Source organism: Kribbella sp. NPDC004138, from assembly GCF_053603655.1.
In genome coordinates this window covers 113,069-227,886 of sequence record NZ_JBSGFZ010000012.1, presented here as the reverse complement: position 1 = coordinate 227,886, position 114,818 = coordinate 113,069, and the positions used below count along the sequence as shown (strand labels likewise).

The window sequence follows — 114,818 nt, the reverse complement described above, 5'->3', positions numbered from 1 at the left end:
TCTGTGTTCCGCACGACGAGGCAACTCGGCGCATCGAGACCGCACTGGCGGCCGGCGGCCGACTCGTATCCGCGACGCGTGCCCCGCCTTCTGGGTACTCGCCGACCTGGAAGGAAACGAAGCCTGCGTGACCACGTGGCAGGGCCGCGACGGCTGAACCACGCGCTGGCATTCCCATCACCAGCAGCTTGCGAGGACCGGTCGGGGCTTAGCGTCAGGTGCATGACGGCTCCCGACATCAACAGTCCCGAAGAGCAGGTGCGGTACGAGCGTGGTCTGGAGGTTCTCAACTCCGTGGACGGCGGTTCCGCGGCTGGTGTGATGGACGGGCTGGCGGATATCGCGCCCGCGTTGGCGCATCACATTGTGGCGTTCGGATTCGGCGATATCTATGCACGGCCCGGTCTCGACGCGAAGCAGCGGCAGCTGGTCACGCTCGGCGTACTGACTGCCCTGGGTGGTTGCGAGCCCCAGCTCGAGGTCCATCTCCGTACGTCGCTCAACGTCGGACTCACCCCGCAAGAGCTCGTCGAGACGCTGATTCACGCCGCCGGGTACGCCGGGTTCCCCCGCGCACTCAACGCGGTCGCCGTCGCCAAGAAGGTCTTCACCGAGCAGGACCTACTCCCAGTGCGGGAGAGCTGAGTCAGAGCTAGCAGCGTTGACCGCGGAGGCGGGCCCAGGTCTACGGCCTGAGCCGGGGGAGTGCAGCAGGTGGACCGACCACATCTAGGCCACACCCACAGCTCAACCATCCACAGCCACGTCCGGGGCCACCGACCCGTTCACCACCGTCACAGGCACTCAGACAAGAGCCGCAGCGAGCACCCGCCAACACCAGCAGGCAGACCTTGCGCCAACCGCAGGCTTTCGATGAAAGGCAGGCCCAGCCGCCAGCCCCCCGCCGACGCAAGCCGGCACCCCACGCCAGCCGGAGCACCCCGGGGCAAGCTGTACCCCCGCCGCCAGCCGCAATCTCACGGCGCAAGCCGGAAGCGCCCCGGCGCGAGCCGGAAACTCCCGGCGGCAGCCGGAAACAGCGCCCTCAGCCGCCTGATCGGGCGTCCTACCACCCCGATCGCAGCCAGCATCGCTGCAGCGGTGCACTGAGGACAGGATGTATCCGGCTCCCGGCCTCCTTGCGCGGTCGGTCCCACGCTCACGGCGACGTATACGTAGACGACTACGTCCTGTCGTCAGTAACCCCGACGACCCCACTCAACAACTCGTCGGCCCGGTCGCCGGCGTAGCACGCGTGGGTCTGTCATCACATGTTTCACCCGCCGCGTCCCACGACACCAAACGCGGGTCAGTCAGTCCTCGACTCGCCCGCGATTGCTCACCGGGACATGCGGTGCGTGCTGAGCCACAGCGGTGGCAAGAGCGTCGTACGGCAGCGTCCGCCCGAGAATCTCGTGTGTCCCGGGCCACGGGCACGACGGACCCCACGCTTTTGTACTGCGGGGGAGGGCCTCCTCGTCGAGGAGCATGACGACCAGGTGCGGCTCCCAGGTGTCCTCGCCCTCGTCGTTGACCTCGTGGCGTTCGAGCCGGCACACGCCGCGAACCTCGTCCCACGGGATCGTGCGGGGCTGTTCGCCGCCGAGGCGGATGCCGGCGTCGTCGACGGTCAGCAGGATGTCGTCGTCGTCCTCCTCGCGTCGTTCCTCGAGCGCGGTGATCGCGCCGACGAGCAGCAGGATCGGCAAGCCGACCGCGAAGATCAGCGGCGTCCCGCCCCAGGCGAGCCAGACCGCTTCGAGCGGTTCCCGGATGGACTCGCCGCGGATCGCCTGGACGACGACGATCGTCAGGGTCAGCGCGACCATCAGGCCGAAGATCACGGTGCCGACGGCGAGCGCGGTCCTGGTCGTGCCGAGCCCGTGGCGCTTGACGACGAACGGCTCGGTGGCCTGCGCGGACTGCATACGGGCATTGTGGGCGCTGTCACCCGAAGGCACCAGTACCCTCACGGATTCCTCATCATTCCGGCTGTGTCCGGCTGTGTCCGGGTGCGTCCGGTGCGGTTTCCGGTCGTCCGTACGGATGAAATCGCCGCACCCGGCCGGGCACGGACTTTGGTCCGGCCCGGCAGTCCGCCACAATCGCTGCATGCCGGACCGCCAAACCGCTGTCGCCACCCGCCAGCCGTCGTCGCCCAGGAACGCGCGCCGCCGGAAGGGTGGCATGTGGCGGCGCGGTTGGGTGATCGCGGTGCTGGCGATCCTGTCGGCGCTGCCGCTGCTGTTCCACCGTTACGTGCCGAACTCGATCGGTAACCTCGGCAGCTTGCTCGACACGTTCCTGCCGTGGGTCGGTGTCGCGATCCCGGTCCTCGCCGTCGCGGCGCTGGTCCGGCGGTCCGCGACGGCCGGTGTCGCGCTGCTCGTCCCGGCGGTGATCTGGGCGCTGATGTTCGGCGACCTGCTGATCCCGGGCAAGGGCGGCGGGGGAGCGTACGACCTGCGCGTGCTGACCCACAACGTCGACGCCGCAAACCCGGACCCGGAGCGGACCGCGCGGGACCTGATCGCCGCCGACGCCGACGTGATGGCGCTGGAGGAACTCACCGCGGGGGACTTGAAGATCTACAAGTCCGCGTTCGCGAAGCTGTACCCGTACGAGGTGTCCCGGGACACGGTCGCCCTGTGGTCGAAGTACCCGGTGGTCGAGACCAAGTCCGTCGACGTCGGCTTCAGCTGGACGCGTGCGCTGCGCGCCGAGGTCAGCACGCCGGAGGGCAAGGTCGCGGTGTACGTCGCGCACCTCGCGTCGGTCCGGGTCGGCACCAGCGGGTTCACGTCCGACCAGCGCAACAACACGATCAAGGCGCTCGGCCGGCAGATCGCTGACGAGCGGCTCGCGGGCGTGATCGTGATGGGCGACTTCAACGGTACGGCGAACGACCGGAGTCTCGCGCCGCTGACGGCCGGCCTCCGCTCGGCGCAGGGCGCGGCAGGCACCGGCTTCGGGTTCACCTGGCCGTCGGCGTTCCCGATGGCGCGGATCGACCACATCCTGGTGCGCGGCGTCACCCCGACGAAGGCCTGGGTGATGAGCCCGACCGGCAGCGACCATCGCCCGGTCGTCGCCGAGCTACGAATCTGACGCGATCCCTTTCCGGTAGGCGTACCGCACCGCCTCGGCGCGGTGCCGGGCGCCGATCTTCGCGAACGTGTTGTTGATGTGCGTCTTCACGGTCGCCTCGCTGATGAACAGCCGCCCGGCGATCTCGGAGTTGCTCAGTCCCTGCGCGATCAACCGCAGGACCTCGGTCTCGCGTGCGGTCAGCCCGTCGCCGCCGGGATCGGCCGCCGGCGCCAGGCCGGCCACGAGCCGTTTGGTCACCTCCGGGTCGAACGTCGACTGACCGGCCGCGGTGGACCGCAGCGCGGCGCCGATCTCGGCGCGGCCGGCGTCCTTGGTGAGGTAGCCGCGGGCCCCGGCGCGGAGCGCGTTCGCGATCGACGTGTCGTCGGCGTACGTGGTCAGCACGAGGACGGCGACGTGCGGGAAGTCGGCCGTGATCCGCGCGGTCGCCTGCGTGCCGTCCAGGACCGGCATCCGCAGATCCATCAGCACCACGTCTACGTTGCCCCCGGCAACCAGATCGACGGCCTCGACGCCGTTCGCGGCCGCGCCGGTCACCTCGACGCCGTCGATCAGCCCGAGCAGCGCGACCAGTCCCTCCCGCACGACCTGCTGGTCGTCCGCCACGACGACCCTGATTGCGTCACTCAACCTCTGCCACCACCAACCAGTCGTCGCCGTCCGGACCCGCTGTCAACGTCCCACCGACCAGGGCCAGCCGCTCCCGCATCCCGGTCAACCCGAACCCCTCGCCGCTCGTCACGCCCTTGTTCCGAACCGACAACCGTACGCCGTCGAGCCGCATCTCGACCGTCTGACCGGGTGCGTGCTTGGCGGCGTTGGTCAGTGCCTCACGAGCGGCGCCGAGCAGCGCCACGGTGACAGCTGAGTCCAGCGTCCGCGGGTGGCCCGTGACAGCTAGCTGCACAGCTGTCCCGTGGTCCTTCTCGTGCTGCTCCGCCAGCCCGGCGAGCGCGGCGGGAAGCTCCGGCACAGCGTCGGCCCGCAGCGCAGCCACGGCGTTCCGTGCCTCGGTCAGCCCCTGTACGGCGAGCCGCCGCGAACGACGTACCCGCTCGAGCGCACCGGCCGTGTCGCCACGCTCCTCCAGCAACGCCTCGGCCACCTCCAGTTGGACGCTCAGTGCGCCGAGCGAGTGCGCCAGTACGTCGTGCAGGTCCCGCGCGATCCGCCCGCGCTCCTCCAGCGTGGCGGCGCGGGCGTGCTCGCTCTGCGCCAGCCGGGTCTGCTCCAGCAGCTGCTCGGTCTGTCGCGCCTGGACCTCGTACTGACGCCGGTTCAACCCGAAGGCGACCAGTACGGCCGTCCACAGCAGCTGGGTGAAGTACCAGCTGTCGGACTGGTCGAACAGCCAGGCCGACCCGGCGTAGGCGGTTGCCACGCCGATGCCGGCAGCAACGATCGGGCGATTGCCGTGCCGTCGGAAGTCGAGCACGGCAACGTCGGTGATCGCGACCAGGACCAGGACCAGCGCGTTCGACTGCGGGTAGCCTGCGATCAGAGCACTGCTGACGGCCACGACGGACAGCAGTGCGAAGGAGACGTACGGCCTGGCTGTCATCAGCACTGAACCAGCCAGGAACAGGGCGAAGCCCACACCGAGCACGACCCAGACCCAGCTGTCCGCAGGGCGGGCCGTGGAGAGCACCGCGACCGCGACGCCGCTGGCGAGTACCCGGCCGACCCAGCCGCTCTCTCCGTGCGGACGGGGCGGCAGCCGTGCCTTCAGCTTCACTGGTTGGTGTACTCCTCGGCCATCTGGCTCGCCTTGCTCTGGATGATCAGCGACTGGGTCAACAGGTTCGCACCCATCGAGACCATCAGCGCACCGCCGCCGGCGACCGAGGCGCCGAGCAGGTGGCCGAGACCCGCGAGCCCGAGCCGGACGACCAGGTAGGCCACCATGATGCCGAGTCCGGGCAGGCCGAGCCGGAAGAACACCTTCCCGGCGCGCCGCTCGACCTGGGCGACCCGTCCGGAGCCGACGCCGGCCACGAGCGCCAGCACGGCTCCGGCGACCAGCAGGACGACGTCGAGGGCGCCGAGTCCGGTGTGCCGGTCGTACAGCTGGTAGACGCCGACCCCGATCAGCACGAGCGGGCCGCGCCAGACGTCGGTGTCGGAGTTCTCCAGCTCGGACCAGGACAGCCGCCGGGCGAGGACGACGACCACGACGGCGACCACGACGAGTGCGTTGGGCAACGTTCCGAGGCTCATGTCACGGACGGTAGGTCGGCGCGGTCGTTCCTGGGTACCGACCAGGGGTGGAGATCCGGGTGGAGAACCGGCCGGGTCGCCGCCGGGTTGGTTGAAAGTAGGAGTAACGTTCCTCAGCGGTAACAACACGAACAGTCACTGTGGTGATCCGGAGGCCCGATGCTTGCCCAACAATCCATCCTCAGACTGGACGCGACGGCGATCGACTACATCATCATCGCCCTGTACTTCGTCTTCGTGCTCGGCATCGGCTACCTGGCCAGACGGGCGGTCTCCAGCAGCCTGGACTTCTTCCTGTCCGGGCGCTCGCTGCCCGCCTGGGTGACCGGCCTGGCGTTCATCTCGGCCAACCTGGGCGCCATCGAGATCATGGGCATGTCCGCGAACGGCGCGCAGTACGGCATGCCGACCGTGCACTACTTCTGGATCGGCGCGATCCCGGCGATGCTGTTCCTCGGCGTCGTGATGATGCCGTTCTACTACGGCTCGAAGGTCCGCAGCGTGCCGGAGTTCATGCTCCGCCGGTTCGGGAAGCCCGCGCACCTGGTGAACGCGATCAGCTTCGCCCTGGCGCAGGTGCTGATCGCGGGCGTGAACCTGTTCCTGCTGGCCACCATCGTGAACGTGCTGCTCGGCTGGCCGATCTGGGTGTCGGTGATCGTCGCCGCCCTGATCGTGCTCAGCTACATCACGCTCGGCGGGCTGTCCGCCGCGATCTACAACGAGGTGCTCCAGTTCTTCGTGATCGTCGCCGCGCTGCTCCCGCTGACCCTGATCGGCCTGCACAAGGTCGGCGGCTGGGAGGGCCTCGTCGACAAGGTGACCGCGTCGCCGGGCGGCGCCGAGCAGATGAGCGCGTGGCCGGGCAACGACCTGAGCGGCTTCAGCAACGACTTCCTGTCGGTGATCGGCATCGTGTTCGGCCTCGGTTTCGTGCTCTCGTTCGGCTACTGGACGACGAACTTCGTCGAGGTCCAGCGGGCGATGGCGTCGAAGAACATGTCGGCGGCCCGGCGGACCCCGATCATCGGCTCGTTCCCGAAGATGTTCGTGCCGTTCATCGTGATCATCCCCGGCATCATCGCCGCGGTGATCGTGCCGGAACTGGCCCAGTTCAAGGCAACCGGCAGCGGCGAGGTCGACTACAACGACGCGCTGCTGCTGCTGATGCGCGACCTGCTGCCGAACGGAATGCTCGGCCTGGCGATCACCGGTCTGCTGGCCTCGTTCATGGCCGGTATGGCGGCGAACCTGAGCTCGTTCAACACCGTGATGTCGTACGACATCATCGAGCGCTACGTGATCAAGGACCGGCCGGACGACTTCTACCTGCGGACCGGCCGCTGGGTGACGGTCGCGGGCACAGTGATCGCGATCGGCACGGCCGCGATCGCCTCCGGCTACAGCAACCTGATGGACTACCTGCAGCAGCTGTTCTCGTTCTTCAACGCACCGCTGTTCGCCACCTTCATCCTCGGTATGTTCTGGAAGCGGATGACCGCGGCGGCCGGCTGGATCGGCCTGGTCAGCGGTACGGCGACCGCGATCGTGGTGTTCGTGCTGTCCGAGAACGGCGTCATCAACCTGCCCGGTCAGGGCGCCAGCTTCGTCGGCGCCGGTGCGGCCTTCGTGGTCGACATCCTGATCAGTGTCCTGGTCAGCACGATGACCCGGCCGAAGGAGGAGTCCGAGCTGGTCGGCCTGGTGTACTCGCTGACGCCGAAGGAGCAGCGCACCGAGGTGACGCTGCGCGGTGACCACGGCTGGTACCGCCGGCCGGTGCTGCTGGCCGGTATCTCGCTGGCGATGACCGTCGTCCTGAACATCGTCTTCGGCTGATTGGGAGCTTGTGATGGCAGGGAAGAAGAAGTCCGGAGCATTCGACATCCGGATCGTGATCGCCGCCCTGGTCGGCATCTACGGCCTGGTGCTGACGATTCTCGGCCTGGTCGAGAAGCAGGCCGAGATCGACAAGGCGGCCGGGATCAACATCAACCTCTGGGGCGGCCTCGGGATGCTGCTGTTCACCGCCCTGTTCGTGCTCTGGGCCCGGTTGCGGCCGATCGTCGTACCGGTCGAGGAGACGTCGGCCGGCGAGTAGTCATGTCCGTTCGGCGAACATCGGCGTCCGGTCGGGTCCTCCCGTCCGGACGCCGCCGTTCGTAGGCTCGAAGTACCCGATCAGGAGGTACTCCGAGATGACGATCACAGACGGGCGTCCCGAACTCTCGACGCTCGCGCAGCAGTACGCCGAGAACGGCTTCGTCCTGGTGAAAGGCCTGCTCAGCAAGGAAGAAGCGGCCCACTACCGGCAGCGCAGCCACGACCTGCTGGCGCAGCTGAACCGGTCCGACGACCCGACCTGGGGCGCCGCCCGGGACATGACCGAGGCGCCGACGAAGCTGCAGCACCTGCACGACGCGCAGTTCTACGACGCCGAGTTCTCGAAGCTGCTGGTGGACCCGCGGTTCACCGACGTGGCCGCCGCGGTGATGGGTGTGGACAACGTCCAGCTGCACCACACCAAGCTGTTCGTGAAGCCGCCGGAGAACGGTTCGCCGTTCCCGCTGCACCAGGACCACCCGTTCTTCCCGCACACCTACCACCGGGTCGGGGCGGCGATCTTCCACTTCGACGACGCGCCGGAGGAGAAGGGCTGCGTACGGGTCATCCCGGGCAGCCACAAGGACGGGCCGCGGGAGCACAGCCCGGAGGGGTCGTACCACCTGCTGGAGCCGTCGTTCGAGGCGGCGACGCCGCAGCCGGCCGAGGCGGGCGACGTCCTGTTCTTCACGTACCTGACCGTGCACGGGTCCGGCGTGAACACCAGCGACGAGGCGCGCACCACGTGGCTGATCCAGTACCGCGACCCGGGGGACCCGCCGACGGTGAAGACCCACGAGTGGTCGCTCGGCCAGGGCATGATGCTGCGAGGAGTCGACCCGACCGGCAGGAGCGCTGTTTGACCCTCCCTCCGATGCTGTCCGGCGTCGCTGCGGCGGACCGGTTCGTCGACCTCGCGGGACTGCTCGAGTCCTGCGAGGTCGACGGCTTCCGCGCGGACTTTCTCAGCTGGGGGCACTACCGGCCCGAGTACTGGCGCAACTACTGGCACACCCACTCGTTCCACGAGGTGTGCCTGGCGTACTCCGGGGAGGGCCGCTTCAACAACGGCACCGTGCAGTACGACGTGACGCCCGGCTCGGTGTTCCTCGCGCGGCCCGGCGACGTCCACGAGATCGAGTCCTCGCGCACTTCGCCGCTCGGCATCGCCTTCTGGGGCTTCACCTTTCGTCCAGGGTCCGACGAGCGAGGGTGGTGGTCCGGGCTGACCCGTGCCGATGGGCCGGTCATGTCCGCGAGAAGCGGTTCGCTGCCGGCACTCATTACAGGCCTGGCTGCGGAGGCGGCTGCGCCGGTATCGGGCTACAGCACAGTGCTGGCTGCACTTGGCGCCACCCTCGTGCTGGAAACGGCTCGTGCGTTCGCGTTGGACGAGGACCTGGTAGTGGAGCCTGTGAGGCGGGACCGTGGGCCGCTGGTGGTGGAGGCGATGCAGCGGCACCTCCGCGACAACCTGTCCCGTCCGATCACCGTCCGGGACGTGGCTGCCGTCGTACACCTGTCGGAGCGGCATGCCGAGCGACTGTTCACGCAGCAGACGGGGGCCTCGATCATGTCGACGCTCCGCCGCCTCCGGCTCGAGCTGTCCGCACAGCTGCTGCTGGACCACACCTTGTCCATCACAGACGTGGCACGCGCCTGCGGCTACTCCGACGTACGGCCGTTCTCCACTGCGTTCAAACGCAAGTACGGCCGTACGCCGGGCGACCACCGCCGGGCCGGCGGCACAGAGTTCATCTAGCGGCGTTGCTGCGGTCGCCTGTGCATCGACCCCTGCTCAGCCGGCGATCTCGGCTATCCGGCGACGGACGAGTCCACGGACGGCGTCCTCAGGCAACGAGTTCTCGACCGTGAAGCGGACGGTTCCTTTGGCCAGGTCGAAGCCCGGCAGCCACTCACGTACGGCGTCGACCGCAGCAGAACTGAACGGGAAGATGCTGAGGTGGCGTTCAGCGGCACGGAAGCCGAGCAGCGGTTGCCCGTGGTACCTGAGCGCCGCCATGCCGTAACTCGTCCCCTGCTCGGCATCCGGCGCCTCGTCCATCGCGAGCGTGCGGATCCGCTCGAACGCGCCGCGCCGTTCCGCGTCCAGGCTGTCGAAGTACTCGTCCACGGGCCCCATGCCCCGACAGTACGACTGCTAGAACGACAACGCGCAGGCACTTACAGACGGTAGTCAAACGAAGTCTGGACAGCGCGAGGCGTGATTGCTCCAATGCCCTCAGGTATCCCGCATACCCCAGGAGGGGACATATGAGGACACGACTCGGCCGCATCATCGGTCTGTGCGCACTGGCTCTCGGACTGGCTGTCACCCCGGCGCTGTCCGCCAGCGCGATCACCGGCGGTCAACCGGACGGCAACGCGCACCCCAACGTCGGGCTGATCCTGTTCTACCAACCGGACGGGCGGTTCCGGTGCACGGCGACGCTCGTCTCGCCGACCGTCGTGGTGACCGCGGCGCACTGCACTCTCGGCACCCTCGGCAAGACCCTGGTGACGTTCGACTCGGTGATCGCCGAGCAGCCGCCGTCGCCGTTCCCGGTCGCCGCCGACCCGTCGAAGGGCTACACGCAGGCGGAGCTCGAAGCAGCCGGCTACAAGTCCGGTACGGCGTACGCGCACCCGCAGTACTCCGACTTCACCGACCTGGCCAACTGGAACGACGTCGGCGTGATCGTGCTCGACCGGCCGGTCACGAACATCGCCCCGGCGAAGATCGCGCCCGCCAACTACCTGAACGCGTACCAGCAGCCCAAGCTGAACAGCACGATCTTCACGTCCGTCGGCTATGGCACCGAGGTCCGCAAGGCCGACTCCGGCCCGCAGAAGCCGACCCCGATGTCGTACCCGCTGCTGCGCCGCTGGGCCGAGGAGCCCGGGCAGAAGCTCACGCCGCAGATCCTGCAGGTCAACGGCAACGAGCACGACAACCGCGGCACCGGCGGCACCTGCTTCGGTGACTCCGGCGGCCCGACCTTCCTCAACGGCTACCAGGTGACTGTGACCAGCTACGGCTACACCGCCAACTGCCGCTACCTCGACGGCCTGCAGCGGATCGACATCAAGGTCGTCCAGGACTGGCTGAAGACGTTCGGCGTTCCGATCGGCTGACGGCGTCCGGTGCCGCGCCTGCCCCGGGCAGCCGCGGCACCGGTGCTATCCTGGGCCCTATGCGAGTGAGCCTGCTCCTTAGTTAGCCGTACTGGCATCCAGGCGCAATCTGAGCGCCGGTCAGTGCGGCACCCCCTCCTGTGTGAGGGGATTTTTCATTTCTGGCAGATTTAGGCTCAACAATCCACGAAGCAGGAGTAGGACTGTGACGGAGCAGGTGGAGGACGCCCCGATCGACCGGGGTGGCTACGACTTCAACGCCATGCAGGCCAAGTGGCGTCCGGTGTGGGAGAAGCTGGACCCGTTCAGGGCGAAGGACGACGGCTCGGCGGAGCGCCGCTACGCGCTCACGATGTTCTCCTACCCCTCCGGTGACCTGCACATGGGCCACGCCGAGGTGTTCGCGCTGCACGACGTGCTGGCACGCTACTGGTTCCAGCAGGGGTACGACGTCCTGAACCCGATCGGCTGGGACTCGTTCGGCCTGCCCGCCGAGAACGCGGCGATCAAGCGCAACGAGCACCCGGCGACGTACACGTACGCCAACATCGAGACCCAGGCGGAGTCGATCCGGCGCTACGCGCTGAGCTTCGACTGGTCCCGCCGGCTGCACACGTCCGACCCGGAGTACTACCGCTGGACGCAGTGGCTGTTCCTGCGGCTGTACGAGCGCGGTCTGGCCTACCGCAAGGCGTCGTTCGTCAACTGGTGCCCGAACGACCAGACCGTGCTGGCCAACGAGCAGGTCGTCCAGGGCCGCTGTGAGCGCTGCGGCTGGGAGGTCACCAAGCGCGAGCTGACCCAGTGGTACTTCAAGACCACGGAGTACGCCCAGCGGCTGCTGGACGACATGGAACTGCTGCAGTGGCCGGAAGAGATCCTGCTGATGCAGCGCAACTGGATCGGCCGCTCCGAGGGCGCGTTCGCGAACTTCGAGGTCGAGGGCCGCGACGAGCCGATCAAGGTTTTCACCACCCGGCCGGACACGCTGTTCGGCGCCACCTTCATGGTGGTCGCGCCGGACGCGAAGCTGGCCGCGTCGCTGGTCACACCGGAGCAGCAGGAGGCCTTCGACACCTACCTGGCGAAGGTCAAGGGCGAGACCGAGATCGAGCGGCTGAGCACCGAGCGGGAGAAGACCGGCGTCTTCCTGGGGTCGTACGCGATCAACCCGGTGACCGGGCAGCGGATCCCGATCTGGGCCGCCGACTACGTGCTGGCCGACTACGGCACCGGCGCGATCATGGCGGTCCCCGGCCAGGACACCCGGGACTGGGAGTTCGCGGAGAAGTTCGGCCTGCCGATCGTCCGGACCGTGCAGCCCGAGGCCGGCTTCGACGGCAAGGCCTACACCGGTGACGGCCCGGCCATCAACAGCGCGAACGACGAGATCAGCCTGGACGGCCTGGAGGTCGCCGAGGCCAAGTCGCGGATCATCGACTGGCTGGAGACCAAGGACCTGGGCGAGCGGACGATCAACTACCGCCTGCGCGACTGGCTGCTGAGCCGCCAGCGGTACTGGGGCTGCCCGATCCCGATCATCCACTGCCCGTCCTGCGGCGAGGTCCCGGTCCCGGACGACCAGCTGCCGATGGAGCTGCCCGACCTGCGCGGGGCCGACCTGCAGCCGAAGGGTGTGTCGCCGCTGGCGGCCGCCCGCGACTGGGTCGAGGTCGACTGCCCGAAGTGCGGCGGCAAGGCCGAGCGCGACACCGACACGATGGACACGTTCGTCGACTCGTCCTGGTACTTCCTGCGCTACCTGTCGCCGGAGTACACCGACGGTCCGTTCGACCAGGCCACCGCCGACCGGTGGATGTCGGTGTACCAGTACGTCGGCGGCAAGGAGCACGCCGTACTGCATCTCCTGTACGCGCGCTTCTTCGTCAAGGCCCTGCACGACATGGGCCTGCTGCGGGTCACCGAGCCGTTCACCCGGCTGCTGAACCAGGGCCAGGTCATCAACCAGGGCAAGTCGATGAGCAAGTCTCTGGGCAACGGCGTGAACCTGGGCGACATGATCGACGAGTTCGGCGTCGACGCGGTCCGGCTGACCATGGTCTTCGCCGGTCCGCCGGCCGACGACATCGACTGGGCGGACATGTCGCCGGGCGGCTCGCTGAAGTTCCTGCAGCGGGCGTGGCGGCTGGCCGGAGCGGTCGAAGCGCCGGCCGGCGCGGACCCGTCGACCGGTGACGTCGAGCTGCGCAAGCTGACCCACCGCACGATCGCGGACGCGGCGGAGCTGATCGACTCGCACCGGTTCAACGTCATGGTCGCCCGGATCATGGAGCTGGTGAACGCGACCCGGAAGGCGATCGACTCCGGCCCCGGTGCGGCCGATCCGGCCGTCCGCGAGGCGGTCGAGACGGTGGCGGTCCTGCTGAGCCTGGTCGCGCCGTACACGGCCGAGGAGATGTGGGAAGAGCTGGGCCACGAGCCCACGGTCGCCAAGGCCGGCTGGCCGACGGTCGACCCGGCGCTGCTGGTCCAGGAGTCGGTCACCTGCGTCGTGCAGATCGCCGGCAAGGTGAAGGACCGGCTGGAGGTCGCGCCGGACATCTCCGACGCCGACCTGGAGCAGCTGGCGCTGGCCTCGGAGGCGATCCAGAAGGCGCTGGACGGCCGCGGCACCCGCAAGGTGATCGTGCGCGCGCCCAAGCTGGTCAACATCGTGCCCGCCTGATGGACTCCGTCGTCCTCGAGGTCCACACCGGTGCTCGTGAGGTCGTCCTCGACCTCACGAGCCGGTGTGCGCAGTTCGTCGACGGCCGGGGAGACGGCCTGCTGCACGTGTTCGTGCCGCACGCGACGGCCGGCGTGGCGATCCTGGAGACCGGGGCGGGCAGCGACGACGACCTGCTCGCGGTGCTCGAGGATCTCCTGCCGCGGGACTTCGGCTGGCGGCACCGGCACGGTTCGCCCGGCCACGGCCGCGACCACGTGCTGCCAGCGCTGATCCCGCCGTACGCGACGGTGCCGGTCCTGGCCGGGCGGCTGACACTTGGCACCTGGCAGTCGATCTGTCTGGTCGACACCAATCGCGACAATCCCGACCGGCAGGTCCGGTTGTCGTTCCTGGCCGGTTAGCGGACTACCCGGTAACAAGTAATTCCGGGATTTTCGTGACTTATCGTGATGTTGCCGATCGCGTTACGTTTGCGAAACACGACTCCGCTTGAATTACCGCATGGCTGCCCTTGACACGCTGCGCGACGTCACCGTCGAGCTCCTGGTTCGCGCCACCCGCGGCATTTCCGATGGCAGCCTGCTGAATGCGGACTCCGGTCGTGCCGATACTCGCGCCCGCCTCGACGACTGGTCCGGCGTACTTTCTCTGTACGCCGCCGACAGTGAATCCCCAGCAGTTCGCGCGACTGCTTGAAACGTGCATTTCTGAGTCCACAGCTATTCCCCGTCCGTTGCTCCGGTCAACGAATTGTGTGACCCAGGCCGCATCCCGCACGCCGATCGGAACCCGCACCGGCCCTTCCGTCACGCTATGTTGTGCGGAGGGTGTGTGAGGCCTCCAGAGGGGTGACGGGCTGTGTCGGACACGGAAAGCCGGGCGGACGGGCGGCGGGGCTTCGCCGATCTGTTGCTCGACTTGAGGGTCCAGGCCGGTCTTTCCCAGGAGGAGCTGGCCGATCGGGCCGGGCTGAGTGTCCGGTCGATCCGTGAGATGGAGGCGGGTCGCGTTGCGCGGCCGCGCAAGGAATCCGTCCGGCTGCTCGCCTCCGCGCTCGGCCTGCAGCCCGACGACACCGAGCACTTCCTCGCCGCCGCGGGCCACGGCTCGGCGCGCCCCGTCGTCCGGCCGACCGTCGCCGCGGCTCAGGTCGTCTCGGTCGCGGACGCCGCGCCGACCGGTCTGCGCTGGCGCGGCACCCGGCCGATCCCGGACGGGCTCGTCGGCCGCGAGCAGGAGCTGTTCGAGCTCGAGGAACTGCTGCGGCAGAACCGGCTCGTCACCCTCGTCGGCCCCGGCGGGGTCGGGAAGACCGAGTTGGCGCTCGCCGCCGCGGACCGGTTCTCGGGCGCCGACACGACTGTCGTGGTCGTCGACCTCACCACGGTCCAGCGCGACGCCGCCGTACCGTCGGCGATCCTGGACGCCTTCGGCACAGCTCCCGGTACGTCGGACCTCGACGACGTCTTGTCCGGCCGCCAGCCCGGTGACCTGGTGATCGTCGAGGACAACGCCGAGCACGTCCTCGATGGTGTTGCGACGGTCGCCAACCGGATGGTGCGCAGCTTCCCGGGCATCGGCGTGCTGGTCACGTCCCGGATCCCGCTCGGCCTGCCGGACGAGGTGGTGCGCCGCGTGCAGGTGCTCGGCGTACCGGCGAACGACGAGAGCTTCGAAGAGGTCTCGGCGTCGCCGGCGGTCGAGATGTTCTGCCGTCGCGTGGCCCGCGTGCGCCCGGACTTCAAGCTGACGCCTGCGAATGCTCCGACCGTGTCGCGGCTGTGCCGACGGCTGGACGGGCTGCCGCTCGCGCTGGAGCTCGCTGCCGCGCGGGCCGGCTCGCTGTCGGTGGAAACGATCCTTGCCGCGCTGGACGACCGGTTCCGGTTGCTGTCCGGGCCGCGCCGGTTCGGTGCGCCGCATCAGCGGACGCTGGCGGACACGATCGCGTGGAGCGTCGACGCCCTGTCGGACCCGGCGCGGCAGCTGCTCTACCGGGCCTCGGTGCTCGGCTCGCCGTTCACGCTCGAGGCGGTGGCGGGCGTTTGTACCGGCGAACCGATCGACGAGCTCGACGTACCCATGCTGCTGGCCGAGCTGGTGGAGAAGTCGCTGCTGCAGCCGGTGCACGAGTTCGAGCAGCTGTACGGCGCGCGGTACAAGCTGCTGGAGACGATCCGGGAGCACGCGTACGCCGGGCTGTCGTCGCAGGACGATCTCACCGAGTTCCGTGACCGTGCCGTCGAGTGGTGCGCGACGTACGTGTCGGGGCTGGAAGGCGCATGGTCGTCGCCGGATCGCGACCGGCGGTACCGGGCGGCACATGCGAACTCGGCGCTGTTCGAGGTGGCGTTGGCGCGGGCGGGTGAGCTGGGGGAGTGGGACACCGCGGCGCGGATCGTGCTCGGGTTCCGGATCGCCTGGCAGTACCAGGCGAGTGTGGCCGAGAGCGGGATCCGGTGGGCGACGCTGTGCGCCGAGAACGTTTCCGACAAGGAGACAAGCGGCAGGCTGCTCGCCATCGCGGGCCGGCTGTCCAGCCTGACCGGCGACATCCGTGGCGCGCGCCGGCACTACGGGGAAGCGCGCACGCGGATCCCTGGTGAGACCGAGATGGGCCTCGTCGCGCGGGGCGGCTGGGTGTCGTCCGGCTCGCATCTGCTCGACACACAGAGCCTGGCCGAGATACCGGCGCTGGTGGACGACGCCCGGAAGCATGGCGACGTACAGCGTTCAGCCACGGTGCAGGCGACCTGTGGGCTGGCCCTGCTCCGGTGGGGCCGTCTGGTCGAGGCCAAGGAGCTGCTGCTCGCTTGGGAGGCCGCACTGGTCAATCCGGGTGTGTACCCGGACGAGATCGCGTACATGGCGCTCAGCCGCGTCGACCTGGAGCTGGGGAACCTGTCCGGTGCGCGGCATTGGGCCGAGCTCGCCCGCGACAGCCAGGCGTCGGACGATCCTGAGCGCACCAAGGTCGCCGGCTGCCTGGCGATGGTCGAGTACCACGAGGGCCGGTACGACGAGGCGCGGACGCTGCTCGACCAGGCCGACGCGGACATCCGCGGGCACCGTGGGTACTTCGACTATCTGGTGATGCTCTACCGGTCCCGGCTCGCGCGTGACGCCGGCGAGGTCGAGCAGGCGCGGGTGGCCGTCCTCGACGCGCTGAACCGGCTGCTGCTCGAAGGGCGGGTCGTCTACCTGCTCGAGGTGCTTCCGGAGGCTGTCGCGGTCCTGCACGCGCTCGGTCGCTCCGAGGCCGGGGACGCGGTGTGCGGTCAGCTGCTGGCCTGGCAGCAGACCATGGACCCGCCGATGCTGCCCACCGCGTGGGCCGTGCTGCAGGAGTCCTGCGCGAGCGCGTCGGTCGCGGAGGGGTGGCCCGAGCCGGACCCGGCGGCCGCCGTACAGCGGCTGGCGAACGACGTGCTCGCCGCGCTTTCCTGACGCCGATCCGCCGAAGCTGCCGGGTAACTGCCGGTTGTTCTGCCTCGTCCTGACATGGCCGCCCGGCAAAGAATTACAGCCGTAGGGCAGGTTCCACGAAGCAGAGACCGACACCGGCGACCGGCAGCGAAAGAGGTGGTGAACCCATGAAGAGGCCATGGCGAACCACCGGCCTCCGGCACCCGGCGAAGGCGACGCGGAGGGCCTCCGGCGGCTGGTTGGTGGGGGCGCCGACCGGCGACCGAGAGCTCCGGAGTGCTGCGGACTGCGGACCTGTTCTGCCTGTACCGGGCGCGGTGCACCGTCAGGGCACTGCTTCCGGGGCGGGGTCCCAGCTCAGGGTCAGGCACACGACACAGGGGACGAGTGCCGCGGCCCGGCTGGTGCGGAGCAACCGGCGGGTTTGGTCACCCGCCGGCCGGCCGGCCGCTGGGGCCTCCCGGGACCTTGGTGAGCTCGCGGTCAAGCCGGTTCTGTGGGAGCCGGACACGGGGAGTAGCTCGCCGAGGCTCCGCCAACTTCAGCTGACAGCCAGGGGGAGTCAGCGGGAGCCGGGCTGTTGACGCACAGGGGACGTCAGTAGCCCGGCACAACCAAGAGCGAGGTGAAGGCCCCGGGAGGGGTGGCCTTCACCTCGCTGGTGTGTCCAGGACAGCTGCCTTGTCGGACGCGTAACCCACCATCCAGGTGGGTTGGAGCCGGCAGTACACGATGTCGTCGCCCCAGCTCGACGGCGAGCTGCCGTAGTGGCTCGTGAGGTGCTGCTCGATCTCCGCGAAGTCCGGATGATCCGCGGTCAGGAACTCGACGTTCCCATGGGTGAACACCCCGATCCGCTCACCGTCAACGTACGAGATGCTCGCCGCCGGCCGCTGCTTCAGCTGCCGCGCCTTGGCCGCCGATCCCGAGGTCGTGAACACCCACCGCGCGTGCAGGAAGTGCCCGTCCACCGCGCTGATCCGCGGCTCGCCGCGCGCGGTCACGGTGGCCAGATTGAGCGTGCACATCCCGGTCAGCACCCGCACCAGCTCGCCGGCGTCCAGCCGCCGCGGATCCGTGATGATGGCGCGCAGATGCTCTGTCGACCGCGCGTATGCCGCGTCCAGTAGCTCCTGCAAGTCGGTGATTTCCCTGTCTGTCTCCCTCATCTTGTGGAGTCTGGCACTGCGCTCGGACATAAACCGTCCGGTAACCTCGCTGCATGGCAGCCCGCGTGCAGGTCGTCACCGACTCCACGGCCGGTCTGTCCACGCGCGAGATGCTCCGGCACCCGCTCACCGTCGTACCGCTGCAGGTCGTGATCGGCGGGACGTCGTACGACGACGGCGCCACCTCGGCGGACGCGGTCGCGGAGGCGCTCAAGACATTCACGCCCGTCTCGACCAGCCGGCCGGCGCCGCAGACATTCACCGACACGTACGCCGAGTGCGCCAAGGACGGTGCCGAGGCGGTGGTGTCGATCCACCTGTCCGGCGACATGTCCGGCACGTTCGAGGCGGCGATGATCGGCGCCAAGGAGTCCCCGATCCCGGTGCGCGTGGTCGACTCCCGCTCCCTCGGGATGGGCCTCGGCTTCCCGGTCCTCGCCGCGGCCGCAGCGGCCGCCGCCGGTGAGGACGCAGCCGCCGTCGAGGCCGCCGCGCGGAGCCGGATGAAGTCGATCTCGTCGTACTTCTACGTCGACACCCTCGAGTACCTCCGCCGCGGCGGCCGCATCGGCGCCGCCCAGGCCCTGCTGGGTACGGCGCTCGCGGTCAAACCCCTGCTCACGATCAGCGGCGGCCGCATCGTCCCCCTCGAGAAGGTCCGCACCTCCAGCCGAGCCATCGCCCGCCTCGCCGACATCGCCGTCCAACGCGCCGGCGACCTCCCCGTCCAACTGGCCGTGCACCACCTGGCCAACCTCGAAAAAGCCCAAACCCTCGCCGACGACCTCGCCAACCGCCTCCCCCAAGCCGAGGAAATAGTCCTCCGCGAAGTAGGCGCCGTCATAGGCGCCCACGTAGGCCCCGGCCTCCTGGCAGTAGTAGTAAGCCCCCTCTAACCGCAACGCCGTTCGCCTAAGGGAGGCGGGGGTGTTGTCAAGGTGCTGTGGGCTCCTGGCGAGTGGGGACAAGTAGTGGTGGGTGGGGACAAGTAGTGGTGGGCGGGGACCTGGTATTGCCTGTCTCCAGCCACCATTGCTTGTCTCAGGTCCGCGGTCAGGGCTCCCCGTCGCGCCGCGCGGCACCACCTCGGCCCAACCTGTAGCAGCCCAACGTGTAGCAGCCCGGCGCCGAGCGTCGGTCTTGACGCGGCCGCCCTTTCCGCTACCGAACGGCGTTGCGGCTAACCCGCCACCTCCCACCCGCGCCTCCCATCAAAGACTCGTCCTTCCCCACCGCCACCCTTTGCTGTCTCACCGGCGCTCGGGTGCTTGTCCTGCTGGCGGGTTGCAGCCGCCAGCGGCGAAACAACCCGCTACCGGACTCGACCTGGTTCTCCACAGGCTCGAAGTCGCGGGTTCACGAGGCGTCTGAACTCGTAGGTTCTCTGGGCGTGAAGGTCTTCCACCGCACGCCACCCACCGCCCCGGACGCCCGAGCCCGAGCCCTCGCCCGCCTCGCCGCCCGTCCCACCCCGCACGCCCACCTTCACACCCCACCCGCCGACCGGCCCGCCACCACGGCAGCCCAACCCGGCACCCCCCGACCCGTCCCCCTGAAGGAGCGTGAAGAGGTGCGAGGCGGCTGGACCCCCACACAACCCCCGTCCACCCAACCCCAACCCCAACCCAACCAACGCTCCGACCATCCCCGCCCTGACCTCACCCGTGCCGATCCCGCCGGTGCCGACGACGCCCGCTACGAGCGGAGCCGCGCTGACCGGATCCGCGCCGAGGACCAACACGGTCTTGATCTGCCCCGACTTGACCGCCTGCGTGATGCCCGCTGGACCCTCTCCGGGCGTCACGTAGTGGTCCTGGCCGTAGTCCTCGTCCTCGGCCTGACCTGGGCCGCCTGGACCTTCCTCCGATCCCGCCCCGAATCCATCCCAGACACCCGCCCCATGACCGCCACCACAGGCAGCCCGGTCGCCACCGCCCGCACCCAACCTCTGTCCGCCGGCCCAAGCCAACCCCGCCAACCGACAGACACCGCCCAAACGTCCGGCGCCGGCGCCGCCTCCGGCCAATCCCGCGTAGTAGTTCACGTAGCCGGCAAGGTCCGCCGCCCCGGCCTGATCCGGGCCCCAGCCGGCTCTCGAGTAGCCGACGTACTAGCCCTCGCCGGCGGCCCTCTCCGCGGCGTGGACCTGACCTCCCTCAACCTCGCCCGCCAAGTAACCGACGGCGAACAAATCATCGTCGGCCAACCCACCCAACAACCGCCACCCACCGCCGAGTCCTCAGCGTCCGCCGTCCCCACGACAACCCCGGACACCCCTGTAAACCTCAACACCGCCACCCTCGCCGAATTGGACGCCCTCCCCGGCGTGGGCCCTGTCCTGGCCCAACGAATCCTCGACTACCGCACCCAAAACGGCCCCTTCAGCACCATCGACCAACTCCAAGAAGTCCCCGGCGTGGGCCCCAAGAAGTTCGACTCCCTGAGGCCCCATGTCCGCACTTGACCCAACCCCGACTCAGAAGCGCGTCGGTGAACGCGTTCGTCCAGCACGGCTGCCTTCGTCGTGATCAACAGGGTCCCTGGTGCGCGAGATCCTCCAGTCGCATCGTGCAGCCGTTGTAGTCGGCGGCGTTCTCTTTCGGGGTGATCTTCACCTCGATGCCGGCGACGGGTACCCCGTCCACGATGTGAGTGGAGTCGGCGAGTCCGTTCCTGCCGGCGGCCTACATGCCCGGCCTGTCGACGCCGCGCGCCCAGACAGGACCTAGCCGCGCCGGTGGTAGAGCCACATGGTGAGCGGGCCGAAGACCACGGTGAGGGCGGCTGCGGCGAGGAGGACGCCGGATACCTCGCCGACGGTCGCGTTGCCGGCCATCAGGTGGCGTTCGGTGCTGACCAGGTGGCTGACCGGGTTGAGGGTGACGAGGCGGTCGAGCCAGCCGGGCATCGTGTCGGGCGCGACGAAGGTGTTGCTGGCGAAGAGCAGGGGGAACTGGACGAGGAAGCTGAGGACTCCGAGTGACTGCGGCGAGCGGGCCAGGAGTCCGAGGGTCGTCCAGATCCACGACAGTCCGGAGGCGAACGCCAAGATGAGGGCGACGCCCAGGACGACGCCGGTGACGCCACCCGCGGGGCGGAAACCCATGACGAGTCCGAGTCCTATGACGACGCTCGAGGTCAGGAGGTAGCGGGCCAGGTCGCCGACGAGGCCGCCGACGACGAGCGAGGGCTGCCAGATCGGCATCGCCCGGAAACGGTCCAGACGGCCGCGGGTGAGGTCGGTGTTGAGGCCGGTTCCGATGAACGTGGTGACCAGGACGACGGACATCACCAGGGTTCCCGGGAGCAGTTCTTGCAGGTAGCTGGAGGTCGATCCGGCGAGTGCGCCGCCGAACAGGTAGGTGAAGAGCAGGGTGAAGATGACGGGGATCATCAGGGCGTCGGCGAGCTGTTCGGGGGCGCGCCGGATTCTGAGGACGGCGCGGTAGGCCATCGTCAGCGAGGTCGAGATCGCGTTCGGTTGCCGGGTTCGTGGCGGTGCGCTCTCGGTCGTTGTCTGGAGGGTCGTGGTCATGCGGTCTCCTCATGCGGAGTACCGGTGCCGTGGCCGGTGAGTGCCAGGAACACCTCGTCGAGGCTGGGCTGGCCGAGGGTGTAGCCGGCCAGGTCGATTCCGTGCGCGGCCAGGCCGGCGAGGGCGTGCGTCGCCCGATGGTCGTGGTGTTCGATGCCGGACGGGATCCGGAACCGGAGTGTGGTTCCGCTCTCGGTGACCTCTGCGTGGCCCAGCTCGGCGGCCAGCGAGCGCGCCGCGTCGGTGAGTCGCCGGGGATCCGCGATCTCGACTTCGAGAACGCTTGCCCCCGCCGATCGCTTGAGTTGCTGTGGTGTGTCGTCGGCCAGGACACGGCCCTGGTCGACCACGACGATGCGGTCGGCCAATTGGTCGGCCTCTTCCAGGTACTGCGTAGTGAGGAGAACGGTGACGCCGTCGGCGACCAGGCCCCGGACGCGTTGCCAGACCTGACTTCGGCTGCGGGGGTCCAGTCCGGTGGTGGGCTCGTCGAGGAACAAGAGCCGTGGAGGCACGACGAGGGTGCCGGCGATGTCCAGTCGGCGTTGCATGCCGCCGGAGTAGGTCTTGACCGGACGGCGTGCCGCGTCCTCGAGGTCGAACTGCTCGAGCAGTTCGCCGGTCCGGGCTGCGGCCGTGGACCTGTCGAGGCCGAGCAGCCGGGCTTGGATGATCAGGTTCTCACGGCCGCTCAGGTCGTCGTCGATCGACGCGAACTGTCCGGTGAGCCCGATCAGTCCACGTACTGCGGTGGCGTCGTTGACGACGTCGTGCCCGAAGACCGTCGCGGAGCCCTGGTCGGGCCGCAACAGTGTGGACAGGATCCGTACGACGGTCGTCTTGCCGGCGCCGTTCGGGCCGAGCAGCCCGACGACCTCGCCGTCGGCGACGGTGAGGTCGAGGCCGTCGACCGCCCGGGCCCGGCCGAACGACTTCACCAGTCCCCGGGCGTGCACTGCCTTCTTGCTGCTGGCCATTGCCAGCTCCTTCCAGGTGTGGCCGTCAGGTCAGTGGCCGGCGTGCGGGAAGCCTTCCGGGGCGCGGTCGAGGAAGCCTGTGATCGAGACGATCCGGCCGTCCGGGCCGAGCTCGAGAACATCGGTCCCGGTCGCGAACGACGTACCGTCGACCAGCAGCTCCCACTGCAGCCGGGCGCGGTCGTGATGTGCTTGGGGCTCCGAACGGGGCCGGAACTCGTACCCCGGTGACTGGTCGGCGAACTGCTCCCGGAAGGTGATGAGTTGCTCCAGTTCACGCATGACTCCGACGGGTGCGTGGTAGCTGAAGCGGTCGGCGAAGATCGTTGCGGCGAGTTCGCGCTGCTCGGCACCGGAACCGGCGTTCCAGAAGTCGATGTACTGCTGCACGACGGAGTTCTCGGTCATGGTGGGTTCTCCTCCAGTTCGATGTGGACGCCGCCCACTCTGGGAGTCGGCAGCGGCGCGTCGCAATAACCTTCGAGGTGATTGCCGCGCGCACCAGAGGACGGCATCGTTGCTGTCGTGACAACAACGACGATGGGTTCGGGCGAAACGGTCGGGCTGCTGGTGAAGGCCTGGCGCGAGCGGCGCCGGCGTTCGCAACTCGATGTGTCGCTGGCCGCGGAGCTGTCGACCAAGCATCTGAGCTACATCGAGACCGGCCGGTCGAATCCGAGCCCGGTGATGATCGAACGCATCTGCGACGAGCTCGAGGTTCCGCTGCGGGAACGCAACCGCTTCCACCTTGCCGCCGGTTTCGCTCCCGCCCATCCCGAGCGCCCGCTCGCCGACCTCGGAGCGGCCCAGGACGCGGTCCGCGCCGTACTCACCGGGATGGAGCCGAACCCCGCCGTCGCAGTGAATGTCTGCTGGGACCTGCTGGCCACCAACGCGGCGGCGCGGATGTTCCTGAGCGGACTTCCGGCCGAGCTCGCGGGACCGCCCCTCAACATGCTCCGAGCGACGCTGCACCCCGACGGCCTGGCGTCTAAGGTGCGCAACCTCGGGCAATGGCGTGCCCATGCGTTGCGGCGCGTCCGTCGGCAACTCGAACGCACTGCCGCTCAGGGACTGGCCGATCTGCTCGCCGAACTCGAGGGGTACGACGCTCCAGGCCTGGCGTCGAGCGCAGGTACCGACGAGCTGGTCGTGCCCTTGCGGATGGCCACGCCGTACGGCGAGGTCGCGTTCCTCTACGCCGCCACGGTCTTCGGCTCGCCGCGGGACGTCACCCTGGACGAGATAGCGATCGAGACGTTCTTCCCCGCGGACGCACCCACTGCTGAACTCCTACGCTCCCTGCCCACGCCGCAGCCCTGAGCTCAGCCGTCGGCCATCAGGTGGCTGAGGATGGCTTGCGGACGAGAGGCCGGAATCGGACTTCGCGCTTCGTGGGTGATTGCCCGCAGGCCCTCCCATGGGTAGACGCGGTCCGGCGACACCGATCCGGGGAGGTGCCCAGTGCTGAGGTGCGCCGTTGTCCACAGATGCCAGGTTGTCGGGTGGAGAGGTTGGCGAACTCGTACTTTCTCTGGGCGTGAAAGTCTTCCGTCGCGTTCCCAACTCACCCCTGGACGCTCGAGAGCGAGCCCTGGTCCGCCTCGCCGTTCGCCCGGCCACGGGGCGCTTCACCGCCATCGTCCAGCTCTACGAGGTCCCCGGCGTAGCCCCCGAGAAGTTCGACTCCATCAAATCCCATGCCCGCATCTGACCCCGCCGCCCAACCTTCCACGCCGCCGCCGGACCCGACCGGGACCGAGCGTGATGTCGATCGTCAGACGGAGACGGAGTCGGACACCGCGGCTCCCGCCCCGCCGGAGGAACTACTCGACGCCCGCCTACTCATCCCATCCGGCGCTGGTTGGCTGGCTGCGGCGATCCTGGTCGGCCACTCACCCATTGCCGGTTTCCTTGTCGCGACGCTTGCTCTCGCTGCCAGCGCCTTTGCCACGCTGCGTCTCCGCCGGCGGACGTCCCGCCAGCGGCAGGCCGGGGCTTGGAAGACCTTTGGGTGGGCGGCGGTGGGCTCGCTGGTTGTCGTTGCGGGGCTGGGAATCGCGGCCGCGCTCCAGTCGGCCACGCTGCGCGCGGGCCCGGTGCGCGAGCTCGCGGCCGGCTCCGCCCCGGTCAATGTCCGTCTGAAGATCGAGGGCGACCCGTCCCTGCGGGAAAGCACCACCACCCGGCGTCCGCCGTATGTCGTGGTCAAAGCAACCATCGAGGAGATCCGCGCACGCAGCATCGACCCAGGCTCCGCGACCATGAGCACTGTTCGGGTTCGTACTCCGGTCTTGGTTGTAGGGACCGCCAAGTGGCAGCACGTTCGGTACGGGCAGCACGTTGACGCCACCGGTCGGCTCGAGGAGGTCGACGGTGGCGCGGGTGTCGCCGCGATGTTCTCGACCCGCTCACCGCCACGGGTGGTGGACGAGCCGGTGTGGTGGTTGAGGGCGGCCGAGAAGGTCCGTGCCGGGTTGCGCGATGCGGTAGCGGGCCAGCAAGACGATGTCCGCGGTCTCGTCCCGGCGCTGGTGATGGGCGACGTCTCGGGAGTATCCACAGAGCTGAACGCGGACTTCCGGACGACCGGCCTCACACACCTGTCGGCGGTTTCGGGCACGAACCTCACGCTGCTGTTGGCGTTCGTGCTCCCACTCGCACGGCTGATCGGCGGACGAGCGCGCGCTCTCACGGCAGTCGGCTTGATGACGGTCGTGGCGTTCGTGATCCTGGCCAGACCTCAGCCGAGTGTGCTGCGTGCGGCTGCGATGGGCCTGATCGCGTTGGCGGCGATGGCCGGCGGCGGCGGACGACGCCGCGCCGTGCGCACCTTGTCGGCCGCAGTCATCGGCTTGCTGCTGCTCGACACGTCCCTCGCGAGGTCGGCCGGCTTCGCGCTGTCCGTCCTTGCGACCGCGGGCATCGTGCTCCTCGGCCCGATCTGGCGGGACGCGCTCGCGCAGTGGCTCCCGAGGTGGCTCGCGGAGGCGATCTCGTGCCCGCTCGCCGCCCAACTCGCGTGTACGCCGATCGTTGCATGGCTGTCGGGCGAGGTGTCATTGGTTGCCGTCGGCGCCAATCTCCTGGCTGGGCCGGCGGTCGGACCGGCGACGATCCTCGGCTTCACCGCCGCCGGGGTCGCCCTGGTCAGCACCGAAGCGGCCGAGATCGTCGGCTGGCTCGCGGGTTGGCCGGCCCGCTGGATCATCCTCATCGCGCGTGAGGGCGCGGAGTTGCCCGGCGCCGCCAACGCCTGGCCCGCGACCGTCGTCGGGGTCGCCGTTCTCACGCTGCTCTGCTTGGCGCTCATCCTGGGCCTGCACCGCATTCTGGCCCGCCCGATCGCAATGATCCTCGCAGTCGTCGTACTGGCGGTCGTCGTACTGCGTCCCGTGGGTCGGCTCGGTTGGCCGCCGAACGACTGGCTGTTCGTCGCCTGCGATGTCGGGCAGGGAGACGGGCTGGTGTTGCGTGCTGGCGATGGCACGGCGGTTGTTGTCGACACCGGTCCGGACCCAGCCGCGATGGACCGCTGCCTGAAGGACCTCGACGTCCAGCACATTCCGGTCGTCGTCCTGAGCCACTTCCACGCCGATCATGTCGGTGGCCTGGCCGGCGTACTGAGCGGCCGGCAGGTCGACGAGATCGAGGTGTCGCCGTACTTCTCCCCGCACGCCGAATACGACCGCGTGGTTGCACTTGCGGCGCAGCACGGGATCGCACTCCGCACGGTCGCCTTCCACGAGCAACGAGCCGTGGGCCGGCTGAGGTGGACGACGCTCTGGCCGGCGAAGGTGCCGGCATTACCAGCGCCCGGCACGTCGTCCGCAACGCCCACGGACGAAGGCTCACCGGAGAACAACGCCAGCATCGCCATGATGGTCGAACTCGCCGGCCTCCGAATCCTGCTCACCGGCGACCTGGAGCCCGAATCACAGCGCGCCGTTCTCGCAACCGGAGCCGACCTGAGGGCCGACGTACTCAAGGTCCCGCACCACGGCTCGGCCCACCAGGACCCCAACTTCATCGCGGCCGCGAATGCACGACTGGCCCTGATCTCCGCAGGCCGCGACAACGACTACGGCCATCCAGCCCCCAGAACTCTGGACCTCCTGTCCCACGCCGCAACCCGAACCGCCACTACGAACACCAGCGGCCCCCTGGTAGTCACCAACGCCAACAACCACCTAGCCCTGACCACCCACCCCCAGCTGAACGACAGCGCCAGTAGATGACCGGACGAAGTCAGAAGGTGACGGACGAGGCGGGGGAGGTGTTGTCGGGCTGGTCGCCCAAAGACCAGGCGGCGACTCGGGAGACGATGTGGGCGGGGATCTTGTCGGCTACGCCGGAGACGGCGGGGGCGTCGTACGTGGCGTGGGCGTCGTGCGGGAGGACGACTCGGTAGCCGCGGGCCAGGGCGGTCTTGGCTGTGGCGTGTACGCACATCTCGGACATCACGCCGCAGATCGCGAGCGACCGTACGCCGGCCGACACCAGGATCTCCCCGAGCGGCGTCGCGTCGAAGCCGTCGTCGCGAGGTTTGCGTACGACGTGCTCGCGAGCTCCCGGCTGCACTGGCAAGAACAACTCCCAGCCCGGTGTTCCCGGCTCGTCGTCCGCGCCGGGCGGACCGTCGTTCTGCAGATGTACGACGACGGCACCGGCCGCGCGGGCGCGATCCAGCAGGCCACGCACCCGATCCAACAGCCCCGCCGCGCCGGGCACCGCATCGGATCCGGAGACGAACGCAGTCTGCAGGTCAACCACCACCAAGGCGTCAACAGTCAACGCCGGCTCACCGCCCGAGCCCAACGCACCACCCGGGCTCGCATCAGTCGTGGTGCCAGGTGAGGTCGAGGGTGATGTCGTCATAGGAGGCATCCTTGCCGGTTTGGTGCGGGGGCGCACCGGGATTGTCGGGGTGGCGTGGGATGCTGACCGGGTGGCTGCTCGTAAAGGTTCTGCGCCGAAGCTGGGTGATGTGCTGCTGGTGACCGGGGCCGAGTCGTTCCTGGCGGATCGGGCCGTGCGGTCGGCGATCGCGGCGGTGTCGAAGAACGCGGCGTCGGGCGACGCTGCGGTCGAGGTGACGGATCTCGAGGCGTCGACGCTGGACGTCGGGGTGTTCGCGGAGCTGACCGGGCCGTCGTTGTTCGCGAGTGAGCGGGTGCTGGTGCTGCGCGGGCTGGAGAACCTGCCTGCGGAGATGGCGCCGCACCTGATCGAGTACGCCGGGTCGCCGGTGGACGACGTACTCGTGGTGCTGGTGCACTCCGGCGGGCAGAAAGGCAAGGGCGTCCTCGACAAGTTGCGGAAGGCATCGGTCAACGAGGTCGTCGCGACGGCGCCGAAGACGTGGGAGCTTCCGCAGTTCGTGGCGGGGGAGATCCGGCTGCTCGGCGGGTCCGTGGACGAGGGCGCGGCGTCGGCGCTGGTGGATGCGGTCGGGCATGACCTGCGGGCGCTGGCCGGGGCGTGTTCGCAGCTGGTGTCGGATTCGGGTGGCCAGGCGGTGACGGCCGAGCTGATCGGGCAGTACTTCGGCGGGCGCGCGGAGGTCACGAGCTTCGCGGTCGCGGACGCGGCGATCGCCGGGCGGACCGAGCCGGCGCTGGAGCAGCTCCGGTGGGCGCTGGACTGCGGTGTTGCGCCGGTGCTCGTTACGAGTGCGATGGCGGGTGGGTTGCGCGGGCTGGCGAAGTACGCGAGCGCGCCGAGTGGGATGCGTGAGGCGGATCTGGCGCGTGAGGTCGGCGTACCGCCGTGGAAGCTGAAGCAGCTCAGGCAACAGTCCCGAGGTTGGACCCCTGGTGGTCTCGCGACCGCGATCAAGGCGGTCGCGCAAGCCGACGCCGACGTCAAAGGCGCCTCAGGCGACGCCGGCTACGCCCTCGAACGCATGGTCCTCACCATCACCCGAGCCCACGGCCGCCGCTGAACCACCTCTCCCCAAGCGCCTCCCGAGCCAGCGTTCGCCGAGGTCAGACGGACAGGGGGTCGGCGAGGGGGAGTTGGGTGTGGGTGGCGAGCCAGTGGATGGCTTCGTGGATGGCGGCTTCCGGCTCGTAGCGGGGAGCGTAGGCCAACTGGGTCTTGGCTTTTTCGATGGTGAAGCACTGGCTGCGGTGGAGGTGGCCCCAGCTGGAGTCGGCGTGGTCTGGGGTGGTGGAGCGGCGGAACTCGTCCCAGGTGACGGATTCGAGGGTGGCGGTCCGGCCGAACCAGCCGGCGGCGATCTCGGCGTAGCCGCGGACCGTCAGCGCGGTCGGGGCGACGATGTTGTAGTCCTCGCCGGCGGCCGTATCGCGGTGGTCGATGGCTTGCTGGAACGCGTGGGCCACGTCGTCGGCGTGGACGTGATGCATGAGTTCGGCACCGCTGCCGGGGACCCGCAGCGGCTCGCCGGCTGACAGTGTGTGCCAGACGGAGGGGTCGAGGTTGCCGAGCGGCCCGGTCGGGTGCCAGCCCGGGCCGACGATGTGGCCGGGGTGCAGCGAGGTGGTGACGAGCCCACCGGAGGCGGTCTCCTCCTTCAGCATCCGCGCGATCTGGTCCTTCGCGATGCCGTACTCGTCGAAGGGCGGCCCGGCGGAGTCGCTGTCCTCGGCGATCGGGAGCTTGCGGCTCGGACCGTACCGCCAGATGGATCCGCAGTGCAGGAGATGCCCGGTCTCGCCGCGGAGCCGGCCGACCAGCGCGGCGGCCGATTCGAGGGTGAAGCAGATCAGGTCGACGACGACGTCGGCGCGCAACTCGGCGACCCGGTCGCCGAACGTGCCGTCGCGGTCCTCCTGCTGCCGGTCGGCGAGCACGGCACGGACCTGCTGCCATTCCGGAGCAGCGGTGTACGCCGTCCGCGCGCCGCGGCTGATGTTGACGACCTCGTGGCCGGCGCGGACGAGCCGCGGGACGAGGAAGGTGCCGATATGACCACTGCCACCGATGACGACGATTCTCATGGCACTCCGATCAACGACTCAGGCGATGCGGATCAGAAGCTGTGCGGGCACGCAAAAACGATCGGCCGGTCCTGCGGACGGGCCGATCGTTCGGTGGGCCGCAGGAGCGGCCCCGGCGTCAGAGAGAAGCGGCCTTCTTGAAGATGGCCGACTTGCGGTTCGCCGCCTGGTTGGCGTGGATGACGCCCTTGCTGACGGCCTTGTCGAGCAGGCGACCGGCCTTGCGGGCGGTCTCGTTGGCCTTCTCGGCCTCGCCGGCCTCGACGGCCTCGTGGAAGCGGCGAACAGCCGTCTTGAGGGTCGACTTCACCGACTTGTTGCGAAGTCGCGCAGCCTCGTTCTGGCGGTTGCGCTTGATCTGGGACTTGATGTTCGCCACGGAGCAGAGCCTCGATCAGGTGTGTGCGGTCAATACAGGATGGTGTTGCGCGCACGGCTGTACACCACCCGTGGGCACGCGAAGAGCTAGATTACCAAGAAGCCCCGCCCGCAGCCAAACCGGCCTACTTCCGCCGAAGCATGGAACCCTCGTCGTTCGACTACTGTCCGTGATCGACGGCAAGGTGATGCGCATCGTGGCGCGGACGGCGGCCTGGACGTCACCGAGACGAGCGACTACGAGTACGACGACTTCGGGCGCGCCCTCGACCGGGTCCTCCAGCTCCGGCGGCCCGATGACGGGCGGCTCGACCTGTCGGTGGTCAACCGTGGCAAGGACCGCGTGTGGAAGGTGTCTCACCTCAGCGCCACGGACACCACCGGGGCACCGGTCGCGATGCGGACGCGGGAGCTGGATCCGATCCTGCCGCCGCTGACCGAGACCGGCATCGACGGCTGGGACAGCCGGCTCTCGGGTTTTCCCTTGCACCTGTGTCGCCATGCGTGACACCGGCGACGCCTGACCGGCATACTCAGGGCCCCGCGAGCCCAGGGCTCCGCCATCGCTCCGTCCAGCCTGGAGGAACTTCGTGACCCGCAAACGACCGGCGATCGTCGTCGCCACCGCACTGATCGCCGCCTGTGCCGGCGTGCCGGTGCTGGTGAGCTCGGCGAACGCCAGCCAGCCGGCAGCGACGCCGGCCGACCCGGACGTCAAGCGCTCCGGTACCGGTTCGTACATCGTCCAGCTCGACGACTCCCCGGTCGCGGAGTACGACGGCGACATCGCCGGTCTCGCCGCGACCCGGGTCGTTCCGGGCGGCAAGCTGCTGAAGACGGCCGCGCCCGTCGTCGACTACGTCAAGCACCTCGCCACCGAGCGCGACGAGGTCCTCAAGGCCGTCCCGGACGTCAAGAAGCTCTACGACTACAGCTACACGTACGCCGGGTTCTCCGCGGAGATGTCGTACGACGACGCGGTCAAGCTGGCCAAGTCGTCCGGCGTGAAGAGTGTGGAGCCGAGCGAGATCCAGCACGCGGACACCGTCGACACGCCGCGCTTCCTCGGCCTGTCCGGCAAGGGCGGCGCCTGGCAGCAGGCAGGCGGAATCGACAAGGCCGGCGACGGCGTCATCATCGGCATGATCGACTCCGGTTTCGTCCCGGAGCGGGCGAGCTTCGCGCCCATGCAGACCACAAAAGCATCCGACGCGATCGTCGCGAAGAAGTGGAAGGGCACCTGCCAGGCCGGTGAGGAGGCGCCTGTCACCTGCAACAACAAGGTGATCGGCGCCCGGTACTTCGACAAGGGCATCGGCACCCGCCCGATCCCGGAGGAGTTCAAGTCGCCGCGCGACTACGGCGGCCACGGCACCCATACCGCCAGCACCGCAGCCGGCAACTACGGCGTCGAGATGAGCGTCCTGGGCCGCGACTACGGCAAGGGCTCCGGTATGGCGCCGCACGCCCGCCTGGCGATCTACAAGGCGCTGTGGGCGGTCGACGCGACCGGCGGCGGCAGCGGTACGGACGCCGACATCGTGGCCGCGATCGACGCCGCGGTCTCCGACGGCGTCGACGTCATCAACTACTCGATCTCCGGCAGCGGGTCGACGTACGTGAACGCGACCGGACTCGCGTTCCTGCGGGCGGCCAAGGCGGGCGTTTTCGTGGCGACCAGTGCCGGCAACACCGGTCCGGGCGACGCGACCGTCGGCAAGACGTACCCCTGGGTCACGTCGGTTGCCAACGGCACCCATGACCGCGACATCCAGACCACCGTGACGCTCGGGGACGGCAAGTCCTACACCGGCGCGGGTATCGGTTCCGGTACGCCGTCGGCGCCGGTGGTGCTGGCCAAGGACGCCGGCCTCGCGGGCGCCGACCCGACCAACCTCACGCTCTGCCAGGCGGGCACGCTCGACCCGGCGAAGGTGACGGGCAAGATCGTGGTCTGCGACCGCGGCGTGAATGCCCGCGTCGACAAGAGCCTGCAGGTGAAGAACGCCGGCGGTGTCGGCATGATCCTGCTGAACATCACCCCGGGCACGCTCGACGCCGATCTGCACTCGGTGCCGACCGTCCACCTGGACGACAAGGCCGCGCCCGCGGTGAAGGCGTACGTCAGCGGCACCGCGAACCCGACCGCCACCATCGGTCCGGGTACACCGGTTCGCGTCAACGCGCCGAAGGTCGCCGCCTCCTCCAGCCGCGGTCCGTCCCCGGCCGGCAACGGTGACCTGCTCAAGCCGGACATCATGGCGCCCGGCACGAACGTCCTGGCCGCGACGACCGCGTTCAGCGCGGCCGGTGGCGAGTACGCGTTCATGAGCGGTACGTCGATGTCGACGCCGCACATCGCCGGCATCGCGGCCGTACTGAAGAGCAAGCACCCGACCTGGTCCCCGATGGCGATCAAGTCCGCGCTGATGACGACCGCCACCGACAAGGACGCCGGCGGCAAGCCGATCCAGAACGACTCCGGCTCGCAGGCGAACCCGTTCGGGTACGGCGCGGGGCAGGTGCAGCCGAAGCTCGGGATGGACCCGGGGCTGGTCTACGACTCGACGTACACCGACTGGACGAAGTTCGTCTGCGGTTCCGGGCAGGTGCCGAGCACGCACGAGCTGTGCGCGAACGGCAAGATCGACCTGAGCGACCTCAACTACCCGACGATCGCGATCGGTGACCTGGCCGGCAAGCAGACCGTGACCCGGACCGTGACGAACGTCGGCAGCGTCCCGGAGGTCTACTTCCCGAAGGTCGAAGGCCTGACCGGGCTCAAGGTGACCGTGACCCCGCGGATCCTCGTCACGCTCCCGGGCCGCACCACGACGTACAAGGTCACCATCGAGAACAACGGCGCGCCGCTCGAGCAGTACTCGTTCGGCCGGCTGATCTGGAAGTCGGCCAAGCACTCCGTGGCCAGCACGCTGGCGATCAAGCCGCTGACGGTCAAGGCTCCGGTCCAGGTCAACGGCACCGGCACCGACGGCTCTGTGCAGGTCCCGGTCACGGCCGGGTACACCGGGACGCTCCAGACCACCGCGGTGGGTCTGACCCCGGCCACGATCAACGAGGCGGCGTTGAAGAACCCGGGTGGTGTGTCGTTCCCGACGACCGCGCCCAAGGTCAACGACCACGTCGCCAAGTTCACGGTCAACGTCCCGGCGGGTACGACGTACGCCAGGTTCTCCACGTTCGACGCGGACTACCCGGCAGGCACTGACCTGGACGTGTTCGTCTACAAGGCTGGTACGACGACCCTGCTCGGCAGCAGCACCGGGGGCTCCGCCGAGGAGCAGGTGAGCATTCCGCAGCCCGCAGGCGGCCAGGTGGATGTGTACGTCGACCTGTACGCCGGGGCGAACGAGCAGCAGGTGAAACTCGACCACTGGGAGCTGCAGCAGGCCGAGGGCAACCTGACGGCCACACCGGCCAGCCAGCCGGTCACGGTCGCCGGTCAGACGAACGTGACGGCCAGTTGGACCGGCCTGACCGCCGGCACGAAGTACCTGGGCCAGCTGCGCTTCACCGACGGAGCCAACGGCTCCGGCTCGACCATCGTCCGCGTAGACAGCTGACACGCGCTAGGGGCGGTCCGGAAACGGGCCGCCCCTAGCCAGGTCTAGGGCTTGTTCAGCGTCGCCCCGGTCGTCTTCAGTACGACGACGCACTCGCCGCTCCGCACGTCACACCGGTAGATCTGCTGCGGCACAGGCAGCCGCTGATTGCCCGGCGGCCGCGTGACCAGCAGAACCTGACTCGCGTTCTCGAAGACCGGCTCCGGCCACGAGACCACCTCGGCGTCGGCAGGCATCCGGAGCTTCGTGCGCTTGCCCGACGCGATGTCGATGGCGAGCTTGACGTCGCTGCTCACGATGGTCGTCCCGTCAGGGGACATCACCGGGTACGACGCGGCGGCCGCGACATCGCAGTACTCGCGCCGCAGCTCGAACCTCCCGTCGCGCAGCACACCTGCCTTCAGGCAACGGTTGTTGCCGCGCCTGGTCGTCAGCCCGACGACGTCGGACGCAGCGGGTACCGCCAGGCCGCCGTCGTACCCGGGGAAGGTGATCCGGGCGACCTGATGAGACTTCGGGCGCCAGCCGTACAGCCCGTACTCGGTGCGTTTGGTGGGATCGCCCAGCTCGTCGACCCGGAACCAGATCCCGTTCCGGTTCCAGCCGAGCGACGCCGGCCGGGTCGGTAGTACCGGGCTGCGCGACACCTCGCGACCGGACTCGACGTCGACGACGACGATCTCGCCCTTGGGGTCGTCGAGGTAGTGGATGACCGCGATCTGGCGGCGGTCGGGCGACAGCGTGACCAGCTCGATCCGCTCCGGTCCGAGGGGGCGGAAGGTCCCGTCCGGCTTCAGGATGCCCGCCTGGGAACCGCCGCCCGCAGGCATGTTCATCCCTAGCCAGCCGTCGTCTACCCGGCCGAAGAAGCCGCCGACGCCCTTCGGCAGACGTACCGTCCGGTCGCCGTCGTGCAGCGTGAAGTCGTTCAGCTCGGAGGTCAGCTTCGCGCGGTCACCGGCCAGCGTGTACGGCACCTCGGGCGCGGCGTGCGAGACCGGGCCGGGCGGCGGTCCGGCAGGCACCGGGATCGAGCGGTCCGGCCCCGTCCGGGTCAGGAAGGTCACAGTGAGGACGACGATGAGGGCGATTCCCGCGGCGGCGGTGACGACCGGCCAGTGCCGGCGCTGGCGGGGTTCGGCCGGGCCGGGGCCTTCGGCGTCGTCGGGGACGGTGGCGGCCTGGGCGTGCAGGTAGTCGCGCAGGCGCGTCTCGGTGTCGGTCATCGGAGTTCCTCGAGGCGTTCGGTCAGGACGGCGAGGCCGCGCGACGACGTGGCACGGGCGGACGACTCGCTGATCCCGAGAATCTGGGCGATCTCGGCGAACGCGAGATCCAGGTAGTACCGCAGAACGAGGACCTCACGCGTGCGGCGCGGCAGTCCTTGGAGCGCCTGCTGCACCTGGGAGCGCTCCTCGCTCAGTACGGCGGCGCTCTCGGCGGACGCGTTCGGCGCCTGGTGCGGCGGGATGTAGAGCCGCGCCACCTTGCGTCTTCGCAGTACTGACCGGCTTCGGTTCACCACCGCCGTCCGCAGGTACCCCAGGGCCGCATCGGGCCCGCGCAGGGGCCAGCGCCGGTACAGCTCGGCAAAAGCCTCCTGCACGACGTCCTCCGCCGCCTGCCGGTCGTCCACCATCAGCACCGCCAGCCGGACCAGTCCGACCCAGTGCTGCTGGTAAAGCTCCGACACGGCCGCCTGCGCAGGTGCCGAGCGTCCGATGCTCACCACGTGATTCGTCACATCACTGAAGACGCGTGGCGATCAGAAACGCTGCATCCGTTCCCGCACCCAGTCGAGGTGAACGATCGCCTGCTCGCGCTGCCACTGCCTGATGGTCGGCAGCCCCGGTGGCGCGGGCTGCGCCGCTCCCCACCACTGCCCACCGGCGACGGCCGCGATGAATCCGGTGATCGCCTCGTCGTCCGGCAGCGCCGGCAGGCCCACCGAGCCCCGCATGTCCGCGTGCAGGATCACCGTGTCGGTCCAGCGTGGCGCCAGGGCCGGGTGCGCCCAGTCGATGAACACCACCCGGTCGTCGGTCAGGATGAGGTTGTCCGCGCGCAGGTCCCAGTGCGACAGCGCCTTGCCCTCGGCCAGCACCCGCATCGCGGACCGGGACAGCTCCGCGAACTCCTCAACCCGGCCGTCCATCCACTCCGGTACGGCGAGACCGTCGGCCAGCACGTTGTCCCAGCGGCTCAGGAAGTCATGACTCCGTACGGCGGCCACCGGTGCGTCCGGCCACGGTGACGGGTCCAGGGCGTCGGTCAGCTCGTCCAGGGCGTCCAGCACCCGATCCGCGTCGGCCTGTTCCCACGGGTGGGCGGGCAGCCGGCCCTCGATGTCCTCGAAGAGCAGCCCGACCCAGTCGCCGTCGTCGTACACGTCGTAGAGCAGGGGCGTCATCGGCAGCGGGCCGATGGCCTGCACGGCGGTGATCTCCAGGCGGAACAGCTCCGGCGTCTTCGGGTTCAGCGGCGTACCGACGGCCTTCAGGAAGGCTCTGCGGCCGGAGGCGGTGACCAGGCGGGCGGCGACGCCGGGGGAGAAGCCGCCCTGCTGAGTGACGGCCGTCACCACGACTGAGCCGAGCGAGCGCTCCACCCAGGCCCGCACGGCGGCGGGCAGCTTCTCGAACGGCAACCGGACCCCAGCAGCATGCGCCATGCCTCACCACGCTAGCGGCCTGGTGCCACTGATTTTCGAATCCGCTGGACCCGCATGGGATGATTGACCGGATATTCAGGTACCACGAGACGAGAACTGGATCCCCTCCGTGCCAGCTGGCCCCACGAACGCGCCGCAGCCGGGTCGCACCGACCCGTCGCTGATCCGGAACTTCTGCATCATCGCCCACATCGACCACGGCAAGTCGACGCTGGCCGACCGGATGCTGCAGATCACCGGGGTGGTCGACGACCGCTCGATGCGGGCGCAGTACCTCGACCGGATGGACATCGAGCGTGAGCGCGGCATCACGATCAAGTCGCAGGCGGTCCGGCTGCCGTTCACGCCGGGCCCGGACTCCCCGGGCGGCCTGCTCGCCCCGGACGGCACGACGTACATCCTGAACATGATCGACACGCCGGGCCACGTCGACTTCACCTACGAGGTCTCCCGGTCGCTCGAGGCGTGCGAGGGCGCCGTCCTGCTGGTGGACGCCGCGCAGGGCATCGAGGCCCAGACCCTGGCGAACCTGTACCTCGCGCTGAACGCCGACCTGCACATCATCCCGGTGCTGAACAAGATCGACCTGCCGAGCGCGCAGCCGGAGAAGTACGCCGCTGAGCTCGCGAACATCATCGGCTGCGACCCGTCCGACGTGCTCAAGGTGTCGGCGAAGACCGGCGAAGGCGTCGAGGACCTGCTGAGCGAGATCGTCGCGCAGATCGACCCGCCGAAGGGAATCAAGGACGCGCCGCCGCGGGCGCTGATCTTCGACTCGGTCTACGACACGTACCGCGGCGTGGTCACCTACGTCCGGGTGGTCGACGGCGAGCTGAACCACCGGGACCGGATCAAGATGATGTCGACCGGCGCGGTGCACGAGATGCTCGAGGTCGGCGTGATCTCGCCGGAGCCGCTCAAGACGCAGAGTATCGGCGTGGGCGAGGTCGGTTACCTGATCACCGGGGTGAAGGACGTCCGCCAGTCCCGCGTCGGTGACACCGTCACCTCGAACGTGAACGGCGCGACCCAGGCCCTCGGCGGCTACAAGCACCCGCAGCCGATGGTGTACGCCGGTCTGTACCCGATCGACGGCGACGACTACCCGACGCTGCGCGACGCGCTCGACAAGCTCCAGCTGAACGACGCCGCCCTGCAGTACGAGCCGGAGACCTCCGGCGCGCTCGGGTTCGGGTTCCGCTGCGGCTTCCTCGGGCTGCTGCACATGGAGATCGTCCGCGAGCGGCTCGAGCGCGAGTTCAACCTGGACCTGATCTCGACCGCGCCGAACGTGGTCTACCGGGTGGTGATGGAGGACGGGGCCGAGCACGTGGTCACGAACCCGAGCGAGTACCCCGACGGCAAGGTCGACGAGGTGTACGAGCCGGTCGTGAAGGCGACCATCCTGAGCCCGAGCGACTACATCGGCGCGATCATGGAGCTGTGCCAGCAGAAGCGCGGGCAGCTGCAGGGCATGGACTACCTGTCCGAGGACCGCGTCGAGCTGCGCTACACGCTGCCGCTGGCGGAGATCGTGTTCGACTTCTTCGACCAGCTGAAGTCGAAGACCAAGGGCTACGCGTCGCTCGACTACGAGCCGACCGGCGAGCAGTCCGCGCAGCTGGTGAAGGTCGACATCCTGCTGCACGGCGAGACCGTGGACGCGTTCTCCGCGATCGTGCACCGCGACAGCGCCTACGGGTACGGCGTGGCGCTGGCGGGCAAGCTCAAGGAGCTGATCCCGCGGCAGCAGTTCGAGGTGCCGATCCAGGCCGCGATCGGGTCCCGGGTGATCGCCCGCGAGACGATCCGCGCGATCCGCAAGGACGTTCTGGCCAAGTGCTACGGCGGTGACATCACCCGGAAGCGCAAGCTGCTCGAGAAGCAGAAGGAAGGCAAGAAGCGGATGAAGATGGTCGGCCGCGTCGAGGTCCCCCAGGAGGCCTTCATCGCCGCCCTCCGGACTTCGGACACCGCGGAGAAGGCGGGCAAGAAGTAGTGCGCCACGGCCGGACGGCGGTCCGCTAGTGCCGGTCGAGATCCCGGCCGGGCTGCTGGTCGTCGCTTCTCGTGGGCAGGACTGGGCCGATTGGCTCGATCGGCTTCCGCGGCTGGCGCGGGAGCTGCTCGACGAGTGGCGGTTGCAGGTCGACGGTACGGCGGCGTACGGCAACTGCGCCCTCGTCGTACCGGTGCTCGCCGAGGGGCGTCGCGCCGTCCTCAAGGTGCAGTTCCCGCACTGGGAGGCCGAGACCGAGCACCTGGCGCTGCGCGACTGGGCGGGTAACGGTGCCGTCCAGCTGCTGCGCGCGGACCCGCGCCGGTTCGCGCTGCTGCTGGAGCGCCTGGAGTCCCGCGACCTGACGACGATCGACGCCCTGGACGCCTGCGAGATCGTTGGGCGGACCTACAAGCGGCTGCACGTCCCGGCGGGACCGCAGTACCGGACCTTGTCCGGGGAGCTGCGCCGTTGGGTCGAGGGATTCCGTCAGTTGCCTGCGTCGGCGCCGGTGCCGCACCGGTACGTCGAGCAGGCGATCTCGCTCGCGGAGGACTTCGTCGCCGACCCCGCGACCGACGGGCGGCTGATCCATACCGATCTGCACTACGAGAACATGCTCGCGGCGGATCGTGAACCGTGGCTCGTCATCGACCCGAAGCCGCTGTCCGGCGACCCGCACTTCGAGGTTGCGCCGCTGATCTGGAACCGCTGGGACGAGGTCGCCGCCGCCCACGACCTGCGTTTCGCGGTGCAGCAGCGGTTCTGGACCGCGGTCGACGCCGCCGGCTTCGACGAGGACCGCGCCCGCGCCTGGGTGATCGTCCGCCAGATGCTCAACGTCCTGTGGACCCTTCAGTCCGCCTCGACCGACGAGTCCCTGCCGCAGGACTGGCTGACCCGCAACATCGCCATCGTCAAGGCCGTCCAGGACTGATTCGCCCGCCTGGGGTGAGGTAGCAGACATTCGGTTGTGGTTAGTAGTTACTACCTACTAACTTCGAAGCCATGGCGACGCGGATGAGCGGGCGGGAGCGGCGGGTGCAGATCCTCGGGATCGCCGAGGAGGAGTTCGCGGCCGCCGGGTTGTCCGGCGCCTCGACCGAGACGATCGCGCGCCGGGCCGGGATCACGCAGGCGTACGTGTTCCGGCTGTTCGGGACCAAGAAGCTGCTGTTCCTGGAGTGCGTGGACGCCGCATTCGAGCGGATGCGGCTGGCGATGGTCGCGGCGGCCGGCGGGGCGAGCGGGATCGAGGCGCTGACGGCGATGGGGCAGGAGTACAACGCCATGCTCGCCGACCGCACCACGCTGCTGCTGCAGTTGCAGGGCACGGCCGCGGCGGCCGCGGGCGACGGTGAGGTACGGGACGCCGTACGGGCGAGCTTCGCCCGGCTGTGGCAGTCCGTCGCCGACACCGCGCAGTTGGACCCGGTCACCGTGAAGGCGTTCCTCGCCTTCGGCATGCTGCTCAACACCAGCGCCGCCCTGGACCTCCCAGAGGTGGACGAGCCGTGGTCCCACCAGGCGCGGACCCGCATCCAGCCCGGCCTGTTCACCCACATCACCACCGAGACCAACCGATGAGCACACAGGCGACTGCCAAGCCCCGGGTGCTGCCCACCTTCCTGGTCTGCGTCGGGCTCATCCTGTCCGTCGTGATCGGGAGCCTCGGCGCTCCGCTGATCACCGCGGTGGCGGAGCAGTACGACGTCTCGCTGGCAGCCGCGCAGTGGACGCTGACGATTGCCCTGCTGGCGGGGGCGGTCGCGACCCCGGTCCTCGGGCGGCTCGGCTCCGGCCCGCGCCGGCGTACCGTCATCCTGGCCATGCTGGGCGTGGAGGTCGTGGGAAGCCTGCTGACGGTGCTGCCGCTGCCCTTCGCGTTCCTGCTCGCCGGACGCGCGTTGCAGGGGTCCGGCCTCGGCCTGATCGTGTTGATGATGGCGGTCGCGCGCGACCATCTGGACGAGCACCGGGCCGCACGAACGATCGCCTCGCTGTCCGTGGCCTCGACCGTCGGGATCGGCATCGGCTATCCGCTCTCGGGCCTGATCACGGACCTCGGCGGTGTCCGCGCCGCATACGGCCTCGGCCTCGTCGTCACCGCGGCCGCTTTCGCCTCCGCGCTCTTCGTCGTACCGCAAGCACCGGAGCGCCCGTCGGTCCGCCTCGACGTCCGCGGCGCGGTCCTGCTCGCGATCGCCCTCCCCGCGCTGCTCCTGGTGATCGGCGAGACCGCCCTGTGGCAGCGGCACGTTGCGCTCGCGCTGACGATCCTGGTGGCCGCGCTCGCGGTGCTCGCCGGCTGGGCCTTCCTGGAGACGCGAGTCGACAAGCCGTTGGTCGACGTACGCCTCCTGCGCCACCCGGCGATCGCGGCGGCCAACCTGGTGATGCTGATCGGCGGCGTCGGGATGTACCTGCTGTTCAGCCTGATCACCCGCTACGTGCAGACGCCGGCCCCGGCCGGGTACGGCTTCGGGCTCGACTCCTTCCAAGCTGGTCTGGTCCTCGTGCCGTTCTCGGTCCTCGGTTTCGTCGCCGGTCGCCTGGTGCCCGCCTGGCGGGATCGGCTCGGACCGCGACTGTTGCTGACGGCAAGTACAGCGGTGGTGCTGGCGGCGTTCGTACTCTTCGCGGTCGCGCGCTCACACCTCGCCGGCCCGGTCGTTGCCATCGGCATCCTGGGATTCGGCGTCGGCGCGTTCTCGGCCGCCATGCCGGTCGTCATACTCGCGGCGACGCCGCCCGGTGAAACGGCCAGCGCGATGAGTGTCAACGCGGTCGTGCGGAGCGTCGGCTTCTCCGCCGGCAGCGCGCTCGGCGGACTGATCCTGGCCGCACACACCACGGGCGTCTTCCCGAGGCAGTCCGGGTACGACGCAGCGGCCTGGATCGGCGTCGCCGCGACGGCGGCGACGTTGCTGATCATCGCCGTACTGCCGCTCCAGTGTGCATAACCAGTGGAACCGTCCGTGTCCCGCGGGTGATGATGCCGGTATGCGGCTACTGACGGTCAACGTGGTGGAGGAACTGATCCCGGGTCCCAAGGAGACGGGTTTCACCGCGATCGACAAGCGGCCGCAGTCCGGCCGGGTCCGTGTCGGCGAGCTCGGACTCGCCGGCGACCGGGTGTGCGACACCAAGAACCACGGCGGTCCCGACCAGGCCCTCTACGCGTACGCCGAGGAGGACGCGCGCTGGTGGGCGGCCGAGCTCGGACGGGACATCCCGACCGGCCTGTTCGGCGAGAACCTGCGCACCGAGGGCGTCGACATCAGCGACGCGCTGCTCGGCGAAGTCTGGCGGATCGGCGACGAGGTCGAGGTGATGGTCCGCGCGCCGCGCATCCCGTGCATCACGTTCCAGCACCGCATGCAGGAGCCGCACTGGGTCAAGCGGTTCCATCAGGCCGGTTGCCCCGGCGCGTACCTGAAGGTGCTGCGCGACGGCACGATCGGCGCCGGCGACCCGATCGAGATCGTCGGCCGCCCCGACCACGAGGTCACGATCGCACGCATGTTCGCGCAGCAGGATGCCGCCAGGATGCAGCGCATGCTCGACTCCGGCGTCGACCTCATGGACGAGCTCCGCGACACGGCGCGCCGCGTCGCGGCCCGCGGGTGAGTGCGCCGAACGACCAGGGCAACGCGGTGCAGGGGTTGCTGCCGACCCCTGGACCGTTGCGGCCGCTGGCCCTCGCGACCCTGCTGAGCCGGGTCGGGAACGGGCTGCTGATGACGGTCAGCGTGCTCTACTTCAACCGGATCGTCGGCTTGAGCATCGCCGAGGTCGGGCTCGGCCTTACCGTCGCGGGACTGTTCGGACTGCTGTCCGCCGTACCGCTGGGACATCTCGCGGATCGTCGCGGCCCGCGGGGACTGTTCGTCGTCCTGAGCCTGACGGCGTGCGGCCTCTCCCTGATGTACCTGTTCGTCGACACGTTCTGGCAGTTCCTGGTCGTGAGCATCGTGCTGACGATGATCGACCGCGGCGCCGGTGCGGTCCGCGCGGCTCTGATCGCGGCGGTCACCACGGGCGCGGGACGGGTCGCCGCCCGCGCGTACCTGCGGGCCGTCACGAACATCGGCATCATGGCCGGAGCGGGCGTCGGCGCGTTCGCGCTGCACTTCGACACCGGTACGGCGTACCGGCTGATGTTCGTGCTCGACGCCGTCCTGACCAGCATCGCGGCGTTCGTCGTCCTGGCGATCCCACGGGTCGCGCCGCAGCCGCACGACGCGGACGGCCCGGTCTGGATCGCGTTGCGCGACCGTGGGTACCTCGCCGTCGCCGCGCTGAACGCCGGCATGAGCATCCACTACGCCGTCCTCGACGTCGCGATCCCGCTCTGGGTGGTCGATCACACCGACGCGCCGCGCTGGACCGTCGCGCTGCTGCTGATCATCAACACCGTGGTCGTAGCGCTCTTCCAGGTCCGGTCGTCGCGCGGCGTCGCCGACCCGGCCACCGCGGCCCGGGCCACCCGGACCGCCGGATTGTTGCTCCTGGCCTCGATGGTGCTGATGGCCGGCGCGACCTGGGGGAACGCGGTGATCGCAGTCGGCCTGCTCGCGGTCGGCGCGCTCGTGCAGGTGATCGGCGAGCTGCTGCAGTCGTCGGGTGCGTTCCTGCTGAGCTTCGACCTGGCGCCGGGGCACGCCCAAGGGCAGTACCAGGGCGTCTGGAACACCAGCATGTCGATCAGCACGATGCTCGCCCCGACCGTCCTCGCTCTGCTCCCGCTCGGCCTCGGCGTTCCCGGCTGGATCATCCTCGGCGTCTGGTTCGCGGTGATCGGAATCCTGTTCGTCCCGGTCGTCCGGTGGGCCGCGGATCGCCGGGTCGCGGTGGCCGCCTGAGATTCGGGCCCATCCGGAACTGCCTCGGCTCCGAAGTCCCTCCGACCGACGATGTGAGGAGAGGACTGATCATGAGACTTCGCCGCACCACGTTTGCTCTCGCAGCAGCGGCGACGCTGTCACTCGGTACTACGCTTCCGGCACACGCGGACCGAACCGTCCGGTTCACACTGGACGAGCTGAATCAGAGCGGATCACACGCGACGGCGACACTGACGTCGCGTGACGACGGCAGCTTGCATGTGAAGATCACCGGCTCCGGCTTCACGCCGAAGTCACCGCACGCGCAACACATCCACGGCTCGACCAGCGGGCACATGTTCACCTGTCCGCCTGCGAGTGCCGACAAGAACGGTGACGGACAGGTGTCCACGGAGGAGGGCCTGCCGCAGTACGGCGACGTCTTCGTCTCGCTCACCACCAAGGGCGACACCTCGAAGGCGAGCGGCTTGGCGGTTGACCGGATGCCGGTCGCCGACGCGGACGGCAATCTGAGCTACGAGCGCACCATCGCGGCGTCCGCGCTGCCCGCCGGGACCCTGGACAATCTGCAGCACCTGCACATCGTCCAGCACGGTTTGGATGCCAATGGCAACGGAAAGTACGACGCGGCGGCGCTCGGCGAGTCGGTGTTCGCGCGTTCGCTCGGCGTGAAGGGCATCCCGGAGGAGGCGACCAACCCCGCGACCTGCGGTGAGGTCGCGGCGATGGGCGGCGTCGAGACGGGGACCGGTAGCACGGCGGGTGTCGAGCACGCCGGACTGCTGGCGCTGGGCGGCATTGCGCTGCTCGGCGGCGCGACCGCGTTCCTGGTCCGGCGGCGGATCCGCGTCGAGGCTTGATCATGGCGCGTTCCGTGACGCCGTCGCGGCGGCGGTCGCGCGTGATCCTGGCGCTCGCCGGTGCTGTGCTGCTGGCTACCGGCGGGACCCTGCTCGCGGTGGCGGTGACGGCCCAACAGCCGTCACCGCCCGCGGCGGCGCCCGGTAGAACGCCCCCGAACCAGCCGTCCGTCACCCAGCCCTCCATGACCCAGCCGCCCGCAAGCACCGCGACGCGGCCGAGGCATCGACCGCCACTCGCCCTGCCGGCCTCCGAGCCGGTCTCGATCGGCATCCCACGACTGAAGGTGAACTCGCCCCTCGAACAGTTGGAACTCGACGCGAACGGTGCCATGCAGGTCCCGAAGGACCCGGCCAAGGCCGGCTGGTTCACCCCGTCCCCGGCTCCGGGAGTGATCGGCCGATCGGTGATTGCCGGACACGTCACCTGGAACCACCGCCCGGCGGTCTTCTTCCGGCTCGCCGAGCTACGGGCCGGCGACCGCATCGACGTACGGCGCCAGGACGGGCGGACCGCGGTGTTCACGGTCGAAAGCGTCGGCCAGTTCGCCAAGGACAAGTTCCCGACCGGCCAGGTGTACGGCGGATCGGATCACGCGGCGTTGCGCCTGATCACCTGCGGCGGCACGTACGACGAGGCAGCGCACCGCTACCTGGACAATGTCGTCGTGTCGGCGCGGCTCGCTCAGGGCTCGCGGTAGCCGAGGGCCGCGGAGATCTTGCGGGCGGCCTCGATCGCGGCGGGGGCCATCAGGGCGACCTGGGCGATCGACTGTTCGAGGGACAGCGTGGAGATGCTGACCGCGGCGATCGCGGCGCCCGTGTGGTCGTGGATGACGGCCGCGACGCAGCGGATGCCCGGCTCGTTCTCCTCGTCGTCGAGCGCGTACCCGCGGGCCCTGGTCTGCGCGAGATCAGCCTTCAGCGCGGCGGCCGACGTATGCGTCAGCGGCGTCCGAGCGGGCAGGCCGGTCCGGGTGATGTGGACGTCGAGCGACTCGTCGTCCTTCTCCGCGAGCAGCGCCTTGCCGATGCCGGTGCAGTGCAGCCAGATCGCCTTGCCGACCCGCGACGGCATCCGGTACGGCTTCGGGCCGTCGAGGCGCGCGACGTAGATCGCCTCGTCACCGTTGAGCAGGCCGACGTGCACCGTGCAGCGCGTCTGCGCGACCAGGTCCGCGAGCACCGGACGGGCGACCGTGGCCAGGTCGACGTTCGTCAACGCGTGACCGGCCAGCCGGAGCGCCTTCGGGCCCGGGTGGTACGACCCGTCGTCGGCCTGGGCGACGAACTCGTGCTCGACGAGCGACGCCATGATCCGGTGCACGGTCGACTTGGCCAGACCGGTCGCGTTCACCACGTCGGTGAACCGCGAGTGCTCCAGGACGGCGTCCAGCACCATCAACGTCTTGTCGATGGCCGAGGGCGAACTCATGTCGGACATCCTGCCACTCCTATCTCGCCAGCCATCCACCGTCGACGGCGAGCACGTGGCCGTTGACATAGTCCGCGGCCGCGGACGCAAGGAACACCGCGGCGCCGACGACGTCCTCGGGCCGCCCCCAGCGACCGGCCGGGATGCGTTGCCGGATCGCGGCCTCGCGGTCCGGATCCGCCCGCAGTTCGGTGGTGTTGTCGGTAGCGATGTACCCGGGCGCGATCGCGTTCACCTGGACACCCGCCGGTCCCCACTCGTTGGCCAGGGCCCGGGTCAGCCCCGCGACCGCGTGCTTGCTGGCGGTGTAGGCCGGGACGGTGATCCCGCCCTGGAAACTCAGCAGCGACGCGATCGTGACGATCTTCCCGGTCCGGCGCTCGGCCATCGCGGCCCCGATCGGCCGGGTCACCGCCCAGGTCGAGTTGAGGTTCACGTCGATAACGTGCTGCCAGTCCGCGGTCGTCGTCGCGGCCGCCGGCGCCCGCCGGATGGTGCCGGCGTTGTTGACCAGGATGTCGACCGTCCTGTTGTCGACAATCTCTGTTGCTGCTCGTTCCACCGCGGCCGGGTCGGCGAAGTCGGCGATCACCACGGACGCGTCGCCGCCGTGCTGCTTGATCGCCTCGAGGGTGTCCTCGAGCGCGGCGTCGCGGGCCATCAGGATCAGCTCGGCGCCGGCCGCGGCGTACCCGGCCGCGATCGCCGCCCCGATCCCGCGCCGGGCCCCGGTGACCAGCGCCGTACGTCCTTCGAGGCTGAAGGACGTCACCGCAGATCCCGGACGTCGACACCGTCCATGTCGCCGAACGCCTGGTTCTCGCCGGCCATCGCCCAGACGAAGCTGTACGACGCCGTGCCGCAGCCGGAGTGGATCGACCAACTGGGGGAGATGACCGCCTGGCGGTCCGCGACCAGCAGGTGCCGCGTCTCCTCGGGCTCGCCGAGCAGGTGCACGATCCGCTCGGTCTCCGGGAGGCCGAAGTACAGGTAGCACTCGGTCCGGCGGTCATGGGTGTGCGCGGGCATCGTGTTCCAGGTGCTGCCCGGGTGCAGCGTCGTCACGCCGAGCACGATCTGGCAGCTCTGCACGCCGTCCGCGTGGATGAACTGGTCGATCGTGCGGCGGTTCGCGGTCTGCTGGTCGCCGAGCCCAAGGCGGTTGCCCTCGCCGGGGTTGACCTGCGCGGTCGGGAACGCGGTGTGCGCCGGCGCCGAGAAGACGTAGAACGCGGACTCGGGTCCCTCGAAGACGACGTCGCGGACGCCGCGTCCGACGTACAGGCAGGCGCCGGTGGCCAGCTCGTAGTTCGTGCCGTCGGCGGTGACGGTGCCGGGCCCGCCGACGTTGACGATGCCGGCCTCGCGGCGCTCGAGGAAGAACTCGCTGCGCAGCTCGGGATAGGTGTCGAGGATCAGCGGCCCGTGCGTGGGACGGGCGCCGGCGAGCACGATTCGGTCGTGGTGGGTGAGCACCGCGGTGACGGCGCCGGGGACGAAGAGGTCGTCCACGAGGTAGTGGCGGCGCAGTGCGGCCGTGTCGAAGCCGGGCAGCTGCTCGGGATGGGTGGCGTGCCTGATCTGCAGAGTCACGGAACTAGGTTCTACTCCGCAGAACGGACTGTCAACGCTGGAACCGCTTGGAGAAAGGTTCCAGTTCCGTCCCTTGACACCAGGTTCTTCTCAATGGAACCGTCCAGTCACTCGCCCATCGCCCCTGGGAGGATCCCCGATGACCGCTGTGGACTGGTCGGTCCTGGTCGGCTATTTCGTGTTGATGGTGCTGATCGGGGTCTGGTCACGCACCAAGATCAAGACGGTCGTGGACTACTTCACGACCGGAGGCCGGATCCCCTGGTGGCTGTCCGGCATCTCGCACCACATGTCCGGCTACAGCGCGGTCATGTTCGTCGCGTTCGCGGCCGTCGCCTACACGTACGGCATCACCGTCTACGTCTGGTGGGCGATGACGATCGGCGTCGGTGTCGGCATCGGCGCGTTCCTGTTCGCGGCGCGATGGAACCGGCTGCGCGCGAAACACGGGGTCGTGTCGCCGCTGGAGTACCTCGCGCGGCGCTACAACCTGCCGACCCAGCAGGCGCTCGCGTACTCCGGGGCCGCGCTGAAGGTCGTCGACATCGCCTCGAAGTGGGTCGCGATCGCCGTTCTGCTGAACGGATTCACCGGTGTGCCGATCCGGTGGGGGATCTTGCTGACCGGTGTGGTGACGATGCTGTACGCCACGCTCGGCGGGCTGTGGGCCGACGTGCTCACCGACTTCGGGCAGTTCGTGATCCAGTTCGGGGCCGGTGTCGCGATGTTCGTCGGGGTGCTCGCGCACCTGGACGGCGTACCGACGTTGTGGACGATGTGGGACCAGTTGCCGGCCGGGCACGGCGACGCGCTGAACGGGTCCTACACGCCGGTCTTCCTGATCGCGTTCCTGTTCATCAAGACGTTCGAGTACAACGGCGGCATGTGGAACCTGGCGCAGCGGTACATGGCCGCGCCGTCCGGGTCCGCGGCGAGGAAATCCGCCCTGCTCTCCTCGGCCCTTTGGCTGGTCTGGCCGCTGATCCTGTTCATCCCGATGTGTGCGGCGCCGCTGCTGGTGCAGCCGGGCAAACCCGAGCAGTCGTACGTCGCACTCGCGCAACTGCTGCTGCCGACCGGGCTGATCGGGCTGGTGCTCGCCGGGTTCTTCTCGCACACGATGGCGATGGTGGCCTCGGACGCGAACGCGATCTCGTCGGTGATCACGCGGGACCTGGCGCCGGTGCTGGTGCCGCGCGTGCGCCGGCTGACCGACGCCGCGACGCTGAAGATGGCGCGGATCGTCACGTTCACGTTCGTCACGGTGAGCATGCTGATCGCGATCGCGACCAACGGCGAGGGTGTGGTGCTGAAGATCGTGGTCGACCTGGTCGCCGCGACGATGGGGCCGATCGCGATCCCGTTGATGCTCGGGCTGCTGCCGTGGTTCCGGCGCAGCGGATCCCGCGCCGCGCTGGCTTCCTGGGCGATCGGGCTGATCACCTGGGCGATCGTGAAGTACGGCGTCGGCTCCACCGACACGACCCTGGTCGTCGCGTTGCCGCTGGCAACTTCTCTGGTGGTGTACGTCGGGCTCGGGTTGCTGCTGCCGGAGAGCCGCGCGGATGTCGACGAGCTGGTCGAGTCGCTGAACACCGACCCGGACGAGACCGACGAGGTCGCCGCCCGCCGCTCCGCGGCCCTGTCCTGAAATCTGAAACACTGTCCCACGACACGGAACTAACGCTTCTTAGGAGAACCGCCTCATGCCGAACATCACCGTCGAACTCCTCTCCGGCCGCACCCTCGACCAGCGCCGCGAGTTCGTCGCCGCGGTCACCAACTCCGCCATCGCCATCCTCGGCGCCAAGCGCGAATCGGTCCGCATCGTCTTCACCGAGATCGAGAAAACCGACGTCGCCAACGGCGGCACGCTGGTCGCCGACGCCTGAGCCGCCGCCGACCGGACCTCCAGCACTCACCAACCCCGCACGGCGGGCGATCGGCCGGCTCGGCTGAGCGTGCCTCCGCCGGAAGCGGACCGGTTGGTGAGTGTCTGGGGTCCGCTGCGTGAAACCCGCGGGCGCGGGGAGCGCCGACCAACTACTGTCGGGCGCATGCGAGTAGGTGTTTTCGGTGCTACGGGTCAGGTCGGCGGCGTGATGCGGGAGTTGCTCGTCGAGCGCGGCTTCCCGGTGGACGAGGTGCGGTTCTTCGCGTCGGCGCGGTCGGCGGGGACGAAGCTGCCGTTCGGCGAGCGGGAGGTCGTCGTCGAGGACTCCGCGACAGCCGACTTCTCCGGGCTCGAGCTGGCGCTGTTCTCGAACGGGAAGACGGCGTCGAAGGAGCTCGCGCCGAAGGTGGCCGCGGCGGGCGCCGTCGTGGTGGACAACTCGTCCGGCTGGCGGATGGACCCGGACGTGCCGCTGGTCGTCTCCGAGGTGAACCCGGAGGACCTCGCCACGATCCCGAAGGGCATCGTCGCGAACCCGAACTGCACGACCATGGCCGCGATGCCGGTGCTGGCCCCGCTGCACCGTGAAGCCGGGCTGACCCGTCTCGTCGTCTCGACCTACCAGGCCGTCTCCGGGTCCGGCGGCGTCGGCGTGAGCGAGCTCGAGGACCAGGCCCGCGACCTGGCGGCGGTCGGCGGCCGGCTCGCCCGCGGCACCGACGGGATCACGCTGCCCGAGCCCAAGGTGTACGCCGGGCCGATCGCGTTCAACGTGCTGCCGCTGGCCGGTTCGATCGTTGCCGACGGCACCGGTGAGACCGACGAGGAGCAGAAGCTCCGCAACGAGAGCCGGAAGATCCTGCACATCCCGGACCTGCCGGTGGCCGGCACCTGCGTCCGGGTGCCCGTCTTCACCGGCCACTCGCTCAGCATCCACGCCGAGTTCGCCGAGCCGATCACCCCGGAGCGCGCGACCGAGATCCTCGGCGCCGCACCGGGTGTCGCCGTCACGGACCTGCCGACCCCGTTGCTCGCGGCCGGCCAGGACCCGTCGTACGTCGGCCGCATCCGCCAGGACCAGTCGGTGCCGGGCAACCGCGGGCTCGTCCTGTTCGTCTCGAACGACAACCTGCGCAAGGGCGCGGCCCTGAATGCGGTCCAGATCGCGGAGCTGCTCGCCGCGCGCTGACCCTGGGCGGGCCCTAGGATTGAGGGCTCTGGCGAGGGAGGTGGCCAAGCTGGAGTTCCGGGTGCTGGGGCCGGTGGAGATCAGAACCTCCGGCGGCGACGTCGTCCCGTTGCCGTCGCGCCGGGGCGCGGTGCTATTGGCCGCGCTCGTGTTGCGGATCGACCGGACTGTGCCCGTCGACGAGCTCGTCGACCTGTTGTGGGACGAGGACGAGCTGCCGGGCAACCCGCGCGCCGCACTGCAGGTGTATGTCTCCCGCTTGCGCACCGCTCTCGGCGACACCGGCCGGTCCATGCTTCGCACCGGCGCCGGCGGGTACTCGCTCCACGTTGAGCCGGCGCAGGTCGACATCGAGGTGTTCCGGACGTTGGTCCGCAGCGCCGCCGAGACCGCCGATCCGGCCGACCGGGTCGAGCCGCTCACCGCCGCCCTCGCGCTCTGGCGTGGCGAGCCGCTCGCGGGCCTCGACACCGGCACCGTGGCCCGGGAGCTGACCCCACGCCTCGACGAGGAGCGCCTGCAGGCGCAGGAGCTGTACTTCGACGCGCGGCTGGCCGTCGGCGAGTCCGCGGACCTCGTCCCCGAGCTGACCGAGCTCGCCGAACGCCACCCGACCCGCGAGCGCTTCTGGGCGCAGCTGATCCGCGCCCACCAGGCCTCCGGCCGGACCGCGCTCGCCCTGGCGACGTACGGCGATGTGGCCGAGCGTCTCCGCGATCTGCTCGGCGCCGACCCCGGTCCCGAGCTCAGAGACCTGCACGCCGAGCTGCTCAGCGCGACCGACAACGCAACGGAGTCCAGCGTCGTGCCGCGGCAGCTGCCGGCTTCCATCCCCGCATTCACCGGTCGCACCGACGACCTCCGGCGGCTCGACGAACTGCTGCCGACCGCGAGCCTCGGCCTGGTCATCGGCCCGGCGGGCGTCGGCAAGACCTCGCTCGCGGTCCACTGGGCGCGTCAGGTCGCGGACCGTTTTCCCGACGGCGTCCTGTACGCCGACCTGCTCGGCTTCTCGCCCGTCGCGGAGCCGGCCGACCCGCACGCGGTCCTGTCCCGCTTCCTGGTCGCGCTCGGCACCGCACCCGATCGGCTGCCGGGGAATGTCGAGGAGCAGGTCGCGCTGTACCGCAGCCTGCTGGCCGAGCGCGCGGTCCTGGTCGTCCTCGACAACGCTCGCTCCGGCGATCAGGTCCGTCCGCTCGCGGCGGCCGGATCCCGGTGCCAGACCGTCGTCACCAGCCGCAACGAGCTGGCAGGCCTGGTCGCGACCGAGCAGGCCGAGCCCATCCGGCTGGACGTGTTCGACCCGCTCCAGTCGAAGCAGTTGCTGGAGGCAAGGATCGGCGCGCGGCGGTTCGCTTCGGATCCGGCGAGTGTCGACGCGTTGGTGGAGCGCTGCGCCGGTCTGCCGCTGGCGCTGTCACTGCTCGCGGCGCAGATCGCGTTGCGGCCGCGACGGGCGCTGGCGTCGTTCGTGAGCGCGCTCGGCCACGGTCCTCTGGACGCGTTGGCGACCGCGGACGGCGTCGGCGTACGGACGATCTTCTCCTGGTCGTACCGGCAGTTGCGGCCGGAGCTGGCCCGGATGTTCAGGCTGGTCACGCAGCACCCCGGCACCGAGATCACGCCCGGAGCGGCGGCCGCGCTGACCGGCGTACCGGTGCGGGACGCGCGGCGGATGATCGCAGAGCTGGTCGCGAACCATCAGCTGATCGAGATCGAGCCGGATCGCTGGGTGCTGCACGACCTGCTGCGCGTGTACGGGCAGGAGTTGTGCGAGCCGGGGGAGGCGGCGGACGCCTTCGAGAGGCTGCTCCACTACCTCGTCCACACCGGGTTCGCGGCCGCGGTGCTGCTGGCGCCGAGCCGGGTCCGGGTCGAGCTGCCGGAGCTTCCCGCGGACGTCGAGGTGGTCGCGCCGACGACCCGCGACGAGGCGTTCGCTTGGTTCGATTCCGAGCAGCCGAACAATCTCGCCGTACTGCGGGCCGCGGCCGGGCGTGCCGACGTACTGCTGTGGTTGTGCGTCTGGACGATCGCGGACTACCTCGACTTCCGCGGCCGGTCCGGGTATCCGCAGGCGCAGCAGTTGGCGCTCGAGGCGGCGGTGCGGCTCGGCGATCTGCCCAAGCAGGCGCACACGCGGCGCGATCTCGCCCGCGGGCACATGGCGATGCGGGAGTGGGACGAGGCGATCCGGCAGCACGAGCTGGCGCTCGGCATCGCGGAGGAGCTCGGCGACGAGGCCGGTGTCGCGCACGGTTCACTCGGGATCGGGCGGGTGTATACGCGGACCGGGGACCATCGGCGCGCGATCGAGCACACCCAGCGGGCGCTGCGGATCTACGAGCGCACCGGTCATGTCGACGCGCGGGCCAACGCCCTCAACAACCTCGGCTGGTACCACTCCGAGCTCGGCGAGTACGAGGCCGGGCTCGACTATGCGCAGCAGTCCCTGAAGCTGTACGGCGAGGTCGCCTCGGAGTTCGGCCGCGCCGTCGCCAGCGACACCAGCGGCTACGCGCTCGCCGGGCTCGGGCGGTTCGACGAGGCGATCGCGTTGTACACCGTCGCGGTGGACGTGCTGCGCGGGCTCGGCCGGCGGCTCGACACGGCGGACTGCCTGATGGCGATGGCGCGCGTCCAGGACCGCGCCGGCCGCGGCGACGGCGCCCGCGCCAGCTACGCCGCCGCCCTCGAGATCCTGGACGCGCTCGACCATCCGGACGCGCAGCTCGTCCGCAACTGCCTGGCTCAGCAGCGGTAGAAGTCCTTCGTGTACACGCCGTTCACCGCGGTCAGGGTGTGGTCGAAGCAGCCGTGCCCGATCGCCCGGTACCGCACGGTCTGGGTCCCGGTCGCGTGCCGCTGGTCCCGCGGTACGCCGTAGATCCAGGACGCGCGGCCGTCGTACGTCTCGGTGCTCGTGCGGCCCGGCGTCCGGATCGTGTCGTGGATCTTCAGGTCGGTCACGACGTCGTACCCGCCCGGAATCGTTGCGTTGGGCAAGAAGGTGAGGACGCCGGTCTTGCCGTAGTCGAGCTCGGTGCGCTCGACGCGGCCGTTGCTCGTCGTGGTCGCGGTGTCCCGCCAGTTCGCGTCGAGCACGTCGCGGGACTCGCCCGCGTCCCAAGTGTGCTTCGAGACGTTGCTGAGCGTGCGGTTCACACTCGTCCGCACACGGCCGGCCGACGTGTCGACGTACCCGCTGATCGCCAGGCTGCGGGACGCTTTGGTGTCGACGGATCCGGCCTGGTTGGGTGCGCCGGTCACGTCGTCAGTCTTGGCCAGCGGGCTGACGGCGTGCGACGTGAGGCTGCCGGTCGTCTGCGCGCGGTGCGCGTCCGTCCACACGTGCAGGTTCGGCACCGTGAACCAGCCGGACTGCCCGGCCGGTACGCCGTCGACGTGGACGCGGAACTCGTGCGGCTTGCCGTCGGTGAGCAGGCCCGCGAACGGGGTCAGGTCGTAGGTCAGCGGCTTGATGTCGAACGCGCGAGGCGCGGGGGAGGGGCGCCACGAGTACGGGTTCGACCAGCCGCCGGTGTAGATGTACGGGTACGGCAGCGCGATCCCCGCGAGTTTGCCGTCGATGCTCACGTCGACCTCGCGGTACGGCGAGCCGTCGGGGCACGAGTATCCGGTCGCGGCCGGCGCGGACGTGTCCCAGAACTCCTCGCAGCCGCCGCCGGATCCGGTCACGTAGACCTCGCCGAGCAGGCGCGTCGTGTTGCGCGGCACGGTCGCCGTACCGATCAGGTCGGAGTCCTCGCGGGTCTGGTTCTGCAGCGGGAGCACGGCGTTCGCGGTGGTGGCCGGCGGGGTGTGGTGATCGGCCATGTAGAAGTCGAGCGTCACAGTGATGTCGAGGACGCCGGTGTAGGTGTCGTTGACGACGTTGCCGAGCTCCATGACGACGGGTTGCGGCGTCCGCAGGAGCGGGGCGTACGACGTGACGTCCTTCTCCACGTCCCAGGCGATACCGTCCGCGCTCGGCTCCGGGGTCGACGTACGGAAGACGCCGACGCCGCCGATCGTGATGTGCCCGAGGCGGTCGTACTGAACGCCCTTCACGGCGCCATGCATCCGCAGCACGACCTTCGACCACGGGCCCTGGCAGGCGGCCGGGGGTGTGTACGTCGCCTGGTACGGGTCGAAGTTGCGGAACTCGTTCCGGACGATCTGCACCTCGCAGTGCCTGGTGTCCGGGACGGCCACCGCCGGCGCGGGCGTCCGCGGGTCGTCGTAGTCCGGGCCGAACTCCGACGGCGGGGTCACCGCGCGGGCCGGAGCGCCCAGAGTGAGGAGAAGAACGGATAGTGAGACAAGAGCCACCGACCGTATGCGCATGTTGCGGAAACGTAATGGAGAAGGTGCAGGTGGGCAAGCGAGTGCCATGGTCAGGACGTGCGCCTTGCGAATACTCTCCGGTTACTTGACCCCCGATGGAGGCCAGTTATGAAGCCTGTTGCCGATTCCGGACAACTCGCGCTCCTCAGCAACCGCAAGGGCACCATGGCCCAGATGTTCCTGGACCGGGTGTCGGCGACGCCCGAGCGGGAGGCGTTCCGGTTCCCGCGTGGAGAGCAGTGGAAGTCGGTGACCTGGCGGGAGACCGAGGCACTGACCCGCCGGCGCGCCGCCGGCCTGATCGCGCTTGGCGTGCAGCCCGAGCAGCGGGTCGCGATCGCCTCGAGCACCCGGATCGAGTGGATCGAGTGCTACCTGGCCGCCGTCCTGGCCGCCGCCGCGACCACCACGATCTACCCGTCGACGATCCCGGCCGACGTGGCGTTCATCGTGGCCGACGCCGACGTCCAGGTGGTGTTCGCCGAGGACGCCTCGCAGGTGGACAAGCTCCGCGCGCACCGCGCCGAGACGCCGTCGCTGCGCAAGGTCGTGCTGCTCGACGGCACGCCGCTCGAGAGTGACGGCGACTGGGTGATCGGGCTCGGCCAGCTGGACATGCTGGGCGACTCCTACCTCGCCGAACACCCGTCGATTGTCGACGATCGGATTGCAGGCATCACCCCGGACACGTTGTGCACGTTGATCTACACGTCCGGCACGACGGGGCGCCCGAAGGGCGTGCGGTTGCCGCACTCGGTGTGGACGTACGAGGGCGCCGCAGTCGAGGGGATGCGGGTGCTGTCGCCGGACGACCTGCAGTTCCTGTGGCTGCCGTTGTCGCACGTGTTCGGTCAGGTGCTGGTCGCCGTCCAGTGCCAGATCGGGTTCGCCACCGCGGTGGACGGGCGGATCGACAAGATTGTCGACAATGCGGCTGTCGTCCAGCCGACGTTCATGGCCGCGGCGCCGCGGATCTTCGAGAAGGCGCACGGGCGGATCGTGACGATGATGCAGGCCGAGGGCGGCGTCAAGGCCAAGATGTTCGACTGGGCGTTCGGGGTCGGCGCGCGAGTCTCCGCCGTACGCCAGGCCGGCAAGGAACCGAGCGGCGTGCTCGCGGCACAGTTCGCGGCGGCCGATCGGCTCGTGTTGTCGAAGATCCGCGCCCGGTTCGGCGGGCGGATCCGGTTCTTCGTGTCCGGGTCGGCGGCGCTGGACAAGAAGCTCGCGGAGTGGTTCCACGCGGCCGGGTTGCTGATCCTCGAAGGGTACGGGCTGTCGGAGACGGCGGCGGGGTCGACGTTGAACCGGCCCACGCAGTACCGGCTGGGCAGCGTCGGGCCGGCGTTCCCCGCGACGCGGTTCAAGATCGCCGAGGACGGCGAGATCCTGATCAAGGGCGACGGCGTGATGAGCGGGTACCACAACCAGCCGGAGCAGACCGCCGAGGTGATCGACGCCGACGGGTGGTTCCACACCGGCGACATCGGTCACTTCGAGGACGAGTTCCTGTTCATCACCGACCGGAAGAAGGACCTGTTCAAGACGTCGGGCGGCAAGTACGTCGCACCGCAGGCGATCGAGGGCCGTTTCAAGACGATCTGCCCGTACGCGAGCCAGTTCGTCGTCCACGGCAACCTGCGCAACTTCGTCTCCGCCCTCGTCACCCTCGATCCCGACGCGATCCAGGGCTGGGCCGGCGCGAACGGCCTCGGCGGCAAGCCGTACGCCGAGATCGTGACGTCGGACGCGGCCCGCGCCATGGTCCAGGGCTACGTCGACGAACTCAACGCCGGCCTGAACCGCTGGGAAACCATCAAGAAGTTCACCATCCTCGACCGCGACCTCACGGTCGAGTCCGGCGAAATGACCCCCAGCCTCAAACTCAAACGCAAACACGTCGAGACCCAATACTCCGACCTGCTGGACAAGATGTACGAGTAAGCGGGCGGTACGCGAGTCGTGAGATTCGGCTGTCCGAGCCGACCAATATCCACGACTCGCGGCTCGGGTCGTCCGCCAATCGCCACGACTCGGCGATGAGCAGTCAGGGTGTTCTGGCCCGGGCTGCCTCGGTGAAGGTGCTGGCGTCGAGCCGGACCGTGATCGCGGCGACGCGCAGCGACGGCTGCAAGGATTGCCAGAGGAGGTCGGTGATCTCGGACCAGGGGAGTGCGATCGCCGTGACTTCGGGGTGGCCGTTGACGACGACGTTGTCCGCAGTGCCGGCGTACGTCGTCGTGGTGAGGGCGGTGCCCGGTGCGATGCGAGCGGCGTACAACGACGGATGCTCGGTGAGCTCGGGCGCCCCGTCGTACGGCCGCGCGGCCCCGATCACCACATCCTTCAGCCCGGCAGACGTGAGTGTCGCGCCGGCAGTGATGCGTGGGGTGCGGATCGGCGGGTCGGGCTCGTACGTGAGCTCGCGCATCGCAATCTGGAGATCGGGCTGCCGGGCTCGCGCGGCGGCCAGCTCACCCACCTGCGTGCCGTTCCCGACGATGACCCAGTCGTCCCCACGGGTCGCCGCCGTGTAGTGGCGCAGATCGTCGACCGGCCCGCCGGACGTGTCCCGCACGATGATCTCGCGCTCGCGCACGACGAGCTCACGCGCCTGCGACGCCGCGGACCGCCCGGTCAACCAGTACGAGAAGAACGGCACGCCGTCCACGTCCCGCCCAATCGCCAGCCCACGCCCCGGATACTCGACCCCATCCCGCAACATGGCCGCGAGCATACGCGCGCCACTGAACCCGCCCAGCTGACATCCTGTCCGCGATGACACCGGATTGCAGCCCGATCCTGTTCCTCGATGTCGACGGGACTCTCCTGCCGTGCGGCGGCGATCCCGCAGGCCGACTGCTCGTCGCGGGCGTCGGGCCGCGGCTGGGAGCGCTGCCGTGTGAGCTGGTGTGGGCGACGACATGGGGAGAGCAGGCCAACGACGAGCTCGCTGCTCGGCTCGGCTGGCCGCGGCTGCCGGTGGTGACCTGGGAGTCGGACAGCGAGCACGAGGCAGAGGACCGTTGGTTCGGCCTGCACTGGAAGACGCGCGGTCTCGTGCAGTGGGCAGGAGTTCGTCCGTTCGCCTGGCTCGACGACGAGATCACTGACGCAGATCGTGAGTGGGTCCGGACGCAGCACGCCGGCGCAGCCTTCCTCCGGCAGGTGCAGCCGTACCGCGGAGTCACGGACGAGGACCTCGCCGCACTCGAGGACTGGCTTGAGTGGCGATGAGGGTCAGGCCGGGCGGCGGGAGCTGTTGATCAGGCGTTGGGTTGCTGTTGGGTCGTGGGCGGGGAGGATGACCAGGCCTGGCAGGTGTTCGGCGAGGGCGAGGACCTGGTTGGTGGTTCGTTCAAGTTCGCCGCGGTCGCCGACGCCTGGGAGTTGGCGGCGTTCGAGCAGGCCGGCTTCGTAGGTGAGGTCGCCGACCATCAGGAGCGGTGGCAGGTCGCGGCGCCGGACGAGCATCGACATCGAGCCGGGTGTGTGGCCGGGCGTCGGCAGCAGGACGATCGACCCGTCGCCCATCACGTCGTACATCTCGGTGAACGGCGCCAGGCCGGGATCGTCGGTCGGTGTGAACCTGACGTGCTTCCAGCGCCGGCCGGGTACGTCGATGTGCGCGCGAAGGAAGCCGCGCGCCTCGGGGGAGAACCCCGACAGCTCGGCCCATTCGGCCGGTGTGATCAGGAGGTCGCCGCTCAGTTGCGGGATACCGCCGATGTGGTCCTGGTGCAGGTGGGAGATGATCGCCTTGTCGACGTCGGTCACGGAGTACCCGAGCGTGCCCAGTTGCGCGTCGAGGGTCTCGTCCGCGCCGATGTGGAACTTGGCGAGCCGGTCGTACACGACGCCGGCGAATCCGCTCGGGAAGTACGACGGGTCGGTCACCGAGGCGCGGTCCTGTCCGGTGTCGAACAGCACCAGCCCGTCGACGTGCTCGACGACGTACACGTTGATCGGGCGGGGCGGCAGCCACCGGCGGGAAGTGAGCAGCCACCAGTACAGCGGCTTCTTCGTGCCGTGGGCGTGCTCGGGATGGATCTCGACGCTGCCGGTGCTGATGACCGACACAGCGCGGACCGGATCTTCGGTGCCGGCGGGCAGTCTGATCGCTTCCGTGGACATCTGAACTCCCTTCGGGCCCCGACGGATTCGGGGCCGAGGAGATCAGTCTTCGCCCGGCGGCGCGGCCCGTCTGTGACTTTTGTCGTCCGCGGAAGTTGCCGTGGTCACTCCGGATTCCACGTCTGGTCGTGGAGCCCGGTCGGGTCGAGGATGTGCACGGTGTCGGCCGCGGTCGCGACCAGGCCGGCCTGCCGGAACTCCCGCAGTACCCGGGCCACCACTTCACGGACCGAGCCGACGGCGTCCGCGAGTTCCTGCTGGGACACGTGCGCAGCGAGTTCGCCGCGCGGGCTCTGTTGTGTGGATGCCAGGTCGAGCAGGTGGGCGGCGACCCGCTGCCGCACCGTGCCGAACGCGTTCACCGCGGTCTGTCGCAGGTTCTCGTACAAGCGACGGCTCAGCTCCTCCGCCAACGCCCACCCGACGCGGCTGTCCGCACGCGCAGCGGCCGTCAGTAGACCGGCGTCGATCCGAAACAGAGTTGAATCCGCGAGCGTCTGTACGCCGACATTCGCCGGCCCGCCGACGAGTACCGCGATGCCGAGCACGTCGCTGATCCGCGCGTACCGCACCGTCACCTGGCGGCCCTCGGGCGACGACATGAACACCCGCAACAACCCACGAACGACCAGCACCGCCTGTGGAGCCGCGCCCTCCCGGTACAGCGTGCTACCTGCGGGGTAATCGGCCCGCCGACCCGACGCGACCAACCGCCCGGTCAGCTCCTCCGGCAACCCACCGAGAAAACTGCCCGCCATCGCAGCAGCCACGTCCACAGCCACCCGTCAAGCATGACAGCTCACGGGGAGTCGGACTCCGTCGCGAGCCAGGCGGGTGGAGTTGCGCCGTACGTCGTGTAGCGCTCGCAGACGCGTTGGTTGTTCTTGTTGGTGGGATCGTCGAAACCCAGGAAGGTCAGGGCCGTGCTGCCCATGAAGCTGTCCAGGTGGGTCGGGAACTTGGCGAGGTACGCGGCGCGGACCCTGGTCAGGAAGTGCTCGAAGTCCAGATGGCTCGCGACCATGTACCAGTCCGAGCCGAACATGAATCGCTGTCGCATCTCCTGCTGTGCGGTGAAGATCTGGTCCAGAACCTCGATGGTGTCGTCCAGGTCGTCCAGGTCGTGGTTGCCGATGTCGGCGTACAACCTCGGATGGACGCTGGTGAGCTCGGCGATCCTCCGCGGCCAGTCGGGTCGGCCGTTCCATCCGAAGTGACCGAGGTTCAGCCGGAGACCTCCCCATTGCTCCAGGACCGTGGCCCAGCGCTCGGGGCCCGAGAAGTCCATGTAAGCGCGCTTCGCGAACTGGGTCGGGTTCCCGTGAGCGGTGATCGGGACGTCGTGCTCGGTGCACCAGTCGTAGAGGTTCGCCAGCGCGTCGTCGACGCCGAGGGCCTGCTCCGCGCTCATGCCGGGGACGCCGGCCTGCCGATTGCGCCAGGGGAGGAACCCCATCGGCGGATACATCTTGACGCCGATGCACCCGAACTCGGTCACGGCTTCCTTCACCAGGGCGACCGCGCCGAAGCGGCGCGGATCAAACCCGACGAACGGCAGGACCTGGGCGCCGAGCTGCCCGAGGATGCCCAGCCGGCTGATCTTCTCCTGGAGTTCCAGTTGCTGCAGCGGACTGGTCTTCGGACTGTCATCGAGGCCCTGCAAATCGACGAGCATCGGCGTGAACAGATCGACCTCGGGATAGGTATCGATCAGCGCTCTCGTCAGTGCCAACCGGTTCTTGCCGAACAGCGCAGCCCAGCTCAGATAGCGACGAAGATCGTCGATGCCACCGAGAAACGACTCGTCCGGTGAGCTCGGCCGCCGGCCGTCAGCAGCCTCGGCTCCGGCGGCCGCGGCGAGAACCGGCTGCTCGTGTTCAAGCCTGGTGAGCAGATCCTCGCCGTCCGCGGCCGCCTGGCTCAGCGCGGATTCCTCCACCCCTTCGTTCTCCCCAGGCCCAGACTCGATCAGCCGGTCGAGTTCGGCGATCTCGTCCGCTCCGGACGCCATCCCCTGGGTGATGTCGGCCAGCGCCCAGGCGAGGGCCTTGGCCAGCTGGCTGCGTTGTCCGGCCACGGCCTTGACGAACCCTCTCACCGGGAGGTCGTCCCCGTTGAATGTATGGCAGTGAATGTCGACGACCGTCACGGTTCCCCCTCGTCGATCGACCCCTGCCGCCATGATGCTCCGCGGACCCGCAAGACGTAAGAGCGCAGCTGGTGACAGTACGTGACGAGCGTTGCTATCTTGGGCTTGGGGGTGGGGGACATGACGCTGCCTGAGCGCGAGATTCCCGAGACACAGCGGGCGAAGCAGGGCGACGAACTGGCGCCCGAGGACATCACGCCGGTGAATCGTCCGGTCTACATGCTGGTGATCGGCGGGCTCTTGCTGGCGCTGCTCGTCGGCATGGTCGGCTGGCTCGTCCTGGTGCTGAACGACAAGAACATGCCGGAAGGATTGGCCGTGCTACTGGGATCCATCGGCGGCGCACTGGTCGGTGTGCTGGCGAGCACGAGCAAGAAGTAGGTCCCGCGCATGGCCGATCATCCGCTCGATCGTTATCCGTTGCCGTTCGGCGATCCCGTCGTACAGAACGTCCTGCGCACGCTGACCTCGGTGTATCGACGGTACAAAGACATCGCCGAGGTGGTCGACGACGTCGGTATCGACGGCAGCGAGATCGACTTCGACGGCGCGGCTCAGTCGATCTGGCGTTCGGTGCTGAAGGAAGCGGCCAGGACCGAGCAATTGCGTGCGCTGCTGGAACATGTCGCCACGAAGCAGCCTCGGCTCGCGCCCGTGCTGGCCGACGCGTTGGCGTCGAATCCCGTGAGCCCGCCGGCCGAGGAGGAAACCGAGGGCGGCGGTCCGCCGTGGAAGGGATTCAGCGGGGAGGGCACCGAGCGGCAGATCGTCGAGGGCCAGAACACCTTGCTCGACATCTCGTTCCTCGAGGTCGGTCTGGATCGGGCCCGCTCGATCTGCCTGCTCAAGGTACGGATCGGCAAGAAGCGCTACTTCGGAACGGGTTTCCGGATCGGTGCGGATCTGATCCTGACCAATCATCACGTCGTGTTTCAGGAGACCGCGGGCGTACTCACGCCGGCGTCCGAGATCGAGGCGTGGTTCGGCTGGGAGCTCGATCGGGCAGACGCGCCCAAGCAGCCGTTCGTCGTGGCCTGCGATCCCGGCTCGGTGATCGCGGGCGCCGATCGGGACTGGGCTGTGCTGAAGGCGACCACGCCGATCCCGCCCGAGTTCCCCGCGCTGTCGATCGCCGCCGCGACGGTCGACCTGGCCGTCGACGACCGGGTCTACATCATCCAGCATCCGGGTGGCCGCCCGAAGATGATCGGGATGCACCACAACCTGGTGCGTTCGGTCGACGATTCCGTGGTCCAGTACTGGACGGACACCGAGGGTGGATCGTCGGGCGCACCGGTGTTCGACGAGGAGTGGAACGTCGTCGCGTTGCACCATCGCTGGGTCGAACGGGAGATCGACGGCAAACCGGAGTACCGGAACCAGGGACAGCGGATCGACCGAGTCGTCGCTGACCTCGCGGCGGCCGGGGTGCAGGGGGTGTCATGAGCGGGCAGCTGTGGATCGAGGAGTCCACGGACGAGAAGGACGAACAGACCACGGCGCTGGCGATGTTGCTGGCGGAGCTCGTGCGGTACCGGCGGGACGTCGAGAAGGAGCTGGAGTCGATCGACGAGATCGACGTCGCCGACATCTACTGGGACGAGCAGTTCCAGGCCAAGGCGTTCTGGACCGGGTACGTCCTGGACCTGCGCCGCGGCGGACGGCTGCGGTACGTCGTCGCGCACATGGCGGACCGGTACCCGGCGCGGCGCGAGGACCTCGAGTACTACCTGAAGCTCAAGCTGACCAAGCGGGGCTCGGCCTGGTACGAGCCGCCGGATCCGCTCGACGCGATGTTCGTCGGCTCGGGAATGTCGCAGCCGATGATCAACCGCGGCAAGCTTCGCGCCGAGCTCAGGAAACTGAACAAGGAGGGCTTCCGGACGCTCAACATCACCGGCGGGTCGGCCTCGGGCAAGACGTACTCGTACCAGCTCGTGCAGGTGCTCGCGCGGTCGGAGGGCTTCCCCGTGCTGTTGATCGACGTGGCTGAATGGGGCACCGAGCGGTTCGGCGCGCTCGAGTTGGCGCAACGGCTCGCCGGCCACTTCAAGTTCGCCATCAGCGCGGACGTGGTCGCCGACGTACCCGATCCGCACACCCGCGCGCGGCTGCTGATGAACGAGTTGCGGGACAACTTCCCGCCGGTGCGGTCACCGCGCTGGATCGTGATCGACGGACTCGACCGGGCCAACGTCGATCCCGACGCGCGCGGGCTTGTCGAGAAGCTGCTGCACTCCGTCGACGTCAACGCCGAGCTCGGTGAGGTCAAACTCGTGGTCACCGGCTTCGACGGCCTGGTGCCGCCGCAGACCCGCAAGGAGCCGATCAGCCCGATCACGCGTCCGGACGTCCGCCAGTTGTTCGCGGTGGCCGCCGCGCACCTCGGCTATCCGGCGACCGACGCCGAGCTCGACGGCTGGACCTCCCAGGTGTGGGACGGACGCGACCCGGTCGCGGACGAGTTCGCGCTCGCCGGCGAGACGATCTACGGGATCGCGCGGGAGACCATCTGCAGCTTGATCGGACAGAGCGCATGACCAGCCTGCCGGAGCCGCGCACGGCCGGGCGGCCGGTCCGGAGCCGTCGTACCCACCTGATCCAGCCGCCCAGCCCGCGGGAGCTGCTCCGGGCTCAGGCCGCCGTCCTGGTCTGGTTCGATGCCTGGTGGCTGGATGTTCCGGGCGAATCCGACGAGGTCGACGAGGCGATCAGCGAGTTCCTGATCGAGGACTGCCGCCGAGTGCGCGGGCCGGACGGCGCCGCGCACTGGGCCCTGGTCGATTCGGTACGCCGACGGACCCTGCGAGACCTCGGCCCGAAAGGTGCCGCCGATGCGCTCCGCCGTACGACGATCAACCCGACAGGGCCCGCGCAGAGCGCCTTGTCCCGCGCGATCGACCCGACGCCGACGGCGGACGGTGAGCCGCCGACGCTGGAATCGCTGTCGGCGGACCTGCAGGTCGCGCGCTGGCTCAGCGACGCCTTCCCGGCCGCCCGGAACGTCGAGGCCATCGAGGCGGCCCTGGCCCGGGAGGAACTGCTCGCCCCGCTGAAGACCTTCGGCGCCCACGGCTTCTACGGACGTACGACGGAACTCGGGTTGCTCCAGGAGCACCTGTTCGGCGGAACGCGACCGCTGGTGATCTCGGGTGTCGGCGGGGTCGGGAAGTCGACACTGCTGGCGAAGTTCATCACCGGGCGGACGGACGGGCTGTTCGCGTACCTCAACTTCGACCGGGGCGCGCTGGAGGCCGACCGGCCTGCCCAGCTGATGTCCGAGATCCTGCGTCAGCTGACAATCCAGCAGCCGGTGCTGTCGGAGCGACTGCGGCCGTTGATCGACGACTTGCGGGTTCAGGAGAACACCGACGAGGAGACCCTCGGCCTCAGCTCACACGCGTCGGCGCCGACGAGCAGCACCCGGTTGTCCCGGAGTCTGATCGCGCGGGCCGCCAAGCTCATCACGCCGTACGTCAGCGGCGGGCTGCTCGTCGTACTCGACACCTTCGAGGAGGTCCAGCGCCGCCGGATCACCGATCTGTACGTGCTGAAGGACTTTCTCGACCAGCTACTGCGCCTGATCCCGATGACAAGGATCGTGATCGCGGGGCGGGCGCTCGACACCGGACTGGGTGCGGAGCTGGACGCCACGGTGATCTCGCTGACCGAGCTGGACCACACGTCGGCGGTACAGATGATCCTCGACGCGGACGGGGTGGCCGCATCGGTGGAGCTGGCCGAGCGGACCATCGGACTGGTCGGTCGCAACCCGTTGAGCCTGCGCCTTGCGATCGAGATCCTCCGGGTCAGCCAGGCCGACGATCCGCTGCTCGACCTGGAGCTGCAGGAGGGCCAGATCCAGGGCGTCCTGTACCGGCGAATCCTGATGCACATCGACAACCGGGAGGTACGCCGGATCGCGCACCCCGGACTGGTGGTCCGAGTGGTGACGCCGGACGTCATCCGGCACGTCCTGGCCAGACCGTGCGGTATCACGGTGAAGACCGACCGGCACGCGAACGAGCTGTTCCGGCAGCTGGAGCGGGAGGCGACGCTGGTCACGAGCGACGGCCGTTCGCTGCGACATCGCGCGGACGTCCGGAAGCTGATGCTGCCGAAGCTCCAGCGGGACCAGAAGCCGCAGGTCGCAAAGATCCACCGGGCCGCGTACAGATACTACGCGCGGCTGCGGGGCCCGGCCGCCCGGGCGGAGGAGCTGTACCACCGGCTGATGCTCGGTCAGACCGGCAGTACCCTCGCCGCCCACTGGGACAAGGATGCGCTGCCGTCCCTGCTGGACTCGATCGACGAGCTTCCCGCGCGCGGCCAGCAGTATCTGTGGGCGCAGGCCGAGGGGCGGATCAGCCTGCCGGACGAGATCATGCGCGAGGCCGACGACCAGACCTGGGCGGCCGCGACGGCGCCCCTGATCGCCGCCGAGTTGCGCGCCGGCCGGCCCGAGGTCGCGCTCGATCTGGCGCATGAGCGTCGCGGACCGAACGGCGAGTCGCTGGTGCCGTCGGCCGAGGTGGAGGCGCTCGAAGCATTCCGTGAGTTCGACGAGGCCTTGCGGGTACTGCGGGGCGCCCGGGACGCGGCGTTGCGCCGGCGGCGGTCGGAGGAAGCGGTCAGCCTGACACTCGACGTACTGCGCGTGCTCGAACGGATGCAGCGGTTCCTCGAAGCGGTCCGTGAGGCCTCCGAGCTCCGTGACGCGCTGAGGGCGGGGTACGGTGAATCCGCCCTGGACTATCTGGTCGCGACCACGAGTTATCTGCGGTTGCTGCGCCGAAGCGGCCGGCAGGACAGCCCGGAGTACGCCGAGGGCGTCGCGGACGCGGTGCAGAAGGCCGAGAACCTCACGCTGCGGGAACTGGGCAGCCGTCCCGGCCTGACCCGCGAGTTGCTCGCCGAGATCGGAACCGCCTCCGAGAAACTCCTCCGGTTCGGGATCGAACAGGTCGGCGTGGCCCGCGGACAGACCGAACGGCTCGACTCCGAGCTCGCCAAGGTGGATGCGACGACCGGCTCGGGCCCGTACGACGACGAGGACGACGACGCCGAGGACGGGGACTACGACGCCGAACCGCTGGTCGAGCCGCGGAGCCGAACCGCGAGCAAGGTCGCGGAGTACCTGAACGAGGTCGGACCCGACGACGACCTGTCGCATGCCATCTCGGAGAGCTGGCAGGTGGAGACGGACGGCCTCTACTCCTGACTCGCCGCGAGTGCGGCGTGTTTGCCGGTGGTGAGGGTGGCCTTGGTCGATCATCTGCTCGGCGATGCGGCCGACGGCGTGGGAGAAGGCTTCGGAGTTGTCGGGGGCCCAGTCGATGAGGCGGGCAAGCATCCAGCTGCGGAAGGCGCCGACGAAGCGCTGGAACATCTCCAGGCCGAGGGTGGTGAAACGGTAGTGGCCGAGCGCCTCGGACAAGTAGCCGTCGGCAATCAGTTGGCCGGCCAGGGGTTCCAGTACGCCGGGTGGCATCCGTAGGTCGCCGGTGATCTCGGCGAGGGTGGCGGAGCCGGATTCGGCGCCGCCGCGGAAGACGCGCATGATCATCCAGGCCTCTGCGGCGCTCAGCGGATGGTCGGCAGCGCGGGCGCCACGATCGGCTGGTCGAGGGCCGCGAGCAACATTCCGAGCATGATCGCGACCACGACCGCGTTCCGGGTGGCGCGTCCGACAGGCTGAGCCTCCGTCTCCATGAGCTGAATGTCATCGTCGCAGCACTGTCCGCTACCGCAATCGCTCGGCGATGCGGTCAAGGAACCATGAGGGACCGAAGGACAGGAGGTGTCCGCCTGTTCGCGGGTGGCTGAGCGTGGCGACCGCGACGACGGTGGGGGACCACCTGCCCTTAGGTACCCCCGTACCATGGGTGGGTGCCGTCGACATTGCCCGAGGGGGAGGTTGCGCCCCGGGACGGGGTGCTGCCGGATGCTGCCGTCCGGGAGGCGGTGGAGCGGCCGCTGGGGTTCTACCTGCACGTGCCGTTCTGCGCGTCGCGCTGCGGGTACTGCGACTTCAACACCTACACCGCGAAGGAGTTGGGCGGCGGTGGGTCGCAGGCGTCGTACGCCGAGACCGCGGTCGCCGAAGTCCGGCTCGCGCGGCGCGTCCTGCAGGACCTGGACCGGCCGGTCGAGACGGTGTTCTTCGGAGGCGGTACGCCGACCCTCCTGCCCGCCGCGGATCTGGGGAAGATGCTGGCCGCGGTGCGGGACGAGTTCGGTCTGGCGCCGGGCGCGGAGGTGACGACCGAGGCGAATCCGGAGTCGGTGGATCCGGCCTACCTCGAGGCGTTGCTCGAAGCGGGGTTCACGCGGGTGAGCTTCGGCATGCAGAGCGCGTCGTCGCACGTCCTGCGGATCCTCGACCGGCAGCACACGCCGGGGAGAGCGTTGCAGGCGGTGAAGGAAGCGACCGCGGCCGGCTTCGAACACGTGAACCTCGACCTGATTTACGGCACCCCGGGTGAGTCGCTCGACGACTGGCGGGCGTCGCTGGAGTCGGCGCTGTCGGCGCAGCCGGACCATGTCAGCGCTTATGCCTTGATCATCGAGGACGGTACGCAGCTCGCGCGGCGGATCCGGCGTGGTGAGCTGCCGATGCCGGACGACGACGACCTCGCCGACAAGTACGTGCTGGCCGACGAGCTGCTGTCGGCCGAAGGTCTGCGGTGGTACGAGGTGTCCAACTGGGCCCGCAGTGCGGAGGCGCGCTGCCGCCACAACGAGCTGTACTGGCGGGGCGACACCTGGTGGGGGATCGGCCCGGGCGCGCACAGCCACGTCGGCGGGGTGCGCTGGTGGAACGTCAAGCATCCGACCGCGTACGCCGAGCGGATCAACGCGGGTGAGAGTCCGGCCCACGCGCGCGAGACCCTCGACGAGGAGACCCGGCGGATCGAGCGGGTGCTGCTCGAGGTCCGGCTGTCGGCGGGGCTGCCGCTGGACGTGCTGGATGCGGCGGGGCGTGCTGCCGTGGATGACGTCGTCGGCAACGGCCTGGCCGTGCTCGAAGGCCGGCCGGCGGGCGACGAGCGGCTCGTGCTGACCGATCGCGGGCGGTTGCTTGCCGATGCGGTGGTCCGCGACCTGCTGCCGTGAAAGTGATCAGAACTGATCACAGTGAGCTGTTGACGACTGTTGTGAGCAGACGGCAGGCTGTGCGGTAAGCGTTTACTACTGCCGCCCGAGGAGTCCGCGATGCCGCCCTTCATCCGTCGTCGACTGTTGCTTCAGGCCGGGCTCGCCGCCGGTGCGCTCAGCACGCTCGGGCTGCCCACCCGCGCGTTCGCCGAGGACGAGTTCGACGTCCTGCGGGCGCGCTGGGCCGAGCTCAGCACCGGTGGCGCGATCGACGCGGCCGATCCGGCGTACGCCGACGCGCTCGCGAACCTGAGCTCGCAGGCCCAGCAGTTCGTCGACACGATGATCACCGCGGCCGACCGGACGGCGCTCTGGCCGGACCTGCCGCTCAGCCCGAGCAGTGGCAACTTCAGCATCAGCTACACCCGCCTGAAGACGATCGCGCTGGCGCGTGCGACCGCCGGGACCACGCTGACCGACGCCGGCTCCCTGCTCAGTGGCGCGCTCGACTTCCTGAATGCCAAGGCGTACAACGAGACGCTGAAAGAGACCGGGAACTGGTGGTTCTGGGAGATCGGCTCGCCGCGCGCTCTGCTGGACACCTGCATCCTGGCGTACGACGTGCTGTCGGCCGACCAGCTCACGAAGTACCTGACGGCCGTCGACCGGTTCGTGCCCGATCCGAACCGGCGGACCAACGCGCCCACGCTCCGCGAGACCGGCGCGAACCGGGTCGACAAGGCGCTGATCGTCGCGCTCCGCGGCATCGTCGGCAAGTCGGCCGCGAAACTCGCCGCCGCCCGTGACGCGCTCAGCGACGTCGCCGAATCCGGCAAGAACAGCGTCTTCACCTACGTCACCAGCGGCGACGGCTTCTACCGTGACGGCTCGTTCGTCCAGCACGGCAACCTCGCGTACGTCGGTACGTACGGCAACGTCGCGCTCGGCGGTGTCGCGAACCTGATCGCCTTGCTCGGCGGCTCCACCTGGGAGATCGCGGACCCGAACCGCTCCGTACTGCTCGACGCGGTCGAGGCCAGCTTCGCCCCGTTCGTCGTCGACGGTCTGATGATGGACTGCGTGTCCGGCCGGGCGATCTCCCGCGAACGCGCCGGCGACCACCGCAACGGGCACGGCACGACGTCGACCGTCCTGCTCCTCGCGAGCGGCGTCGCCGAGCCCTACGCGTCTCGCTACAAGGCCCTGGCCAAGGGGTGGATCACCCGCGATCGGCTCGACGACTACCTGCCCGGCGCGTCGATCCCCGAGATCTCCCGGGCGAAGGCGCTGCTCGCCGACGCCGCCGTCACACCGGCGCCGGCCGTGCCGCGGCACTTCCAGTTCTACAACCAGGACCGCGTCGTGCACCGCCGCCCGGGCTGGACGTTCGCGATCGCGATGTCGTCGAAGCGCATGGCCCGCTACGAGTGGGGCAACGGCGAGAACCTCCGCGGCTGGTACGTCGGCGACGGGATGACGTACCTGTACAACGACGACCAGTCCCAGTTCAACGACGCGTACTGGCCGACGGTCGATGCGCAGCGCATGCCGGGTACGACGGTCAGCACGCAGCCGCGGCAACCGGGTGGGGCCGGCAGCGGCACCGGGACGGTCGCGGCCTACGCCGAATGGGTCGGCGGAGCGTCGTACCGGGGCGTCGCCGGTGCGGTCGGCATGCACTTGATCAACCACGACAAGACCTTGCAGGCAAGGAAGTCCTGGTTCTGTCTGCGTGACTCGATCGTGGCGCTCGGCGCCGGGATCAGCGGCACCGACGGCTACCCGGTGGAGACGATTGTCGACAATCGGAATCTCCACGAGAACGGGACGGCCGCGCTGCAGATCGACGGGCGGCCGGCCGCGGACCAGACGTACTCCGATCCGGTTTGGGCCCACTTGGACGGCGTTGCCGGCTACGTCTTCCCGGCCGGTGGTCGTCTGCGGGTGCAGCGTGAGGACCGGACCGGGGCCTGGTCCGAGATCAACGTCGGCAACGACACGGCCGGCTCGACCACGCCGTACATCCGCCGCTACGCGAAGCTCGTCCTGGAGCACGGAACGGACGTCGGCTCGTACGCGTACGTGGTGTTGCCCAACGCAACCAGCCGGCGGACGGCAGAGTTGGCGGCCGATCCCGGGATGACGATCCTTGTCAACAATCCGAATGTCCAAGCCATTCGATCCCACCGCGAGAACCTCGTGCTGGTGAACTTCTGGACCGCAGGCTCCGTGTCCGAGGTGCCGGGCGGCGCCGGAGCGCCTTCGGTGGTGTGTGACGGGCCTGCTTCGGTGGTGATCGGCAAGGAGGGACCGACGACGACTGTCGCGGTCTCCGATCCGAGCCGGACCGCGCAGACCGTCCGGCTGACCGTCGACCGGCAGGTCGGCGAGGTGATCGCGAAGGATCCGGCGGTCACGGTAGTTGCTGCTGGCAAGCAGCTTGTCCTGGACGTCGCGGTCGGCGGCACCAAGGGTGCCACCCACAGCGTGTCCTTCCACTGAGTTTTCGCAAGCAACCGGGGCCGGCCACCAGGGCCGGCCGGGTCGCCGGGTGCTGGCAAGTTCAACCAGGAGGTTGTTCGATGATGCCGCACGCCCGCCCCCTGCAGCTCACCAGGCGACGCGTCCTTCAAGTAGCCGGAGCCGGTGTGGCGCTGGCCGCCGTACCAGCGGTAGCCAGGGCGCAGACCAGCACCAGCACGATCACCATCCCCGCGCTCCCGTCGGCGCGCACCACCGAGCTCGACCGGACGCAGGACTCGCTCAGCGCCAGCGAACTCCGCCCGACCGGCTTCTACCTGCCGGCGGCCACCGCGCTCACCGTTGTCGTCCACGCCGGCAGCCAGGCTCCGACGCTGGTGATCGGCGCGCCCGACGCCGACGCCCGCAAGGAGTTCAAGTCGCCCCGCGAGTACCCGCTCCAGGTCGGTCGCAACACCGTGACCGACGCCGGCGGCGGTGTCGTCTACCTGAAGCTGATCGGCGACACCGGTCAGGCCAAGGTCTCGATCGGCGAGCAAGCGCAGCCGATGCCGTACTTCGTCCTCGGCTGCACCGGCGAGGCCGACTTCCAGCGCCAGCTCGACGAGCGCACCACGCCGTACGTCGAACTCGTCGGCCCGCACGCGATGATCACCGTGGAACGCGCGTCGGCCTTGACGTACCGCACCGAGAACCACACCGACCTGCTGGCCACCTACGAGGAGATCATCGGGATCGAGGACGCGACCAGCGGGTACGACGGATCCGCGCCGGCGCACGCCCGCCTGGCGCACCGGTACCACTTCGTCGGCTACCCGTCGGCGATCACCGGCGTCGGGGCGTACGCGACGCACGGGCACATGTCGTTCCCGCCGCCGATCCAGGACCGGATGCTGACCGTGACCGGCCTGCGGACCCGCGGCTGGGGCATCTACCACGAGCTCGGTCACCAGCATCAGCAGATCACCTACAAGCCGAGTTCGCTGACGGAGGTGACGGTCAACATCTACTCGCTCGCGGTCAACGCGGTCTTCGCCACGAAGTACGGCCAGGTGCCGCGGCTGCACGCGCCCGACGCCAAGACCGGGCTGACGCCGTGGCAGAGCGCTCCCGGCAAGCTGCGGACGCCGGGCGTGAACTACGGCACGACGTTCGACCCTTACGAGAAGCTCGTGATGTTCGAGCAGCTGCGGCTGGCGTTCGGCAACAGCTTCTGGCCGGACCTGCACAAGCTGGTCCGGGTCGAGCGGCCGTACGCGAGCGACTACACCGACGAGGTACTCCGGCTGCGCAACTTGGTCGTCCTGTCCAGCCAGACGGCCGGCTACGACCTGAGCGACTTCTTCCGGGCCTGGGGCGTCCCGGTCGACGCCGAGGCGGTCGCCCGGATCGGCGCGCTGCACCTGACCCCGCCGCCGACCGACCCGTCCGCGATCCGCGGGTAGACAATCCGGCGAGTAGACAATCCGCGAGTAGACAAAAGGACGAAGGCACCCACCGGGTCGAGGTGGGTGCCTTCGTCGTTCGGGGGCGGGCTCAGTCGCGCAGGAAGAGCTCGATCACACAGCTGTCGACCTCGGGGGCGCGGTTCGGCAGCTTGAGCGTCAGCGTGTTCTCCGGCAGGCCGGTGAGGTACGTGTGCCCGGGCGCCGACGGATCGACGTCCACCCGCTTGACCTCCGATGCGTCGTGCAGGAACTGCGCGTACTCGACGCGGTCGCCCAGCCCGGGCAGATGGAGATGACCCATCGGCCAGGCGAACACGTGCAGGTACAGCCGCCGCCCGTTCTGCGTGTAGCGGCAATCCGCCGGCGGCACGTACGAGCTCGGACCGCAGCCGCGCACGGACCGTTCGTGCAGCCGCATCCAGTCCCCGATGCCCGAGAGGACGGCGAGTGCGCGCGGCTCCCACGCGCCACGCCCGTTCGGGCCGACGTTGAGCAGCATGTTGCCGCCCTTCGAGACCGCGTCGACGAGCATCCGGATCAGCAGCGCCGGCGACTTCCAGTCGTGGTTGTCGCGGTGGTACCCCCAGCTGCCGTTGAGGGTGTGGCACGCCTCCCACGGCACCTGCGTCCCGTTGCCGGCAGCAACCTCGTTCCCCGGCGGTTGCACCTGCTCGGGCGTGGTGAAGTCACCCGCACCGAGTCCCAGTCGATTGTTGACAAGGATGCCCGGTTGCAGCTCGCGGACCATCGCGAGCAGTTCGGCCGACCGCCACTCGTCCGGGCCCTTGGCGTTGAACCCGCGATCGGCGTACGAGAAGTCGAACCACATCACGTCGATCTGCCCGTACTCCGTGAGCAGCTCGCGGACCTGGCCGTGCAGGTAGTCGGCGTACTTCGAGACGTCGCGGTCGGCCGTACGGTCGATGAAGTCGACGTCCTTGCGCTGCGGGTGGTACAGGTCGACGGGGAACTCCGGGTGGTGCCAGTCGAGCAACGAGTGGTACAGCCCGATCTTGAACCCGCGCGCCCGGAACGCGTCGACCATCGGCGCGAGCAGGTCCTTGCCCCACGGCGTGTTCGGCGCCGAGTAGTCGGTCAGCTTGGAGTCCCACAGGCAGAACCCGTCGTGGTGCTTGGTGGTGATCACCAGGTAGCGCATCCCGGTGTTCCACGCATCGTCCGCCCAGCGCACCGGGTCGTACAGGTCCGGCTCGAAGCGGTCGAAGTACGGCTGGTAGTCGTCGTCGGTGAGCTGTTCGTACGACTTCACCCACTCGTGCCGTGCGGCGGCCGCGTAGATGCCCCAGTGCACGAACAGCCCGAACCTCGCTTCGGTCAGCCAGCTCATCGCGGGCTCGCACCGCCGCTCAGCGCCGACTCGAACTCGCCGCGGATCTTGTCGCCGCCGTCCTTCGCCCACTTCTGCACCGCGGCCTCGAACGCGCTGACCGGCTTCCGCCCGGCGATCACGTCGTTGCGGACGTCGGTCAGCGCCTGCCCGATGTCGCCGCCGGACTTGTCGTTGGTCGGCGAGATCAGACTCGCGGTCGGGTCCTTGACGACCATGCCGATCAGCTTGGTCAGGTCCTCGTGCGCGCGCTCGACGTACGTCGGGAACTGCGCGTTGTAGAGCGCCTGCGGCGGGGCGGTGATGTACTTCCACGGCACCGTCAGCTCGGCCTCGCCCTTGCTGGTCAGGGTCGGGTTGCCCTTCGCGTCGCGGGTGAAGTCGACGCCTTCGACGCCGTACGTGAGCAGCAGGTTCTCGGTGCTGCCGAACGGCGCGGCGAAGAAGTTCGCCACCGCGAGCAGCTCCTTGGCGCGCTGCTCGTCGGCCTTCTTCATCAGCGTGTACGCGAACAGGATGTTGTCGGACCAGGTGTTCGCCTTGCCGCCCTGCGGCGCCATCGGGACGAACGCCCGCGGGTCGTTCTTGGGGTCCAGCCGGGACATGTCCTTGACGTACCCGGAGTACGCCGGGAAGCCGTCGTACACCAGCGCGCCCTTGCCCGCGCGGAACGCGTTCTTGCGGGCGGTGCCGTCGATCCCGTCGGAGCCGGGCACGGTGACGCCCGCCTTGACGAGCTGGACGGCGAACTCGAGGGCGGCCTTGTACTCCGGGGTCTCGAAGCTGCGGGTCAGCTTGCCGCCGTCGTCCTTCCAGCCGTTCGGGACGCCGAACATCTGCTGGATCATCGTGAAGAACGTGTTGCCCTTGGAGTTCACGATCGCCCACTGGCCCTGCTGCGGCCTGGTCAGCTCCTTGCAGGCGGCCAGGAAGTCCTCGGCGGTCGCCGGGTACTCGATACCGGCCGCGTCGAAGAGCCGCTTGTTGTAGAAGCCCGCACCGCCGGTGATGCTGCGCGGGATCGGCAGCCCGTAGATCTTGTCCTGCACCACGCACGCCTGCCAGATCACCTGCGGGATGTTCGCGAGGTTCGGGTAGTCCTTGACCTTGTCACCGGACAGGTACGGCGTCAGATCGGTGCACTTTGCCGACAAGAAGGCCGGTAGATTGTTGACAAGACTCGAGTCCGACAACAGCACCAGATCCGGCAGCTCGTTGGCGGCGAGCACCGTCTGAAACTTCGTCGCCCAGTCGCTGTCCGGGACGATCGTCAGGTCGAGCGTGCCGCCGAGCTTCTGCTCGACCGCCTGCCAGGCTGCGTTCTTGTCCTTGGCCGGCGGCAGCGGGTCGAAGATGTCGGTCATCACGCTCACCTTGCCGCCGGCCAGCGGCGGCGTCTTCACCGTGGTGACGAGGTCCTTCGGGTACGTCAGGTATCCCGGCGGTACGCCGTCCGCGGTGCCGGCGAGGTCCGGCTTCGGCCCGTCGAAGGCGACGTACGTCGGCAACGTCACCGACGACGCGCGGGCGGGCCCGGACGCCGTACTGCCGTTGCTGCAGGCAACCAGCGACGGGACGCCGGTGGCGCTCATCACGGCGACGCCGACTGCGCTCCGCAGGAAGCTTCTGCGACTGGTGGTCACGGTGTTTCTCCTAACCCTTGATGGCGCCGGTGAGTACGCCCTTGGTGAAGTAGCGCTGCAGGAACGGGTAGACGCAGAGGATGGGGACGAGCGCCACGACGACGACCGCCATCTGCACGGCCTGGATCGATGCGACCGCCTCGCCGGGCGACTCGGAAGCACCGCCGACCGGCTGTCCTTGCAGGACGTAGAGGCGCAGCACGAGCGGCAACGGCCACTTGCCGGTGTCGCTGAGGTAGAGCAGTGCGTTGAAGAACGCGTTCCAGTGCCCGACCGCGTAGAACAGCGCGACGACGGCGAGCACCGCCTTCGACAGCGGCAGCACGATCCGGAGCAGGATCGCGAGGTCGCCGGCGCCGTCGATCCGGGCGCTGTCGAGCAGCTCGGCCGGGATGTTCTGGAAGAAGTTGCGCAGCACCAGGAAGTTGAAGGCGCTGACCAGGCCCGGGACGATCAGCGACGCGTACGAGTCGTACAGCCCGAGCGCCTTGACGAGCAGGAAGTTCGGGATGATCCCGGCCCCGAAGAGCATTGTGAACAATACTGCTGTCAACACGAACCGCCCGCCGACGATCGGCCGGCTGAGCCCGTACGCGAGCGCGATCGTGACGACCAGGTTCAGCGCCGTACCGATGACCGTGATGCCCGCGCTGACCAGCAGCGCATGGCTGACCACGCCGCCGGCGAAGATCGTCCTGTACGCCGCCAGCGTCGGCTCGCTCGGGAACAACGGGATGATGCCGCCGCGCCGGGTGATCTCGGACTCGCCGGCCAGGCTCGTCGCGACGATGTTCACGAACGGGTAGAGCACCAGGAGACAGACGACCGCGATCACCACGCCTTTGATCGCCAGCCCGGCCTTGCTCGGTGCCTCCATCCACGGCGGCCGCTGCGAGGTCTTCATCGGCTGTAGATCCCTTCGTGGCCGAAACGGTGGGCGAGTTTGTTGGCGCCGAGGATCAGCACCAGGCCGATGGCGCCCTTGACCAGGCCGACGGCTGCTGCCGGACCCCATTGGCCGTCGAGGACGCCGTGGAAGTAGACGTAGGTGTCGAGGACCTCGGCCGCGTCGGCGCCGACCGCGTCGCGCTGCAGCAGGATCTGCTCGAACCCGACCGACAGGATGCTGCCCAGGTTGAGGATCAGCAGCAGCAATGTGACCGGCACGATGCCCGGCAGCGTGACGTGCCACAGCCGCCGCCAGCGGTCCGCGCCGTCGATCGCCGCGGCCTCGTAGTGCTCGGTGTCGATGTTCAGCAGCGCGGCGAGGTAGATGATCGTGCCCCACCCGGCGTCCTTCCAGATCAGCTGCAGTGTCACCAGCCAGGGGAAGAAGCCTGAGCTCGTCATCAGGTCGACGCGTGGCAGACCGAGCTCGCCGAGCAGCTGCGGGAGCAGTCCGGTGCCGCCGATCAGCTGCTGACTGATCGAGATCAGGATCACCCAGCCGATGAAGTGCGGCAGGTACACGACGCTCTGCACGAACCGCTTGATCTTCGGGCTGACGATGCTGTTGAGCAGCAGTGCCAGCCCGATCGGCGCCGGGAAGAACAGGACGAGCTGGAGCAGCGCGAACTTCAGGGTGTTGAGCAAGGCCCGGTAGAAGTCCGGCTCGGCGAACACCGCGAAGTTGCCGAAGCCGACCCACGGGCTCTCCTTGAACCCGAGATACGGCTGGTAGTCCTGGAAGACGATCACGTTGCCGAGCAGCGGCACGTAGTGGAACACCACGAAGAACAGCAACCCGGGCAGCACCAGCAACAACATCACCCGATCCCGCCACAACCGGGCCCCCAACCCAGGACCTCCGCGCCCGTGCTGCTCTCGGCGGGCGGCTCGGGAGGCTGCCCGGCGGGCGGACCAGGACGTGGCGCGGCCGGGGGAGCGGCGGACGCGGTGCATTGGGCGCCTCCTGATAGTAAACGGTTGCTGTCGTGGTGGCAGCAACCATGAAACGTTCAGCGCCTTGCTGTCAAGCGTTCGTGGAACTTGTCTTGACCGATGGTCGACGGTCTGCCTACGGTTCTTAGTAACCGTTTACTAGGAGTGATCCGTGCCGAATCCTGAACCCGACCGGGGCAGCAGTCCGCGGTTGCGCACGCTCGTGGCGATGCCCGCGGAGACCTGGTCCGAGGTGGTCACGCCGGCGGCGCGGGCCCGTCTCGCTGCCGTCACCGAGGTGCTCGGCCTCGACGTCCCGGGAGGCCTCGACACCGGCCTGCCGCGGGTCGGGGTGGTCGACGGTGTGCCGCGGTTGGCCGGTTCGTTCGCGGAGGTGGCGGACGATCTGGCCGACGCGGAGGTCTTGCTGACTGGCTGGGGGTGCCCGCGGATCACCGCGGACGTGCTCGACGCGGCGCCGAAGCTGCGGGCGATCGTGCATGCGGCCGGGACGATCAAGACGTTCGTGGACCCGGTGGTCTTCGAGCGCGGGGTGGAGGTGTCGTCGGCGGCGGGCGCGAATGCGGTGCCGGTCGCGGAGTTCACCGTCGCCGCGATCGTGATGGCGGGCAAGCGGGCTTTCCGGCACCGCGACTGGTTCCGGACCTCGGGCGTGAAGCGACCGTTGCCGGGGGCACCGATCCTCGGCACGCTGGGTACGACGGTCGGCGTCCTCGGGGCGTCCCGGATCGGCCGGCTGGTGCTCCAGCGGCTCCGCGGCCTCGATGTCGACGTACTGGTGTACGACCCGTTCCTGAGTCGGGCGGAGGCTGCGGCGTACGGCGCGCGGTGGTGTGAGTTGCCGGAGCTTTTCGCGGCCAGCGACATCGTCAGCGTCCACGCGCCACTGCTGCCGGAGACCGAGGGGCTGGTGTCGGCGGAGCTGCTGGCCGCGATGCCGGACGGCGGCGTGCTCATCAACACCGCGCGCGGCCCGGTCGTCGATCATGCCGCCCTGGAACGGGAGTGCGTCTCCGGCCGCCTCGACGCGATCCTCGACGTCACGGACCCCGAGCCACTCCCACTCGACTCCCCGATGCTCCGACTCCCCAACGTCTTCATCACCCCCCATCTGGCCGGTGCCATGGGCAACGAATCCACCCGCCTGGGCGACTCCGCGATCGCCGAGATCGAACGACTGGCCGCCGGCCGGCCCCTCGCCCACGGCATCACCCACGAAGACCTGAGACGAATCGCATGAGCCGCACCGAGCAGAGGATCCGGCTGTGACGCCGCGTGCCTGCGGAGTGGGGTGGGGCGCGTGAGCGCCGGGTGGGGTGTGGATGCGGAGCAGGAGGGGCGTGTGCGGCAGTTGCGGTTGCCGGCGCCGGATCGGGTTCTTTCCTCGCGGACCGGGTACACGCGGGAGACCTGGCTGGCGGTGGCGGATCACTTGCTCGATTCGTTGGTGCCTTGGTTCACGGCGAGTGGGGCGCAGGTGCGGTTGCCGGGGCGGGGGAGTTGGTCGGGGGCGGACTGTGACGGGCTGGAGGGGTTCGCTCGGTCGTTCCTGCTGGCCGCGTTCCGGATTGCTGCGACCGGGGGAGACGACCGGCTGGTCGAGCGGTACGCGCGTGGGCTGGTGGCTGGTGCGGCGGGTGAGTGGCCGCGGTTGACGCCGTGTTCGCAGCAGATGGTGGAGGCGGCGGCGATCGCGGTCGGTCTGCACGAGTCGCGGGAATGGCTGTGGGACAAGCTCGATGGACGCGAGCAGCAACACGTCGTCGACTGGCTCAGCGGGTTCGTCGGGTCACGGACGTGGGACAACAACTGGCGGTTGTTCCAGGTGGTCGGCGAGCAGTTCCTCGCCTCCGTCGGAGCGCCGTACGCGCAGGACGACATCGACGCGGGCCTCGACCGGATCGAGGACTGGTACGTCGGCGACGGGTGGTACTCCGACGGCCCCGGGCAGAACTTCGACCACTACATCGGCTGGGCGATGCACCTGTACCCGGGCCTGTGGACGCGGATGGCCGGACCTGCTGCGGACGGCCGCCTCGAGGTCTACAAGGAACGTCTGCACCGCTTCCTCGAGGACGCCGTCCATCTGACCGGCACCGACGGCGCACCGATCCACTTCGGTCGCTCCCTCTGCTACCGGATGGCCACCGCGGCGCCGTACTGGATGGGCGCGCTCCTCGACGCCACGCCGCTCACTCCGGGTCAGACCCGTCGCCTCTGCTCGGGCACCCTCAGACACTTCGTCGACCACGGTGTGCCGGACGGCAACGGCCTCCTGACACTCGGCTGGCACCACCACTTCCTGCCGACGACGCAGCCGTACTCCGGACCCGCGTCGCCGTACTGGGCGTCCAAGGGATTCCTCGGGCTGCTGCTCCCGGCCGGCCACGAGGTGTGGACCGCCCGCGAGGCCGCGCTGCCGCTAGACGAGCACGACCAGATCCGCGCGATGCCGGCGCCGGGCTTCCTCGTCCAGGCGACGAAGCACGACGGCCTGGTCCGCCTCCTCAACCACGGCAGCGACCACGGAGCCGAAGGCGATCCGCACTACAACCGTCTCGCCTACTCGAGCCGGACGGGCCCCGAGTTCACCGACGAGCAGCTCGACAACCACATCAGCCTGGCCGGCAAGCGGACCCGGATCGAGCGCATCGCCGACGGGCATTCCTGGTGGCAGGCGGGCGAGTCGCGGATCGAGGTCGCGAGCCTGGTGCACGGGCGCATCGAGGTGCGCTGCGTCCTCGTGGACGGCCCGGCCGGAGTTGTGCGGCACGGAGGGTACGCCGTCGCGAGCGAGCACCGCCCCGAGGCGAAGACCGGCGATGTCTGGGCGCGGGCGACGCGGATCGATCGGCTGACCACCGCGATGATCGGCCTGTACGGCTACGGCGGCGCCGACGTACGGCGTGGGCTCGACACCAACGCGTTCGGCCCGCATTCCGCCACGCCGTACCTGGACGCCGAGCACGATGGGAAAGGTCCGCGGGTGCTGGTCTCGGCGGTGGTACTGTCCGGCGACACGGTCTGGCCGCGGCAGCTGGCGGAGAGCATCGAGGTGACGGTGGACGGGTTCCACGTCTCCGTGCGGTTCGCCGACGGTACCCGGGCCGGCGTACAGCTGGGTGAGGAGGTGGGTGATGGCGGCGGAACCGCCCCGGACACGGGCGCGCCGGCGTGACCCCGAGGCGGCCCGGACGATCCGGGACGTGGCCGCCCGGGCCGGTGTCTCCACCGCGACCGTCTCCCGAGTTGTCAACGGCAACTATCCGGTGGCGGCTTCGACCCGGGCCGCGGTCGAGCGCGCGATGCGCGACCTCGGGTACGTCGCGAACGCGCACGCCCGCGCGCTGGCCGGTTCCACCACCCGCGTCGTCGGCATCGTGGTCAGCGAGATCGTCGACCCGTTCTTCGCCTACATCGCCCGCGGCGTGCAGGCCGAGGCGCTCGCCTCCGGGCGGCTCTGCCTGGTCTGCTCGACGCAGGGCGGTGAGGCCGCCGAGCTGCGGTTCGTCGACCTGCTGCTCGAGCAGCGCGCCGACGCCGTGATCCTGGTCGGCGGCGCGGTCGAGGACAAGGAGTACTTCGCCGCGGTCGGGCAGCGGGCCCGGCAGCTGGCGAGCAGCGGGTCCAGCCTGGTGCTGTGCGGCCGGCCGGGGCTGGAGGACGGCGTCCCGGCGTACGCCGTGGAGTACGACAACATCGGCGGCGCCGCCGCGATCACCGACCACCTGCTCAGCGCCGGGCACACCAAGATCCTCTATCTCGGCGGCCCGACGAGCCTGTCCACGACCACCGCCCGGCTGCGCGGTTTCCACCAGGCCTTCGCGGTCCGCAAGCTGGAGCATGACCCGCGCCTGGTCCGGACCGGCGCGTTCGGCCGCCAATGGGGTTATCAGCAAACGCTCAAAGCCCTCGCTGACGGCCTCGACTTCACCGCGATCTTCGCCGCCAACGACATCGTCGCCGCCGGTGTGTACGCCGCCCTGCGCGAGCGCGGCCTGCGGATCCCGGACGACGTCTCGGTGGTCGGGTACGACGACGTACCGGTGGCGACCGAGCTGCAGCCGGCGCTGACCACGGTCCGGGTGCCGCTGGAGGAGCTCGGGCGGGCCGCCGTACGGGCCGGTCTGGCGGGTCAGGAGCCGAGTGCGGATCCGTTCGCGCACCAGCAGCCGATGACCACGCTCGGCACCGTCGTCGTGGTCCGCGACTCCGTCGGCCCGCCTGTGAAGCGCTGATCACGCACAGCGAACTCCCAGCGTTCAGCGCCCTCGGTGATCGCCGTGATTCGCAGCGTGACCAGCGATGACATTATGTCCGGACCTGTTCGGCCTCGTATCTCAGAGTGACGACAGGGTGCTTGACATATCCAGTGCGGACCCCTGAGACTCAGCTCACTTTCGCGATCCGAGAGCGCTCTCAACTCCGTCCAGTTCCAGGGAGCTTTGCATGCGGCCCAGTGCCCGCTATCGCCCCGTAGCCGGCGTGCTGGCGTGCGCCGCGATCCTGCTCGTCGCCGCCTGCGGCGGTGGTTCCGGCAGCACCGAATCGGCCGGGTCCAGTGCCGACGGGCCGAAGATCGAGCTGACCATCGCCACCTTCAACGAGTTCGGGTACGCCGACCTGTACGCCGAGTACGAGGCGCAGCACCCGAACATCACGATCGTGGAGAAGCACGCCAAGACCGTCGACGACCACGTCAAGAACCTGGACGCGAACCTGGCCCGCGGCACCGGCCTGGCCGACATCGAGGCGATGGAAGTCAGCTGGATCTACAAGTACCTGGCCAAGGACGACAAGTTCGTCGACCTGCGCCAGTACGGCGGCGACGACCTGCGGAACCGCTGGCTGGACTGGAAGGTGGCCGGCGCGACCACGCAGGACGGCAAGATCATCGGCTACGGCACCGACATCGGCCCGGAGGCGATCTGCTACCGCCGCGACCTGTTCGCGAAGGCCGGGCTGCCGACGGACCGCGCCAAGGTGGCCGAGCTGTTCCAGGACTGGCCGTCGTACTTCGCGGCCGGCCGGAAGTTCAAGCAGCGCGTGCCGGGCTCGGCCTGGTACGACTCCGCGGTGCTGACCTGGGAAGCGATGCGCAACCAGCTGATCCAGGCCTACTACTCCAACGAGGACCGCTTCCTCGGCGACGAGAACCCGCTGCTGAAGAACACCTGGGACCAGGTGGTCGGGGGCAGCAAGGACGGGCTGTCCGCGCGGCTGCCGGCCTGGAGCGACGCGTGGAACGCGGCGTTCCGCAGCGACAAGTTCGCCACGATGGCCTGCCCGGGCTGGCTGCTCGGCGTGATCCAGGACAACGCCGGCGCCTACGGCAAGGGCAAGTGGGACGTCGCCGACGTGTTCCCGGGCGGCGGCGGAAACTGGGGCGGCTCGTACCTGACGGTGCCGGCGCAGTCGCCGCACCCCGAGGAGGCCGCGAAGCTCGCCGCCTGGCTGACCGCGCCGGAGCAGCAGGTGAAGGTCTTCAAGAAGATCGGCTCGTTCCCGTCGACGGTCGACGCCTACGACGACCCGCAGGTTAAGTCGCAGGTCAACGCGTACTTCAACAACGCGCCGGTCGGGCAGATCTTCGTCAACCGCGCCCGGAACGTGATCCTCAAGCAGCACAAGGGTCCTCGCGACGGAGAGATCAACCAGATCTTCAGCGCGGCGCTGGCGCGCGTCGACGACGGCAAGCAGACCTCGGCCGCGGCCTGGGACCAGGCGCTCGCCGAGGCGGAGAAGACCGCGAACACCCGCGCCGGCAACTGAAGGATTTCTGCCAACACACCCGCTCCTCCCGGCAACGACCGACGCACGTTCGTCCTCGGACGTACTACGGTGTGAACGCAGGCCAATCGAGAACTGAGGAGGGCCGATGAACGGGTCTGGTTCTCCGACACTGGAGCAGGTCGCGGCGCTCGCCGGGGTGTCGCGGGCGACCGTCTCGCGGGTGGTGAACGGATCGCCGAAGGTGCTGCCGGACACCGTCGCGGCGGTCGAGCAGGCGATCCTGCAGCTCGGCTACGTGCCGAACCGGGCGGCCCGCGCGCTGGTGACGCGGCGGACCGACTCGATTGCGATTGTCGTCCCGGAACCGGACAGCCGGGTGTTCTCCGACCCGTTCTTCGCCGGCATGCTCAGCGGCGTCAGCCGGACGCTCGCGCCTACGCCGTCCCAGCTCGTGCTGCTGATCGAGCCGGCTGCGGAACCGACCGGAGCCGACGACCAGCGTCTGCTGCGGTACCTGCGCGGCGGGCACGTCGACGGCGCGATCGTGATCAGCCACCACGGCCGCGACAACGTGCTGCAGGAGCTCGCGCAGCTGCCGCTGCCGATCGTGTTCAGCGCGCGGCCGCTCGGGGTCGACGTGCCGGTGGCGAGTGTGGACGTGGACAACGTCGCCGGCGCCCGGACCGGCGTCGAGCACCTGCTGTCGATCGGCCGCCGCAAGATCGCGACGGTCGCCGGACCGCTCGACATGACGGCCGGCATCGACCGCCTGACCGGCTACCAGGAAGTGATGAAGGAAGCCGGCCTGCCCGCGATGATCGCGTACGGCGACTTCACCGCCGACGGTGGCGAGCAGGCGGCCCTGCGCCTGCTGGACGAGCACCCGGACCTGGACGGCCTGTTCGTGGCGTCGGACCTGATGGCGACCGCGGCGCTGCGGGTGCTGTCGCAGCACGGCCGCCGGGTGCCCGCGGACGTCGCCGTGGTCGGCTTCGACGACTCGGTCCTCGCGACCACGACGACCCCGAAGCTGACCACCGTCCGCCAGCCCGTGGAACAACTCGGCGCCCGCCTCGCCGAGATCCTGCTGGCCAAGATCGGCGGCGCCGAACACACCACGCCGGAGATCTACGACACCGAACTGATCATCCGCGACAGCGCCTGACAGGCACCGGCGCCGGCGTCGCCAACACGCGAACCGCGACCACCCCACCTCGAGCGCAACGCTGTGGTATCTCTGGGTGAGAGGGGGCGCCCATGTCGACTGACCACGAGATCCGGATCGCGCTGGTTCTGAACGGTGGTGTCAGCCTGGCGGTCTGGATGGGCGGGGTGACGCATGAGCTCGATCTGATCCGGCGCGCGTCCGGCGACCAAGGTGCGCCCGGCCCGCAGCAGTACGACGCGGTGCTCGCGGACCGCTGGCGGGAGTTGTGCCACAAAGGCGCGGAACGGCGCCGTGTGGTCGTCGACGTGATCGCGGGGACCAGCGCCGGCGGCCTGAACGGCTCGCTGCTGGCGACCGCGATCGCGAACGGTTCGACCCTCGACCCCGACGGCGACGACGGTCCGTGGCTGCGCCGCAAATGGGTCGGGCTCGGGTCGCTCGACGTCGGCAAGCTGGTCCCGTCCGCGGGCGCGAAGTCGACGTCGGTGCTCGACGGCAAGTACTTCCTGCGGCAGCTCGAGGACCTGCTGAAGGGTGTCGCCGACGCGGGCGAGAGCGACGCCGAGGAGCCGGTGACGCTGTTCGTCACCGCGTCCGGGCTGGGTGTGCAGCAGTTCGAGGCGAAGGACGCGGCCGGGCAGGCGTTCGTCGTACCGGACCATCGCTACCTGTTCGGCTTCACGAGCGAGGACGCGCCGACGTACGACGGTGTGCGCCGGGAGTTCACCGTCGAGGTGAAGAACGGGCTGAAGGACACCGACCTGCTGGCGCGCGCGGCCCGTGCGTCCGCGTCGTTCCCGGCGGCCTTCGGCCCGGTGCTGGAGACGCCGGAGCTGGCCGCGCAACCGCCCCGGATCCAGCCCGGCCCGGCCGAGTCCGGCTCCTGGCTCATCGACGGCGGCGTCCTCGACAACGCCCCGTTCGGCCCGGTGCTCGACGTCGTCGCCCGGCGCCCGGTCGCCGGCAAGGCCAGCCGCTACGTGCTGTACGTCGTACCGTCGGCGGGGATCGGGCGCGCGGCGACCGCGTTGCCCGGCGCGAAGGAGCCGAGCTGGCGGGTGGCGGCGCTGTCTGCGGTCCAGTTCCCGCGGGAGGTCGACTTCCGCTCCGACGTCGAGCAGCTGGAGCGGCTGCTCCTGGAGGCGGACGCGTCCTGGTCGGACACCCAGCGGCTGTTCGACCGTTGCCTGAAGCAACCAGAGGACCGGGCGCGGCTGAAGGCGGCGGCCGAGGCGCTGCAGCCGGCCTACGCCCGCGGACGTGCGGCCGGCGGAGTGTGGGAGGCGGTCACGATCGCCAGTCACGACCAGTCGACCGTGCTGGACGCCGCGACCGCCCTGTCGGAGTCGGAGATCGACGAGATCCTGACCACCGAGCATCCCTGGGTGCCCGGCCCGGACGGCTCGACGGCGGCGATCCGCGACGATGCCGAGGGCAACCCGAGCTGGTTGTGGGGGACCGGCGCCGCCGAGCGCATCGTCCGGCTGATCCTGCGCTCGCTGCGCAACCGGGTCGGCGCCGCGGCGCCGACCGAGCGCGCCGACCTGGAGAAGCGGCTGACCGCGGCGAGCGACTGCCTGATGAAGGTCCAGGCTGTCCGGGACGCGCTGAACGCGGAGCTGGCGGCCGCGGATCTCGACCTGCGCCCGGCCGGCGGCGCCGAGGCGGTCGCGGTCGGGCTGAACGACATCTTCGAGCAGTTGCAGATCCAGCGCGCGCTCGGCGACGCGTTCGCCGCGCTGATCTCGGTGATCGGCTGGGAGCTCGTCGACACCGCGGTCGAGGTCGAGATCGTGTCCCGCTGTACGTCGGCGCGCACGCCGCAGCAGCGCAGCGCGCCGTTCCAGTTCCTGCGCCTCGGGCCGGACATCCCGCTCGCGGTGCTGGACGAGCTGCAGGAAGGATCGATCGCCAACCAGCTGAAGGACCGCATCCTGTACGGCAGCCAGGTCGGCCACTTCGGCGCGTTCGGCGCGGCCGACTGGCGGCGATGGGACTGGCTGATGGGTCGCCTGCACTGCGTCGCACATCTCGGCTCGATGCTCGGTGCGGACGCCAACTGGATCCGCGAGACGCAGCGCGAGGTGCTGCGGGCCGAGGGCTGGGAGCTCGACGCGGTCGCCGGCCGGATCGAGCGGCTGGCCAGGGACTTCCCGGTCGACGCCGGCCTCGGTGCGCTGGTGACGATGCGGGACGAGCTGAACGCGTCCCCCGAGGGCCGCGCGATCACCAAGGGCCTCGCCGACCGGATGGTCGACGTGTCGGGCGGCCTCGGTCCGCAGGTCGGCGACTGGGTGAAGGCGGCCGCGGGCCGCAAGCAGCAGCCGGGTTCGTGGCTGCTGGGGGCCGCGCGCTGGTTCACCGAACCGGCACGGCAGACGGTCTGGGACCGGATGGTGCGCGGCGCCAAGCTGAGCCCCGCGCGCCGGCCCGCGGTCTTCGAGCCATGGTTGCCCGCAGCAACAGCTGCGGCCGGTGTCCTGCTGCTCGTGCTGTCCGGGCTGGTCGACGCCGTCCGGATCCCGGCCGCGGTGCTGGCCGGCGCGGTGCTGGCGCTGAGCGCGGTGCTCGGCGTGGTGACCTGGTACGTCCGCCGTACCCGCCGCCGGATCCGGTCCTGGATCGAGCGGCGGATGCCCGAGATCAGTCCAGCGTCACGAAATCGATGAGTTCTTCGACGCGGCCGAGCAGGGCGGGGTCGAGGTCGGCGAAGCTGTTCACCTTGGACAGGATGTGCTTCCAGGCCGCGGCGACGTCGGCCTGGTCGGTGGCCGGCCAGCCGAACGCCTGCAGCACGCCCTTCTTCCAGTCCTGGCCGTGCGGGATCCGCGGCCACGCCTTGATGCCAACCGACGACGGCTTGACCGCTTCCCAGATGTCGATGAACGGGTGCCCGACGACATGCACGTAGCGGTCCGTCACCTGGGCCGCGATCTTCGACTCCTTCGACCCTTCGACCAGGTGGTCGACGAGGACGCCGAGCCGCCGCCCGGGCCCGGGCTGGAACCGGTTGACGATCTGGACCAGGTCGTCGACGCCCTCGAGGTACTCGACCACGACGCCCTCGATCCGCAGATCGTCGCCCCACACCTTCTCGACCAGCTCCGCGTCGTGCCGGCCCTCGACGTAGATCCGGCTGGCCCGCGCGACCTTGGCCCGGACGTTGTCGACGGCCACCGATCCGGACGCGGTCCGGGTCTTCTTCGCCGGGCCGGCCTTCTTCGGCGGCTTCAGGCTGACCGGTTTGCCGTCGAGCCAGAAGCCCGGGCCCAGCGGGTAGGTGCGGATCTTGCCGTGCCGGTCCTCGAGGTCGACGACGCCGTGCTCCCAGCGCACGATCGCGCCGACGAAGCCCGAGCTCGGCTCCTCGACGACCATGCCCTTCTCGATCTCGACCTCGACGGTCCGCCCGTTCTTGGGCTTGCGCCAGTCACCCGCGAGTACGTCGTTCCCATACCTGTCAGCCACGCGCCAATGCTAATAACTGGGAGCCGTGGTGGTCGGTGTTGACGCCCGGCTCGGCGCGGTGAGCGTGAGCGCGTAGTAGGCCAGGAACCCGGCGACCAGGCCGACCGCCCACGAGTAGTCGTACAGCGGCTTGAGGAACGGGATCAGGCCGTCGGCCGGGAACGGGCCGGCGCCCGGGTTCGAGTACGCGCCGCCGACCGCGAGCAGCGATCCGAACAGCGTGGCGACGACACCGCGCCAGTTCCAGCCGGCGTTGTACCAGTAGCGGCCGCCTGGCCGGTAGAGGTCGGCGAGTGCCAGGTTCGTCCGGTCGAGCACCCAGTAGCCCGCGATCAGGACGCCGGCCACCGAGGCGAGCAGCCCGCCGTAGAACGACAGCCAGACGAAGATGTAGATCGACGGGTCCGAGATCAGCCGCCACGGCTGGATCACGACGCCGATCACTCCGGTCAGCAGGCCCGCGGTCCGGAAGTTCAGCCAGCGCGGCAACGCGTTCGCGAAGTCATACGACGGACTCACGACGTTGGCCGCCACATTGCAGGACATCGTCGCGAGGATCGCCATGATCAGGCCGATCGTCACGATCACCGGGTTCTCGAAGCGCCGGGTGAGCTCGACCGGGTCCCAGATCGCCGAGCCGTACAGCACGACGGTGCCGGAGGTGGTGATGATCGAGACCAGCGCGATGAACGACATCGTGGTCGGCAGGCCGATGATCTGCCCCCAGATCTGTTGCCGCTGGCCCTTCCCGAACCGGGTGAAGTCCGGCATGTTCAGCGACAGCGTGGCCCAGAACGCGATCATGCCCATCAGCGACGGCGCGAAGATCTTCCAGAAGTCGGCGTCCCAGCCGAGTTTCGACGGCTGCGACAGGATCGGCCCGAGCCCGCCGGCCTTCACCAGGATCGCCACCATCAGCGCCACGAACGCGACCGTCACCAGCGGGGCCGCCCAGTTCTCGAAGCGGCGCAGGCCCTCGATACCGCGCAGGATCAGCACCATCTGCAGCACCCAGAAGAACGCGAAGCTCAGCCACATCGTCCACGGGTGCCCGCCGATCGCCGGCGCGTCGGTCCAGCCCTTGCCGAACAGCTCGCCGATGATCACGTAGATGGCCTGCCCGCCGATCCAGGTCTGGATCCCGAACCAGCCACACGCGATGAAGGCCCGCAGCAGCGCCGGGAGGTTCGCGCCGCGGACGCCGTAGAACGCCCGCGCGAACACCGGGAACGGGATGCCGTACTTCGTCCCGGCATGGCTGTTCAGCAGCAGCGGGACGAGCACGATCAGGTTCCCGAGGGTGATCGTCAGGAACGCCTGCAGCCAGTTCATCCCGAGCGCGACCAGGCCGGACGCGAGCAGGTAGCTGGGGATGTTGTGCGCCATCCCCATCCACAGCGCGGCGTAGTTGTACGTCGTCCAGGTGCGCTCGGGCAGCCGGGTCGGGGCGAGCTCCGCGTTCGCGTACGGGCTGTCCGCGAGCACGTCGGGATCAGCCAGTTCGACTCGTCCGTCCGGGTGAACAGTTTGCTGGGCCATCTGATCCCACCTCATCCGGTCGGGCGTTGTCCGTTCCGAACAAGTTGCGCGACCGCATGACGTCGTGTCAACGGACAACTACCCGAATGGGCTAACCAGGGCCCACCAGGGGCAGCGTCGGGCGTTGCGGCGTGCCGAGAGCCTGGTAGCCGCGGCGGATCGCGTCCTGGAGCTTGTCGACCGGCCACGGCCAGTCCTCGGTGTGCTTCAGCGCGTCCTCGAGCGGGGTGCCGGCGTGGTGCAGGGTGGAGATCGTGTTGGCGACCGTGCCCAGCTCGATCGCCTGGTCATGGGCGAACTCGAGGTCCACGACCGCGCCGTGGCCCGGGACGATCTTCACGTCCTGCGGCATCATGCCGACCACGGCCTGGATCGTGTCCGGCCACTCCAGCGGGAACGAGTCCTCGCCGTACGACGGCGGCGCCGACTCCTCGAGCAGGTCGCCGACGAAGAACACGTCCACGTCCGGTACGGCGACCACGGTGTCACCGGAGGTGTGCCCGTTGCCGACGTACAGCAGCTCGACGCGGCGGTCGCCGAGGTCGATCACCTTGGCGGCCGCGAACGTCGTACCGGCCAGGTCCTGCTCGGCGGCGGCGTTCTCGTGCAGGTAGACGGTGGCGTCGGTGAAGACGCTGTTGCCGGCCACGTGGTCGAAGTGGGCGTGGGTGTTGACGACCCAGATGACCGGCGCGTCGGTCAGCTCGCGGATGTGCTCGCGGAGCTGCTCGGCCTCCTCGGTGGTGGCCCGGGTGTCGATCACCAGCGCGCCGTCGGCGCCGACGACCAGGCCGACGTTCAGGTCCCATTCGTCGTACCGGCGGACCCAGGTGCGATCGCCGATCTCGGCCCAAGCGCTCATGCGGTCGAGATTACTTGCTCAGCACATCGCCCTTGAGCACCTGGTCCCGGCTGACGCCGCGCAGCAGCAGGCCGACGTTGTCGCCGGCCTTCGCGGTCTGCACCGTCTTGCGGAACATCTCGACGCCCGTCACCTCGACCTGCAGCATCGGCTGCCCGGCGCGGGTGAGCAGCACCTGCTCGCCGACCGAGACGGTCCCGGCCTGCACCCGGCCGGTCACCACGGTGCCGCGGCCGGTGATCGAGAAGACGTCCTCGACGGCCATTCCGAACGAGCCCACCGGCAACGTGTCCTGCGGCCGCGGCGGCGCCGGAAAGCTGTTGGCCTCCGCATGCCCGCGCGCGAGCATCTCCTGCGGATCCATCGGATTCGACCGCTTCCAGAACTTCCAGCCCATCCTTCGACCCTAGCGGTTGGCAAGCCCTCCACCCGGGACCTAGAGTCGCAACTGTTCCGAACGGAATCTCGAAACTTTCGAAGGGTGGCCGGTGTGACGACACGACGTGCTGTGGTGGTCCGGGGCGGCTGGGAAGGGCACTCGCCGGTCGAGGCGACCGACCTGTTCATCCCGTTCCTCAAGGAGAACGGGTTCGACGTCACGGTCTCCGACACGACCGCCGCGTATCTCGACCTGGACGGCGTCGACCTCGTCCTGCAGTGCGTGACGATGAGCGACATCGAGCAGGACCACTTCAAGGGCCTGGAGGCGGCGATCCGCCGCGGCACCGGGTTCGCCGGCTGGCACGGCGGCATCGCCGACTCGTTCCGGAAGAACGTGGACTACAGCTTCATCACCGGCGGGCAGTTCATCTCGCACCCGCACGGCTTCACCGACTACCGCGTCGACGTCGTCCCTGAGCAATCGGACCACCCGATCGTCGAGGGCATCACGCACTTCGACGTGCACACCGAGCAGTACTACATCCACTACGACCCGACCAACAACGTGCTGGCCACCACGACGTTCGAGGCGCACCCGGACTACCCGTGGATCGAGGGCGCCGTGATGCCGGCGGTCTGGACCCGCACCTGGGGTGCGGGCAAGGTCTTCGTCTGCACGGTCGGTCACAAGCTCGACGACCTGGAGACGCCCGAGGTCCGCACGATCATCGAGCGGGGGCTGCTGTGGGCGAGCAAGTGACACGCGTCGGCATTGTCGGTACCGGCGTCATCTCGGGGACCTATCTCGACCACCTGGGCAAGCTGCCCGGCGTCGACGTGGTCGCGGTCGCCGACCTGGACCGCTCCCGCGCCGAGGCGATCGCGGAGCAGAACGACGGGATCCGCGCGCTGACTCCCGACGAGCTGGACGCGGCTGACGACATTGAGATTGTCGTCAATCTGACGATCCCGGCCGCGCATGCCGCTGTGCACCAGGCCGCGCTGGCCGCCGGCAAGCACGTGTACGGCGAGAAGCCGCTGGCCATGGACCGCGCCGAGGCGGAGCCGCTGCTCAAGTACGCCGCCGCCAACGACCTGCGGATCGGCTGCGCACCGGACACGGTCCTCGGCACCGGCACCCAGACTGCCCGGGCCGTGATCGACCGCGGTGACATCGGCACCCCGCACGCGGCCACCGCGTTCATGGTGACGCCCGGCCACGAGCTGTGGCACCCGGCGCCCGAGTTCTACTACCAGCCGGGCGGCGGCCCGGTTCTCGACATGGGTCCGTACTACGTGACCAGCCTGGTGACGCTGCTCGGGCCGGTCGTCCGGGTGACCGCCCGCGCCGGCCGGGCGAAGCAGCAGCGCAAGATCCACACCGGGCCGCGGGCCGGGACCGTGTTCGACGTCGAGGTGCCGACCCACGTGACCGGCGTGCTGGAGCACGAGTCGGGCGCGCTGACCACGGTGCTGATGTCGTTCGACGTGTGGGCCGGGCGGCTGCCGCGGATCGAGGTCCACGGCACGGACGGCAGCCTGTCCGTACCGGACCCGAACGGCTTCGACGGAACCGTCGAGATCGTGACGCCGGAGCAGCGCGAGTGGACCGAGGTACCGGTCTCGGGCGGGTACGCCGGGGCCGGGCGCGGGGTCGGCGTCGCGGACATGGCCCGGGCGGTGCGCACCGGCGAGCCGCACCGGGCCAGCGGCGAGCTGGCCTACCACGTGCTCGACGTCCTCGAGTCGTTCGTCGACTCCGCGGTGCAGGATCAGCCGCTTGATGTGGCCAGTACAGTGACGCGCCCCGAGGCCGTTCCGTTGGGAGCGTCGCCCGAGACCGCCTAGACTGGCACTCTGAAGGATTGAGTGCCAAGAGGCCGAGAGGGTGGTGCGCGTGCTCGACGACCGCAAGCTGGACGTTCTCCGCGCCATCGTCGAGGACTACGTGGCCACCCATGAGCCGGTCGGCTCGAAGACTCTGGTCGACCGGCACAACCTCGGCGTCTCCCCGGCCACCGTGCGCAACGACATGGCCGCGCTGGAGGAAGAGGGGTACATCACCCAGCCGCACACCAGCGCCGGCCGGATCCCGACCGACGCTGGCTACCGGCTGTTCGTCGACAAGCTGAGCACGGTCAAGACCCTCTCGATCGCCGAGAAGAAGGCGATCACGTCGTTCCTGGCCGGAGCTGTCGACCTGGACGACGTGGTCCGCCGGACCGTCCGGCTGCTGGCGCAGATCACCCGCCAGGTCGCCATCGTGCAGTACCCGTCGCTGAACCGGTCGAGTGTGCGGCACATCGAGGTCGTCACGATGAGCCCGCGGCGGTTGCTGCTCGTGCTGATCACCAGCACCGGCCGGGTCGAGCAGCGGCACGTCGAGCACCCGCACGACGTCGACGAGCAGCTGATCGCGGACCTGCGGTCCCGGCTGAACACGGCGCTGGCCGGTCAGCGCCTGACCGACGCGACGGCCTCGCTGGCCGGTGTGCCGGAGCTGTTCGCGCCGGCCGACCGGCCACTGGTCGCGGCGATCGTCACCACGCTGCTGGAGGCGTTCACCGACGAGGTCGGCGAGCAGCGGATCGCGGTCGGCGGCGCCGCCAACCTGACCCGGTACGGCGACGACTTCGAGCGGAACGTGAAGCCGGTGCTGGAGGCGCTGGAGGAGCACGTCATCCTGCTCAAGCTGCTTGGCGAGGCGACCAACCCGCAGACGCTGACCGTCCGGATCGGCCACGAGAACCCCTTCGAGGAACTCGCGACGACCTCGGTGGTCGCGACCGGCTACGGCTCGAAGTCCGAGGTGCTGGCCACGCTGGGCATCGTCGGACCGACGCACATGGACTATCCGAGCACGATGGGCGCCGTACGGGCCGTCGCGCGCTACGTCAGCCAGATCCTGGCTGAGTCATGACGATTCTGCTATCAACCCCCTGGTCTGGAGTATGAGCACCGATTACTACGCCGTCCTAGGTGTCAGCCGTGACGCGTCACCGGACGAGATCAAGAAGGCGTACCGCAAGCTGGCACGCCAGTACCACCCGGACGTGAACGACTCCGAGGACGCGCACCAGAAGTTCCAGGAGATCGGGCGCGCGTTCCAGGTGCTCAGTGACCCGCAGAAGCGGCAGATGCACGACCTCGGCGGCGACCCGTTCGCAGCCGCGGGCGGCGGGCCGGGCGGCGCCGGCTTCGGCCAGGCGTTCACGTTCACCGACATCATGGACGCGTTCTTCGGCCAGACCGGCGGGGCGACCCGCGGGCCCCGGCCGCGGACCAGGCGCGGTCAGGACGCGCTGATCCCGCTGCGGATCGACCTGGCCGAGGCCGCGTTCGGGACGACCCGAGAGCTCAAGGTCGACACCGCCGTGCTGTGCCCGACCTGTAGCGGGTCCGGCGCGGCAGCCGGCTCCGAGCCGGTCACCTGCGAGATCTGCCACGGTCGCGGCGAGGTGACGCACACGCAGCGGTCGTTCCTCGGTGAGGTGCGCACCATGCGCCCGTGCCCGAACTGCCGCGGCTACGGCACCACGATCCCGAACCCGTGCGTCGAGTGCTCCGGCGACGGCCGCGTGCGGTCCCGGCGGACTGTCACGGTGAAGATCCCGGGCGGCGTCGACACCGGGACGCGGGTGCAGCTGTCCGGCCAGGGCGAGGTCGGTCCGGGTGGTGGCCCGGCCGGTGACCTGTACGTCGAGATCGAGGTCGAGCCGCACGACATCTTCACCCGCAACGGCGACGACCTGCACTGCACCGTGACGCTGCCGATGACCGCGGCCGCGCTCGGTACGACGATCGACCTGCCGACGCTCGAGGGCGAGACGACGCCGCTGGAGATCCGGCCCGGCACGCAGTCCGGCACGGCGATGACGCTGTCCGCCCGCGGCGTACCCCGGCTGCGGCACGCCGGTCGCGGCGACCTGATCGTTCAGGTGATCGTCGAAACCCCGACCAAGCTCGACGATGCCCAGGCCGACCTGCTGAAGCAGTTGGCCGGGATCCGCGACGAGGAGCGCCCGCAAGGCCATGTCCAGGCCACCCATAAGGGCGTCTTCGGCCGCCTCCGCGACGCCTTCGGCGCCCACTAGATGGGAGTCGCGGTCTTCCACCTGGAAGACCTGTCCGGTGCCGAGCTGACCCTCGACGGGGCCGAGGGTCGGCACGCGGCCGTCGTACGGCGGATCGGGCCGGGGGAGCGCGTTCGCCTGACGGACGGGCGCGGCGCCTGGGCCGAGGGGACTGTCGTCACGGCGAGCAAGACCGGTGTGACGGTGGCCGTCGACGAGCGCGGGAGTGTGCCCGGGGCGGCGCCGCGGGTGGTCGTGGTGCAGGCGGTGCCCAAGGGCGAGCGGGCCGAGTTGGCGGTGGAGATGCTGACCGAGGTCGGCGTCGACGTGATCGTGCCGTGGAACGCGGAGCGCAGCCAGTTCCGGGCCAACCCCGAGCGGGTCGAGAAGATGCTCGTGAAGTGGCGCGCCTGGGCGTTCGAGGCGAGCAAGCAGTCGCGGCGGGCCTGGTTCGCCGAGGTCGCTCCGCTCGCCACCACGGCCGAGGTCGCCGCGTTGCTGGCCGGCGCCGCGCTTCCCGTCGTACTGCACGAAGAAGCCACCGTCCCGCTGGCGTCACTCGAGCCGCCCGCGACCGGTGATGTCGTCATGGTGATCGGCCCCGAGGGCGGCATTGCCCAGGCGGAGCTGAAGGCCTTCGACGTCGAGCCGGTCCGCCTCGGCGACACCGTCCTGCGCACCTCGACGGCCGGCGTCGCGGCCGCCGCCGCGCTGCTGGCGCGCTCACGTTGGCTGTGACGATCCGCGGCGTACGCTGTTAGACAGCAACCGAACACAAGGATCGGACCATGCCCGTCGAGTCAGCCCGCGCCCGCACGCTCACCCATGCCGACCCGGCCGAGGTGCCGCTGCAGGTCGCACTCGACGCGCTCGCGGATCCGGTGCGGCGGTCGATCCTGCGGGACCTGGCCGTGCACGACGAGTGGACGCGCGCGTGCGGCACGTTCGACGTGCCGGTGAAGAAGGCGACCGCCAGCCACCACTTCGCCGTCCTGCGGTCCGCCGGGCTGATCGAGCAGCGCGACGAAGGCGCCCGCCGCCTCAACCGCCTGCGCCGGCCCGAGTTCGACTCCGCCTTCCCCGGCCTGCTCGCCGCCACCATCGACCGCGCGGACTGAGCAACTCTTACAAACCCCGAACACAGCGCCGATCGTCCTCGAATTCCCGTCGGGGAGTCTCGTTCCATCACAGCGAACGAGCACGAGGAGCACACACCATGCACAGGTCTGTACGCGGCGCACTCGCAGCCGGTACGTCGGCTGTCGTCCTGGCCGGTGGTCTCGTGGGAGGTACGACGGTCGCGTCCGCCGACCCGACTCCCACGCCGACCCCCGCCCCGTCGTACAAGCCGGTGACGCTGAGCCCGGAGGAGTCGCAGAAATTGTGCGCCGAACTCCTGCCCAAGCTGATCGCCCGCCGGGACAAGCTGACGACCCGGATCAACGGCGGCGCCGACGTGAAGGGCTCGGTCGCGTGGCTCAAGGCGCGGGCCGCCGCGCAGAAGGCGAAGGGACACGACAAGGCCGCCGCTCGGCTGGAGCAGCGGGCGCAACGCCGGACCGAGCGGCTGACGCAGCTCGGCACCGTCAAGACGAAGCTGGAGACCTTCAAGACCGAGCACTGCCAGGTGGCCAAGTGACACGCAAGGCGCTGGTCGTGCTCATCGGTACGGCGGGCATCGTCCTCGGGCTGTCTGCGTGCGGCTCCGCCGACCGGCCGGGAGAGCAGGGGTCCGGCCAGGCTCCGGCGACCCAACAGGTGGGGTCGCCGGAGCAGGAGCTGGATGGGATCGGGTCTACCCTGGACGCGATCGATCGCGAGCTGGCCGGCGACGACGCACCCTGACCGCGAATCCCCAGGAGCAGAAGATGACCGCTGCCGGTCGCGGGCTGGTCCTGGTGGTCGAGGACGAGGCGGCGATCGCCGAGGTGATCGCCCTGTACCTGCGCCGCGACGGCTTCGGCGTCCGGATCGAGTCGGACGGCGAAGCCGCGCTCGCCGCGTGGCGGCGGATGCGTCCGGTCGCGGTGATCCTCGACATCGGACTGCCCGGGAAGGACGGCGCGGAGATCTGCCGGACGATGCGGGCGGCGGAGGACTGGACGCCGGTGCTGTTCGTCACGGCGCGGGACGACGAGGTGGACCGGCTGCTCGGGCTGGAGCTCGGGGCGGACGACTACATCACCAAGCCGTTCAGCCCACGGGAGCTGGCCGCGCGGGTCCGGACCGTTCTGCGGCGGGCGTCCGGCACGGTGACCGCCGCCGAGGTGCTGGCTGTGGGCGCGGTACGCGTGGACGTGACCAGGCGACGGGCCTGGGCCGGGGACGCCGAGGTGAGTCTGACGTCCACCGAGTTCGACCTGCTCGCGCAGTTGTTCCGGCGGCCGGGCAGGGTGTTCGAGCGCGACGAGCTCTTGAGCTCGGTGTGGGGATACCAGTCCGCCGCCGGCACGCGGACCGTGGACGTCCACATCGCCCAGCTCCGCGCCAAGCTCGGTCCCGCGAGCCCGATCCGCACCGTCCGGGGCGTCGGCTACGCCGCCGACCTCGACTGATGGCGCAGGTGCTCGCCGCCGACGAGCGGGCGGCGGTCCCGGTCGGCCGCGGCTCGTTGACCAACCGGATCCTGCTGACCTGCGTAGCGGTAGCGGGGGTCGCAGTCCTGGTCGCCGGCCTGGTGATGGCCGGGCTGGCGCGGCGGTCGGCGCAGAACGTCCTGCAGCAGTCGCTGGCAGCCCAGGCCGACGTGATCGCCGGCCAGGTGGACCAGCGCGGCCTCGGTCCGCGCGCGGCCGGGCTCGGACGGGTAGCTCAGGTCGTCCGCGGGCAGGGCATCGTCGTCGTGCTGATGTTGCCTCGGCGCGGGCTGCAGTCCACCGATCCACAGTCCACGCAAGCAGCGAGTGCCGCCGGGCTCGATGCGATCGGCGAAGCGCAGCAGATCTCCACCGAGGTCCGTGTCGGTCGCACGGACTACCTGGTGGAGGCCCGTGGTCTCGGTGACAACTCCGGCTTTGCCCTGGTCGAGCCGGTCCGGCTCTCGGGCGACACGCGGCGCATCCTGTTGCGCAACATCCTCGTCGCGCTCGGCGCCGGTCTGTTGGTCGCCGCGGTGGCGGGCGCCGTCCTCGGGCGGCTGCTGGGGCGCCCATTACGCCGTACGGCGAACGTCGCGGCCGCGATGCGCCAGGGGCGACGCGACCTGCACGCACCGGTGGAGGGACCGACCGAGGTGGCCGAGGTCGCGCACGCGGTCAACGAGTTGTCGGTCGCGCTGCGGCACAGCGAGGCCCGGCAGCGTGAGTTCCTGCTGTCGGTCTCCCATGAGCTCCGGACGCCGCTCACCGCCGTCCACGGATTCGCGGAGTCGCTCGCGGACGGCGTCGCACCTGACCCGCGGCATGCCGGCCAAGTGATCCAGCGCGAGTCGCTGCGACTCGAACGGCTGGTCAGCGATCTGCTCGACCTCGCGCGGATCGGGGCCGACCAGTTCCAGCTGGACCTCGCCCGGGTCGATCTGCGGGAGACGCTCACCGCCTGCGCCGAGGTGTGGCGTGTCCGTTGCGCAGGCCAGGGCGTGCAGTTCCGCCTGGAACTTCCGCCGGAGCCTGCGGTCGCGACCACCGATCCACGGCGCATCCGCCAGGTGCTCGACGGTCTCGCGGAGAACGCCCTCCGCGTCACGCCGGCCGGTGCGCGGCTGACGATGTCGTTGAGCCGGCGGCCAGGCGCCCTCGCGATCCAGGTTCGCGACGGTGGTCCGGGGCTGGCATCGGAGGACTACGCGGTCGCGTTCCAGCCCGGCGTACTCAACCGGAAGTACCGCGGCAGTCGCCCGGTCGGGTCCGGGATCGGTCTCGCGCTCGCGCACGGCCTCGTCACCCGCCTCGGCGGCACGCTGACCGCCGGACCGGCACCGGAAGGCGGCGCCGCCTTCACGATCGTACTGCCGGCTACTTGACCAGGATCGACTTGGTGTCGGTGTCGGTGACGCGGCCGTCCTCCGGCGACACGAGGTACACGCTGAGCTGCCACGGGCCAGGGCTGAGCGTGAGCTGGAAAGAGTACGACGAGAACTTCTGGCCTTCCTTGGTGTTGGCGAAGCTCTTCTTCGTCTCCCGGGTCTTCAGGTTCGTCACCTGGTAGTTGACCGTCGCCTCGTAGGCGGCTGCCACGCCTTGGACCGTCAACTTGGGCTCCACGGCCTGGTCCTCGGTCGGAGAGTCGATCCAGACGAGCGCCTGGACCTCCGCGGCCTGGGCGCGTCCCAGCGGTGCACTGGCGTCGACCTGGCCGAACAGCTTCTGCACCGAGCGGCCGGCCTGGGTGACCTGGACCGGCGTCTGGTTGTCCTGCAGCGCGCCTTGGACCGTGTAGACGAGCTGCTGAGTGGCAAGCCTGGCGAGCTTGCTGTCCAGCGTCGCCTTCGGGAGCTCCTTGAAGTCGACCGTGACGACGCCATCCGAGCGGGTGACGGTGTTCAGCGCCGCGCCGCGCCAGACCGAGTAGTAGTCCGGGTCGTTCGGCTGCTTGGAGGTCATGATGCGGACCGCCTGCTCGGCCGGGCGGCCGCTGACCTTGGCCCAGGTGCGGTACAGCCGGACGGCCGACTTCTCCCGCGCGCCGACCTGCTGACCGAGCCAGTAGACCGGCACCACAGCGCTCTTGACGGGCGGTTCCGTGACGCCGCGGTCGGTCGGGCCGGCGGTCATGGCGGAGGGGGACGTGCCCGGTGGCTGGGTGGGCGCCGCGGACGGTTCGGGGGAGGGGGGCAGGACCGACGGGGCCTGGCTCTGCGGTGCGCCGGTCGCGGTGACCGTCGTGCCGGGGCCTGCTACCTCGTCGCCGTCGTTGGCGGTGTCGTCGGCGCCGTTCAGCATGGTGAAGGCGCCGATCGCGGCCGCGGTGCCGACCGCGGCCAGACCGGCGGTCATCAGCCAGGGGCGCCGCGCGGCTGGGCGCTGGGCGTGCGCGCGGGCGCGGATCTCCGGCAGCGCGTCGGACGGCTCGATCCGGTCCGCCTCCTCGTGGAGGGTGCGCCGCATCAGCTCGTCGAACGGGTCGTTGTGGTTGTCACTCATCCACGTCCTCGCTTCGCTCCGGGCGCGGATGAGGCTCCGAGCGTGCTGTGTTGTCTGATGAACTCGCTTCGCTCGTTCATACGGTCTGCTCCAGGAGCTGGCGCAGCGACTTGCTCGCGCGCGCGGCGTGGCTCTTCACGGATCCCCGGCTGATGCCCATCGTGTCCGCGATCTCGGCCTCCGACAGGTCACCGTAGTACCGCAGGACCATCACGGTGCGCTGCTTCTCCGGGAGGGTCCGCATCGCCTCGATCACCCGGTCCGTCTCCGCGGTCCGCAGGACGGCCTGTTCGGCGCTGGGCTCGTCGGGCAGTGACTTCGGGGTGTGTTTGTCCACCACCACCAGGTGGCGCTGGCGGGAGCGGCAGCGGTTCACCACCGCGGTCCGCAGGTACGCGAGCGCCTTGTGCGGGTCGCGCAGCCGGTTCCAGCGGCCGTGCATCGCGACGAACGCGTCCTGCACGATCTCCTCCGCCGCCCCGGTGTCGCGCAGCAGCAGGGCCCCGAGGCGGACCAGCGAGGTGTAGTGCGCGGTGTAGACAGCCGTCAGCGCCTCGTCGGCATCCCACGAGGACTCATGTGTCACGCACTCTTCGTACACCACGGCCGGTTGTGCCACGAAAAGACGACGCAAAGACCCTGTCCCAGGTTGACAACAGCCGTGGCCCGAAAACGTGGAACTCTGAGGGGATGAAGCAGCGCGGCGACGGTTCGTGGTCGGGTCATCACGACATCACGTACGCCGCGGTGGCCCGGCTGTACCAGCACCTGTCGGCGCCGGACAGGACCATCCACGGGCTCCCGCGGGACGAGTACGCCGCCGCGCTCGACAAGGCCCAGGCACACCAGGACCGCCCGGTCGGTGCGGGCCTGATCGAGAACTTCAAGGGGATGGGACTGTCCTATCCGTACGCGGGACCCGGGCCGACCACGCACTCGGCGTACGCGAACCCGAGCGCGCAACGCGAACACTTCATGGCGGACCCGTACCGCAAGGGCTGGGACAACCTCGCCACGAACGTCGAGTACTTCCACGAGCAACTCGCCGCCGCGCACGGTGCGTCGGACGCCGAGTTCATGCATCTCGGCGCGGCCGCGCACGCCCTTCAGGACAGCTACTCCGGCGCGCACGCGTGGCGAGAGGACTCGGTGTACGACGGCGACCCGGCCGCGCCCGACGCGGCCCGGATTACGCCCGCGACCGGGGCGCCGGCGGCGAGGCCAGGCGTGTCCGGAGGAATTTCGAGTGAGGGTGTCGGACGGGGCGGCTAGCATGGACAGGGTCAACACCACTGATCTCAGGAGGAAGAGCCTGTCCAGGCCACGCAGTATCGAACCGGAGGCGCGCGCGAACGGCCCGGTGGCCGGCGCCGCCGCCAGCACGCAGGCGTCGCACAAGATCGTCGTGCCGAACAGCATCGACATGGTGGCCCTGCTCGGAGCCCGGGACGAGTTCCTCCGCATCGTCGAGAAGGAGTTCGCCGCCGACATCATGGTCCGCGGCAACGAGATCACGCTCGTCGGTGAGCCGGCCGAGCTCGCCCTCACCGAGCGCCTCCTCGACGAGCTGGTCGCGGTGGTCCGCACCGGCCACGGGCTGACCGCGGACTCGGTCGAGCGCAGCATCGCGATGATCAAGCAGGCCACCGCGGAGTCCCCGCGCGAGGTCCTGACCCAGAACATCCTGTCCAGCCGCGGCCGCACCATCCGGCCGAAGACGCTGAACCAGAAGCGCTACGTCGACGCCATCGACAAGAACACGATCGTCTTCGGCATCGGCCCGGCCGGCACCGGCAAGACCTACCTGGCGGTCGCCAAGGCGGTCCAGGCGCTGCAGGCCAAGGAGGTCAACCGGATCATCCTGACCCGGCCGGCCGTCGAGGCCGGTGAGCGGCTCGGGTTCCTGCCCGGCACCCTGTCGGAGAAGATCGACCCGTACCTGCGGCCGCTGTACGACGCGCTGCACGACATGCTCGACCCGGAGTCCATCCCGCGGCTGATGACCGCCGGCACGATCGAGATCGCGCCGCTGGCCTACATGCGCGGCCGGACGCTGAACGACGCCTACATCATCCTGGACGAGGCGCAGAACACCTCGCCGGAGCAGATGAAGATGTTCCTCACCCGGCTCGGGTTCGGCTCGAAGATGGTCGTCACCGGCGACGTCACCCAGGTCGACCTGCCGAACGGCACGAATTCCGGCCTCAAGGTGGTGCAGGAAATTCTCGACGGCGTGCAGGATCTGGCATTCTGCCGGTTGACATCGCATGACGTGGTCCGGCACAAGCTGGTCGGCCGGATCGTGTCGGCGTACGAAAACTACGAAGGCAGTGCTGATTCCCACCGATGAACGTCGAGGTCAACAACGAGTCCGGCGTGGAGATCGACGCGCACGGACTGATGCGGCTCAGCCGGTTCGTGATGTCGTCGCTGCGGCTGCACCCGGAGTGTGAGCTGTCGATCAAGCTGGTCGACGAGGACACCATGGCGCGGTATCACGTCGAGTTCCTGGACCTGCCGGGTCCGACCGACGTGATGTCGTGGCCGATGGACGAGCTGCGGCCGGGGTCCGACGGCGAGTCGGACGACGACCTGCCGCTCGGTCACCTCGGCGACATCGCGCTCTGCCCGACGGTCGCCGCCGCGCAGGGCGCGAAGGCCGGCCACGGCACCTGGGCCGAGCTCGAGCTGCTGACGGTGCACGGCATCCTGCACCTGCTCGGCTACGACCACGCCGAACCCGCCGAGAAAGCGGAGATGTGGGACGTCCAGGGCCGCCTGCTGGAAGCATGGCGCGCACCTGGCAACCGTTTAGAGGGTGCCTGATGGCTCCACGCCTACTGCGGGGCACTCGGCACGGCACCTCGCCGCACGGGTGCAAAGGCCACGATGCTCCGCATCGAGACCTTCGCCCCCGCACGCCGATGCACCGCACCGAGCACCTCCTCGCAACGGCGTGGAGCCATCAGACACCCTCTAGAGGCGTGATACCGCGATGACTTCCCACGACCTGGTCCTGCTGGTTGTGGCTGCGGTGCTGGTGCTGCTCGCCGGGCTGTTCGCCGGCGCGGAGGCGGCACTGTCGTCGTACTCGAAGGTGCGGGCGAACGAGCAGGTCGAGCAGGGCAACCTGCGCGCGGTCAAGCTGCGCGACCTGCTGTCCGACGCGCCGCGGTACCTGAACTCGCTGCTGCTGCTCCGGCTGAGCTGCGAGATCACCGCGATCGTGCTCGTCACCCAGGCGCTGTCCGGGGTCCTCGAGGTGACCTGGGAACACATCCTGATCACCGCCGTGGTGATGGTGCTGATCTCCTACGTGATCATCGGGGTCGCCCCGCGGACGCTCGGCCGGCAGCACTCGGACCGGTTCGCGATCCTGTCGGCCGGCCCGGTGATGGCGGTGACCCGGATCCTCGGTCCGCTGCCCAAGGTGCTGATCATGCTCGGCAACGCGCTGACCCCGGGCAAGGGGTTCGCCGAGGGCCCGTTCGCGACCGAGGCCGAGCTGCGGGCGCTGGTCGACTACGCGGAGAAGTCCGCGGTGATCGAGTCCGGCGAGCGGCAGATGATCCACTCGGTGTTCGAGCTCGGCGACACCATCGTCCGCGAGGTGATGGTGCCGCGGACCGACATGGTCTACATCGAGCGGCACAAGAAGCTCCGCCAGCTCACGTCGCTGGCGCTGCGCTCGGGGTTCTCGCGGATCCCGGTGATCGGCGAGTCGCTCGACGACATCGTCGGCGTCGTCTACCTCAAGGACGTGATGCGCCGGGTGTACGACAACGCCCAGGCCGAGTCGACCGAGCGGGTCGAGTCGGTGATGCGGCCGTGCATGTACGTCCCGGACTCCAAGCCCGTCGACGAGCTGCTCCGCGAGATGCAGGCGGCCCGGATGCACCTGGCGATCGTCGTCGACGAGTACGGCGGGACGGCGGGGCTGGTCGCGATCGAGGACATCCTGGAGGAGATCGTCGGCGAGATCACCGACGAGTACGACGAGGACCCGGACTCGGTGCAGCACCTGTCCGACGGCGCCTACCGGGTGTCGAGCCGGCTGCCGATCGACGAGCTGGGCGAGCTGTTCGGCGTCCCGCTGGACGACGACGACGTCGACACCGTCGGCGGCCTGATGGCCAAGCTGCTCGGCAAGGTGCCGATCCCGGGCGCCGAGGTGACGATCGAGGGCCTGTCGCTGACCGCGGAGCGGCCGTCGGGCCGCCGCAACCAGGTAGGTACGGTTCTGGTACGGCGCGAGGAACCCGCGCCGGAGTCCCAGGACCAGAACCACCAGCACGCCTGATCGCCTAGGAGCAATCACCTTGTCGGACCTCTCGGCGGAAGACGCCAAACTCGTCACGCTCGCCCGCGCCGCGCGCGCCCGGACCCGGGCCGCGGAAGGAGCCGCTGTCCGGGACTCCGACGGGCGGACGTACGCCGCCTGCACGGTCGCCCTCGACACCGTCGAGCTGACCGCGCTGCAGCTGGCGGTGGCGATGGCGCTCGCGTCCGGCGTCAAGGGTCTGGAGGCGGCCGCGGTGGTCACCGACCAGGCTGCTGCCGAAACCGCCGACGTCAACGTGGTCAGGCACTTCGCCGGCGCCAACATTCCCGTAGTACTTGCCCTCGGCACTGGAGAGGTCCGCGATGTCGTCCACACCTGAGAACTTCAAGGCGGGCTTCGCCTGTTTCGTCGGCCGGCCGAACGCGGGCAAGTCCACCCTCACCAACGCGCTGGTGGGGAAGAAGATCGTGATCACCTCGTCGAAGCCGCAGACCACGCGGCACGCCGTCCGCGGGATCGTGCACCGGCCGGACGCGCAGCTGATCCTGGTCGACACGCCCGGGTTGCACAAACCCCGCACCCTGCTCGGGGAGCGGCTGAACGACCTGGTCAAGACCACCTGGGCCGAGGTCGACGTGATCGCGGTCTGCCTGCCGGCCAGCGACAAGATCGGCCCCGGCGACCGCTTCCTGGTCGGCGAGGCGGCGAAGGTCGCGAAGACCCCGAAGGTCGCGCTCGCCACCAAGGCCGACCTGGTCGAGCCCGACCGGATGGTCGCGCACCTGGCCGACATCCAGGCGCTCGGCGAGTCGGTCGGCATCGAGTGGGCGTCGATCGTCCCGGTGTCCGCGACCTCGGGGTACCAGGTCGACCTGGTCGCCGACGAGCTCGTGAAGCTGCTGCCGGACGGCTTCCCGCTCTACCCGGACGGTGACATCACCGACGAGCCGGAGGAGACGCTGGTCGCGGAGCTGATCCGCGAGGCGGCGCTGGAGGGCGTCCGGGACGAGCTGCCGCATTCGATCGCGGTCACGATCGACGAGATGAACCTGCGCGAGGACCGCCCCGAGGACAAGCCGCTGCTGGACGTGTACGCGAACATCTTCCTCGAGCGGGAGAGCCAGAAGGGCATCGTGATCGGCCACAAGGGCGCCCGGCTGCGCGAGGTCGGCGCGGCGGCCCGCCAGCAGATCGAGGCCTTGCTCGGTACGCCGGTGTACCTCGACCTGCACGTCAAGATCGCGAAGAACTGGCAGACAGACGCGAAGAATCTCCGCAAACTGGGCTTCTGATGAGCCTGCGCAATCCTGTGCACGCCGCGCTGAGCGGCGCGCACGCTTCCTTCGCGGAGATCCGCGGCAACGCCCGGCGCTACCCGACGGCCGTGGCGCCGTTCCTCGCCCTGCCCGACGAACCGACCGAGCAGGACTGGGCCGACGCGGCAGTCCTCGTCGGCCCCGGCAAGACCGCGGCGCTGATGCGTCCGGCGCTGCCGGTGCCGGACAGCTTCAAGATCGAGGCCGAGATCGACCTGGTCCAGTTCGTCGCGCCGGAGTCGCTGCCGGCCGCGGACCCGGAGGCGGTCGTCCTCGGGCCGGACGACGTCCCCGAGATGCTCGCCCTGGTCGCGCTCACCGACCCGGGTCCGTTCCGCAGCCGCACCATCGAGCTCGGCACGTACCTCGGCGTCCGCCGTGACGGCGAGCTGATCGCGATGGCCGGCACCCGTTTCGCGCTGCCTGGCCACACCGAGATCAGCGCGGTCTGCACGCACCCGTCGTACCAGGGGCAGGGTCTCGCCAGCCGCCTGATCCGCACGGTCGCCGCACACATCACCGCAACCGGCCGAACCCCGTTCCTGCACACCGGCGGCGCCAACACCACCGCCATCCGCCTGTACAACGCGCTGGGCTTCACGCTCTCGAACCGCATGAAGGTCACGGTCGTCGAGGCGGTCTAGCCTGGAATTGTTGCAACAACGTGCAATCGCGGCGTGTCTGTCCCCCGCGCGCATTATGCTCGCGCACGATCTCGAGGCTCATCGAGGTCGTTCATGTCCTGAGGGGGACTCCCAGTATGAAATTGCAGCGCTTCGCGCTCGCCCTGGCCGGGGTCGGCATGCTCGCCGCCACGGCCGCCGCCGGCCCGGCCACCGCCGCCGTCCGGACCAACCCGACGCCGGCGATGGCCAACCCGGCCAACGGCAACCTGAAGACCACGCCGAACACCAAGCTCGCTTCCGCGGGATGCGTGCAGGACGTAGGCTTCAACACCCCCAGGCCGGGGATCAGCGACGTCGTGGTCACGCCGGGCAGGCCGCCGCGCGGTGAGTTCTACGCGGACTTCCCGTTCGTCGGCACCCGGCTCAACACGACGTGGTACGGCGTGCAGACCGACGCGCACCTCTACTACCACAGCCTGTTCGTGCAGAACGGCACGCTGTACCGCGGTGTCACCTACTTCGACACCGACAACCCGCGGCCGACGTACGCGCGGATCGGCTCCGGCTGGACCAGCTTCACCCAGCTCGTGACGTCGAACTACGCCATCACCGCGCCGAACCGCTCGTACCTGTACGGGCTGAGCACCAACGGCAGCCTGTACAGGTACGCGGCGTCGGGTGCCACCTTCCGGGCCCTCGGTCACTTCCCGGGCTTCCAGGGTTTCAAGGCGATGACCGTGATCTCCGAGACCCCGACGTACGACACGCTGCTGATGACCACCAAGGCCGGTGCGCTGTGGACGGTCCGGATCCCGGCCGCGGCCTCGACCAAGCCGGTGCTGAAGCTCGTCCGGAGCGCCGGCTTCGCTGCCTACGAGTCGCTGGCCGCCAGGGAGTGCGGTGACAAGGGCGGCACGCTGGTGACGGGTTTCGACAACGACACCGATTCGGTCTACCAGTACGCGATGAGCAAGTTCAACGGCTCGAAGACGGCGGTCACGTCCTACGGACGGGTCCCGGGCGGCACCGTCCCGGGCACCGGCATCTTCTCGGTCACCGGCCACTGGAACCAGCTGGTGGGGGAGTGATCCTGCCGTAGTGCAGAGCCGGGGGCGCCGCTCGAAGCGGCGCCCCCGGTCTGTTCTCAGAGGCTCTTCTGGTAGGCCAGGAAGCGCGCGACGATCGTGTAGTTGAGCTGCTCGTTGATGCCGATCATGTGGTTGTTGGACTCGGCGTTCCAGGTGTCGACCTGGGTGAGCGCCGGCTCGGCGTCGCGGAGTTTCAGCAGCATCGCGGTCTTGACCAGGGCGCCGAGGCGGTGGCCCCGGTGCTCGCGCGCGACCGCGGTGTCGTGCTGCTCGCCGATGTGCGGGCGCTCGCGCTCGACCGCGACCACCGTGTGACCGGCGAGCTCGCCGGTGGCCTTCTCCCGGGCGATGACGCGGTAGAGGGTGTGGTCGCTCTTCGCCTGCGCCTCTTCGTACGCACGCAGCCGCTCGCGGCTGTAGACGTCGTCCTCGATGTCCAGGTCGTCCTTCGGCGCGTCGTTGATGGACGCGGTCACCGCGATCATCCCGTCGAGCATGTCCTCGGGCAGCGCGCCGGTGAGCGTGACCAGCTCGTACGCCGTCGACGCCGCGACCGCCTCGTCGTACAGCGACCGGACGATCGACCAGTCGAGCCCGGCCAGGTCCTGCCGGCGGTTGACCTCGACCGCCTTCTGCTCGTACCCGTGCTTGTGCGCCAGCGCGATCGCGTCCGGCAGGTCGAACCCGCCGAAGCCCATCATCGTGCGGCCTTCGTCGCGGGCGAGCTGCTCGACGTACTCGATCAGCTCCGCCTCGACCGCGCCGTCGCGATGGTCGGGATGGACGGTGAGCTCGAACCACACCTGGTTGGTGTTGTCGTACGTCGGCAGCGAGACCGTGGCCACGGCGACCGCCCTACCGTCGGCGTTGCGTGCCAGGAACCCCCGCTGCGGTTCCAGGTCCCAGCCGTACCGCAGCAGGTTCGCGAACCCACGCAACGTCGGGCGCACCAGCTCCGGGCAGTCCTGTGCGAAGGCTGCGCTCTGGACGGTTACTGCGTCGATGCACCCGGCCTCGTCGTCGGGTGACAGTTCGGTGATCTCCACGCCCACAGGGTCCACCGAGTACGCCGGTTACCGCGACTGCTTTATTCGATGCCACCATGCTCCCCGTCTCACGCCGAGAAGCACTCTTGACTGATTCCAGACTGCGGAGAAGACTCGCGAACGTGACGCTCTGAGATCAGCAACCGGAAGGTTCGACCATGTCCGACACATCCGGAGTAACCCACCACGGGAGCGAGAGCGAGAACCCGGCGATCGACTCGCCGACGCCGCAGGTCGAGCAACCGAGGACGAACCGGGACTGGTGGCCGAACCAGCTGGATCTGACGATCCTGCACCCGCACGCCGCCAAGTCGAACCCGATGGCGGAGGATTTCGACTACGCCGCGGAGTTCGGGAAACTGGACGTCGACGAGCTCAAGCGGGACCTCGTCGAGGTGATGCGGACGTCGCAGGACTGGTGGCCGGCCGACTTCGGTCACTACGGGCCGCTGTTCATCCGGATGAGCTGGCACGCGGCCGGCACGTACCGGATCGAGGACGGCCGCGGCGGCGCGGGCGACGGCGCGCAGCGGTTCGCGCCGCTGAACAGCTGGCCGGACAACGCCAACCTGGACAAGGCCCGCCGACTGCTCTGGCCGGTGAAGCAGAAGTACGGCCGGAAGATCTCCTGGGCGGACCTGCTCGTGCTGGCCGGCAACGTCGCGCTGGAGGACATGGGGTTCCGCACGTTCGGCTTCGGTTTCGGCCGCGAGGACGTCTGGGAGCCGGAGGAGATCTACTGGGGTCCGGAGGACACCTGGCTCGGTGACGAGCGGTACAGCGGCGACCGGCAGCTCGGCGGTCCGCTCGGTGCGGTGCAAATGGGCCTGATCTACGTGAACCCGGAGGGCCCGAACGGCAACCCGGACCCGCTGGCCGCGGCGCGCGACATCCGCGAGACGTTCCGCCGGATGGCGATGAACGACGAGGAGACCGTCGCGCTGATCGCCGGCGGGCACACCTTCGGCAAGACCCACGGCGCTGGGCCGGCGGAGAGCGTCGGCCCGGAGCCGGAGGCAGCGCCGCTCGAGGCGCAGGGGCTCGGCTGGAAGAGCACGTACGGGACCGGGAAGGCCGGCGACGCGATCACCAGCGGTCTCGAGGTGACCTGGACGAACACGCCGACCCAGTGGGGCAACGGCTTCTTCGAGAACCTGTTCGGGCACGAGTGGGAGCTGACCGACAGTCCGGCCGGGGCCAAGCAGTGGGTCGCGAAGGACGCGGAGGAGTCGGTGCCGGACGCGCACGACCCGTCCCGCAAGCACCGGCCGACGATGCTGACCACCGACCTCAGCCTGCGCCTGGACCCGGTGTACGGCCCGATCTCGCGGCGCTTCTCCGAGAACCCCGACGAGTTCGCGCTCGCGTTCGCGAAGGCCTGGTACAAGCTGCTGCACCGCGACATGGGGCCGGTCTCGCGTTTCCTCGGGCCGTGGGTGCCGCAGCCGCAGCTCTGGCAGGACCCGGTGCCGGCCGTCGACCACGAGCTGGTCGACGACGCCGACATCGCGGGCCTGAAGGAGAAGCTGCTCGGGTCCGGACTATCGGTGCGGCAGCTCGTCTCCACCGCGTGGGCCGCGGCGGCCGGCTTCCGCGGCACGGACAAGCGCGGCGGTGCGAACGGTGCGCGGATCCGGCTCGAGCCGCAGCGGAGCTGGGAGGTCAACGAGCCGGCCGAGCTGGCCAAGGTTCTGGGGGTTCTGGAGCAGGTCCAGCAGGAGTTCAACGCGTCGCAGTCGGACGGGAAGCGGGTCTCGCTCGCCGACCTCATCGTGCTCGGTGGCGGCGCGGCGATCGAACGGGCGGCCGGGAACGCCGGCCAGGACATCACAGTGCCGTTCCATCCGGGCCGCACCGATGCCTCGCAGGAGCAGACCGACGTCGACTCGTTCGCCCTGCTCGAACCGCGGGCCGACGGCTTCCGGAACTACCTGCGAGCGGGCGAGAAGCTGTCCGCCGAGACGTTGCTGCTGGATCGTGCGTACATGCTGACCCTGACGGCGCCCGAGATGACCGTGCTGGTGGGCGGCCTGCGGGTCCTCGGGACGAGCACCGGCGGCGCGCGGCACGGTGTCTTCACCGACCGCACGGACACGCTGTCGACCGACTTCTTCGTCAACCTGCTGGCGCCGGGCACGGAGTGGCGGGCCTCGGAGTCGGACGAGAACCTGTTCGAGATCCGCGATGTCGCGAGCGGCGAGCTCAAGTGGACCGCGACGGCGGCCGACCTGATCTTCGGGTCGAACTCGCAGTTGCGGTCACTGTCCGAGGTCTATGCGAGCGCCGACGCGCAGGAGAAGTTCGTGAAGGACTTCGTCGCGGCCTGGGTGAAGGTGATGGAACTGGATCGCTTCGACCTACGCTGATCAGGCCGGGGCCGGCATTCCGTACGCGTGGTCGACGGTCATCGAGAACATCAGCCGCCGGTCCTGCACCATGACCGCGCGGTACTCGTCCCAGTCCGGGTGCTCGCCCGACGCGGTCCGGTAGTAGTCGACGAGATCCTCCACGACGTCGTCGTAGGGGTCGGCTGCTACCGGGCTGAGTTCCGCCTTGCCTTCGAGGACGACGTACGAGCGGCCGCGCGGGCCGTCGACGTACAAGCTGGCGCGCGGGTCGCGCCGCAGGTTCTTGGTCTTCGCGCGTCCGTCGGTGAGCGAGACCCGCACGCGGGATCCGTCGAACACGTACGTCACGTTGGACAGCTGGGGCCGGCCGTCGCGCTTGAGCGTGACCAGGACGCCGAGCCCGTGGGCGCCGATCCGGTCGAGGAGGGTTTCCGTCATACCGTAAGCCTAGGAATTCAAGCGCCCTTGAAGGCAAGGAACTCCCGCACCGTGGACCTTTCAGAGACTCACCAGCAGTACGCCGGCCACCACCACGACCAGTCCCGTGACGCGCGGCCGCTCACGCAGGACGATCGCTCCGAGCAGCGTGCCGAGGACGACATTCATCGACCGGCCGATCGCCACGGTCGCGACCGAGGCGACCGACAGCGCGAGCAGGACGAGTCCGTAGCTGGCCGGTATGAGTACGGCGACCGGCGCCGCCCGCCGCCAGTCCCGCATGGCGCCGCGGTGATCTGGTACGACGACCGACAGCGCGACGACCTGTGCCACGTTCGCCACGGCGAGGTAGGTCAGTAGGTCGACGTGCAGCGAACCGACGGCGAACGCGTCCCAGAGCGTGTACGCCGCCGTGCACGTGGCGACGCCCAGCCCGAGCAGCACGGCTCGCGCTGGGGTCCGCGATTGCGGGCGATCCATCAGCAGTACGCCGATCAGCACGAGCGCGGCGCCCGCGAACCCGCGCGGGCCGGATCCGCCCGCGACTGCTACCAGGGCCGGAGCGGTGCCGCGACTCACGGCGTACACCGTCGAGAAGTCCCCGAAGGTGTACGCCTTCTGCAGCGTGACGGCGTACGTCGTGTGCAACGCCATGCTCACGACTCCCGCCCACCAGGCCGTCGCCGGCGATCCGCGAACCAGCAGGACGAGCGACACCGGCAGCGTCAGGAGACCGCACAGCCAGATGAACCCGGGACCGCCGAGGCCGCCGCGTTTCACCAGCAGATTCCATGCGGCGTGACAGCCGGCGGAGGCCGTCAACAGGGCAAGGGCGATCACGTAGACAGTGTCTACAGGATGCCGGTAGACGCTGTCTACCCGGGCGTCCCGTGCGGTCAGCAGGATGACCCCGGTTCGACGGGCCGGGGGAGTTGTGCATACACTCACTGGCATCATGCGGCACCAGCTTCTCCTCCTTCGCTGCCGCGGCGAGGCCTGACAAGGCCGGTCCCTCGCCGCGGAGTCTTGACGTACGCCGGTCGTCCCTCACGACACCCGTACCTCCCAGGAGAACCCCGTGGCACCGAAGAACCAGCCCCAGCCTGTCCAGCAGTCGTCCGGTATGCCGACCCATCGCTACCGCGCGTTCCCGCCGATCGACCTGCCGGACCGCACCTGGCCGGCCAAGTCCGTCGACCGCACGCCGCGCTGGCTGTCCACCGACCTCCGCGACGGCAACCAGGCGCTGGTCGAGCCGATGTCCCCGGCCCGCAAGCGGCGGATGTTCGACCTGCTGGTGAACATGGGCTACAAGGAGATCGAGGTCGGTTTCCCGAGCGCCAGCCAGTACGACTTCGACTTCGTCCGCAGCCTGATCGAGGACGACGTGATCCCCGACGACGTGACGATCTCGGTGCTGACCCAGGCGCGCGAGGAGCTGATCGAGCGCACCGTGCAGTCGCTGCAGGGGTCGCCGAAGGCCACCATCCACCTCTACAACGCGACCGCGCCGCTGTTCCGCCGGGTGGTGTTCAACGTCGACAAGGCCGAGTGCCGCACGATCGCGGTCCGCGGCACCGAGACCGTGATGAAGTACGCCGACGAGATCCTCGGCGACTGCGAGTTCGGGTACCAGTACAGCCCGGAGATCTTCACCGGCACCGAGCTGGAGTTCGCGCTCGAGGTGTGCGAGGCGGTCAGCGACGTGTGGCAGCCCGCCGCGGGCCGCGAGATCATCCTGAACCTGCCGGCCACCGTCGAGATGTGCACCCCGAACGTGTACGCCGACCAGATCGAGTGGTTCGGCCGCAACCTGACCCGGCGCGAGCACAGCACGATCAGCCTGCACCCGCACAACGACCGCGGTACGGCGGTGGCCGCCACCGAGCTGGCCCTGATGGCCGGCGCGGACCGCGTCGAGGGCTGCCTGTTCGGCCACGGCGAGCGCACCGGCAACGTCGACCTGGTGACGCTGGGGATGAACCTGTTCAGCCAGGGCATCGACCCGCAGATCGACTTCTCCGACATCGACGAGATCCGCCGCACGGTCGAGTACTGCACCCAGATGCGGGTCCCGGAGCGCCAGCCGTACGCCGGTGACCTGGTCTACACCGCCTTCTCCGGCTCGCACCAGGACGCGATCAAGAAGGGCCTGGAGGCGCTCGACAAGCAGGCGGCGGCCGAGGGCAGGCCGGTCGGCGAGATCGCCTGGGAGGCGCCGTACCTGCCGATCGACCCGAAGGACGTCGGCCGCAGCTACGAGGCCGTGATCCGGGTGAACTCGCAGTCCGGCAAGGGCGGCGTCGCGTACATCATGAAGTCGGAGCACCGCCTCGACCTGCCGCGCCGGCTGCAGATCGAGTTCAGCCGGGTGATCCAGCAGCACACCGACAACGAGGGCGGCGAGGTCGGCCCGCAGCAGATGTGGGACATCTTCGCGGCCGAGTACCTGGCGCCCGGTGCGCTGTCGCTGCTCAGCGTCAACTCGACGTCCGGCGAGGGCCAGGGCGACCAGCTCCGGGTTCAGGTCTATGCCAACGGCGTACCGCACGAACTGGTTGGTGAAGGCAACGGTCCGGTGTCGGCGTTCGTGGACGCGATCAAGCCGCTGAAGTACGACGTCCGGGTGCTGGACTACCACGAGCACGCGCTCTCGGCGGGTGGCGATGCGCTGGCCGCGGCGTACGTCGAATGCGAGGTCGGCGACGACGTGTACTGGGGTGTCGGCCGGGACGCCAACATCCTCACCGCATCCTTGAAGGCAGTCGTGTCGGCTGTCAACCGCGCCACGCGCTGACCAACCCACAACGGCACGCCCAACTGCCCGTCTCCGTGTCGGAGGCGGGCAGTTGCTGCACTCCCCGGTACCGTTGCGTCACACACCGCAACGTTGTCTCAACGTTGCCTCAAGTCGTTGACTCGCTGACCAGCTATGCGCAGACTGTCTGCTCAATGCGCAGATCCTTGCAAGACAGTGTTCCTAAGTCGAGCTGTTGCGGGGTCTGTGCCACCGACTTTTCCCTGGTAGTCGCGTGGAGGTGAGCAGTGAGCGGTGCGGTCGACACGTCCGCGGCGAAGCTGATCGAAGGACCTGCCGTCGAACCGAGACCCTCGGCTGCTAAGCGTTTTCTGAACGCCTGGCTCGTCCGAAGACTCTTCAAGGCGGTCCTGACGATCTTCATCGTCACCACCGGTACGTTCTTCCTGGTCCGGCTGCTGCCGGGTAACCCGGTCGAGACGTACATCCAGACGCAGATCGCGCAGACCGGCATCTCGTACGAGGCCGCCGCCGCACAGGCGCAGAACCTGTTCTCGCTGGATCCGGACGCGCCGCTGCTGTCGCAGTACGGCACCTACATGCTGAACCTGCTGCACGGCGACTTCGGCAACTCCGTGCTGTCGCCGGGGACGACGGTCGCGGAGGTGATCAAGACCTACCTGCCGTGGACGCTGTTCTCGGTCGGCGTCGCCACCGTGTTCAGCTTCGTCATCGGCATCGTGGCCGGCATGATCATGGCCTACCGCCGGGAGAGCTGGGTCGACCACCTGCTGACGTCGATCGGCTCGCTGCTGCACGCGATCCCGAACTACATCCTCGCGATCCTGATCGTGGTGTTCCTCGGCGTGAAGCTGCAGCTGTTCAACCTCACCGAGGCCCGCGGTTCCTACACGCCCGGCGTCGAGCCGTCGTTCAGCCTGAGCTTCCTGAACGACATCTTCTACCACGCGACGCTGCCGATCCTGGCCTACGCGCTGACCACGGTCGGCTCCTGGGCGCTGGTGATGAAGTCGTCGACGGTCGAGACCCTCGGCGAGGACTACGTGACGGTCGCCCGGGCCCGCGGCCTGTCCGACTCGCGGATCCGGTCCGGGTACGTCGGGCGCAACGCCGTGCTGCCGCTGTTCAGCCAGCTCGCCGTCTCGCTCGGCTTCGTGGTCGGCGGCTCGATCTTCGTCGAGCGGATCTTCGGCTACCAGGGCATCGGGTTCAGCCTGTTCAACGCGGTCAACGGCCGCGACTACCCGGTGCTGCAGGGCATCTTCCTGGTCGTGACGATCTCGGTGGTGGTGGCCAACCTGGCCGCGGACCTCCTCTACAGCCAGCTGGATCCGCGGATCCGCGTCGGCGGCGAAGGGGAGAAGTGACGACATGACCGAAGCCACCATTCCTGTCACCTCCATCGGGACGACCGGCGTCTCCCGGTTCGCCGGCATCGTGCGCTCGCTGCGCCGCAGTCCGGCCGGTTTCATCGGGTTCGTGATCGTCGGCCTGATGGTGCTGATCACCGCGATCGTGCCGTTCTTCCTCCCCGAGGTCGCCCCGAACGTCAAGGAGATCCTGCTCCCGGCCGGTTCGCCCGGGCACCTGCTCGGCACCGACAACGAGGGCAAGGACGTTCTGATCCAGATGATCGGCGGCGGCCGGACGGTGATCTTCGTCGGCTTCGTCGCCGCGGCGATCTCGACCGCGCTGGCGATCGTCCTCGGCTCGCTGGCGGCGTACCTCGGCGGCTGGGTCGACTCGGTCGTGGTCACGCTGTCGGACGTCTTCCTGACGGTCCCGCAGATCGTCCTGCTCGCCGTCCTCGGCGCCTTCTTCCGGCTCGACTCGCCGATCCTGCTGGCGCTGCTGGTCGGCGGCCTGTCCTGGCCGGTGCTCACCCGGGCGGTCCGCGCGCAGGTGTTCTCGCTGAAGGAACGCGAGTTCGTCGAGGCCGCGCGGCTGCTCGACCTCGGCACGATCCGGGTGGTGTTCGTCGAGATCCTGCCGAACATGGCCAGCTTCATCCTGATGAACTTCATGATCGGCGTGACGAACGCGATCTACCAGCTGGTCGGCCTCTACCTGCTCGGTCTGGCCCCGCTGACTGGCTCGAACTGGGGCATCATGCTCAACCGCGCCTGGATCGCCGGCGCCATCTTCAACGACGCGAGCCTGGCCTGGATCCTCAGCCCGGTGGTCGCGATCATCCTGCTGCTGCTCGGACTGGTGATGATGACGAGATCCCTCGAAGAGATCCTCAACCCGCGGCTCCGGG

General features: G+C 69.4%; 106 protein-coding genes (2 of these 106 running past the window's edge). 69 read left to right on the top strand and 37 right to left on the bottom strand.

Translation table 11 applies throughout. The features are described 5' to 3' along the window. A protein-coding gene (locus ACWEOO_RS19235; RefSeq protein ID WP_452144133.1) for a VOC family protein crosses the window boundary here: on the top strand, positions 1-131 show its 3' end. 535 nt of this gene lie to the left of the window's left edge; 131 of the gene's 666 nt are visible here — the last part of the coding sequence; its start codon lies off the left edge, out of view; it ends in the stop codon at positions 129-131. A gap of 91 nt (positions 132-222) precedes the next feature. Next, positions 223-645 (top strand): carboxymuconolactone decarboxylase family protein, encoded by a 423-nt coding sequence (locus ACWEOO_RS19230; protein ID WP_452144132.1) that lies wholly within the window; start codon positions 223-225, stop codon positions 643-645. 668 nt (positions 646-1,313) lie between these two features. Here the strand turns inward: ACWEOO_RS19230 and ACWEOO_RS19225 are convergent. After that, complete coding sequence (locus ACWEOO_RS19225; RefSeq protein ID WP_452144131.1) at positions 1,314-1,928, bottom strand: hypothetical protein; 615 nt, start codon at positions 1,926-1,928, stop codon at positions 1,314-1,316. Positions 1,929-2,187: 259 nt separating this feature from the next. Between ACWEOO_RS19225 and ACWEOO_RS19220 the strand changes: the two genes are divergently transcribed. Next, the gene (locus ACWEOO_RS19220) at positions 2,188-3,108 is read left to right on the top strand and encodes an endonuclease/exonuclease/phosphatase family protein (protein WP_452144145.1); all 921 of its coding nucleotides are present in this window, start codon (positions 2,188-2,190) and stop codon (positions 3,106-3,108) included. Here ACWEOO_RS19220 and ACWEOO_RS19215 read toward each other — a convergent pair. The 3 genes from ACWEOO_RS19215 to ACWEOO_RS19205 are packed head-to-tail and all read right to left on the bottom strand — an operon-like array spanning position 3,097 to position 5,328. Next, complete coding sequence (locus ACWEOO_RS19215) at positions 3,097-3,741, bottom strand: response regulator (protein ID WP_452144130.1); 645 nt, start codon at positions 3,739-3,741, stop codon at positions 3,097-3,099. The genes ACWEOO_RS19220 and ACWEOO_RS19215 overlap by 12 nt on opposite strands. Beyond that, entirely contained in the window at positions 3,734-4,846 is a 1,113-nt protein-coding gene (locus ACWEOO_RS19210; protein ID WP_452144129.1) for a sensor histidine kinase, read from the bottom strand. The genes ACWEOO_RS19215 and ACWEOO_RS19210 overlap by 8 nt, the downstream gene beginning before the upstream one ends. Continuing rightward, entirely contained in the window at positions 4,843-5,328 is a 486-nt protein-coding gene (locus ACWEOO_RS19205; protein WP_452144128.1) for a hypothetical protein, read from the bottom strand. The genes ACWEOO_RS19210 and ACWEOO_RS19205 overlap by 4 nt, the downstream gene beginning before the upstream one ends. A 159-nt stretch (positions 5,329-5,487) precedes the next feature. Between ACWEOO_RS19205 and ACWEOO_RS19200 the strand changes: the two genes are divergently transcribed. From ACWEOO_RS19200 to ACWEOO_RS19185, 4 genes are all read left to right on the top strand, one after another. Next, positions 5,488-7,167 carry a sodium:solute symporter family protein gene (locus ACWEOO_RS19200; protein WP_452144127.1) on the top strand — a complete coding sequence of 560 codons (1,680 nt, stop codon included), beginning with the start codon at positions 5,488-5,490 and terminating at the stop codon, positions 7,165-7,167. 13 nt (positions 7,168-7,180) lie between these two features. Continuing rightward, entirely contained in the window at positions 7,181-7,429 is a 249-nt protein-coding gene (locus ACWEOO_RS19195) for a hypothetical protein (RefSeq protein ID WP_452144126.1), read from the top strand. Between the two features lie 97 nt (positions 7,430-7,526). Beyond that, on the top strand, positions 7,527-8,294 hold the full coding sequence (locus ACWEOO_RS19190) for a phytanoyl-CoA dioxygenase family protein (protein ID WP_452144125.1): 768 nt from the start codon (positions 7,527-7,529) through the stop codon (positions 8,292-8,294). Beyond that, positions 8,291-9,193: a helix-turn-helix domain-containing protein gene (locus ACWEOO_RS19185; protein WP_452144124.1), complete on the top strand. Its 903-nt coding sequence runs from the start codon at positions 8,291-8,293 to the stop codon at positions 9,191-9,193. The genes ACWEOO_RS19190 and ACWEOO_RS19185 overlap by 4 nt, the downstream gene beginning before the upstream one ends. Before the next feature lie 36 nt (positions 9,194-9,229). On the opposite strand, the gene ACWEOO_RS19180 is transcribed toward ACWEOO_RS19185, so the two are convergent. Continuing rightward, positions 9,230-9,574, bottom strand: coding sequence for an iron chaperone (locus ACWEOO_RS19180; protein WP_452144123.1), 345 nt, complete (start codon positions 9,572-9,574; stop codon positions 9,230-9,232). A 131-nt stretch (positions 9,575-9,705) separates the two neighbouring features. On the opposite strand from ACWEOO_RS19180, the gene ACWEOO_RS19175 reads away from it, so the two are divergent. The 5 genes from ACWEOO_RS19175 to ACWEOO_RS19155 all read left to right on the top strand — a co-directional run bounded on the left by ACWEOO_RS19175 (position 9,706) and on the right by ACWEOO_RS19155 (position 16,702). Beyond that, positions 9,706-10,566: a S1 family peptidase gene (locus ACWEOO_RS19175; RefSeq protein WP_452144122.1), complete on the top strand. Its 861-nt coding sequence runs from the start codon at positions 9,706-9,708 to the stop codon at positions 10,564-10,566. 217 nt (positions 10,567-10,783) lie between these two features. Further along, complete coding sequence (gene leuS, locus ACWEOO_RS19170; protein ID WP_452144144.1) at positions 10,784-13,252, top strand: leucine--tRNA ligase; 2,469 nt, start codon at positions 10,784-10,786, stop codon at positions 13,250-13,252. Next, the gene (locus ACWEOO_RS19165; protein ID WP_363714362.1) at positions 13,252-13,656 is read left to right on the top strand and encodes a YjbQ family protein; all 405 of its coding nucleotides are present in this window, start codon (positions 13,252-13,254) and stop codon (positions 13,654-13,656) included. The genes leuS and ACWEOO_RS19165 overlap by 1 nt, the downstream gene beginning before the upstream one ends. A 100-nt stretch (positions 13,657-13,756) precedes the next feature. Beyond that, positions 13,757-13,951 carry a hypothetical protein gene (locus tag ACWEOO_RS19160; RefSeq protein WP_359937514.1) on the top strand — a complete coding sequence of 65 codons (195 nt, stop codon included), beginning with the start codon at positions 13,757-13,759 and terminating at the stop codon, positions 13,949-13,951. A gap of 162 nt (positions 13,952-14,113) precedes the next feature. Further along, positions 14,114-16,702: an ATP-binding protein gene (locus ACWEOO_RS19155; RefSeq protein ID WP_359937511.1), complete on the top strand. Its 2,589-nt coding sequence runs from the start codon at positions 14,114-14,116 to the stop codon at positions 16,700-16,702. A 629-nt stretch (positions 16,703-17,331) separates the two neighbouring features. On the opposite strand, the gene ACWEOO_RS19150 is transcribed toward ACWEOO_RS19155, so the two are convergent. Continuing rightward, positions 17,332-17,850 carry a pyridoxamine 5'-phosphate oxidase family protein gene (locus tag ACWEOO_RS19150; RefSeq protein ID WP_452144121.1) on the bottom strand — a complete coding sequence of 173 codons (519 nt, stop codon included), beginning with the start codon at positions 17,848-17,850 and terminating at the stop codon, positions 17,332-17,334. A gap of 53 nt (positions 17,851-17,903) precedes the next feature. Between ACWEOO_RS19150 and ACWEOO_RS19145 the strand changes: the two genes are divergently transcribed. Further along, positions 17,904-18,746, top strand: a complete 843-nt coding sequence (locus tag ACWEOO_RS19145; protein ID WP_452144120.1) for a DegV family protein — start codon at positions 17,904-17,906, stop codon at positions 18,744-18,746. 1,004 nt (positions 18,747-19,750) lie between these two features. Beyond that, positions 19,751-20,314 (top strand): helix-hairpin-helix domain-containing protein, encoded by a 564-nt coding sequence (locus ACWEOO_RS19140; RefSeq protein ID WP_452144119.1) that lies wholly within the window; start codon positions 19,751-19,753, stop codon positions 20,312-20,314. Positions 20,315-20,575: 261 nt separating this feature from the next. On the opposite strand, the gene ACWEOO_RS19135 is transcribed toward ACWEOO_RS19140, so the two are convergent. From ACWEOO_RS19135 to ACWEOO_RS19125, 3 genes are read right to left on the bottom strand one after another with little or no spacing between them, the layout of a single operon-like run. After that, positions 20,576-21,385, bottom strand: a complete 810-nt coding sequence (locus tag ACWEOO_RS19135) for an ABC transporter permease (RefSeq protein WP_452144118.1) — start codon at positions 21,383-21,385, stop codon at positions 20,576-20,578. Beyond that, on the bottom strand, positions 21,382-22,362 hold the full coding sequence (locus tag ACWEOO_RS19130; RefSeq protein WP_452144117.1) for an ATP-binding cassette domain-containing protein: 981 nt from the start codon (positions 22,360-22,362) through the stop codon (positions 21,382-21,384). The genes ACWEOO_RS19135 and ACWEOO_RS19130 overlap by 4 nt, the downstream gene beginning before the upstream one ends. Positions 22,363-22,392: 30 nt before the next feature. Beyond that, positions 22,393-22,770, bottom strand: a complete 378-nt coding sequence (locus ACWEOO_RS19125) for a nuclear transport factor 2 family protein (RefSeq protein ID WP_452144116.1) — start codon at positions 22,768-22,770, stop codon at positions 22,393-22,395. Positions 22,771-22,887: 117 nt separating this feature from the next. Between ACWEOO_RS19125 and ACWEOO_RS19120 the strand changes: the two genes are divergently transcribed. Next, a complete protein-coding gene (locus tag ACWEOO_RS19120; RefSeq protein ID WP_452144115.1) occupies positions 22,888-23,685 on the top strand; it encodes a helix-turn-helix domain-containing protein in 798 nt (265 codons plus the stop codon). A gap of 701 nt (positions 23,686-24,386) precedes the next feature. Next, positions 24,387-26,600, top strand: coding sequence for a ComEC/Rec2 family competence protein (locus ACWEOO_RS19115; RefSeq protein WP_452144114.1), 2,214 nt, complete (start codon positions 24,387-24,389; stop codon positions 26,598-26,600). A gap of 10 nt (positions 26,601-26,610) precedes the next feature. On the opposite strand, the gene ACWEOO_RS19110 is transcribed toward ACWEOO_RS19115, so the two are convergent. After that, positions 26,611-27,240, bottom strand: coding sequence for an isochorismatase family protein (locus tag ACWEOO_RS19110; protein WP_452144113.1), 630 nt, complete (start codon positions 27,238-27,240; stop codon positions 26,611-26,613). Positions 27,241-27,310: 70 nt separating this feature from the next. Between ACWEOO_RS19110 and holA the strand changes: the two genes are divergently transcribed. Next, positions 27,311-28,306, top strand: a complete 996-nt coding sequence (gene holA / locus ACWEOO_RS19105; protein WP_452144112.1) for a DNA polymerase III subunit delta — start codon at positions 27,311-27,313, stop codon at positions 28,304-28,306. Between the two features lie 43 nt (positions 28,307-28,349). Here holA and ACWEOO_RS19100 read toward each other — a convergent pair whose 3' ends face one another. Both ACWEOO_RS19100 and rpsT read right to left on the bottom strand, forming a co-directional pair. Beyond that, entirely contained in the window at positions 28,350-29,327 is a 978-nt protein-coding gene (locus tag ACWEOO_RS19100; RefSeq protein ID WP_452144111.1) for an NAD-dependent epimerase/dehydratase family protein, read from the bottom strand. Between the two features lie 118 nt (positions 29,328-29,445). Then, positions 29,446-29,706, bottom strand: a complete 261-nt coding sequence (gene rpsT, locus ACWEOO_RS19095; protein WP_141859325.1) for a 30S ribosomal protein S20 — start codon at positions 29,704-29,706, stop codon at positions 29,446-29,448. 342 nt (positions 29,707-30,048) lie between these two features. On the opposite strand from rpsT, the gene ACWEOO_RS19090 reads away from it, so the two are divergent. Further along, the gene (locus tag ACWEOO_RS19090) at positions 30,049-30,213 is read left to right on the top strand and encodes a hypothetical protein (RefSeq protein ID WP_452144110.1); all 165 of its coding nucleotides are present in this window, start codon (positions 30,049-30,051) and stop codon (positions 30,211-30,213) included. A gap of 82 nt (positions 30,214-30,295) precedes the next feature. After that, the gene (locus ACWEOO_RS19085; protein ID WP_452144109.1) at positions 30,296-33,289 is read left to right on the top strand and encodes a S8 family serine peptidase; all 2,994 of its coding nucleotides are present in this window, start codon (positions 30,296-30,298) and stop codon (positions 33,287-33,289) included. Between the two features lie 44 nt (positions 33,290-33,333). On the opposite strand, the gene ACWEOO_RS19080 is transcribed toward ACWEOO_RS19085, so the two are convergent. The 3 genes from ACWEOO_RS19080 to ACWEOO_RS19070 are packed head-to-tail and all read right to left on the bottom strand — an operon-like array spanning position 33,334 to position 35,960. Continuing rightward, the gene (locus ACWEOO_RS19080; protein ID WP_452144108.1) at positions 33,334-34,515 is read right to left on the bottom strand and encodes a hypothetical protein; all 1,182 of its coding nucleotides are present in this window, start codon (positions 34,513-34,515) and stop codon (positions 33,334-33,336) included. Then, entirely contained in the window at positions 34,512-35,018 is a 507-nt protein-coding gene (locus tag ACWEOO_RS19075; RefSeq protein WP_363714339.1) for a SigE family RNA polymerase sigma factor, read from the bottom strand. The genes ACWEOO_RS19080 and ACWEOO_RS19075 overlap by 4 nt, the downstream gene beginning before the upstream one ends. A gap of 36 nt (positions 35,019-35,054) precedes the next feature. Further along, positions 35,055-35,960 (bottom strand): hypothetical protein, encoded by a 906-nt coding sequence (locus ACWEOO_RS19070; protein ID WP_452144107.1) that lies wholly within the window; start codon positions 35,958-35,960, stop codon positions 35,055-35,057. A 109-nt stretch (positions 35,961-36,069) separates the two neighbouring features. Between ACWEOO_RS19070 and lepA the strand changes: the two genes are divergently transcribed. From lepA to ACWEOO_RS19030, 8 genes are all read left to right on the top strand, one after another. Then, positions 36,070-37,959, top strand: coding sequence for a translation elongation factor 4 (gene lepA / locus ACWEOO_RS19065; RefSeq protein ID WP_359942037.1), 1,890 nt, complete (start codon positions 36,070-36,072; stop codon positions 37,957-37,959). A 28-nt stretch (positions 37,960-37,987) separates the two neighbouring features. Next, entirely contained in the window at positions 37,988-38,896 is a 909-nt protein-coding gene (locus ACWEOO_RS19060; RefSeq protein ID WP_452144106.1) for an aminoglycoside phosphotransferase family protein, read from the top strand. Between the two features lie 71 nt (positions 38,897-38,967). After that, positions 38,968-39,546 (top strand): TetR/AcrR family transcriptional regulator, encoded by a 579-nt coding sequence (locus ACWEOO_RS19055; protein ID WP_452144105.1) that lies wholly within the window; start codon positions 38,968-38,970, stop codon positions 39,544-39,546. Then, complete coding sequence (locus ACWEOO_RS19050; protein ID WP_452144104.1) at positions 39,543-40,922, top strand: MFS transporter; 1,380 nt, start codon at positions 39,543-39,545, stop codon at positions 40,920-40,922. The genes ACWEOO_RS19055 and ACWEOO_RS19050 overlap by 4 nt, the downstream gene beginning before the upstream one ends. Before the next feature lie 40 nt (positions 40,923-40,962). Beyond that, on the top strand, positions 40,963-41,589 hold the full coding sequence (locus ACWEOO_RS19045; protein ID WP_452144103.1) for an MOSC domain-containing protein: 627 nt from the start codon (positions 40,963-40,965) through the stop codon (positions 41,587-41,589). Beyond that, positions 41,586-42,824 carry an MFS transporter gene (locus ACWEOO_RS19040; RefSeq protein ID WP_452144102.1) on the top strand — a complete coding sequence of 413 codons (1,239 nt, stop codon included), beginning with the start codon at positions 41,586-41,588 and terminating at the stop codon, positions 42,822-42,824. Before ACWEOO_RS19045 ends, ACWEOO_RS19040 begins: the two co-directional genes overlap by 4 nt. Positions 42,825-42,895: 71 nt before the next feature. Next, positions 42,896-43,666 carry a hypothetical protein gene (locus ACWEOO_RS19035; RefSeq protein ID WP_452144101.1) on the top strand — a complete coding sequence of 257 codons (771 nt, stop codon included), beginning with the start codon at positions 42,896-42,898 and terminating at the stop codon, positions 43,664-43,666. A 2-nt stretch (positions 43,667-43,668) separates the two neighbouring features. Continuing rightward, complete coding sequence (locus tag ACWEOO_RS19030) at positions 43,669-44,367, top strand: class F sortase (RefSeq protein ID WP_452144100.1); 699 nt, start codon at positions 43,669-43,671, stop codon at positions 44,365-44,367. On the opposite strand, the gene ACWEOO_RS19025 is transcribed toward ACWEOO_RS19030, so the two are convergent. Genes ACWEOO_RS19025 through kduI form a run of 3 tightly spaced genes read right to left on the bottom strand, consistent with a single transcriptional unit; the run spans position 44,352 to position 46,694 of the window. After that, positions 44,352-45,101: an IclR family transcriptional regulator gene (locus ACWEOO_RS19025; protein WP_452144099.1), complete on the bottom strand. Its 750-nt coding sequence runs from the start codon at positions 45,099-45,101 to the stop codon at positions 44,352-44,354. The genes ACWEOO_RS19030 and ACWEOO_RS19025 overlap by 16 nt on opposite strands. 19 nt (positions 45,102-45,120) lie before the next feature. Beyond that, positions 45,121-45,873, bottom strand: a complete 753-nt coding sequence (locus ACWEOO_RS19020; RefSeq protein ID WP_359942057.1) for an SDR family oxidoreductase — start codon at positions 45,871-45,873, stop codon at positions 45,121-45,123. Next, positions 45,870-46,694: a 5-dehydro-4-deoxy-D-glucuronate isomerase gene (gene kduI, locus ACWEOO_RS19015; protein ID WP_452144098.1), complete on the bottom strand. Its 825-nt coding sequence runs from the start codon at positions 46,692-46,694 to the stop codon at positions 45,870-45,872. Before kduI ends, ACWEOO_RS19020 begins: the two co-directional genes overlap by 4 nt. A 139-nt stretch (positions 46,695-46,833) precedes the next feature. Between kduI and ACWEOO_RS19010 the strand changes: the two genes are divergently transcribed. The 4 genes from ACWEOO_RS19010 (at position 46,834) to ACWEOO_RS18995 (ending at position 52,544) form a co-directional block, all read left to right on the top strand. Continuing rightward, positions 46,834-48,345, top strand: a complete 1,512-nt coding sequence (locus ACWEOO_RS19010; protein WP_452144097.1) for a sodium:solute symporter family protein — start codon at positions 46,834-46,836, stop codon at positions 48,343-48,345. Positions 48,346-48,400: 55 nt separating this feature from the next. Continuing rightward, a complete protein-coding gene (locus tag ACWEOO_RS19005; RefSeq protein WP_452144096.1) occupies positions 48,401-48,586 on the top strand; it encodes a tautomerase family protein in 186 nt (61 codons plus the stop codon). A gap of 165 nt (positions 48,587-48,751) precedes the next feature. Then, entirely contained in the window at positions 48,752-49,777 is a 1,026-nt protein-coding gene (locus ACWEOO_RS19000) for an aspartate-semialdehyde dehydrogenase (RefSeq protein WP_452144095.1), read from the top strand. Positions 49,778-49,817: 40 nt separating this feature from the next. Continuing rightward, positions 49,818-52,544, top strand: a complete 2,727-nt coding sequence (locus ACWEOO_RS18995; RefSeq protein WP_452144094.1) for a BTAD domain-containing putative transcriptional regulator — start codon at positions 49,818-49,820, stop codon at positions 52,542-52,544. On the opposite strand, the gene ACWEOO_RS18990 is transcribed toward ACWEOO_RS18995, so the two are convergent. Continuing rightward, positions 52,532-54,055 carry a peptide-N4-asparagine amidase gene (locus ACWEOO_RS18990; RefSeq protein ID WP_452144093.1) on the bottom strand — a complete coding sequence of 508 codons (1,524 nt, stop codon included), beginning with the start codon at positions 54,053-54,055 and terminating at the stop codon, positions 52,532-52,534. The genes ACWEOO_RS18995 and ACWEOO_RS18990 overlap by 13 nt on opposite strands. Before the next feature lie 180 nt (positions 54,056-54,235). Between ACWEOO_RS18990 and ACWEOO_RS18985 the strand changes: the two genes are divergently transcribed. After that, complete coding sequence (locus ACWEOO_RS18985; protein WP_452144092.1) at positions 54,236-56,071, top strand: AMP-dependent synthetase/ligase; 1,836 nt, start codon at positions 54,236-54,238, stop codon at positions 56,069-56,071. A gap of 103 nt (positions 56,072-56,174) precedes the next feature. Here the strand turns inward: ACWEOO_RS18985 and ACWEOO_RS18980 are convergent, their stop codons facing one another. Further along, on the bottom strand, positions 56,175-56,852 hold the full coding sequence (locus tag ACWEOO_RS18980) for an IMP cyclohydrolase (protein WP_452144091.1): 678 nt from the start codon (positions 56,850-56,852) through the stop codon (positions 56,175-56,177). 53 nt (positions 56,853-56,905) lie between these two features. Here ACWEOO_RS18980 and ACWEOO_RS18975 point away from each other — a divergent pair, with 53 nt between their 5' ends. Next, positions 56,906-57,364 (top strand): hypothetical protein, encoded by a 459-nt coding sequence (locus ACWEOO_RS18975; protein WP_452144090.1) that lies wholly within the window; start codon positions 56,906-56,908, stop codon positions 57,362-57,364. 3 nt (positions 57,365-57,367) lie between these two features. On the opposite strand, the gene ACWEOO_RS18970 is transcribed toward ACWEOO_RS18975, so the two are convergent. The 3 genes from ACWEOO_RS18970 to ACWEOO_RS18960 all read right to left on the bottom strand — a co-directional run bounded on the left by ACWEOO_RS18970 (position 57,368) and on the right by ACWEOO_RS18960 (position 60,359). Then, positions 57,368-58,261 carry an MBL fold metallo-hydrolase gene (locus tag ACWEOO_RS18970; RefSeq protein ID WP_452144089.1) on the bottom strand — a complete coding sequence of 298 codons (894 nt, stop codon included), beginning with the start codon at positions 58,259-58,261 and terminating at the stop codon, positions 57,368-57,370. Between the two features lie 104 nt (positions 58,262-58,365). Continuing rightward, complete coding sequence (locus ACWEOO_RS18965; protein WP_452144088.1) at positions 58,366-59,043, bottom strand: Crp/Fnr family transcriptional regulator; 678 nt, start codon at positions 59,041-59,043, stop codon at positions 58,366-58,368. Between the two features lie 17 nt (positions 59,044-59,060). Next, entirely contained in the window at positions 59,061-60,359 is a 1,299-nt protein-coding gene (locus tag ACWEOO_RS18960; protein ID WP_452144087.1) for an amidohydrolase family protein, read from the bottom strand. Positions 60,360-60,530: 171 nt separating this feature from the next. Between ACWEOO_RS18960 and ACWEOO_RS18955 the strand changes: the two genes are divergently transcribed. Genes ACWEOO_RS18955 through ACWEOO_RS18935 form a run of 5 tightly spaced genes read left to right on the top strand, consistent with a single transcriptional unit; the run spans position 60,531 to position 65,907 of the window. Further along, entirely contained in the window at positions 60,531-60,791 is a 261-nt protein-coding gene (locus tag ACWEOO_RS18955) for a hypothetical protein (RefSeq protein ID WP_363714300.1), read from the top strand. A gap of 9 nt (positions 60,792-60,800) precedes the next feature. Beyond that, positions 60,801-61,856, top strand: coding sequence for a trypsin-like serine peptidase (locus tag ACWEOO_RS18950; protein WP_452144086.1), 1,056 nt, complete (start codon positions 60,801-60,803; stop codon positions 61,854-61,856). Next, positions 61,853-62,950, top strand: a complete 1,098-nt coding sequence (locus ACWEOO_RS18945) for a hypothetical protein (RefSeq protein WP_452144085.1) — start codon at positions 61,853-61,855, stop codon at positions 62,948-62,950. Before ACWEOO_RS18950 ends, ACWEOO_RS18945 begins: the two co-directional genes overlap by 4 nt. Beyond that, positions 62,947-65,631, top strand: coding sequence for an AAA family ATPase (locus ACWEOO_RS18940; RefSeq protein WP_452144084.1), 2,685 nt, complete (start codon positions 62,947-62,949; stop codon positions 65,629-65,631). The genes ACWEOO_RS18945 and ACWEOO_RS18940 overlap by 4 nt, the downstream gene beginning before the upstream one ends. A 36-nt stretch (positions 65,632-65,667) precedes the next feature. Then, complete coding sequence (locus ACWEOO_RS18935; protein WP_452144083.1) at positions 65,668-65,907, top strand: hypothetical protein; 240 nt, start codon at positions 65,668-65,670, stop codon at positions 65,905-65,907. Between the two features lie 86 nt (positions 65,908-65,993). On the opposite strand, the gene ACWEOO_RS18930 is transcribed toward ACWEOO_RS18935, so the two are convergent. After that, entirely contained in the window at positions 65,994-66,122 is a 129-nt protein-coding gene (locus ACWEOO_RS18930; RefSeq protein WP_452144082.1) for a hypothetical protein, read from the bottom strand. A 177-nt stretch (positions 66,123-66,299) separates the two neighbouring features. Between ACWEOO_RS18930 and hemW the strand changes: the two genes are divergently transcribed. From hemW to ACWEOO_RS18915, 3 genes are all read left to right on the top strand, one after another. Continuing rightward, positions 66,300-67,526: a radical SAM family heme chaperone HemW gene (hemW, locus tag ACWEOO_RS18925; RefSeq protein ID WP_452144081.1), complete on the top strand. Its 1,227-nt coding sequence runs from the start codon at positions 66,300-66,302 to the stop codon at positions 67,524-67,526. Between the two features lie 99 nt (positions 67,527-67,625). Then, on the top strand, positions 67,626-70,010 hold the full coding sequence (locus ACWEOO_RS18920) for a polysaccharide lyase 8 family protein (protein WP_452144080.1): 2,385 nt from the start codon (positions 67,626-67,628) through the stop codon (positions 70,008-70,010). An 80-nt stretch (positions 70,011-70,090) separates the two neighbouring features. Beyond that, positions 70,091-71,434: a M60 family metallopeptidase gene (locus ACWEOO_RS18915; RefSeq protein WP_452144079.1), complete on the top strand. Its 1,344-nt coding sequence runs from the start codon at positions 70,091-70,093 to the stop codon at positions 71,432-71,434. Positions 71,435-71,525: 91 nt separating this feature from the next. Here the strand turns inward: ACWEOO_RS18915 and ACWEOO_RS18910 are convergent, their stop codons facing one another. From ACWEOO_RS18910 to ACWEOO_RS18895, 4 genes are read right to left on the bottom strand one after another with little or no spacing between them, the layout of a single operon-like run. After that, complete coding sequence (locus ACWEOO_RS18910; RefSeq protein ID WP_452144078.1) at positions 71,526-72,785, bottom strand: alpha-L-fucosidase; 1,260 nt, start codon at positions 72,783-72,785, stop codon at positions 71,526-71,528. Then, positions 72,782-74,428, bottom strand: coding sequence for an extracellular solute-binding protein (locus tag ACWEOO_RS18905; RefSeq protein WP_452144077.1), 1,647 nt, complete (start codon positions 74,426-74,428; stop codon positions 72,782-72,784). Before ACWEOO_RS18905 ends, ACWEOO_RS18910 begins: the two co-directional genes overlap by 4 nt. Before the next feature lie 10 nt (positions 74,429-74,438). Beyond that, entirely contained in the window at positions 74,439-75,332 is an 894-nt protein-coding gene (locus tag ACWEOO_RS18900; protein WP_452144076.1) for a carbohydrate ABC transporter permease, read from the bottom strand. Continuing rightward, a complete protein-coding gene (locus ACWEOO_RS18895) occupies positions 75,329-76,195 on the bottom strand; it encodes an ABC transporter permease (RefSeq protein WP_452144075.1) in 867 nt (288 codons plus the stop codon). Before ACWEOO_RS18895 ends, ACWEOO_RS18900 begins: the two co-directional genes overlap by 4 nt. A gap of 286 nt (positions 76,196-76,481) precedes the next feature. Between ACWEOO_RS18895 and ACWEOO_RS18890 the strand changes: the two genes are divergently transcribed. The 6 genes from ACWEOO_RS18890 (at position 76,482) to ACWEOO_RS18865 (ending at position 85,900) form a co-directional block, all read left to right on the top strand. Continuing rightward, positions 76,482-77,570, top strand: a complete 1,089-nt coding sequence (locus tag ACWEOO_RS18890) for a hydroxyacid dehydrogenase (protein WP_452144074.1) — start codon at positions 76,482-76,484, stop codon at positions 77,568-77,570. Positions 77,571-77,630: 60 nt separating this feature from the next. Then, positions 77,631-79,508, top strand: coding sequence for a DUF2264 domain-containing protein (locus tag ACWEOO_RS18885; protein ID WP_452144073.1), 1,878 nt, complete (start codon positions 77,631-77,633; stop codon positions 79,506-79,508). Next, positions 79,468-80,568: a LacI family DNA-binding transcriptional regulator gene (locus tag ACWEOO_RS18880; protein ID WP_452144072.1), complete on the top strand. Its 1,101-nt coding sequence runs from the start codon at positions 79,468-79,470 to the stop codon at positions 80,566-80,568. The genes ACWEOO_RS18885 and ACWEOO_RS18880 overlap by 41 nt, the downstream gene beginning before the upstream one ends. 211 nt (positions 80,569-80,779) lie before the next feature. Beyond that, entirely contained in the window at positions 80,780-82,102 is a 1,323-nt protein-coding gene (locus ACWEOO_RS18875; RefSeq protein WP_452144071.1) for an ABC transporter substrate-binding protein, read from the top strand. 106 nt (positions 82,103-82,208) lie between these two features. Then, positions 82,209-83,228, top strand: coding sequence for a LacI family DNA-binding transcriptional regulator (locus ACWEOO_RS18870; protein ID WP_359942155.1), 1,020 nt, complete (start codon positions 82,209-82,211; stop codon positions 83,226-83,228). 92 nt (positions 83,229-83,320) lie between these two features. Beyond that, positions 83,321-85,900 (top strand): DUF3376 domain-containing protein, encoded by a 2,580-nt coding sequence (locus tag ACWEOO_RS18865; protein WP_452144070.1) that lies wholly within the window; start codon positions 83,321-83,323, stop codon positions 85,898-85,900. Here ACWEOO_RS18865 and ACWEOO_RS18860 read toward each other — a convergent pair. The 4 genes from ACWEOO_RS18860 to ACWEOO_RS18845 all read right to left on the bottom strand — a co-directional run bounded on the left by ACWEOO_RS18860 (position 85,875) and on the right by ACWEOO_RS18845 (position 89,497). Next, complete coding sequence (locus tag ACWEOO_RS18860) at positions 85,875-86,699, bottom strand: DUF3097 domain-containing protein (RefSeq protein WP_359932149.1); 825 nt, start codon at positions 86,697-86,699, stop codon at positions 85,875-85,877. The genes ACWEOO_RS18865 and ACWEOO_RS18860 overlap by 26 nt on opposite strands. A 9-nt stretch (positions 86,700-86,708) precedes the next feature. Continuing rightward, positions 86,709-88,238, bottom strand: a complete 1,530-nt coding sequence (locus ACWEOO_RS18855; protein WP_452144069.1) for an NCS1 family nucleobase:cation symporter-1 — start codon at positions 88,236-88,238, stop codon at positions 86,709-86,711. Positions 88,239-88,329: 91 nt separating this feature from the next. After that, positions 88,330-89,100: an MBL fold metallo-hydrolase gene (locus tag ACWEOO_RS18850; protein ID WP_452144068.1), complete on the bottom strand. Its 771-nt coding sequence runs from the start codon at positions 89,098-89,100 to the stop codon at positions 88,330-88,332. A gap of 10 nt (positions 89,101-89,110) precedes the next feature. Continuing rightward, the gene (locus ACWEOO_RS18845; RefSeq protein ID WP_452144067.1) at positions 89,111-89,497 is read right to left on the bottom strand and encodes an EF-Tu/IF-2/RF-3 family GTPase; all 387 of its coding nucleotides are present in this window, start codon (positions 89,495-89,497) and stop codon (positions 89,111-89,113) included. 93 nt (positions 89,498-89,590) lie between these two features. Here ACWEOO_RS18845 and ACWEOO_RS18840 point away from each other — a divergent pair, with 93 nt between their 5' ends. From ACWEOO_RS18840 to ACWEOO_RS18795, 10 genes are all read left to right on the top strand, one after another. Further along, complete coding sequence (locus ACWEOO_RS18840; RefSeq protein ID WP_452144066.1) at positions 89,591-90,241, top strand: ThuA domain-containing protein; 651 nt, start codon at positions 89,591-89,593, stop codon at positions 90,239-90,241. After that, complete coding sequence (locus ACWEOO_RS18835) at positions 90,226-91,329, top strand: Gfo/Idh/MocA family protein (protein ID WP_452144065.1); 1,104 nt, start codon at positions 90,226-90,228, stop codon at positions 91,327-91,329. The genes ACWEOO_RS18840 and ACWEOO_RS18835 overlap by 16 nt, the downstream gene beginning before the upstream one ends. Positions 91,330-91,378: 49 nt before the next feature. Beyond that, on the top strand, positions 91,379-92,401 hold the full coding sequence (gene hrcA, locus ACWEOO_RS18830) for a heat-inducible transcriptional repressor HrcA (protein ID WP_452144064.1): 1,023 nt from the start codon (positions 91,379-91,381) through the stop codon (positions 92,399-92,401). Between the two features lie 31 nt (positions 92,402-92,432). Further along, a complete protein-coding gene (gene dnaJ / locus ACWEOO_RS18825; protein ID WP_359932166.1) occupies positions 92,433-93,575 on the top strand; it encodes a molecular chaperone DnaJ in 1,143 nt (380 codons plus the stop codon). Beyond that, positions 93,576-94,292, top strand: coding sequence for a 16S rRNA (uracil(1498)-N(3))-methyltransferase (locus tag ACWEOO_RS18820; protein ID WP_452144063.1), 717 nt, complete (start codon positions 93,576-93,578; stop codon positions 94,290-94,292). Positions 94,293-94,342: 50 nt separating this feature from the next. Next, positions 94,343-94,672: an ArsR/SmtB family transcription factor gene (locus ACWEOO_RS18815; RefSeq protein ID WP_452144062.1), complete on the top strand. Its 330-nt coding sequence runs from the start codon at positions 94,343-94,345 to the stop codon at positions 94,670-94,672. A gap of 98 nt (positions 94,673-94,770) precedes the next feature. Then, complete coding sequence (locus ACWEOO_RS18810; RefSeq protein WP_452144061.1) at positions 94,771-95,193, top strand: hypothetical protein; 423 nt, start codon at positions 94,771-94,773, stop codon at positions 95,191-95,193. Continuing rightward, positions 95,190-95,399: a hypothetical protein gene (locus tag ACWEOO_RS18805; RefSeq protein ID WP_359932177.1), complete on the top strand. Its 210-nt coding sequence runs from the start codon at positions 95,190-95,192 to the stop codon at positions 95,397-95,399. The genes ACWEOO_RS18810 and ACWEOO_RS18805 overlap by 4 nt, the downstream gene beginning before the upstream one ends. A gap of 23 nt (positions 95,400-95,422) precedes the next feature. Further along, positions 95,423-96,109 (top strand): response regulator, encoded by a 687-nt coding sequence (locus ACWEOO_RS18800; RefSeq protein WP_452144060.1) that lies wholly within the window; start codon positions 95,423-95,425, stop codon positions 96,107-96,109. Continuing rightward, positions 96,109-97,515, top strand: coding sequence for a sensor histidine kinase (locus ACWEOO_RS18795; RefSeq protein WP_452144059.1), 1,407 nt, complete (start codon positions 96,109-96,111; stop codon positions 97,513-97,515). The genes ACWEOO_RS18800 and ACWEOO_RS18795 overlap by 1 nt, the downstream gene beginning before the upstream one ends. Here ACWEOO_RS18795 and ACWEOO_RS18790 read toward each other — a convergent pair. Then, the gene (locus tag ACWEOO_RS18790; RefSeq protein WP_452144058.1) at positions 97,508-98,635 is read right to left on the bottom strand and encodes a Gmad2 immunoglobulin-like domain-containing protein; all 1,128 of its coding nucleotides are present in this window, start codon (positions 98,633-98,635) and stop codon (positions 97,508-97,510) included. The two genes, ACWEOO_RS18795 and ACWEOO_RS18790, sit on opposite strands and share 8 nt — an antisense overlap. A 76-nt stretch (positions 98,636-98,711) precedes the next feature. Next, positions 98,712-99,221, bottom strand: coding sequence for a SigE family RNA polymerase sigma factor (locus ACWEOO_RS18785; protein WP_359932189.1), 510 nt, complete (start codon positions 99,219-99,221; stop codon positions 98,712-98,714). A gap of 104 nt (positions 99,222-99,325) precedes the next feature. Here ACWEOO_RS18785 and ACWEOO_RS18780 point away from each other — a divergent pair, with 104 nt between their 5' ends. The 8 genes from ACWEOO_RS18780 to ACWEOO_RS18745 all read left to right on the top strand — a co-directional run bounded on the left by ACWEOO_RS18780 (position 99,326) and on the right by ACWEOO_RS18745 (position 105,947). After that, positions 99,326-99,907, top strand: a complete 582-nt coding sequence (locus ACWEOO_RS18780) for a hypothetical protein (protein WP_452144057.1) — start codon at positions 99,326-99,328, stop codon at positions 99,905-99,907. Between the two features lie 151 nt (positions 99,908-100,058). Continuing rightward, positions 100,059-100,985, top strand: coding sequence for a PhoH family protein (locus tag ACWEOO_RS18775; protein WP_359933107.1), 927 nt, complete (start codon positions 100,059-100,061; stop codon positions 100,983-100,985). Continuing rightward, positions 100,982-101,461 carry an rRNA maturation RNase YbeY gene (gene ybeY / locus ACWEOO_RS18770; RefSeq protein WP_452144056.1) on the top strand — a complete coding sequence of 160 codons (480 nt, stop codon included), beginning with the start codon at positions 100,982-100,984 and terminating at the stop codon, positions 101,459-101,461. Before ACWEOO_RS18775 ends, ybeY begins: the two co-directional genes overlap by 4 nt. 169 nt (positions 101,462-101,630) lie before the next feature. Then, a complete protein-coding gene (locus tag ACWEOO_RS18765) occupies positions 101,631-102,935 on the top strand; it encodes a hemolysin family protein (protein ID WP_452144055.1) in 1,305 nt (434 codons plus the stop codon). A 13-nt stretch (positions 102,936-102,948) separates the two neighbouring features. Continuing rightward, on the top strand, positions 102,949-103,296 hold the full coding sequence (locus ACWEOO_RS18760; RefSeq protein WP_452144143.1) for a cytidine deaminase: 348 nt from the start codon (positions 102,949-102,951) through the stop codon (positions 103,294-103,296). Next, entirely contained in the window at positions 103,280-104,209 is a 930-nt protein-coding gene (gene era / locus ACWEOO_RS18755) for a GTPase Era (RefSeq protein ID WP_452144054.1), read from the top strand. The genes ACWEOO_RS18760 and era overlap by 17 nt, the downstream gene beginning before the upstream one ends. After that, the gene (locus ACWEOO_RS18750) at positions 104,209-104,877 is read left to right on the top strand and encodes a GNAT family N-acetyltransferase (protein ID WP_452144053.1); all 669 of its coding nucleotides are present in this window, start codon (positions 104,209-104,211) and stop codon (positions 104,875-104,877) included. The genes era and ACWEOO_RS18750 overlap by 1 nt, the downstream gene beginning before the upstream one ends. Positions 104,878-104,993: 116 nt before the next feature. Further along, on the top strand, positions 104,994-105,947 hold the full coding sequence (locus ACWEOO_RS18745) for a hypothetical protein (protein WP_452144052.1): 954 nt from the start codon (positions 104,994-104,996) through the stop codon (positions 105,945-105,947). Positions 105,948-106,003: 56 nt separating this feature from the next. Here the strand turns inward: ACWEOO_RS18745 and ACWEOO_RS18740 are convergent, their stop codons facing one another. Next, positions 106,004-106,993, bottom strand: coding sequence for a GNAT family N-acetyltransferase (locus ACWEOO_RS18740; RefSeq protein WP_452144051.1), 990 nt, complete (start codon positions 106,991-106,993; stop codon positions 106,004-106,006). Positions 106,994-107,151: 158 nt separating this feature from the next. Between ACWEOO_RS18740 and katG the strand changes: the two genes are divergently transcribed. Then, entirely contained in the window at positions 107,152-109,359 is a 2,208-nt protein-coding gene (gene katG / locus ACWEOO_RS18735; RefSeq protein WP_452144050.1) for a catalase/peroxidase HPI, read from the top strand. On the opposite strand, the gene ACWEOO_RS18730 is transcribed toward katG, so the two are convergent. Both ACWEOO_RS18730 and ACWEOO_RS18725 read right to left on the bottom strand, forming a co-directional pair. Beyond that, entirely contained in the window at positions 109,360-109,779 is a 420-nt protein-coding gene (locus ACWEOO_RS18730; protein ID WP_452144049.1) for a PPOX class F420-dependent oxidoreductase, read from the bottom strand. 60 nt (positions 109,780-109,839) lie between these two features. After that, positions 109,840-110,619, bottom strand: a complete 780-nt coding sequence (locus ACWEOO_RS18725; protein ID WP_452144048.1) for an EamA family transporter — start codon at positions 110,617-110,619, stop codon at positions 109,840-109,842. A gap of 283 nt (positions 110,620-110,902) precedes the next feature. On the opposite strand from ACWEOO_RS18725, the gene leuA reads away from it, so the two are divergent. From leuA to ACWEOO_RS18710, 3 genes are all read left to right on the top strand, one after another. Beyond that, positions 110,903-112,576, top strand: coding sequence for a 2-isopropylmalate synthase (leuA, locus tag ACWEOO_RS18720; RefSeq protein ID WP_452144142.1), 1,674 nt, complete (start codon positions 110,903-110,905; stop codon positions 112,574-112,576). 248 nt (positions 112,577-112,824) lie between these two features. Beyond that, entirely contained in the window at positions 112,825-113,925 is a 1,101-nt protein-coding gene (locus ACWEOO_RS18715) for an ABC transporter permease (protein WP_359932219.1), read from the top strand. A gap of 4 nt (positions 113,926-113,929) precedes the next feature. Beyond that, a protein-coding gene (locus ACWEOO_RS18710; protein WP_452144047.1) for an ABC transporter permease crosses the window boundary here: on the top strand, positions 113,930-114,818 show its 5' portion. 8 nt of this gene lie beyond the right edge of the window; the window shows 889 of its 897 coding nt (coding positions 1-889); it begins with the start codon at positions 113,930-113,932; its stop codon lies beyond the right edge, outside the window.

Coding starts and splice junctions, on each gene's coding strand:
- ACWEOO_RS18950 (WP_452144086.1), top strand. CDS start 60,801: ATGGCCGATCATCCGCTCGATCGTTATCCGTTGCCGTTCGGCGATCCC.
- ACWEOO_RS19230 (WP_452144132.1), top strand. CDS start 223: ATGACGGCTCCCGACATCAACAGTCCCGAAGAGCAGGTGCGGTACGAG.
- ACWEOO_RS18865 (WP_452144070.1), top strand. CDS start 83,321: ATGTCGACTGACCACGAGATCCGGATCGCGCTGGTTCTGAACGGTGGT.
- ACWEOO_RS18895 (WP_452144075.1), bottom strand. CDS start 76,195: ATGTTGTTGCTGGTGCTGCCCGGGTTGCTGTTCTTCGTGGTGTTCCAC.
- ACWEOO_RS18910 (WP_452144078.1), bottom strand. CDS start 72,785: ATGAGCTGGCTGACCGAAGCGAGGTTCGGGCTGTTCGTGCACTGGGGC.
- ACWEOO_RS19080 (WP_452144108.1), bottom strand. CDS start 34,515: ATGACCGACACCGAGACGCGCCTGCGCGACTACCTGCACGCCCAGGCC.
- ACWEOO_RS19160 (WP_359937514.1), top strand. CDS start 13,757: ATGGCTGCCCTTGACACGCTGCGCGACGTCACCGTCGAGCTCCTGGTT.
- ACWEOO_RS18800 (WP_452144060.1), top strand. CDS start 95,423: ATGACCGCTGCCGGTCGCGGGCTGGTCCTGGTGGTCGAGGACGAGGCG.
- ACWEOO_RS18790 (WP_452144058.1), bottom strand. CDS start 98,635: ATGAGTGACAACCACAACGACCCGTTCGACGAGCTGATGCGGCGCACC.
- ACWEOO_RS18940 (WP_452144084.1), top strand. CDS start 62,947: ATGACCAGCCTGCCGGAGCCGCGCACGGCCGGGCGGCCGGTCCGGAGC.
- ACWEOO_RS18850 (WP_452144068.1), bottom strand. CDS start 89,100: ATGAGCGCTTGGGCCGAGATCGGCGATCGCACCTGGGTCCGCCGGTAC.
- ACWEOO_RS18775 (WP_359933107.1), top strand. CDS start 100,059: ATGGTGGCCCTGCTCGGAGCCCGGGACGAGTTCCTCCGCATCGTCGAG.
- ACWEOO_RS19000 (WP_452144095.1), top strand. CDS start 48,752: ATGCGAGTAGGTGTTTTCGGTGCTACGGGTCAGGTCGGCGGCGTGATG.
- ACWEOO_RS18970 (WP_452144089.1), bottom strand. CDS start 58,261: ATGTCCACGGAAGCGATCAGACTGCCCGCCGGCACCGAAGATCCGGTC.
- ACWEOO_RS19190 (WP_452144125.1), top strand. CDS start 7,527: ATGACGATCACAGACGGGCGTCCCGAACTCTCGACGCTCGCGCAGCAG.
- ACWEOO_RS18765 (WP_452144055.1), top strand. CDS start 101,631: ATGACTTCCCACGACCTGGTCCTGCTGGTTGTGGCTGCGGTGCTGGTG.
- ACWEOO_RS18750 (WP_452144053.1), top strand. CDS start 104,209: ATGAGCCTGCGCAATCCTGTGCACGCCGCGCTGAGCGGCGCGCACGCT.
- ACWEOO_RS18780 (WP_452144057.1), top strand. CDS start 99,326: ATGAAGCAGCGCGGCGACGGTTCGTGGTCGGGTCATCACGACATCACG.
- ACWEOO_RS19070 (WP_452144107.1), bottom strand. CDS start 35,960: ATGGCGCATGCTGCTGGGGTCCGGTTGCCGTTCGAGAAGCTGCCCGCC.
- ACWEOO_RS19035 (WP_452144101.1), top strand. CDS start 42,896: ATGAGACTTCGCCGCACCACGTTTGCTCTCGCAGCAGCGGCGACGCTG.
- ACWEOO_RS18855 (WP_452144069.1), bottom strand. CDS start 88,238: ATGGCCCAGCAAACTGTTCACCCGGACGGACGAGTCGAACTGGCTGAT.
- era (WP_452144054.1), top strand. CDS start 103,280: ATGTCGTCCACACCTGAGAACTTCAAGGCGGGCTTCGCCTGTTTCGTC.
- leuA (WP_452144142.1), top strand. CDS start 110,903: ATGCCGACCCATCGCTACCGCGCGTTCCCGCCGATCGACCTGCCGGAC.
- ACWEOO_RS19025 (WP_452144099.1), bottom strand. CDS start 45,101: ATGAGTTCGCCCTCGGCCATCGACAAGACGTTGATGGTGCTGGACGCC.
- ACWEOO_RS19110 (WP_452144113.1), bottom strand. CDS start 27,240: ATGACGACATCACCCTCGACCTCACCTGGCACCACGACTGATGCGAGC.
- ACWEOO_RS18980 (WP_452144091.1), bottom strand. CDS start 56,852: ATGTTGCGGGATGGGGTCGAGTATCCGGGGCGTGGGCTGGCGATTGGG.
- ACWEOO_RS19225 (WP_452144131.1), bottom strand. CDS start 1,928: ATGCAGTCCGCGCAGGCCACCGAGCCGTTCGTCGTCAAGCGCCACGGG.
- ACWEOO_RS18930 (WP_452144082.1), bottom strand. CDS start 66,122: ATGGAGACGGAGGCTCAGCCTGTCGGACGCGCCACCCGGAACGCGGTC.
- ybeY (WP_452144056.1), top strand. CDS start 100,982: ATGAACGTCGAGGTCAACAACGAGTCCGGCGTGGAGATCGACGCGCAC.
- ACWEOO_RS19050 (WP_452144104.1), top strand. CDS start 39,543: ATGAGCACACAGGCGACTGCCAAGCCCCGGGTGCTGCCCACCTTCCTG.
- ACWEOO_RS19045 (WP_452144103.1), top strand. CDS start 40,963: ATGCGGCTACTGACGGTCAACGTGGTGGAGGAACTGATCCCGGGTCCC.
- ACWEOO_RS19005 (WP_452144096.1), top strand. CDS start 48,401: ATGCCGAACATCACCGTCGAACTCCTCTCCGGCCGCACCCTCGACCAG.
- ACWEOO_RS18975 (WP_452144090.1), top strand. CDS start 56,906: ATGACACCGGATTGCAGCCCGATCCTGTTCCTCGATGTCGACGGGACT.
- ACWEOO_RS18955 (WP_363714300.1), top strand. CDS start 60,531: ATGACGCTGCCTGAGCGCGAGATTCCCGAGACACAGCGGGCGAAGCAG.
- ACWEOO_RS19145 (WP_452144120.1), top strand. CDS start 17,904: ATGGCAGCCCGCGTGCAGGTCGTCACCGACTCCACGGCCGGTCTGTCC.
- ACWEOO_RS19125 (WP_452144116.1), bottom strand. CDS start 22,770: ATGACCGAGAACTCCGTCGTGCAGCAGTACATCGACTTCTGGAACGCC.
- ACWEOO_RS18845 (WP_452144067.1), bottom strand. CDS start 89,497: ATGGGCTGGAAGTTCTGGAAGCGGTCGAATCCGATGGATCCGCAGGAG.
- ACWEOO_RS19055 (WP_452144105.1), top strand. CDS start 38,968: ATGGCGACGCGGATGAGCGGGCGGGAGCGGCGGGTGCAGATCCTCGGG.
- ACWEOO_RS19100 (WP_452144111.1), bottom strand. CDS start 29,327: ATGAGAATCGTCGTCATCGGTGGCAGTGGTCATATCGGCACCTTCCTC.
- ACWEOO_RS19135 (WP_452144118.1), bottom strand. CDS start 21,385: ATGACCACGACCCTCCAGACAACGACCGAGAGCGCACCGCCACGAACC.
- ACWEOO_RS18730 (WP_452144049.1), bottom strand. CDS start 109,779: ATGACGGAAACCCTCCTCGACCGGATCGGCGCCCACGGGCTCGGCGTC.
- ACWEOO_RS19195 (WP_452144126.1), top strand. CDS start 7,181: ATGGCAGGGAAGAAGAAGTCCGGAGCATTCGACATCCGGATCGTGATC.
- ACWEOO_RS19220 (WP_452144145.1), top strand. CDS start 2,188: ATGTGGCGGCGCGGTTGGGTGATCGCGGTGCTGGCGATCCTGTCGGCG.
- ACWEOO_RS19010 (WP_452144097.1), top strand. CDS start 46,834: ATGACCGCTGTGGACTGGTCGGTCCTGGTCGGCTATTTCGTGTTGATG.
- ACWEOO_RS18915 (WP_452144079.1), top strand. CDS start 70,091: ATGATGCCGCACGCCCGCCCCCTGCAGCTCACCAGGCGACGCGTCCTT.
- ACWEOO_RS18880 (WP_452144072.1), top strand. CDS start 79,468: ATGGCGGCGGAACCGCCCCGGACACGGGCGCGCCGGCGTGACCCCGAG.
- katG (WP_452144050.1), top strand. CDS start 107,152: ATGTCCGACACATCCGGAGTAACCCACCACGGGAGCGAGAGCGAGAAC.
- ACWEOO_RS18985 (WP_452144092.1), top strand. CDS start 54,236: ATGAAGCCTGTTGCCGATTCCGGACAACTCGCGCTCCTCAGCAACCGC.
- ACWEOO_RS19165 (WP_363714362.1), top strand. CDS start 13,252: ATGGACTCCGTCGTCCTCGAGGTCCACACCGGTGCTCGTGAGGTCGTC.
- ACWEOO_RS19030 (WP_452144100.1), top strand. CDS start 43,669: ATGGCGCGTTCCGTGACGCCGTCGCGGCGGCGGTCGCGCGTGATCCTG.
- ACWEOO_RS18920 (WP_452144080.1), top strand. CDS start 67,626: ATGCCGCCCTTCATCCGTCGTCGACTGTTGCTTCAGGCCGGGCTCGCC.
- ACWEOO_RS19200 (WP_452144127.1), top strand. CDS start 5,488: ATGCTTGCCCAACAATCCATCCTCAGACTGGACGCGACGGCGATCGAC.
- ACWEOO_RS18945 (WP_452144085.1), top strand. CDS start 61,853: ATGAGCGGGCAGCTGTGGATCGAGGAGTCCACGGACGAGAAGGACGAA.
- ACWEOO_RS18815 (WP_452144062.1), top strand. CDS start 94,343: ATGCCCGTCGAGTCAGCCCGCGCCCGCACGCTCACCCATGCCGACCCG.
- ACWEOO_RS18900 (WP_452144076.1), bottom strand. CDS start 75,332: ATGAAGACCTCGCAGCGGCCGCCGTGGATGGAGGCACCGAGCAAGGCC.
- ACWEOO_RS18870 (WP_359942155.1), top strand. CDS start 82,209: ATGAACGGGTCTGGTTCTCCGACACTGGAGCAGGTCGCGGCGCTCGCC.
- ACWEOO_RS19180 (WP_452144123.1), bottom strand. CDS start 9,574: ATGGGGCCCGTGGACGAGTACTTCGACAGCCTGGACGCGGAACGGCGC.
- ACWEOO_RS18745 (WP_452144052.1), top strand. CDS start 104,994: ATGAAATTGCAGCGCTTCGCGCTCGCCCTGGCCGGGGTCGGCATGCTC.
- ACWEOO_RS19140 (WP_452144119.1), top strand. CDS start 19,751: ATGACCGCCACCACAGGCAGCCCGGTCGCCACCGCCCGCACCCAACCT.
- ACWEOO_RS18820 (WP_452144063.1), top strand. CDS start 93,576: ATGGGAGTCGCGGTCTTCCACCTGGAAGACCTGTCCGGTGCCGAGCTG.
- ACWEOO_RS18875 (WP_452144071.1), top strand. CDS start 80,780: ATGCGGCCCAGTGCCCGCTATCGCCCCGTAGCCGGCGTGCTGGCGTGC.
- ACWEOO_RS19175 (WP_452144122.1), top strand. CDS start 9,706: ATGAGGACACGACTCGGCCGCATCATCGGTCTGTGCGCACTGGCTCTC.
- ACWEOO_RS19150 (WP_452144121.1), bottom strand. CDS start 17,850: ATGAGGGAGACAGACAGGGAAATCACCGACTTGCAGGAGCTACTGGAC.
- ACWEOO_RS19205 (WP_452144128.1), bottom strand. CDS start 5,328: ATGAGCCTCGGAACGTTGCCCAACGCACTCGTCGTGGTCGCCGTCGTG.
- ACWEOO_RS18810 (WP_452144061.1), top strand. CDS start 94,771: ATGCACAGGTCTGTACGCGGCGCACTCGCAGCCGGTACGTCGGCTGTC.
- dnaJ (WP_359932166.1), top strand. CDS start 92,433: ATGAGCACCGATTACTACGCCGTCCTAGGTGTCAGCCGTGACGCGTCA.
- ACWEOO_RS19130 (WP_452144117.1), bottom strand. CDS start 22,362: ATGGCCAGCAGCAAGAAGGCAGTGCACGCCCGGGGACTGGTGAAGTCG.
- ACWEOO_RS18795 (WP_452144059.1), top strand. CDS start 96,109: ATGGCGCAGGTGCTCGCCGCCGACGAGCGGGCGGCGGTCCCGGTCGGC.